This window comes from Natronorubrum thiooxidans, from assembly GCF_900156475.1.
Lineage (GTDB): Archaea > Halobacteriota > Halobacteria > Halobacteriales > Natrialbaceae > Natronorubrum > Natronorubrum thiooxidans.
This window is the reverse complement of record NZ_FTNR01000015.1, coordinates 1-110,765: the sequence shown is the minus strand read 5'-3', so window position 1 is coordinate 110,765 and position 110,765 is coordinate 1. Positions and strand designations below refer to the sequence as shown.

General features: G+C 53.3%; 101 protein-coding genes and 13 pseudogenes. 51 read left to right on the top strand and 63 right to left on the bottom strand.

Translation table 11 applies throughout. From position 1 onward, the window contains the following. Positions 1-147 (top strand): annotated as a pseudogene (locus BW940_RS21175) (ISH3 family transposase); the annotation flags it as partial. Between the two features lie 164 nt (positions 148-311). Here the strand turns inward: BW940_RS21175 and BW940_RS17530 are convergent. Beyond that, positions 312-1,427 (bottom strand): hypothetical protein, encoded by a 1,116-nt coding sequence (locus BW940_RS17530; RefSeq protein WP_076610488.1) that lies wholly within the window; start codon positions 1,425-1,427, stop codon positions 312-314. 101 nt (positions 1,428-1,528) lie between these two features. Between BW940_RS17530 and BW940_RS17525 the strand changes: the two genes are divergently transcribed. Next, positions 1,529-1,891 carry a nucleotide pyrophosphohydrolase gene (locus tag BW940_RS17525; RefSeq protein ID WP_076610487.1) on the top strand — a complete coding sequence of 121 codons (363 nt, stop codon included), beginning with the start codon at positions 1,529-1,531 and terminating at the stop codon, positions 1,889-1,891. 72 nt (positions 1,892-1,963) lie between these two features. Further along, positions 1,964-2,543 (top strand): annotated as a pseudogene (locus BW940_RS22155) (RNA-guided endonuclease TnpB family protein); the annotation flags it as partial. Between the two features lie 54 nt (positions 2,544-2,597). On the opposite strand, the pseudogene BW940_RS17515 reads toward BW940_RS22155, so the two are convergent. Further along, positions 2,598-2,803: pseudogene (locus BW940_RS17515) on the bottom strand (IS5/IS1182 family transposase); the annotation flags it as partial. A gap of 217 nt (positions 2,804-3,020) precedes the next feature. On the opposite strand from BW940_RS17515, the gene BW940_RS17510 reads away from it, so the two are divergent. From BW940_RS17510 to BW940_RS17480, 8 genes are all read left to right on the top strand, one after another. Continuing rightward, positions 3,021-4,910: an ATP-binding protein gene (locus tag BW940_RS17510; RefSeq protein WP_076610486.1), complete on the top strand. Its 1,890-nt coding sequence runs from the start codon at positions 3,021-3,023 to the stop codon at positions 4,908-4,910. Between the two features lie 60 nt (positions 4,911-4,970). Beyond that, on the top strand, positions 4,971-5,882 hold the full coding sequence (locus tag BW940_RS17505) for a DNA adenine methylase (protein ID WP_076610485.1): 912 nt from the start codon (positions 4,971-4,973) through the stop codon (positions 5,880-5,882). Positions 5,883-6,171: 289 nt separating this feature from the next. Next, positions 6,172-8,013: an McrB family protein gene (locus BW940_RS17500; RefSeq protein ID WP_143823928.1), complete on the top strand. Its 1,842-nt coding sequence runs from the start codon at positions 6,172-6,174 to the stop codon at positions 8,011-8,013. After that, complete coding sequence (locus BW940_RS17495; RefSeq protein ID WP_084776802.1) at positions 8,006-9,289, top strand: McrC family protein; 1,284 nt, start codon at positions 8,006-8,008, stop codon at positions 9,287-9,289. Before BW940_RS17500 ends, BW940_RS17495 begins: the two co-directional genes overlap by 8 nt. A gap of 37 nt (positions 9,290-9,326) precedes the next feature. Further along, positions 9,327-10,757: a DEAD/DEAH box helicase family protein gene (locus tag BW940_RS17490; RefSeq protein WP_076610482.1), complete on the top strand. Its 1,431-nt coding sequence runs from the start codon at positions 9,327-9,329 to the stop codon at positions 10,755-10,757. Between the two features lie 41 nt (positions 10,758-10,798). Continuing rightward, entirely contained in the window at positions 10,799-10,975 is a 177-nt protein-coding gene (locus BW940_RS21565) for a hypothetical protein (protein WP_159440184.1), read from the top strand. Between the two features lie 3 nt (positions 10,976-10,978). Next, positions 10,979-13,021 (top strand): AAA family ATPase, encoded by a 2,043-nt coding sequence (locus tag BW940_RS17485; protein WP_076610481.1) that lies wholly within the window; start codon positions 10,979-10,981, stop codon positions 13,019-13,021. A gap of 58 nt (positions 13,022-13,079) precedes the next feature. Further along, the gene (locus BW940_RS17480; protein ID WP_076610480.1) at positions 13,080-13,487 is read left to right on the top strand and encodes a hypothetical protein; all 408 of its coding nucleotides are present in this window, start codon (positions 13,080-13,082) and stop codon (positions 13,485-13,487) included. 53 nt (positions 13,488-13,540) lie between these two features. On the opposite strand, the gene BW940_RS17475 is transcribed toward BW940_RS17480, so the two are convergent. After that, positions 13,541-16,780, bottom strand: coding sequence for a homing endonuclease associated repeat-containing protein (locus BW940_RS17475; protein WP_076610479.1), 3,240 nt, complete (start codon positions 16,778-16,780; stop codon positions 13,541-13,543). Between the two features lie 14 nt (positions 16,781-16,794). Continuing rightward, a complete protein-coding gene (locus tag BW940_RS17470; protein WP_076610478.1) occupies positions 16,795-19,557 on the bottom strand; it encodes a DEAD/DEAH box helicase in 2,763 nt (920 codons plus the stop codon). A gap of 479 nt (positions 19,558-20,036) precedes the next feature. Here BW940_RS17470 and BW940_RS17465 point away from each other — a divergent pair. Continuing rightward, a pseudogene (locus BW940_RS17465) lies at positions 20,037-20,561 on the top strand (zinc ribbon domain-containing protein); the annotation flags it as partial. Between the two features lie 283 nt (positions 20,562-20,844). On the opposite strand, the gene BW940_RS17460 reads toward BW940_RS17465, so the two are convergent. Then, positions 20,845-21,789, bottom strand: a complete 945-nt coding sequence (locus BW940_RS17460; RefSeq protein ID WP_076610477.1) for a homing endonuclease associated repeat-containing protein — start codon at positions 21,787-21,789, stop codon at positions 20,845-20,847. A 235-nt stretch (positions 21,790-22,024) separates the two neighbouring features. Here BW940_RS17460 and BW940_RS17455 point away from each other — a divergent pair. The 4 genes and pseudogenes from BW940_RS17455 (at position 22,025) to BW940_RS17440 (ending at position 25,741) form a co-directional block, all read left to right on the top strand. Then, positions 22,025-23,015 (top strand): annotated as a pseudogene (locus BW940_RS17455) (transposase). 74 nt (positions 23,016-23,089) lie between these two features. After that, complete coding sequence (locus tag BW940_RS21970; RefSeq protein WP_076610476.1) at positions 23,090-23,797, top strand: IS701 family transposase; 708 nt, start codon at positions 23,090-23,092, stop codon at positions 23,795-23,797. A 16-nt stretch (positions 23,798-23,813) separates the two neighbouring features. Continuing rightward, complete coding sequence (locus BW940_RS21965) at positions 23,814-24,503, top strand: transposase (protein WP_216819674.1); 690 nt, start codon at positions 23,814-23,816, stop codon at positions 24,501-24,503. A gap of 965 nt (positions 24,504-25,468) precedes the next feature. Further along, a complete protein-coding gene (locus tag BW940_RS17440) occupies positions 25,469-25,741 on the top strand; it encodes a hypothetical protein (protein ID WP_076610474.1) in 273 nt (90 codons plus the stop codon). A gap of 102 nt (positions 25,742-25,843) precedes the next feature. Here the strand turns inward: BW940_RS17440 and BW940_RS17435 are convergent, their stop codons facing one another. Beyond that, positions 25,844-27,580, bottom strand: coding sequence for a sensor histidine kinase (locus BW940_RS17435; RefSeq protein ID WP_076610473.1), 1,737 nt, complete (start codon positions 27,578-27,580; stop codon positions 25,844-25,846). Positions 27,581-27,751: 171 nt separating this feature from the next. Between BW940_RS17435 and BW940_RS17430 the strand changes: the two genes are divergently transcribed. After that, the gene (locus BW940_RS17430) at positions 27,752-28,267 is read left to right on the top strand and encodes a DUF7437 domain-containing protein (RefSeq protein ID WP_076610503.1); all 516 of its coding nucleotides are present in this window, start codon (positions 27,752-27,754) and stop codon (positions 28,265-28,267) included. A 5-nt stretch (positions 28,268-28,272) separates the two neighbouring features. Further along, positions 28,273-28,818, top strand: coding sequence for a hypothetical protein (locus BW940_RS17425; protein WP_076610472.1), 546 nt, complete (start codon positions 28,273-28,275; stop codon positions 28,816-28,818). 8 nt (positions 28,819-28,826) lie between these two features. Here BW940_RS17425 and BW940_RS17420 read toward each other — a convergent pair whose 3' ends face one another. The 3 genes from BW940_RS17420 to BW940_RS17410 all read right to left on the bottom strand — a co-directional run bounded on the left by BW940_RS17420 (position 28,827) and on the right by BW940_RS17410 (position 31,693). Then, positions 28,827-29,039 (bottom strand): HalOD1 output domain-containing protein, encoded by a 213-nt coding sequence (locus BW940_RS17420; protein ID WP_076610471.1) that lies wholly within the window; start codon positions 29,037-29,039, stop codon positions 28,827-28,829. Then, the gene (locus BW940_RS17415) at positions 29,032-29,967 is read right to left on the bottom strand and encodes an ImmA/IrrE family metallo-endopeptidase (protein ID WP_076610470.1); all 936 of its coding nucleotides are present in this window, start codon (positions 29,965-29,967) and stop codon (positions 29,032-29,034) included. The genes BW940_RS17420 and BW940_RS17415 overlap by 8 nt, the downstream gene beginning before the upstream one ends. Before the next feature lie 94 nt (positions 29,968-30,061). Beyond that, a complete protein-coding gene (locus BW940_RS17410; protein ID WP_235847838.1) occupies positions 30,062-31,693 on the bottom strand; it encodes a GIY-YIG nuclease family protein in 1,632 nt (543 codons plus the stop codon). Here BW940_RS17410 and BW940_RS17405 point away from each other — a divergent pair. The 4 genes from BW940_RS17405 (at position 31,673) to BW940_RS17390 (ending at position 34,393) form a co-directional block, all read left to right on the top strand. Continuing rightward, positions 31,673-32,308: a type I restriction enzyme HsdR N-terminal domain-containing protein gene (locus BW940_RS17405; RefSeq protein ID WP_235847837.1), complete on the top strand. Its 636-nt coding sequence runs from the start codon at positions 31,673-31,675 to the stop codon at positions 32,306-32,308. The genes BW940_RS17410 and BW940_RS17405 overlap by 21 nt on opposite strands. Position 32,309: 1 nt before the next feature. Next, positions 32,310-32,840: a hypothetical protein gene (locus BW940_RS17400; protein WP_143823925.1), complete on the top strand. Its 531-nt coding sequence runs from the start codon at positions 32,310-32,312 to the stop codon at positions 32,838-32,840. A 244-nt stretch (positions 32,841-33,084) separates the two neighbouring features. Then, positions 33,085-33,273, top strand: coding sequence for a hypothetical protein (locus BW940_RS17395; RefSeq protein WP_076610467.1), 189 nt, complete (start codon positions 33,085-33,087; stop codon positions 33,271-33,273). Between the two features lie 151 nt (positions 33,274-33,424). Further along, positions 33,425-34,393, top strand: coding sequence for a hypothetical protein (locus tag BW940_RS17390; RefSeq protein WP_076610466.1), 969 nt, complete (start codon positions 33,425-33,427; stop codon positions 34,391-34,393). A gap of 52 nt (positions 34,394-34,445) precedes the next feature. Here BW940_RS17390 and BW940_RS17385 read toward each other — a convergent pair whose 3' ends face one another. Then, entirely contained in the window at positions 34,446-34,670 is a 225-nt protein-coding gene (locus BW940_RS17385; protein WP_076610465.1) for a hypothetical protein, read from the bottom strand. A 137-nt stretch (positions 34,671-34,807) separates the two neighbouring features. On the opposite strand from BW940_RS17385, the gene BW940_RS17380 reads away from it, so the two are divergent. Then, on the top strand, positions 34,808-35,095 hold the full coding sequence (locus BW940_RS17380; protein ID WP_076610464.1) for an amphi-Trp domain-containing protein: 288 nt from the start codon (positions 34,808-34,810) through the stop codon (positions 35,093-35,095). 169 nt (positions 35,096-35,264) lie between these two features. Then, positions 35,265-35,555, top strand: a complete 291-nt coding sequence (locus tag BW940_RS17375; protein WP_076610463.1) for a hypothetical protein — start codon at positions 35,265-35,267, stop codon at positions 35,553-35,555. 273 nt (positions 35,556-35,828) lie between these two features. On the opposite strand, the gene BW940_RS17370 is transcribed toward BW940_RS17375, so the two are convergent. The 5 genes from BW940_RS17370 to BW940_RS22690 all read right to left on the bottom strand — a co-directional run bounded on the left by BW940_RS17370 (position 35,829) and on the right by BW940_RS22690 (position 39,795). After that, on the bottom strand, positions 35,829-36,146 hold the full coding sequence (locus tag BW940_RS17370; protein WP_076610462.1) for a hypothetical protein: 318 nt from the start codon (positions 36,144-36,146) through the stop codon (positions 35,829-35,831). Between the two features lie 303 nt (positions 36,147-36,449). Then, positions 36,450-36,815, bottom strand: coding sequence for a DUF7568 family protein (locus tag BW940_RS17365; protein ID WP_076610461.1), 366 nt, complete (start codon positions 36,813-36,815; stop codon positions 36,450-36,452). Between the two features lie 6 nt (positions 36,816-36,821). Continuing rightward, positions 36,822-37,316, bottom strand: coding sequence for a hypothetical protein (locus BW940_RS17360; protein WP_076610460.1), 495 nt, complete (start codon positions 37,314-37,316; stop codon positions 36,822-36,824). Positions 37,317-38,680: 1,364 nt separating this feature from the next. Then, the gene (locus tag BW940_RS17350; RefSeq protein WP_076610459.1) at positions 38,681-39,571 is read right to left on the bottom strand and encodes a biosurfactant protein 1; all 891 of its coding nucleotides are present in this window, start codon (positions 39,569-39,571) and stop codon (positions 38,681-38,683) included. An 86-nt stretch (positions 39,572-39,657) separates the two neighbouring features. Beyond that, positions 39,658-39,795 carry a DUF7563 family protein gene (locus BW940_RS22690; protein WP_449406682.1) on the bottom strand — a complete coding sequence of 46 codons (138 nt, stop codon included), beginning with the start codon at positions 39,793-39,795 and terminating at the stop codon, positions 39,658-39,660. 439 nt (positions 39,796-40,234) lie between these two features. On the opposite strand from BW940_RS22690, the pseudogene BW940_RS22150 reads away from it, so the two are divergent. Continuing rightward, a pseudogene (locus tag BW940_RS22150) lies at positions 40,235-40,321 on the top strand (MarR family transcriptional regulator); the annotation flags it as partial. Positions 40,322-40,395: 74 nt separating this feature from the next. Here the strand turns inward: BW940_RS22150 and BW940_RS17335 are convergent. The 7 genes from BW940_RS17335 to BW940_RS17305 all read right to left on the bottom strand — a co-directional run bounded on the left by BW940_RS17335 (position 40,396) and on the right by BW940_RS17305 (position 44,112). Continuing rightward, positions 40,396-40,725, bottom strand: coding sequence for a hypothetical protein (locus tag BW940_RS17335; RefSeq protein WP_076610458.1), 330 nt, complete (start codon positions 40,723-40,725; stop codon positions 40,396-40,398). Positions 40,726-40,734: 9 nt separating this feature from the next. Beyond that, a complete protein-coding gene (locus BW940_RS17330) occupies positions 40,735-41,091 on the bottom strand; it encodes a hypothetical protein (protein WP_076610457.1) in 357 nt (118 codons plus the stop codon). 130 nt (positions 41,092-41,221) lie between these two features. After that, the gene (locus BW940_RS17325; protein WP_076610456.1) at positions 41,222-41,668 is read right to left on the bottom strand and encodes a hypothetical protein; all 447 of its coding nucleotides are present in this window, start codon (positions 41,666-41,668) and stop codon (positions 41,222-41,224) included. Further along, the gene (locus BW940_RS22145) at positions 41,661-42,227 is read right to left on the bottom strand and encodes a DUF7342 family protein (protein WP_076610455.1); all 567 of its coding nucleotides are present in this window, start codon (positions 42,225-42,227) and stop codon (positions 41,661-41,663) included. Before BW940_RS22145 ends, BW940_RS17325 begins: the two co-directional genes overlap by 8 nt. 167 nt (positions 42,228-42,394) lie before the next feature. Further along, complete coding sequence (locus tag BW940_RS17315) at positions 42,395-42,724, bottom strand: DUF7558 family protein (protein WP_076610454.1); 330 nt, start codon at positions 42,722-42,724, stop codon at positions 42,395-42,397. Continuing rightward, positions 42,724-43,014 carry a hypothetical protein gene (locus BW940_RS17310; RefSeq protein WP_076610453.1) on the bottom strand — a complete coding sequence of 97 codons (291 nt, stop codon included), beginning with the start codon at positions 43,012-43,014 and terminating at the stop codon, positions 42,724-42,726. The genes BW940_RS17315 and BW940_RS17310 overlap by 1 nt, the downstream gene beginning before the upstream one ends. 249 nt (positions 43,015-43,263) lie before the next feature. Further along, positions 43,264-44,112 (bottom strand): DNA-binding protein, encoded by an 849-nt coding sequence (locus BW940_RS17305; RefSeq protein WP_076610452.1) that lies wholly within the window; start codon positions 44,110-44,112, stop codon positions 43,264-43,266. Between the two features lie 272 nt (positions 44,113-44,384). On the opposite strand from BW940_RS17305, the gene BW940_RS17300 reads away from it, so the two are divergent. Further along, a complete protein-coding gene (locus BW940_RS17300) occupies positions 44,385-44,633 on the top strand; it encodes a hypothetical protein (protein ID WP_076610451.1) in 249 nt (82 codons plus the stop codon). Between the two features lie 8 nt (positions 44,634-44,641). Here the strand turns inward: BW940_RS17300 and BW940_RS21560 are convergent, their stop codons facing one another. Beyond that, on the bottom strand, positions 44,642-44,782 hold the full coding sequence (locus tag BW940_RS21560; RefSeq protein WP_159440183.1) for a hypothetical protein: 141 nt from the start codon (positions 44,780-44,782) through the stop codon (positions 44,642-44,644). Between the two features lie 92 nt (positions 44,783-44,874). Here BW940_RS21560 and msrB point away from each other — a divergent pair, with 92 nt between their 5' ends. The 4 genes from msrB (at position 44,875) to BW940_RS17280 (ending at position 46,912) form a co-directional block, all read left to right on the top strand. Next, positions 44,875-45,309 (top strand): peptide-methionine (R)-S-oxide reductase MsrB, encoded by a 435-nt coding sequence (msrB, locus tag BW940_RS17295; RefSeq protein ID WP_006067212.1) that lies wholly within the window; start codon positions 44,875-44,877, stop codon positions 45,307-45,309. Further along, positions 45,306-45,524 carry a YgaP family membrane protein gene (locus BW940_RS17290; RefSeq protein WP_006067211.1) on the top strand — a complete coding sequence of 73 codons (219 nt, stop codon included), beginning with the start codon at positions 45,306-45,308 and terminating at the stop codon, positions 45,522-45,524. Before msrB ends, BW940_RS17290 begins: the two co-directional genes overlap by 4 nt. 278 nt (positions 45,525-45,802) lie before the next feature. Then, on the top strand, positions 45,803-46,201 hold the full coding sequence (locus BW940_RS17285) for an iron-sulfur cluster assembly scaffold protein (RefSeq protein ID WP_076610450.1): 399 nt from the start codon (positions 45,803-45,805) through the stop codon (positions 46,199-46,201). A gap of 96 nt (positions 46,202-46,297) precedes the next feature. Then, entirely contained in the window at positions 46,298-46,912 is a 615-nt protein-coding gene (locus BW940_RS17280) for a methyltransferase domain-containing protein (RefSeq protein WP_076610449.1), read from the top strand. Between the two features lie 623 nt (positions 46,913-47,535). Here BW940_RS17280 and BW940_RS22535 read toward each other — a convergent pair. The 10 genes and pseudogenes from BW940_RS22535 to BW940_RS17225 form a co-directional block, all read right to left on the bottom strand. Beyond that, positions 47,536-47,718 (bottom strand): annotated as a pseudogene (locus BW940_RS22535) (hypothetical protein); the annotation flags it as partial. 9 nt (positions 47,719-47,727) lie between these two features. Beyond that, a complete protein-coding gene (locus tag BW940_RS17265) occupies positions 47,728-48,450 on the bottom strand; it encodes a DUF7437 domain-containing protein (RefSeq protein ID WP_076610446.1) in 723 nt (240 codons plus the stop codon). Positions 48,451-49,394: 944 nt separating this feature from the next. Continuing rightward, complete coding sequence (locus tag BW940_RS17260; RefSeq protein WP_076610445.1) at positions 49,395-50,633, bottom strand: phage NrS-1 polymerase family protein; 1,239 nt, start codon at positions 50,631-50,633, stop codon at positions 49,395-49,397. A 419-nt stretch (positions 50,634-51,052) separates the two neighbouring features. Beyond that, entirely contained in the window at positions 51,053-55,150 is a 4,098-nt protein-coding gene (locus BW940_RS17255; protein WP_076610444.1) for an ATP-binding protein, read from the bottom strand. Then, positions 55,143-57,317, bottom strand: coding sequence for a VirB4 family type IV secretion system protein (locus BW940_RS17250; protein ID WP_173834909.1), 2,175 nt, complete (start codon positions 57,315-57,317; stop codon positions 55,143-55,145). The genes BW940_RS17255 and BW940_RS17250 overlap by 8 nt, the downstream gene beginning before the upstream one ends. After that, positions 57,314-58,414, bottom strand: coding sequence for a hypothetical protein (locus BW940_RS17245; protein ID WP_076610443.1), 1,101 nt, complete (start codon positions 58,412-58,414; stop codon positions 57,314-57,316). Before BW940_RS17245 ends, BW940_RS17250 begins: the two co-directional genes overlap by 4 nt. Continuing rightward, complete coding sequence (locus BW940_RS17240) at positions 58,415-59,557, bottom strand: hypothetical protein (RefSeq protein WP_076610498.1); 1,143 nt, start codon at positions 59,555-59,557, stop codon at positions 58,415-58,417. Between the two features lie 2 nt (positions 59,558-59,559). Next, the gene (locus tag BW940_RS17235) at positions 59,560-59,979 is read right to left on the bottom strand and encodes a hypothetical protein (protein ID WP_235847836.1); all 420 of its coding nucleotides are present in this window, start codon (positions 59,977-59,979) and stop codon (positions 59,560-59,562) included. A gap of 416 nt (positions 59,980-60,395) precedes the next feature. After that, positions 60,396-62,069, bottom strand: coding sequence for a hypothetical protein (locus BW940_RS17230; RefSeq protein WP_076610442.1), 1,674 nt, complete (start codon positions 62,067-62,069; stop codon positions 60,396-60,398). A gap of 53 nt (positions 62,070-62,122) precedes the next feature. Next, positions 62,123-62,443 (bottom strand): hypothetical protein, encoded by a 321-nt coding sequence (locus BW940_RS17225; RefSeq protein WP_008164848.1) that lies wholly within the window; start codon positions 62,441-62,443, stop codon positions 62,123-62,125. A 430-nt stretch (positions 62,444-62,873) separates the two neighbouring features. Here BW940_RS17225 and BW940_RS17220 point away from each other — a divergent pair, with 430 nt between their 5' ends. Further along, positions 62,874-63,251 (top strand): hypothetical protein, encoded by a 378-nt coding sequence (locus BW940_RS17220; RefSeq protein ID WP_076610496.1) that lies wholly within the window; start codon positions 62,874-62,876, stop codon positions 63,249-63,251. Between the two features lie 29 nt (positions 63,252-63,280). Here BW940_RS17220 and BW940_RS17215 read toward each other — a convergent pair whose 3' ends face one another. Both BW940_RS17215 and BW940_RS17210 read right to left on the bottom strand, forming a co-directional pair. Then, positions 63,281-64,642 carry a DUF790 family protein gene (locus BW940_RS17215; RefSeq protein WP_076610441.1) on the bottom strand — a complete coding sequence of 454 codons (1,362 nt, stop codon included), beginning with the start codon at positions 64,640-64,642 and terminating at the stop codon, positions 63,281-63,283. Beyond that, complete coding sequence (locus BW940_RS17210; RefSeq protein ID WP_076610440.1) at positions 64,629-66,041, bottom strand: DEAD/DEAH box helicase family protein; 1,413 nt, start codon at positions 66,039-66,041, stop codon at positions 64,629-64,631. The genes BW940_RS17215 and BW940_RS17210 overlap by 14 nt, the downstream gene beginning before the upstream one ends. A 163-nt stretch (positions 66,042-66,204) precedes the next feature. On the opposite strand from BW940_RS17210, the gene BW940_RS17205 reads away from it, so the two are divergent. The 3 genes from BW940_RS17205 to BW940_RS17195 are packed head-to-tail and all read left to right on the top strand — an operon-like array spanning position 66,205 to position 68,152. Further along, the gene (locus tag BW940_RS17205) at positions 66,205-67,008 is read left to right on the top strand and encodes an SWIM zinc finger family protein (protein WP_076610439.1); all 804 of its coding nucleotides are present in this window, start codon (positions 66,205-66,207) and stop codon (positions 67,006-67,008) included. Beyond that, positions 67,005-67,790, top strand: a complete 786-nt coding sequence (locus BW940_RS17200) for a hypothetical protein (RefSeq protein ID WP_076610438.1) — start codon at positions 67,005-67,007, stop codon at positions 67,788-67,790. The genes BW940_RS17205 and BW940_RS17200 overlap by 4 nt, the downstream gene beginning before the upstream one ends. After that, entirely contained in the window at positions 67,787-68,152 is a 366-nt protein-coding gene (locus BW940_RS17195) for a calcium-binding protein (protein WP_076610437.1), read from the top strand. The genes BW940_RS17200 and BW940_RS17195 overlap by 4 nt, the downstream gene beginning before the upstream one ends. 63 nt (positions 68,153-68,215) lie before the next feature. On the opposite strand, the gene BW940_RS17190 is transcribed toward BW940_RS17195, so the two are convergent. From BW940_RS17190 to BW940_RS21165, 4 genes and pseudogenes are all read right to left on the bottom strand, one after another. Then, positions 68,216-69,598 carry an ATP-binding protein gene (locus BW940_RS17190; RefSeq protein WP_076610436.1) on the bottom strand — a complete coding sequence of 461 codons (1,383 nt, stop codon included), beginning with the start codon at positions 69,596-69,598 and terminating at the stop codon, positions 68,216-68,218. 288 nt (positions 69,599-69,886) lie between these two features. Further along, positions 69,887-70,981, bottom strand: coding sequence for a Cdc6/Cdc18 family protein (locus BW940_RS17185; RefSeq protein WP_076610435.1), 1,095 nt, complete (start codon positions 70,979-70,981; stop codon positions 69,887-69,889). 10 nt (positions 70,982-70,991) lie between these two features. Beyond that, a pseudogene (locus tag BW940_RS17180) lies at positions 70,992-71,315 on the bottom strand (IS4 family transposase); the annotation flags it as partial. A gap of 528 nt (positions 71,316-71,843) precedes the next feature. Beyond that, positions 71,844-71,942 (bottom strand): annotated as a pseudogene (locus BW940_RS21165) (IS5/IS1182 family transposase); the annotation flags it as partial. On the opposite strand from BW940_RS21165, the gene BW940_RS22530 reads away from it, so the two are divergent. Beyond that, positions 71,895-72,017: a hypothetical protein gene (locus BW940_RS22530; RefSeq protein ID WP_394329406.1), complete on the top strand. Its 123-nt coding sequence runs from the start codon at positions 71,895-71,897 to the stop codon at positions 72,015-72,017. The pseudogene BW940_RS21165 and the gene BW940_RS22530 overlap by 48 nt on opposite strands. A gap of 385 nt (positions 72,018-72,402) precedes the next feature. Here the strand turns inward: BW940_RS22530 and BW940_RS17165 are convergent, their stop codons facing one another. From BW940_RS17165 to BW940_RS17150, 4 genes are all read right to left on the bottom strand, one after another. Continuing rightward, on the bottom strand, positions 72,403-72,585 hold the full coding sequence (locus BW940_RS17165) for a hypothetical protein (RefSeq protein WP_235847834.1): 183 nt from the start codon (positions 72,583-72,585) through the stop codon (positions 72,403-72,405). A 651-nt stretch (positions 72,586-73,236) separates the two neighbouring features. Beyond that, positions 73,237-73,599: a hypothetical protein gene (locus BW940_RS21155; RefSeq protein WP_143823924.1), complete on the bottom strand. Its 363-nt coding sequence runs from the start codon at positions 73,597-73,599 to the stop codon at positions 73,237-73,239. A gap of 302 nt (positions 73,600-73,901) precedes the next feature. Beyond that, on the bottom strand, positions 73,902-74,174 hold the full coding sequence (locus tag BW940_RS17155; RefSeq protein WP_076610432.1) for a hypothetical protein: 273 nt from the start codon (positions 74,172-74,174) through the stop codon (positions 73,902-73,904). 171 nt (positions 74,175-74,345) lie between these two features. Further along, positions 74,346-75,494, bottom strand: coding sequence for a tyrosine-type recombinase/integrase (locus BW940_RS17150; RefSeq protein WP_076610495.1), 1,149 nt, complete (start codon positions 75,492-75,494; stop codon positions 74,346-74,348). A 212-nt stretch (positions 75,495-75,706) separates the two neighbouring features. On the opposite strand from BW940_RS17150, the gene BW940_RS17145 reads away from it, so the two are divergent. Then, positions 75,707-76,033 carry a hypothetical protein gene (locus BW940_RS17145; RefSeq protein WP_076610431.1) on the top strand — a complete coding sequence of 109 codons (327 nt, stop codon included), beginning with the start codon at positions 75,707-75,709 and terminating at the stop codon, positions 76,031-76,033. Then, positions 76,023-76,637, top strand: a complete 615-nt coding sequence (locus BW940_RS17140; protein WP_076610430.1) for a hypothetical protein — start codon at positions 76,023-76,025, stop codon at positions 76,635-76,637. The genes BW940_RS17145 and BW940_RS17140 overlap by 11 nt, the downstream gene beginning before the upstream one ends. Before the next feature lie 487 nt (positions 76,638-77,124). Here BW940_RS17140 and BW940_RS17135 read toward each other — a convergent pair whose 3' ends face one another. Continuing rightward, positions 77,125-78,024 carry a coiled-coil domain-containing protein gene (locus tag BW940_RS17135; RefSeq protein ID WP_076610429.1) on the bottom strand — a complete coding sequence of 300 codons (900 nt, stop codon included), beginning with the start codon at positions 78,022-78,024 and terminating at the stop codon, positions 77,125-77,127. A gap of 403 nt (positions 78,025-78,427) precedes the next feature. Between BW940_RS17135 and BW940_RS17130 the strand changes: the two are divergent. Beyond that, positions 78,428-78,981: pseudogene (locus BW940_RS17130) on the top strand (hypothetical protein). A 136-nt stretch (positions 78,982-79,117) separates the two neighbouring features. Here the strand turns inward: BW940_RS17130 and BW940_RS17125 are convergent. Next, the gene (locus BW940_RS17125; protein WP_076610494.1) at positions 79,118-79,876 is read right to left on the bottom strand and encodes an Lrp/AsnC family transcriptional regulator; all 759 of its coding nucleotides are present in this window, start codon (positions 79,874-79,876) and stop codon (positions 79,118-79,120) included. Between the two features lie 138 nt (positions 79,877-80,014). Between BW940_RS17125 and BW940_RS17120 the strand changes: the two genes are divergently transcribed. After that, entirely contained in the window at positions 80,015-82,288 is a 2,274-nt protein-coding gene (locus BW940_RS17120) for an amino acid permease (RefSeq protein WP_076610428.1), read from the top strand. 76 nt (positions 82,289-82,364) lie between these two features. Here BW940_RS17120 and BW940_RS17115 read toward each other — a convergent pair whose 3' ends face one another. The 3 genes from BW940_RS17115 to BW940_RS17105 form a co-directional block, all read right to left on the bottom strand. Beyond that, on the bottom strand, positions 82,365-82,805 hold the full coding sequence (locus BW940_RS17115; RefSeq protein WP_076610427.1) for a universal stress protein: 441 nt from the start codon (positions 82,803-82,805) through the stop codon (positions 82,365-82,367). Between the two features lie 308 nt (positions 82,806-83,113). After that, positions 83,114-84,661 (bottom strand): TrkH family potassium uptake protein, encoded by a 1,548-nt coding sequence (locus BW940_RS17110; RefSeq protein ID WP_173834908.1) that lies wholly within the window; start codon positions 84,659-84,661, stop codon positions 83,114-83,116. Then, positions 84,658-85,329: a potassium channel family protein gene (locus BW940_RS17105; RefSeq protein ID WP_076610426.1), complete on the bottom strand. Its 672-nt coding sequence runs from the start codon at positions 85,327-85,329 to the stop codon at positions 84,658-84,660. Before BW940_RS17105 ends, BW940_RS17110 begins: the two co-directional genes overlap by 4 nt. A 231-nt stretch (positions 85,330-85,560) precedes the next feature. On the opposite strand from BW940_RS17105, the gene BW940_RS17100 reads away from it, so the two are divergent. Beyond that, positions 85,561-85,917, top strand: a complete 357-nt coding sequence (locus tag BW940_RS17100; RefSeq protein ID WP_076610425.1) for a hypothetical protein — start codon at positions 85,561-85,563, stop codon at positions 85,915-85,917. Positions 85,918-86,053: 136 nt separating this feature from the next. On the opposite strand, the gene BW940_RS17095 is transcribed toward BW940_RS17100, so the two are convergent. The 6 genes and pseudogenes from BW940_RS17095 to BW940_RS17065 form a co-directional block, all read right to left on the bottom strand. After that, positions 86,054-87,592 (bottom strand): TrkH family potassium uptake protein, encoded by a 1,539-nt coding sequence (locus BW940_RS17095; RefSeq protein ID WP_076610424.1) that lies wholly within the window; start codon positions 87,590-87,592, stop codon positions 86,054-86,056. A gap of 704 nt (positions 87,593-88,296) precedes the next feature. Beyond that, positions 88,297-89,598: pseudogene (locus BW940_RS17085) on the bottom strand (ISH6 family transposase). Between the two features lie 110 nt (positions 89,599-89,708). Then, on the bottom strand, positions 89,709-91,256 hold the full coding sequence (locus tag BW940_RS17080) for a TrkH family potassium uptake protein (RefSeq protein WP_084776800.1): 1,548 nt from the start codon (positions 91,254-91,256) through the stop codon (positions 89,709-89,711). Further along, positions 91,253-91,924, bottom strand: coding sequence for a potassium channel family protein (locus BW940_RS17075; RefSeq protein WP_076610422.1), 672 nt, complete (start codon positions 91,922-91,924; stop codon positions 91,253-91,255). Before BW940_RS17075 ends, BW940_RS17080 begins: the two co-directional genes overlap by 4 nt. A gap of 140 nt (positions 91,925-92,064) precedes the next feature. Then, positions 92,065-92,478: a universal stress protein gene (locus BW940_RS17070; protein ID WP_076610421.1), complete on the bottom strand. Its 414-nt coding sequence runs from the start codon at positions 92,476-92,478 to the stop codon at positions 92,065-92,067. A 4-nt stretch (positions 92,479-92,482) separates the two neighbouring features. Beyond that, complete coding sequence (locus tag BW940_RS17065; RefSeq protein WP_076610420.1) at positions 92,483-92,833, bottom strand: hypothetical protein; 351 nt, start codon at positions 92,831-92,833, stop codon at positions 92,483-92,485. Between the two features lie 230 nt (positions 92,834-93,063). On the opposite strand from BW940_RS17065, the gene BW940_RS17060 reads away from it, so the two are divergent. From BW940_RS17060 to BW940_RS17045, 3 genes are all read left to right on the top strand, one after another. Beyond that, entirely contained in the window at positions 93,064-93,807 is a 744-nt protein-coding gene (locus BW940_RS17060) for an Lrp/AsnC family transcriptional regulator (RefSeq protein WP_076610419.1), read from the top strand. A 1,115-nt stretch (positions 93,808-94,922) separates the two neighbouring features. Then, on the top strand, positions 94,923-95,252 hold the full coding sequence (locus BW940_RS17050) for a hypothetical protein (protein ID WP_076610491.1): 330 nt from the start codon (positions 94,923-94,925) through the stop codon (positions 95,250-95,252). Between the two features lie 2 nt (positions 95,253-95,254). Then, complete coding sequence (locus BW940_RS17045; RefSeq protein WP_076610417.1) at positions 95,255-95,794, top strand: winged helix-turn-helix transcriptional regulator; 540 nt, start codon at positions 95,255-95,257, stop codon at positions 95,792-95,794. A gap of 1 nt (position 95,795) precedes the next feature. On the opposite strand, the gene BW940_RS17040 is transcribed toward BW940_RS17045, so the two are convergent. Genes BW940_RS17040 through BW940_RS17025 form a run of 4 tightly spaced genes read right to left on the bottom strand, consistent with a single transcriptional unit; the run spans position 95,796 to position 97,759 of the window. Further along, positions 95,796-96,341 carry a hypothetical protein gene (locus BW940_RS17040; protein WP_076610416.1) on the bottom strand — a complete coding sequence of 182 codons (546 nt, stop codon included), beginning with the start codon at positions 96,339-96,341 and terminating at the stop codon, positions 95,796-95,798. Next, on the bottom strand, positions 96,341-96,628 hold the full coding sequence (locus BW940_RS17035; protein ID WP_076610415.1) for a thrombospondin type 3 repeat-containing protein: 288 nt from the start codon (positions 96,626-96,628) through the stop codon (positions 96,341-96,343). Before BW940_RS17035 ends, BW940_RS17040 begins: the two co-directional genes overlap by 1 nt. Further along, positions 96,612-97,481, bottom strand: coding sequence for an FAD:protein FMN transferase (locus BW940_RS17030; protein ID WP_076610414.1), 870 nt, complete (start codon positions 97,479-97,481; stop codon positions 96,612-96,614). The genes BW940_RS17035 and BW940_RS17030 overlap by 17 nt, the downstream gene beginning before the upstream one ends. A gap of 2 nt (positions 97,482-97,483) precedes the next feature. Beyond that, positions 97,484-97,759 (bottom strand): hypothetical protein, encoded by a 276-nt coding sequence (locus BW940_RS17025; RefSeq protein ID WP_076610413.1) that lies wholly within the window; start codon positions 97,757-97,759, stop codon positions 97,484-97,486. A gap of 235 nt (positions 97,760-97,994) precedes the next feature. On the opposite strand from BW940_RS17025, the pseudogene BW940_RS17020 reads away from it, so the two are divergent. After that, positions 97,995-98,676, top strand: a pseudogene (locus BW940_RS17020) (IS6 family transposase). Between the two features lie 116 nt (positions 98,677-98,792). Here the strand turns inward: BW940_RS17020 and BW940_RS17015 are convergent. Beyond that, entirely contained in the window at positions 98,793-99,656 is an 864-nt protein-coding gene (locus BW940_RS17015) for a bactofilin family protein (protein WP_076610412.1), read from the bottom strand. Beyond that, positions 99,653-100,930 (bottom strand): MFS transporter, encoded by a 1,278-nt coding sequence (locus BW940_RS17010; protein WP_076610411.1) that lies wholly within the window; start codon positions 100,928-100,930, stop codon positions 99,653-99,655. Before BW940_RS17010 ends, BW940_RS17015 begins: the two co-directional genes overlap by 4 nt. A 396-nt stretch (positions 100,931-101,326) precedes the next feature. Here BW940_RS17010 and BW940_RS22415 point away from each other — a divergent pair, with 396 nt between their 5' ends. From BW940_RS22415 to BW940_RS16995, 4 genes are all read left to right on the top strand, one after another. Continuing rightward, positions 101,327-101,449: a hypothetical protein gene (locus BW940_RS22415; protein ID WP_008163607.1), complete on the top strand. Its 123-nt coding sequence runs from the start codon at positions 101,327-101,329 to the stop codon at positions 101,447-101,449. Next, complete coding sequence (locus tag BW940_RS17005) at positions 101,449-102,693, top strand: RNA-guided endonuclease InsQ/TnpB family protein (RefSeq protein WP_076610410.1); 1,245 nt, start codon at positions 101,449-101,451, stop codon at positions 102,691-102,693. The genes BW940_RS22415 and BW940_RS17005 overlap by 1 nt, the downstream gene beginning before the upstream one ends. A gap of 192 nt (positions 102,694-102,885) precedes the next feature. Next, positions 102,886-103,437 carry a DUF998 domain-containing protein gene (locus BW940_RS17000; protein ID WP_235847830.1) on the top strand — a complete coding sequence of 184 codons (552 nt, stop codon included), beginning with the start codon at positions 102,886-102,888 and terminating at the stop codon, positions 103,435-103,437. 11 nt (positions 103,438-103,448) lie between these two features. Next, a complete protein-coding gene (locus tag BW940_RS16995; RefSeq protein WP_076610409.1) occupies positions 103,449-105,386 on the top strand; it encodes a serine hydrolase in 1,938 nt (645 codons plus the stop codon). Between the two features lie 303 nt (positions 105,387-105,689). Here the strand turns inward: BW940_RS16995 and BW940_RS16990 are convergent, their stop codons facing one another. Beyond that, a complete protein-coding gene (locus BW940_RS16990) occupies positions 105,690-106,334 on the bottom strand; it encodes a DUF6920 family protein (RefSeq protein ID WP_235847829.1) in 645 nt (214 codons plus the stop codon). Between BW940_RS16990 and BW940_RS22525 the strand changes: the two are divergent. After that, positions 106,308-106,535: pseudogene (locus BW940_RS22525) on the top strand (HVO_A0114 family putative DNA-binding protein); the annotation flags it as partial. The gene BW940_RS16990 and the pseudogene BW940_RS22525 overlap by 27 nt on opposite strands. A gap of 8 nt (positions 106,536-106,543) precedes the next feature. Here BW940_RS22525 and BW940_RS16985 read toward each other — a convergent pair. After that, on the bottom strand, positions 106,544-107,596 hold the full coding sequence (locus tag BW940_RS16985) for an SWIM zinc finger family protein (RefSeq protein WP_235847828.1): 1,053 nt from the start codon (positions 107,594-107,596) through the stop codon (positions 106,544-106,546). A 772-nt stretch (positions 107,597-108,368) separates the two neighbouring features. Between BW940_RS16985 and BW940_RS16980 the strand changes: the two genes are divergently transcribed. Together BW940_RS16980 and BW940_RS16975 are read left to right on the top strand one after the other, a co-directional pair. Then, positions 108,369-108,740, top strand: coding sequence for a MarR family transcriptional regulator (locus BW940_RS16980; protein ID WP_076610407.1), 372 nt, complete (start codon positions 108,369-108,371; stop codon positions 108,738-108,740). Further along, positions 108,737-109,090, top strand: a complete 354-nt coding sequence (locus tag BW940_RS16975) for a type II toxin-antitoxin system PemK/MazF family toxin (protein WP_076610406.1) — start codon at positions 108,737-108,739, stop codon at positions 109,088-109,090. Before BW940_RS16980 ends, BW940_RS16975 begins: the two co-directional genes overlap by 4 nt. A gap of 143 nt (positions 109,091-109,233) precedes the next feature. Here the strand turns inward: BW940_RS16975 and BW940_RS16970 are convergent, their stop codons facing one another. Beyond that, positions 109,234-110,376, bottom strand: coding sequence for a tyrosine-type recombinase/integrase (locus tag BW940_RS16970; protein ID WP_076610405.1), 1,143 nt, complete (start codon positions 110,374-110,376; stop codon positions 109,234-109,236). Positions 110,377-110,765 lie beyond the last annotated feature (389 nt).

Below are 110,765 nucleotides of genomic sequence, written 5' to 3'. Positions count from 1 at the left end.
GGCGGGCGCGACCTGCCCGAGGAATTCACGTTCAAGACCTTCTCTGACTGGATCAGACATGCATTAGAGGAAGAGCTAGAGCGGAGTTGGGAGATCGAGATGAACGGAACAGGTGTGCCAGAAGCATACGCGCCGGCCGCGGGCTGACGCCAGCCCGCGGCCTTGGGCAAGCTCCTGGTGAGCAACAGCATTCGCCTAGAACAGCGTATCTCAGCCTTCTTACTTCACTTCTCCTCATCCGTGGATTCTATTTCCTGTTCACTCAGTTACCACACCGGAATTCGCTCTGTTCGTCCATGACTCAGCACAGTTCACGAAGCGACGTTCGGGAAGTACCGATCTTTCACTTCCCTGAATTCCCACCCTTGGCCACCGCCTCGAATGTTTCCGTTTGGTCCTTCAAGACTGATATGCAGCCAATTTACAGTAACATTCGATTCAGCAAGAACAGTGAGCTGAAGTTCCGTACCCTCACTAACATTAGCGGTTTCTAGTGAAACGTCCTTGAGTATCGGCACTTCAGGGTCGGCATCTGTTTCAATAGTTACGCCGACATCTTCGGACCATGGATCTGATTCCAAATTTCCTTCATTTTCGACGTGAATCCGAGAGAAGTAATACTCACCACTCGCCGCCTCATCCGAGACGGTATAGGTCCATTCGGTTTTCCAAACACCCTCCTTCACCTTGGTGAACTCCCACCCTTGACCGCCACCTCGAATGTTTCCGTTTGGTCCTTCAAAACTGATATGCAGCCAGTTTACAGGCACATTTGACTCAGCGATGACCGTCAACTGAAGTTTAGTGTCATCACTAACCTCAACGGCATCTAACGAAACGTCGGTCAGAACTGGTTTCTCGGGAACGGCATCAGTTTGAATAGTCGCACTCGGTTCGTCGGGCCACAGTTCTGATACCAAATCGGCCTCATTCTCAACGCGAATCCGAGAGAAGTAATACTCACCACTTGCGGCCTCGTCTGAAACTATGTACGTCCATTCGGTTTCCCAGACGCCATCTTTCACTTCCCTGAATTCCCAACCTTGACCGCCACCTCGAATGTTTCCGTTTGGTCCTTCAAGACTGATATGCAGCCAGTTTACAGTAATATCCGATTCAGCAAGAACAGTGAGTTGAAGTTCCGTACCATTGTTCATGTCAATGGTTTCTAACGAAATATCTCTGAGAACCGGTTTCCCGTCAGTCGACTCCTCGTTAGTTGGCTCTCGGTCGGTCGGTTCCTTATCAACTGGCTCCTCATCAGTTGGTTTCTTGTCAGTTAATTCTGACGATATATTGCCCTCATTATATTCTTCATTCTGTCTCTCGTTCTCAGTTAGACCCCTATTCTGTTCGACGCACCCAGATAGACCTATCGCTCCAGAGACAGTTGCGAGTCGGAAGAAATCCCGTCGGTGTACCACCATACCTAACGAAATCAAAGACATACAACATAGCTCTACTGGACAGGTAGTGAGCTATCTAACCTCTCGCTGTTTTCTTTAGACTGCGTTTTGATGGCTGACACATGTCCGAGGACATCAACGAATTACAGAATCGATACCTCGAGTTCATTGGCGAACGAGAGTGGGAAGAGTTTCACACCCCAAAGAACCTCGCGATGGCAATCTCGGTCGAAGCGAGCGAACTAGTCGAACTCTATCAATGGCATGATAACGTTTCTGTAGATCGCATTCTCGATGACGACGACCTCCGGGAGCGGTCTCGGGAAGAACTAGCCGATGTGATGATTTACTGTTTGAGTATGGCCAATGAACTGAATATCGACGTTGAGGATGCGATTGCAGACAAGCTCACACAGAACGAAACTCGCTTTGATCCTGATACAGCAACTGCGATCGCTCGTGACTTGCGTCACTGGCAGCGCTAACTCATTTTCATTATCTCTCCGGCGTCATCTTGCTCAAAGCCGTGGAGTTGACGATGCTTCTGCAGGTCTCGCTCGAACAATGCCTTGAGACTCCGCAAGAAGCGTTCTGAGCGTCGGTCGCACTACCTACACGCCGTCCGAAACACATCGTTGCAGAGTGTGTTGAACGAGGTATCGGGACAATTGCTGTCGGCAACCTCGAAGGCATCCGCGAAGACGACGAGACTGGTGAGGCTCGGAACTGGGGCGACCGTGGCAACGAGGGCTTGCACGGATGGGCATTCGACCGCTTCACGAACTTACTCACATACAAGGCGAAAGCCGAAGGTATCACTGTGGTCATAGTGAGCGAGCGAGACACGTCAAAGACGTGTTCGCGTTGTGGCAGAAACGAGACGCCAACCGTGTTGAGTGCGGCTTATACGTCTGTCGTGGGTGTGAGGCCGCGATGAACGCCGATTCGAATGGTGCGGAGAACATTCGGCGTCGGTTAGACCAAGCAGAAAAGGTAACTCTGAATCCTCGATCTACAGAGGATAGGAGTAGCGGGCGTGTGGCACGTCCAGTAGTCAACCTGTTCCGTCGTGGAGAACACGACCAGAGTCGTGGACAGGGGACGTTCGCTGAACAAGCGAGCAGCTGCAAATCATAAATATCCCAACTGCGGTAGGGAAGCCTCGCCGTGAACGGCGAGGAGGATGTCACCAAGGCCGATCTCCGCCAATATTTGTGGCATCTCGCTCAAAAGATCAAGCACTTCGCGGTAGGACTTCTCCAAGTAAATCCGCAGACAATGGAGCGAAACAACGGCGGAGTCAGCAAATCCGCCGCCATCCTGCGGGGCGGCGGATTCACCTCGGCCACCAACAGCACTTTTAGTACTTTCCGAGTAAAGCGGGAAATTTTGGACATAGAGCAGCCGTTTCCCGCTTCAACCCCTAGTTCTGACGGTCAAAGTCTACGCAGTCATGCGATTCACCAGAGTCGTAAGGATGTTGTCGAGTACTCGGCAGGTCAGCTATACTAACAGTTAGCATGAACAACTTGTTGTTTCGTGAATATTTCAACAGAGTCAGCAGAAAAAAAGGCGAACATTTATCTAGACTACGATCACGTGATACGACAAGAGATGACTCAGCGCCATAGTAGTACTATATCTCAGCAGGCGCAGCTGCTCCCCACGAAAGACACGCTCACTGCACTCAAATCTGACGTGAATCTGGAAACCGCTTGCCTGGAGCTCTGCGATAACGCGCTTGACGCTTGGAAACGTACAAGCAATCGAGAAGACCGTATGACAATTGATATATCGGTAAATCAAAATGGCAAATCAACAACCTTGAGTATACGAGACAATGCTGGCGGTATTCCCAGAGAAGATGCAGCGATGTTGTTTGGCCTCGGCCATACAGCTAAGGAGTCTATTTCTGGGTCAATAGGAACATATGGCGTTGGCGCTAAAAAGAGTCTTGTAAACTTAGGCGTTCCATTTCGAATATCATCTCGTGCTACAAACGCTGATACCGGTTGGACGTACCGGATAACCGAAGACTGGTTCGAAGATGATCACGATTGGACCGTTCCAATAAACCAAACAACCGATATCGAACCTGGAGTTACCGAACTTCTAATTGAAGATTTAAATTACGAATGGGATGACAGTACCAGTGTTCTTCTCCGTGAGACGCTCGGCGAAGCATACAATCTTTTTCTCTGTGACGAACTACAGCAGGTTCACGAGACAACATATGATCTCACCATCCGTGTAAACGGGGTCCCTGTTGAACCAGAGGGGGTCCCGGACTGGTCTTTTTCACCATTTGACGGGGTCCATCCACGCCGTTTCGAAAATATAACCGTAACGACTCCAGACATGGAAGAACCAGTGGTTTTGCATATTACCGTTGGTCTCTTAAGAAAGAAAGACTCCCAGAATGCCGGAACGGATATTTATTGCCAAAAACGGAAGGTAGCATCGTGTCTCCGCAACGAAAAAGGTGGCTATGGTGCCGGAAAAGACCGATTAGAGAACTTCAGCGCACGACATGAGCGTCTCAAGGTAATTCTGGAACTCGAGACAGTTGGAGATGGTCAAATGTTACCTTGGGATACACAAAAGTCTTCGATTGATCCGCATAATCCTATTATGCGAGGTACAGCGGATTCACGAGGCGTCTACAATTGGGTTCGTCGGACAGTTCAAGACTACTATCAGTTGGACGCAGATAAGATCCCTACGGCGTTCGTCGAACCCTTCGATACTGATCATGAATTTGCAATCAACAACGGACAGCCCGTCAGATTAGATTATGCTGACCGTGAGCGTGTCGTGTCACATCATCGTCCAAATACTGATCTGCCACAAGTTTCTGAAATCAGGCGAAAAGCAGCTTCTCACGCGAAGCTCCGGATCTCCGGAGTAGAGTCTCTCGAACCGTGGGAGGAACCTGCATACGAGAGTCAGCTTATTCAGGAGAGCAACCGAAATATCGATAACTTGGCCTCCGTTACGGACTCGCCGACAGACGATGTGTTGGATAACCCTCACCAGGCAGCTGGCCGGATAAGTGAACTCGCTCGAGTCCATCTCGAACACGGAGTTTATTATCCTGACAATCTGGAGGAGTGGCAACGTCCGAGATATCGCGAGTATATGGAGAAACATGAGGGAGACATCCCTTCTCAACAAGATAGTATCACGAAAGATATCCCTCTCAGACCGGCTGAAATGGATAACGATTCAGAACTCATTGAAGTAGGGCAATCCGACGGGAATGGAATTGGTCATGTACATACAGGTCAAACAGTTAAGGAAGAGAATATTACACATGAATCGGCCGAACTCTTTCTTGTCTTCGGTGGGGACTCTGATGACGAACGTGGCGCAAAAGTGTTAGATGTTTCACGTCCCGAACTGTGCCAACTGCTTGAACTCGAAACCGATGCAGTTGACGAAATCATTTGGGAGGAACTCGAACTGCAATTTGACTCGATTGCCAGTGGAAAATTGTCTGAGTGATAGTGTATGCCCGGCAGATGGTGGATTTTAAGTTTTCTGGGTGTCACTCCTTCTAAATAGATGGCGGAACCAATACTCTCGTGGGCCGGCGGCAAGCGACATTTATTAGATGACATTCTGCGCCGTCTCCCTCCAAAAAACAGGTTCGATACCTACTATGAGCCTTTCTTCGGCGGCGGAGCAGTATTTTTTTCACTCGAACCCGCAAACGGGTATATCAATGACATCAATTCGCGCCTGATGAATTTTTATCGGCAAGTCAGAGATTATCCAGAGCGTATCATCGAAGAAAACCGTGAGTTCGATCACGAACTTGAAAATCTGGTACAAGAAGAACAAAAAGAGATCTATTATGAGTACCGCAATGAATTCAATTCGCTGCGAACAGACTCAGGAGAATGCCGTGACCAGTTCCGCGAAGCAGTACTAATGTTATTTCTCAACAGAACTTGTTGGAACAGTCTATACCGGACTAATAGAGATGGTGAATTTAATGTACCGATGGGCTCGAAGTGGACCAGAATTTCCAATATTGAGGGCCAGATTCGAAAAGGCTATCAAGTTCTTAAGAATACGACCATCACTTCTAAAGATTTTAACTATGTTGGGAAACACGCCGACGAGAATGATCTTGTGTTCTTTGACCCTCCTTATCCAGAAGAGTCTAAAACTGCACAATTCAATCAGTATGATCCTAGTGGCTTTGGCGAAGAGGAACAGATCGAATTGAGAGAATTAGCCCTAGAATTGAATCGTCGTGGGACTGATGTGCTTATTACAAATGGACCATCAGCAGAGAAGTTTTATGTCGAACATGAAGATTTTTATGAAGAGTTTCGGATCACCACGATCAATGGTGAGCGTCGAATCAATAGCGATGAAACGCAGCGTACAAACATTGGTGCTACTGATATCATAGTTTCGAATTTTGACCCGTTCATTGAACAACGGACTTTCGACGACTATCGGTGATAAAAAGTATCGAACTGCTTTGGTTTGAGGTGATATTTGTTAAATATGCCCCTGTCTGATTTAGGGACACTGAGTTCAAAAAAACAGAGGTTATCGATAGTGTGAACAGTACTCTCAATTCAACCCATAGTTGGTGTCAATAGTCTTCTCGAAGTCCTTCTAGCAAGGCTAATTCGGATAATGCCCGAGAGTAGGACAACCAAAAGAATCAGGATGCTACCATTACAATTCAGAGGTGATCAAATTGAATAACTCTGGAATAGAAGCAGAGAGGTGGTTCATTCTTCGGGTGGAAAATAGTGAATATAACGACGATCCAAGTGAAGTATACAGTTTTCGAGAAGGGACACCTGAGTCTCTACAACTCATCGAAGCCGAAGACTGCGCTCGATTCGTCTATCTTAAAAATAACCAATTTTACGCAAAAGGCGAGATTGGTGCCATCACATCTGAAGAACACGACGGCGCTACGCATTACAGAGTGACAATCGAAGAGTATGACGAGATCGAACCTATTGCACTCGGCGCTATTGAAAACACTCTCAAGACGGACTTCTCCGACCGAAATAAAATAACCAAAATCAATCAAGAAGATTATAATACGATTGTTGATGATGCTAAAATCCAAAAAGAGGGTCCAGCTTATGAAACAGTTGGTGACGCATATGTGGATGTTAGAAATCGTCTTCAAGAGACGAATCAAGAAGAATGGCTTATCCAGCAGCCTGCGGATGCCGTTATTGGAGGATGGACTGACGCACTTGAAGAATTAGAAGTTGAAGCAACTCTTTCCTGGGAAGCTGCGGCGAAGTTGAAACAACTCGTCGATCTTTATAAGGACTTTCAGCCTCGATTAGCAACACTAGCAGTAGAGCTCAGAGCAGGCCACCTCGAAGATTTGTCTGGGTCCGAGACACTCTTTGTCGTTCTCATTCGCGATCTGCAACAACGGTGTGACTTCCAGATGAATTTCACAGCAGAGAAGTTCAAAATTCTAAACCAGGGAGCATATACGATTAGATTTCCCGACGAAGGGGATACAGACCCATCTGAAACTCCATCGTATATTGACCCTCCAGAGCCTCCAAAAGAGGCCTCACGCATTGAGCGACAGTTACAGAAGACAAAGCAATTGGTTTTCTATGGACCACCTGGGACGAGTAAGACGTATACTGCGCAACGGTTTGCACAATGGTGGGTTGCACAGCAAGATACCATTCGTGCAACAACTGATCAAATTCGGACAGTAACCTTCCATCCATCATTTTCTTATGAAGATTTCGTTGAAGGCTTGACTGCAAAATCGGGTGCCGATGGTTCAGTCGAATACTCCATTCAAAAAGGGATTTTTCGAGATATCTGCGAAGATGCGATCAGCGCATACGAGGATAGCAAGTCATCAAAAGAAGTGCCGAGATACGTTCTTATTATTGATGAACTTAATCGAGGGAATCTTTCACAAATATTTGGAGAATTAATTACTATACTCGAAGCTGATAAGCGCATTGATGAAACAAACCATACCGTAACAGACCTTGCTCACTCTGGAAAGCCGTTTAGTATCCCGCCGAACCTCTACCTAATTGGAACAATGAACACTGCCGATCGATCAATTGCGTTGGTGGATACTGCTATTCGCCGCCGATTTCGATTTTTGTCATTTACACCAGATTACTCGTTACTTTTAGATAAAAATGGGTTCGACGAAGACATAGACACTGCGATCAACGCTCTTTCGCCGGAAACTGAGCTCGAGACGGCATTACGGGCACTCTCTATTCTCGGGATCAAGCAACTCAATAGTCGTATTCTCGAGTCGCCAGATATGGATAAGGGCAAACAGATTGGTCATACTTATTTGTTAAACCTTGAAGATGAAACTGCTATTGCAGATACGTGGCAGTACGAAATTCTGCCATTGCTAGAAGAATATTACTATAGTCAGTTTGATCGAATCCGTGAGGATCTGTTTGCAGGTGAAGGGGAACATTTAATCAATTGGAAGACGGAGGAAATACGTGACTTTTCACCACACGAACTTGCAATCTTTCTAATAAAACTGACCGATCAAAACATACCAGAACTTCTGAGGAAACAATCTAGCCAGATAAATACTAACAAGCATGAGTAACTTCGTACAGAAAGATTCAGGGGGGATATATGACATTTCTCTTAGAGAGCATAGCGAAACAAAACCATTGAAGCTCTCGTCACGAGATCTTCAAACACTTCGGACAGAATTTAATGTGTCATCACCACGTATTGATGTTGTCCACACTTCCTCACAAAAAGTAAAACTAAAATCTAGACAATATGTAGGTGTGATCTCATTTCCAGACGGTCCTACTATCGAAATCCTTCCAAAAGTGGAAGGGGCAAATCTTCTCTACTTATTGCGATATGCGTATGGTGTAGAAAGTAATACATATGAACAACGAACCCTAATCGCAGAGGGTCCTAATTTTATTGAGGCAATTGCAACGCTTTTTGAAACTGAACTAGAACGAGTGTTCAGACAGGGTCTTGCAAAAGGGTATCACACCGTCTCTACTAGCGAGCGTTATCTCCGTGGGCGTTTGAATATTCATCAACAACTTCAACAGCATCCAAGTACAACAACGAAGTTCGAATGTACGTACGACGAATTAACACACGATATACCCCTCAATCGCGCGCTCCTGTACGCCGCATCATTATTAACACCCTATCTCACGGATAGCACACTGGCGAGGCGCCTTGGTCGATATGAACAGCGATTACAAAAGCGGGTCACTCTCACTCCAATAACCGTACAACAGGTAAAAACACTCGACGTATCGCGGCTTACGGCTCATTACAAAGATATTCTTCGATTAGTAGAAATGGTGATAATGAATTCATTTGTCGAAGATTTCCGTAGTGGTCATAACATGGCGTTCTCCCTCCTTGTAAACATGAATACAATATTTGAAAAGGTAGTTGAGAATGCATTCACCGACATCGTATCTGACCTTACAGAATATCGCGCCCTCATTCAGGAACAAACTGGCAGTCTACTTGCGAGTGGCAGTTATGATGTTGATATTAAGCCTGATATTGCACTCCGAGATGCGGATCAGAATATCCAGTTTGTCGGCGATGCAAAGTGGAAAACTGGCAAACCACAAAATCAGGATTTTTACCAGATCGCTGCCTATCAAAATACACATATGTGTCCAGGAGCGCTCATATATCCAGATCGATTGGTATCTAAAGAAGGTGGATGCGAATTAAAGAATGGGCTCGAGACAAAAATAATTGAATTGCCTACCGGACGAAACAGTGAAACATACAGCGAGTTTAAGAGGCTAGTCAAGCAACAGCTTTGGGAAGCGATCGAAAAATCACTGAGTGAGAATATACCGGCTTCGGGTAAAGATCAAATATAGGAAAAGGAATGCAACTACTAATACAAAGTGATGATTTGTGACAGACCAACTCCAAGCTCCAGACTGGGTGGAAGCTCGCCCCTATCAGAGTAAGGCTGTAACAGCGTGGTTAAAATCTAACGGCAAAGGGATTTATAATATGGCCACTGGAACTGGAAAGACAGTAACTTCACTGCTTACTGCTAGCCAAGTTGCAGAACATCTGGACGATCAGCTTGCACTTATTATTGCTGTACCCTACCAGCACCTTGTCGATCAATGGGCAGAGGATGTTCGTGACTTCGGTGTAGAACCTATCCTCGCGTATAAATCCCGTTCTCAATGGCAAGAACAACTCGAACGCGAATTCATGGAATTTAATATGGGCGTTCGAGAGTCTCTTGTGGTTATAACGACGCATGCTACCTTTGCGATGACACCATTCCAAAAGGCCTTGTCTCGGCTCAACCGGATCGAGAAGATGCTCATTGCAGATGAAGTACATCATCTGGGGGCGCCCCAGCATCTCGGATCACTTCCTGAAGCAATTGATCTTCGTCTCGGACTGTCAGCAACACCAAACCGCTGGTATGACGATGAAGGAACTGAAGAATTATTTTCGTACTTTGGGGATGGCATCGTATTCGAATATTCACTCTCGGAAGCGATCGAAAATGGTGCTCTTTGCGAGTATTATTATATACCACACATTATAGAGTTAACACCGGAAGAAGCTGAAAAGTATGAGGCCCTTTCAACAACGATTGCCCGATTAGCCTCTCGAATGAACAAGGATCTTGGCGATGCAGATCTTCAAGGGAATACAACGCTGAAACACGCACTTTTCAAAAGAGCACGACTCATAGGGACCGCACGAGAGAAGCTCTATAAACTACAGGATCTGATTCAATATCAAAATTCGCTCAATCACACACTTGTATATTGTGGAGATGGATCTGTTGAAGACGAATTGACGGGAGACACAAAGCGACATGTCGATGCTACTGTTGAGTTACTTCGTGATGATATTGGCCTTCGAGTTAATCGATTCACGGCTCGTGAGTCACAAAATGAACGAGAAGATTTGCTCAACCAGTTCGAGAATGGTGATCTGCAGGCACTTGTTGCGATTCGGTGTTTAGACGAGGGGGTTGATGTTCCGGCGACGCAAACTGCATATATTCTAGCAAGCTCATCAAATCCTCGTCAATTTATTCAGCGACGAGGTCGAATTCTTCGACAGTATCCTGGAAAGCAGTATGCAGTCATCCATGATTTTATTGTAGCCCCACCGAATCGAGTTCGCCCGGAACTACTCGATGATACGCAGTTCAAGACAGAGCGAAATATGATTCAAAAAGAACTAGAGCGAGTGCAATTATTCGCAGATTCAGCACGAAACCATCCAGATGCTGATGTTCAAGGTATCCCGACCAGTTCTAAGTCTCTAAAAGACTTAAAGAAAAAGTACAATCTGAGACAAATGTAGTGACCAAAGTATTATACACTGGTCTCAACATACTTCGCACAATGGCTGATTCCGAGATGCAGATTGACGATAAAGCTATCAAGAAAATTCAAGACCGTGTACTACGTGAAGAAATGAACCAGCTACATTACCAACGGCCACCCAGTATTATTCAAGACCTCCAAAAAATCATTGAGGAGGAGATCACTGAAGCGGATATATCAGAGAAAGCGGATTGATCCATGCGATTTAAACGTCTTTATCTCCAGAATTTTCGTCCGTTTGTTGATGAAGAACTAACCTTCTCACAAGAATCCAGTCACAACGTTACTGTCGTCCATGGTCAGAATGGATCTGGGAAAACGACCCTATTGGATGCACTTCGGTGGGGATTGTTCGGAAATGCTGCTTTCGAAAATGAACCTTACCGGCTGCCCAACCAGGGCAAGATGGCCGGAACCGACCCAGGTGGTGAGGTAGAAGTCCGTATTGAAATCGATTTCGAACACGATAGCGTCGATTTCGAACTCGAGCGGTTTGCGGTCTTCGAAAAACAGACTGAAAGAGATTTTGACGGAAATACTGTCGATGAAGGTATTACGCTCAAAGAACAGTCCAGTAGCGGCCATATGGAGTCGGTTAGCAACCCAAATAACCGGGTCGAGCAGATCCTCCCACAACGACTTAGTGACCTTTTCCTTTTTGACGGCGAATACATCGATCGTCTCAGCGGTACAAACGAACAGGGTGAGATCAAGAGTGCCATTCAAAACATAATGGGGCTCACTGTTCTGGAACGATCGATCGACCACCTCAAGAAAGTAGAGGGTAGATTCGAGGAGACAGTTAAAAAATACGGAAGTGATCAACTCCAAGAACTGATCCAACAAAAACAGGATCTCCGAGATGATATTGAGGATATCGAGGTCAAAATAGAGGACAAAAGAGAGTTCCGGAACAATCTCAAGCAAGAGATCGATGAGATCGATAACCGTCTTGAGAAAATTGGGGATACTGCTGAACTTCAGCAACACCGCGAACAGCTCGAGGAACAAAGATTAAATTTACTATCGACAAAAGAAGAGATAAACAACGATATTCAGTCTCAAATTTCCACAAAAGGTTATCTTCCCTTTGCTATGGGAGCTATTGAGGAGACAGCGAAGGATATCGACCGGCTCCGAGAGGAAGGGAAAATCCCATCTGAACTTGATAATCAGTTAGTTAACGATCTCTTAGACGATCAGACCTGTATTTGTGGCAGGGATCTCAAGCCGAATACAGAATATTACCAACGAGTTGCAGGATACAAAAACGATGACACCCCTGATGGAGTTGATAACGCTGCGATCCAACTCATCACCCGTATTGGGTTAATTCAAGAGGACCGCGAAGAGTTTTTTGAATCCGTTCAGAAAAAAGTCGAACAACGAAAGAACATCCGAGACAAGATTGAAAACGTAAACGAAGAAATCGATGAACTCAGCACCCAGATTTCGGGAACAGAAGGATATAATCCCGAAACAGACGAGTCACCTCAAGAACTCGAATCAAGTCGCCGACAGAAAATTGAAAAGCGAGCTACTCTTAAAGAACAAATCGATCAACACGAAAATGAAAAGGAATTGTTTGAAGAAGATCTTGAAGAATTGAAGGAAGAAATTGATGAGGCAAAAGAAGAGGTTGCCGAAGCTACTCTTGCCCGGAAGCGAATGAAAGCAACCGAGCACGCCCGACGTAATATCGAATCTTCGTTCCAGGAACTCCAACATACTGTGCGAACCTGGTCGAATGACCGCGTGAAAGAAACCTTCGAAACAGTCGCTACGAAGAGTAGTTATGTCGCGGAAATTACGGATAATTTTGAACTTAAGATTCGTGAGAAGTACGGGGGAGATGAAGTTGAGGTGAATAAATCACGAGGCGAACGGCAAATTGCGAGTTTAGCCTTTATTGGGAGTCTTGTCTCTATTGCCAAAGAGCGGAATAACAAAGATTCAGAAAAGCTGTACTTTTCTGGTGGTATTTATCCGATCGTAATGGATTCTCCGTTCGGTGCATTAGATAAGCAGCACCGTCGCGAAATCAGCCGAATTATTCCTCAGCTAGCAGATCAGGTTGTCGTGTTTGCGACAGATTCACAATGGGAGGGACCCGTGGAAGAAGAAATGACAGATATCATTGGAGAGGAATACAGGATCGAATACGATGACGGGTCAGGGGAAGGTTCTTATCCACGATCTCGTATCGAAAAAGTTCGCGAAATCCCAGCAGGTGAAAAATAATATGAGCTCAAGCGCAACAGTCCGACGTCCATACAAGCAAACTGAAATCTACGATCAAATGGTTGACGAGCACAACGTATTCAATAGCTACGTTGATTTCTTTGTGTTCTCTGCCTGTGTCGGATATGCAAAGGATCGATGTGAGACACAAAATTACAAGGGTGATAGTGAGATGCTATGGATGCACTTTTCAAATAAAGATCTCTATCGCGCTGTTGCCGCAGCGATCGCCTATCAACATCATAATGATTCTGAAGCGCTAATCAACCCTGAGCTTCAATTAAAAACGCTTACAATGTATGCAGCTGGCGGTGCAGATATCCTTGAGGCAGAATTCGGCGATATAAAAGGAAATCCGACAAATGCTGTTCTAAATTATATTCAAGACTGGGATGATCAAGAGGACAACGAAAGCCGACAAACTCTTCTCGCAGAGATTATGGCGGATTTCGAAGAAGGCGCCTAAACAGCACTAACTCGTTGTGTCGATATCAGCACATTCATAACAACTATTTAATATTAATCTAGCTCAGAGAACTCGCTCACTATGTCTTCAAGAATGTTATCGTCTTTTTTATCTTCCTTCTTCTCGTCTTCTTTCACACCAGATTTGTCTGGGTCAATATCACCGTCAGTATTTTTGGAACCGATGTCTGCTAACTGAGATCTTTTAGTGTCAGAAAAGGCTTTTTCGACAGCTTCGGTATATGACCCAAAGTAGTTCGAGTATAGCGTTGCACTTACGTGGCTATGTCGGTTCATTTCAATTGTTGATGGCTGGTGACCTAATTCGTCGGCAACTCGGTTGAGCTCGCGGAGAAGTCGGGTCTCGTTATCGACATCTGCTGCATCGAGAGCTGCCTGCCATGATCCAAATGCATTGGAGATCTCCTGTACTGAATATACGCTTCGATCCCTGACATCGGTTGCTTTCACCACCCGATCGTTCGTGTCTGCAACACGTTTTATTGCTTGTATGTAGTCCTCTTTAGTTGGGTTCGGCGTTCCAACAAGTTCCTGGCTTGTGTTAGAGAAATGTTCGCCGGAGTCAGTTTGCTGTCTATTGTTCGCACTTTCGCCATTGACTGGCGAGACGTGAAGGTCTTTTGTGCTACTGAATTCGTGGCGTGGGCCCGAGTCAGTATCCCAAACTTTGTGTCGGGACTGCTCGAGTGTGTACGTCTCACCGACTTCCCAATCGGTTTTGATATCATGCGTCGACCATATATCGAGAGGGACCTCGGCACCATCCTCCGTTTGAATTCGTAGGCGAGCATCTCGACGCCGCCCGGGATCTGCATCGAGTTCGAGAACAGTGATTTTAAGCGTGTCCACTCGCCCCTCTGGGATTGATATTTCGTCACTGTTTAATGTCCCTGATGATTCTTGTGAATCACTTTCGGTCGTTGTTTCGTTAGAGCTTTCTGCCTCTCGGTCTGCAGTCTCACTAATGCCAGATGCGGACAATGCAGCATCGAGACTCCCAAATTCTTCCTCGTACTCGTCTGGATGGTTGTCACCTACCGAGTACAGCAGCTTTCGATCGATATCGGACCACCGCTCATCGAGTTCTTGCAATTCTTCAATTAGTTCTGTCTGACGCCGGTTGACTGAAGTTTCATTTTCATCAGCTTCCTCATGGGAATCGTCAGTCAGGCCCGTTCCTCGATGTGCCTGCTCCAGTTCATTTTCTTCTTCCGTGGACTGTATAGATGTGGCTTGGTTCTTGTCTTCTGACGAGTCATCATCTGCTACCGCACCAGGTCTTCTCGTCTCGGAGTTGGAGTCCGCAGTCTCACCGATGCCAGCCGCAGACAGTGCAGCATCGAGACTCCCAAATTCCTCCTCATACTCATCTGGATGGCTGTCTCCTATCGAGTACAACAGTTTTCGATTGATATTGGACCACCGTTCGTCGAGTTCTTGCAACTCTTCGATCAGTTCCGTCCGACGTTGGTTATCTGGATTTCCACTCTTCTGGGAACTCTCATTAGCACATTCAGCAAGTCCCACCTCGCGGAGCGCCTGTTCCAGTGGATCTTCCTTTTTCGTAGACTGCGAGGATTTATTTTGATCCTGTTCAGCTGCTGGGTCATCGTCCGTCGTTGCTGGGTCAGGGTCTTCCGAGCCGGAGTTAGACTCTACTGTTTCACCGATGTTAGCTGCGGATAGTGCATCGTCCCAACTGCCAAATTCGGCTACATAATCATCAGGATGATATTCACCAACGGTGAACATCAGTCGCCGGTCAACATCACGAGACCTGGTGTTGTTTAATCGGTTCAGTTCTGAAAGCAAGTTGGGACGAGAAGGGGTATCATCGGCTGTGGCGGTCACCGATTCTGCGTCCGTACGCTCCGAGGGAGGTGTATCCTCTGTTTCACTGGTTTCGGTTTCCAGCCGGATGTCGTAAACTCGACCAGGTCTGATGGATACTAGTCCTGATGTTGACTCGAAGTCGGGGTGATCTACTGAGAGTTTGGTCGTCCCTTCGTCAGGCGTGCTGGGCATCGTCAATACGCATCGTCCTTGCGAGTCGGTTTTGCCCGTTATCTGGAACGGGGTATTGTCAAGAGTCACCTGTGCCCCACCAATTGGAGATTCATCCGGGTCTTGGACGTAGATCTCGATCGACTGCGAGGTGCTCCCAGGGTCTCTCATAGTTCCGCTCTCTTCTTTTTTTGGTTCGTCAGCTGGCGTCTTGTCCTCGCCGAATTCTTTTTCAAGTTGATTACACTCATATGGATTTTTGACTGTCTCAGTTGTCTGGACAGTTTCTGTAAGGTCATTTTCAAGCTCCGTAGTGATGCAGTTGATCTTCTCGATAGCCTCGCCGTCTGTAGAGTGGAGATGATCAAGCGCGGTACAAAGATCAGTGTGGGCCCGAATGAGGGCTGTTTGACCGTCAGTTTCTTTTTTATCACGCAGATGTCTGCGTGCGGAATCGATATATTGGCCTGCATCCTCGTCGAGGGAGGCGACTGCGTGAGTTGGTGGCAATGGCGGCACTTCATCAGGAAAGAGCGAGGATGTACTGGTATTATCAGCGCTTGCCGACTCAGATTCGGTTCTATGTGCTGAATCGCTGGTGTCATCAGTTTCTTCCGTTTTATTCTCGGCTTTGATTGGTGAGTCGGCAACCTTAGAAGATGCTGATGCATTTTCATCTAAGGGCGTGGAGTCAGTCGACACTCCTGATAAGGGCCGCGAAGGGTTGTTGTCTACTTTGGTCACAGTTTCAGCTTTTGTTTTCTTTTTAGTTTCAGATTTGTCAGTTGCATTGGTTGCATCCCCTGCGGCCGTCTGGATAAACTCTGCTACTGCTTCGGTGTTGTCACCCTTTCGGGTGTACATATAATAGGTGACGTCACGACATACGACGATGAGTTTGCTCTTGATAATGCCTGTAATCGCGTGAGCGAACTCAACGCGAGTGAGAGGGACCTCGTAGAGTTCATCGCCATTGTTTTGACCAACAATGAAGAGGACGCGCTTGTCAGTGACGAGCCCAGCGGTCCGATATTTACTTGCTGGCGAAATAAGTTCGGTCCCGCTATCCCATTCTATCTTAACCCCTTTTGTGTGGTTTGTAACAATGTGCTGGAGGTGCTCGTCGTGGTTGAGATAATTAATGAGCGGGCCATTGTTGAAGTAGCCGACGCTCAGTATTCCGCCAGTACCTGTACTAGTCAAGAGGGTGGTGTCGATATGACCTTGAGCTTGATAGGCAATTGTGTCAGGGTCTGTATTATCGGACATTATCGTACCTCATATCAACCCTTGTTAGATATGTGATCTCTATGATCTCGTGATTTGTATCGTTCGTCTGGGAGAGTGATCTGCAGGTCAGAGTGTGTCGGCAGTGCCAGATTGGCAACTCTGATGCCTACATCAACGTGCCTGACTGCAATACGGACGGGATCGTCGAATTGGGCTCGTGAAATCGTTACTCGTCCATCCGACTGCGTCCTAAAGAACCCGGCGGTTTCGGTGCTTGTGACACTGATAGCTGCTCCCCCAACTGGTGATGCATCGCCATCAACGACGTTGAGAACACACCGATCGCGATCATCATGGTTAGCCGCGACGATTGTGACTCCATCGGGGGTGGCGCGTGGTGTCAGTATCAGCTCGGGTGATGTTTCCGTTTTCCCGACAGTAAAACGCTGGTTCTCGGACGCAAAGTCCGGATGCGTAGCCGTAATCGCAAGCACTGTTCCGTGTGGGGCTGTCACGCACCACGGCTGCTCATCGGTGTCAGCAACGGTCACGTCCGCATCACTTTCTGTTGATACCGAGAGGGCAGCGTCCACAAGTACACGGTCGTCAGGTGCGGTGACGGTTACTTCAGTTGTTTTTGTCGGTTTGTCGCTGACGGGACCCTGCTTAGACTGGGCGCTCTCGTACCAGGTGTACTCACTCCACTCGCCCAATACTGTTTGGATCTCATTGGAATTGACCTCCCAAACAGTATCGAGCAGGCCTTGCAGATGCTCGGCTTCAGCGCGATCATCAGGTAGGTCATAAACGCCGTTTTTTTGGAGCTCATTGATTGAATCAGCTCCTGCAGCGAGTAACTCTGAGAGGACGCCGTTATCCAGATCTGATGCGGTTGCAAAGCCAGGAAGATTGTTGAACCGCGCGCCAAGCGCACAGAACTCGCCAGCGTGTTCGATCAGTCGACGACCGTCCTGGCTGGGAATGGCAGCGTTCGCATCAGGGACGCCAAGAACATTATAGAAGTGAGCGTGCTTGTCACCCATAGGGTTCCGAAGGACGCGGCCGATACGTTGGACGAGTTGGGCGTTCACACCACCAGTCGCCATATTAACTGCGACATTTGCCTGCGGGATATCGACTCCTTCACCGAGCAGGTCACCGGTGCCAACTACGACACCACCGGATTCGGCATCGTTGAATTCGTCGAGCCGGTCACGGAGCGTCGCCCGCGGCTGGTCGCTTGTTGCAGCCTGTACGGTTGTGATCGATAGCTCGTCACGGAGACGATCGGTGAGCGCTTCTACCTGTGCGTTGCTGTCAACGAGGACGACAACGTGGTCGTTGGTGTGGTCGGCGACGACCTCTACCATCACATCAAACTGTGGTGATAAATTCCACCGCTTCATTCGTCGTGAGAATAGTGCTGTAGAAAACGCTCGGAAATCCTCGTCTGATCGCTTCAATTCCTTACCCGCAGTTGTGTGAGAGAACGTACGAACGTCATCGAATGTCTGCAAGCGGCGTTCGGTATCGATTTCGTTGGCAGCAACTTGTTTTTTGAATGCATCGAAGTGTTCGTCAACCGACTGTGAGAGTGTAACGAAATCCTCATCATGCTCAAACTGTGCGTACCGCACCTCCCAGTCGAAGGCTGGAATGATACCGTCTTCCTGAGCGGACTCAATGTCGTACCGCTTGATTCGACGACCTACTTTGTTCTCCAACCGGTCTTGGAGCACATCACTATCCGAGCCTCTGTCATCGACCGATCCCGACAGCGCAATAATATTCTCGTCAAAGTGGTCAAGGAGATCTCCCCACCCACGGCCGGTCGCGTAATGATGAGCCTCATCCAGCACAACAAGATCGTACGGGTAGTGAGATTGGTTGATCAGGCTCTGTGGGGTCCGAAAATGAATTTCTCCCCACGAGAGGTCGATGGTGTCTGATCCTTGGGTCCGCTCTTCGGGAATGTTGAGGTGACTATCGAACTCACGGCGCCACTGCTCAAGAATGAGATCACTGTGTGCAACGATGAGGATGCGGTCATGGGATCGTGACCCAGTCCGTCCAGACAGGTCATCATATGGATGGAGACTGCCATAACGAAGTGCGATTGCTGCTAACCCTAGGACGGTCTTACCAGTCGCAGTCGCCATATCTGCGTAGCCCCGATAATCGGCGTCGCGCCACGCTTGCAGTGCGTCGAGCTGGTGATCCCACAACGGCATCATCATCTGAGGTTCATCAAGGCGTGCGAGCAACCCTTGGCCGAGGCTATCTTCGAACTCATCAACAAGCGTCTCTGCATGCCGTGCAACCTCATTATGAGAAAACAAGTCCATCACAATGTCAGCAATGGTACCAGTATCACGGTGGTGTTGTGAAGAGAGATCAACCCCTGTCTCTTTTGTAAGGAGTTTTTCGATGACTGCCTCTATGGCATGCTGGACGTTTTCCAAGCCCGTGTCGGATTGCTCAATCTGGTAGCTCAACTGATTGAGCTGGTAGACAATCGTCCCAAGGTCCGCCGCATCGACCGTCTTGTCAAGTACGCTCTCAATGTCGCCGTTGCTTCCAGCCGCCGCAATCATCCCCTGTCGGTAGAATGGACCGGCCTCCCGCGGAAAGTTGTACTGGCTGAGCTCAGTGTCGCCAATCCGGATATCTGCACTCAAATCGATCGCGATCTCATCAATGAATGACGGCCACTGACTCGTCGGGTATTTCGAGAGAAATATCTCCTGGAAACTCTCTCCGGGACTGACATGCTGTCCTGTCTGTTTATCTACCAGTCGATCAATACCTTTTCCCACAGTATCTCACCGGGTGATGATTTGTATGTGCGTTAGTTCATGACTTGTATCTTCTGGGGGTGTCTAGTTCTGGTAGGGATCAGCAGCGCACCTCGTGACCTCCTCCGCGCCGTAAACGGAGAGGGAGCGGAGTTCCCTCAAGCAGTCGGGCTACGCCCGACGACAGCGCGGCTTCCCACGGCACCGCACCGCTGGGTTGGGATATTTGCTGGTTTGTAACCCGGTCTACATGACAGGGCTACTGGCAGGGCCACACCGCCGTTACTCCTATCCCTGGCAGGGGACTCGGAGTTATTTTGTAACCGAGACACCACAGCGGTTCGAGATGGGTGTCTCGAACGTTCTGGGTCTCGGAGTCCCGATATTGTCCGATTGAGCGTGTCATACAATGGTTCTCAACAGGCATTATTCACGGCATCAATCTTGAACAAAACCAGTGACTGGCGAAACTACAGGCTCATACGCGAATTGAGAGCTGAACACAGTTCTACCACGTTCTCACGGACGCCATCATCATTGAATGTGTCGAACGCGGTGTTGGCAGGCTCGCGGTGAGTTGGCCTGAAGATGTGCGTGAGTCTGATTGGGGCAAGACCGGGAACAAGAAGTTACATTCGTGGGCATTCGACCGCATCTACCAGTACCTCGAATACAAAGGCGAGATACGTGGCGTCGAGGTACTGAAGGAGAACGAGTGGGACACTTCGAAGACCTGCTCGCACTGTGGCGACGACACGAAGTCAAACCGGGTCGAACGTGGCCTGTACGTTTGTTCGTCGTGTGAGTTGGTAGCAAACGCTGATTGTAACGGGGCGGAGAATATGCGCCAAAAGATAACTCCGAGTCCTCACGGTGAGGATAGGAGTAACGGCTGTGTGGTGGTTCGAGAGACGTAGTCTCTCGTCATCACGAAAATCAAAGATTTTCGAACGACACAGCCATCGGTACACCTGTTCGACCGCGAGAGCGGGACGTTTCACACGAGAGAACAGGTCGTGTCGTAGACCAGCAAATATCCCACCTGCGGTACGGGAAGCCGCGCCGTCGTCGGGCAACGCCCGACTGCCTGAGGGATCTTCGATCCCTCTCCGTTTACCGCGCGGAGGATGTCACAGGTAATCAGTCAGGAGCGCCGTGCAAGACTTAGAGGCCGAGGGCACCGAAAGAAGGGAGCAAAATGAATCTTTCCAAAACCCGGAAATGAAGAGATTGGCACCCACATTCCTGTGTGAAGTAACCTTTTTATTGCGGCTACAGAGGACTTATTCGACGCCGTTTTGTAACTGGTCACCCGTCCAAGTATGAGAGGTTCTCGGGGTAGGGATACTCGGAATTCAGATACTGAAGGATTTTCCGTGGATACGGTTTCCAACACGGTTCCGTCTCTAATATGTCTGGCCACAGCGATTCGAATATAGCCTTGATATCAAATGGATTGGATACGCGAACGAAGGTGTCTCCACTGGAAACCTGTGATACTGTTGGTCGCTTTGCCCCGTACTGTTCGAACCATTCCTGTAGCGTCTCACCACGTTGTAAATCATCAACAGGTATCTGCCAGCCATTGGTCGTGAAGTAACCACTTGATTCGAGAAAACCCTGAAGGAATGATGATCGATATTCGTCATCAATTACAGAGAATCCACCTTGCTCGTCGTTAGGACCTGGATAGCCCGCATCCAATAGAAACTCGATGAAGGTGGGATTCGAGAGTTGTAACTGCACGATTTGCTTGTCGGATTTGTTTTGCTGTTGCCTGCTAATTGAATAACCTGATTCAACAGCGTCAGCAAACTCAGTAACAAAATATTCTTTATATTCACTACGGCCAATTTGGAGAGCATAATTCCCCCCGGTTGGCTGAGATTGTAAGGATGAGTTAGCAACGAGTGTTCCCAACCAATATGCTTTCTCTGGGGAGTCGATTGATTGGAAGTACGTCTCGTTGATATCTCGGATCGTTCGGCGCTGATCTGTTTCCAGACCCGCTGCCTCCTTTGCCTCGTTCCACGTGCCAAACGTGTTCACGATAATATCAGCAGTCACATCTAGGTTCAGGTTTTTGAACTCCCTAATTGTAGGAGATTTTCCAAGTTCTTCGGCAGAGTATTGCAGGATCTGAATCATATCTTCCTGCTTCTTTTTGCTGATTGTAACATCGGAATCTTGCTCAAGATCGGGGAGACTCTCGGCAAGGATAGAATCGATCTCCGAAATATGGTCTTTACTCATCCCTTGCTAATTGCATTGACTCAACCATTCTATAGATTATGGTAGTCAAACTGTCCTGGAGGAGAGAGGATGGCTGTCAATTTCTGTGGACTAATCGTGATAGTACCTGACCTGCTTAGTGTAGCTTCAACAGTGAACGTCTAACGTATTTTCTCTGAGCGCGTCTTTTACTGAATGAGAGAGGCTGTCATAGAACAGTTCTCATACCAGAGAGCAGGGTGAACGCTGAGGTGGTATGAGCCCAGCGACCCTGCAAGATAATCCTACGGTAGAGACGTTCTTCAATGTCGTGGAGACGGAGACGCTAGCGCTGTTTGAGCATCTCTCCTTCGAGTTTCTCGGAGAGTTCGACGTGTTCGCCCCGGCGCAGACGGGGCGAACACGAGATCACGAACCACCCGAGATGATGCGTGGCTTTCTGCACTGCTACTACAAGGACATCTACGGCATTCGTCCGGTTGCGCGAGAACTGAACAACACAGTCATCTGGCTCAGCTGTGGCTTCGATCGACCGCCGTCGAGAGACGCGGTCGATCGCTTTCTCACCGATCTCGAACACGTTGTTGACGAGATTTTCGACCACCTCGTCGAGCAGGCCGCCTTGCGGGGCCTGCTCGACTTGACCTACTCGATTGATTCGACAGACGTGAGAACGATGCCAGCCGATCAAGACGCATCGAAATGCTACGATCCAACGGCTGAAGAGTACTACTACGGCTACGGCTGCACGATCGTTTCAACCGGTTCGAAAATCCCGATTGCAGCTGAATTCACCGAGAGCAAACAAGCCCCAGAAGAGACGGCGATGCGCGTCAAACGTGACACGCTCGCCGTCAAAACACCGGTCTGGATGCTTGGAGACAGCGCCTACGACACACTTGATTGGCACGACTATCTGCTGGCTGCAGGAGTCGTGCCAATCGCCCCGTACAACGCACGAAACACCGACGATCCACTGGACATAGAGTACAGGGTCGAAGACCGTATCAAAGAACACAGCAAGGACGTGGAGCTGAAGCAATCGACGTTAGATAAGACGTACAACCGCCGGACAGGCGTCGAACGTACTAACGACGCAGTCAAGGACTGCGGCCTCGGGCACGTCCGCGCGAGGCCGCGTCCATGCACGGGCACAAGTATTCCTTGCACTGTGCCTTCGGCTCGTCGTTGCGATCACCAACTACGAACGCGGAGATAATCCGGGGAGCACGATCATCACGGTGTGACAAGAGTTCTATCTGTACTTCCGAGGTTTAGCTTCGACAGTTGGTTTTCGGTCACAGAACGCCTCAGATGAGGTATGACGAACAACGTGACACGCAGTCAGGCCGAAGGACTACAGTTTCTCAGTGGCTACCGTTCAGCATTCACGACTCGGGTAGATGGATCGACATGGCCGAAAAATGAACGGACATGGCTGAACGCAGGCCGGTACTTCCGGGGCCTGCTGCGCCCCGGAAATCCCAACACCATCACCGACATCGCCAAGAAAATGCACACCGATCAGGAACGGCTCGAACGGTTTGTCCGTGAGAGTCCATGGGAACACGAACGCGTCGAGGCTGAGCTTCGGGAACGCGTTCCCGAAGCGATCCAAGGGCACGAAGCTGCACTGATCGTCGATGGTATGGGCATCCCGAAGACGGGACAGGACAGTGTTGGCGTCGCTCGTCAATGGTGTGGTGTGACTGGAAAACTTGACAACTGCCAGGTGACGGTCAACTGCACGCTCGCCAGACCTGGCGAGCGGCAGAATGCTGACCAACTTACCTGGCCACTGGGGATGCGATTGTTCCTGTCCCAAAAGTGGACTGGCGACGACGATGCAGACTACGAGAGCCAGCAAGAACGAGAACGCTACGCTCAGCGGCGGAAAAACACAGCTGTCCCCGCCGACATTAAACACCAGTCGAAGCCTGAGCTAGCCCTGGAACTCGTCGAACAGGCAGTCTCAACCGAGATCGATCACGGCTGTGTCGTTGCTGACAGATTCTTCGGCGATTTCTGAGCCATATGTCTTGGAAGTGTCGCCGACGGAGTTCCGGACCGTTCCTGAGGACACCGACCTTATCCATCCAGACGCGCATTCCAATCGGAAGCACGCTGCTCATCCTGAAGACGTGACGTCGGAGACGCCAGCGGAAGTCGCCGAGGCACTCGGCGACGACGCTTGGACCGAGATTACGTGGAATGAAGGGACCAAAGAACCCCTCTCCAGTGAATTCTATCGAACACGAGTTCGAGAGGTAAAACGTCGGGATACAGGGTGGGTGAGCGATGAAACAGGCTGGTTGCTCCTGAAGAACGAGAAGAACGATGACGAGGACGAAGAAAACAGTGTACTCAGAGCATGGATATGCTGGGGCGTCGACGAGGCGTCTCTGGAGGAATTAGTGTCCTGGGCACAACTCCGCTGGTGCGTAGAGCAGTTCCACAGAGATATCAAGCAAAACCTCGGTGCTGACGAGTTCCAGGGGCGAACCTGGAAGGGCGTTCATCACCACCTCGCGGTGGTGATGTTAGCCCATGCGTTCGTGGTACGGCGGCGGCTTGAGACCAGTGCAAATCACTCGGGTTTCTCATCATTCGAGGAAGTAATCGGCCAGATCGTCCGAGAATCAGCGATTCAAGGGCTGATGGAAGACAAGGGGTGTGATCGAGACCGAGCAGAGGAGTTAGCGGAGTATATGCTTCAGAGCTACTCCCCGTGGTAGCTACCTCCTCGACGAGAGCGCCTGCCGCTGTAGCGGCAGCGCTCTCTTGGTTCTTCTCTACCACCAGAATTCCAGGCAAGTACACGCGTGTGCGCGACCACATCTCTGAGTTGTTCTTAGAGTGCCACTCCCAGTCACTACTGATCCCGCCGTTCTTTTTCTCAATCAGCTCAACCTGTAGAACCTGGTCGCTAACCGTTAACTGTGGCGTTAAACCTCGGAAGTACAGCTATGACACCCTCTACGAGCTGTAGCTATCTCTAGTCGACTGTCTAGCATCCTGCCGACAAATCTCTGTCAGTGAACTGAACACAGATAATATCTCGGCATAGATCTGATTTTGATACTACGTTCAGACTATTCACTGCTGTCCGCGTATTCAGCGTCGTACGCAAGGCTATCGTATTATCATTCTTTGACCCTGACATGAGGCCTATAATCCTCCGGCGTATCTATCACTAGATCATCACTCAAAAAAGAGGTCGAAGGCAGGGTGTTTGTACAACACTTCATCGCAACCACGACACCGGGTGAATAACTGACGCTTAGCGTCCCAGTAATCGGTCCGCTCAATAATTGCGGTACCTTGCCAGCCAAAATGCCCACTAGTCGCAGTGAAATGGTCAAATTCACAACTCCCACAGACTGGACAGGGATCATCGAGCCCATTCCAGTCATCACGATCAACGCCTACAATCTCTTCCGTGGTTCTATCTTCTCTTATCACTCGAATCGGATGTTTCATTCAAAATCGCCTCCACCCAGTAAGGGAGATAAAAAATCACATTGCGTTGGTGATTGGCTGAAATGCTCGAGGGTTCTCAGACGCAGAGTCACTTCGCAAATTGGGGAGAACGGCGTCTCGAGCGGTCAGTCCAATAGAGGATTATCTGTCTCTGCGAGAGAAATAGATTTGACGGGTACTATTAAGCGGATTACTGCCGAAATGAGCATATAGAACTGCAATGGCTGGCATCACAGATCCACGACCACCACTCCCGGAGTGGATTCGCGAGTGCTACGACTTACTGTGCTCCCATGCTGATCCACCAGATAATGGAAAAGCCGCTGTTCAAGTGATCGAGTACGACGATGCCACCAACGTGCTGCTCTCTGATTCAGAGTTAGCACTCGAGCAACGGGATGTCGAGTACGCACTGACGCGGCTCCTCGAGCGAGGCTACTTCTACGAAGTTGAAGACGAACTTCGGGTCACCTCCCCGGAAGAGCAGTGTTAACGGTTCTCCGAAGAGCAGACCTGTATCTCGATAGATCAGCGCACTATGCCGATCTCGAGCCACTGCACTCTACTCGAGTGGGTCTTCCACCTCGCCGCTCCATTATCGAAATTGGCCAGAAGAGACGGCTTCGCTCTGCTGGAGATCTACCTCATACTTGTCGAACACGGACTCGAATCCCTCGTCGACGACCTGCTGGACAAGCTCCGCGAACGAACGCCGATTTCCTGGATCCTCAACAAGCGACCGAAACGTGCTCTCGAAGTGATGCCCATGCGAGGGCCGATCCCGACTCGAGGTCTCGTGGGCTGCCTCATGCAACATCACGAGATACAGGTCATGCATCCAGACGGCACGCTGACGACTCGTCACAGCCGAGTCGGTGATCACGATGTACGTCCTGCCATCGGTCCAAGCATCGGCACTCGCCTCGCCGTAGTACACATCTCGCTCAATCCCAAGCTCTCGTGCGAGTACTCGAGCAAAGCGAAGATACCGCTGCTGGTCAGCGTTCAACTGTGATTCATCCTCGATGCGATGATAGCCTGTCCACACTCCCTCTGACTCTGCTTGCTCGCCAACGTCGAACGTTTCCGGCACTGCTATCGATATGTTCTCATCGGTGGCGAGATCGCGGAGCCGCTGCGTCGCTGAATCACTTGTATCGAGGACGACGTAGCCACGCTCGACGAGCTTGTCCGCACCTTTCTGGGCACCGTCGACCCACCCGATTTTCGGTGCTGCCTGAATCTCCTCGAGACTGATGCGGGACTCGGTTGCCAGCCGGAACAGTTTGCGATCGGCCCACTGCTCATCCGATTCTGATTCGGATGCCATCGCTTCAACCATCACTTCCCGACTCTCAGCAGTCAGCCGGTCGTCCGAGACGTCCGTATATAGATCGTCACGTGCTTGCTCGAGTGCGTCGTCGATCCGTTGCCATCGATCACAGCCGGACTGGATGTCGTTACGCGCAAAGTTCAGCGTCAAGTTCCCTTTCGAGACGACGATCCCGCCGAGTCCGTACTCGCGCTTTGTCGTCACGTACAGTCCGTTGCTGTATATGTCGAGCCCGTCGTGGGGTGTGTACTCGAGTGCGAGGATCGCATCCTCAGTTTCGCGTGTGAGCGACGGGTGTGGCGAGTCGGCCACTGCCTCGAGTGGATCTCCCTTATCGACTGGCTCGCCGTTGATCACGACCGAGACGCCCGTCCGGGACTGCACGTACGCGAAGCGCTTGCGAAGATCACGAACGTAGCGCCGCCAGCGGTAACTGTCCGGATCCGGTACTTCGTCCTCGTAGTGATCGATCTCGACGAGCACTCCCTCGAGATGATGCTCAGCATCCACGAGCTGGCCATCGCGCCCGCTGATGTCCGCCCACGGTCCTGAATCGCGTCGATCTCGGTAGTCAAAGCACAGTGCGGTGTCGTGACTCCAGGTACGAACGGCACCTTTCGCGATAATCGCACCCTTGCCGATGCCCCACTCGCCGATCGTCTCGTCGTCTGACCGTTGCTTGCTTCCCGCACCCAGCACTGAGAGGTTTCGCCGCCCTTCGGTCGACTCGAGGTCAACACCAGCGCCGTCATCGAGGATGAGCGATCGTTCAGGTGAGATGCTGACCAGCACACGGGATGAACCCGGACTGTCGATGCCATTTTGGACAGCTTCGCGAATTGCGTCTGTGAGATCCGCCATCTGATCCTCAATTAGGTACGTTGCAACCCGCTCGTCAGCGGTCATCGTCACGGTCTCGTCAGTCGATGGTTGATTGGCTGGCCTCGCTTCAGTCGTTTCGTTCGTGGCGAACTCTGCTAACGTCGGATGTTCTGTCATGGTGTCCACCCCTGTGGCACCACAAAAACCGAACAGAGCAACTCAGGCGCTTTCTTCTAGTCACGGTTGCTGCTGGAATTGGTGACCCGATTCAGACAATGCAATCTTGCTTTGTCCTGTCAGTCTTTCGTAAAAAGGCTTATTGCGGTCTGCGTGCAATTCGCTACTAAGATGTCCACAAAAGAAGCAGATTGGAATACGCCTCTTGATACTGGAGGTGAGGCGTTTGAACTCCTTAGGAACGCCCGAAAAGCGTGGATCTATACCTATATCCGTCACAACGCGGAAACTACGACCGACGACGTTGTCGATTCCCTTGAGATCCCACAACGGACTGCCTACGACTATATCAACGACCTCGAGTCTGCAGGATTCATTGAACAGTCGAACGAGGGACGGCCCGCACGATATACTGCCCGTGAAGTCGATCTTCAACTCGTTCAGGATGATGTCCAACGGCAGATCACGCCGGCATTGATTGAGGCGATTGCACGCCGAAAAAAGGATGAGAATATCGATACGTACATCGAACGCCACGGTTTAGACGGGCTTGCGGTCGCTCTCGAGTATGCTCGGGAATATGTTGATGGATCTGTAACCCATCGAATTATGGCCCGAGAGCAGGAGATCGCCGCGTTAGAAGCGGGTATCATTCTGGACGCACTTCGCCCCGTCGTTGAGGAGTGATTTGAATGGATGCCGACAGAGAACTCGTTTTTCTTGACTCATCAGTACTCATCAGTTGTGGACGGCGAGGAAGCGGACGGTTCCAAGCACTAGCTCGCGAAGCCAAGCAGCGAGACGTTGTATTTCGAATTTCTCCGCAAGTATATGCTGAAGTCTCTGGTGAGACAGCGATCGATGGATACGAATCAAGTGATCTTGCTGTCGACGTAGCATTGCGCAACGGTTGGATGAAAGTCACTGAAAGCCCATCCTATTCGACACCTGAAGTCTCGAAGGTCATGGACCAATCGCGGAGATTCATTGCGACTGCTAGCGACCGGCCAGAGGATATCGTGGAAAAGGCTGATACGGAGATTATCGGTCTGGCGCTCCAGATGCTTAGTGATGGAACGGCTGACCAGGTCATTATTGTAACAAACGATATTCCACTCGGCGAAGCGGCAGAGTCGCTGATTCCCAAGTATGGATTCACTGCTGACCAGGTGACCTGGCTTACCGGCGGTGAGCTTGCACCTGAGCTCAAAGAAGACTTTGTGTCTGAATTTGATTGACTCTTCTACTATATAGTGACAGTCACTTCTGAGTCCATAACCAGCACACGGAATTCACCAACCGAGAACCGAATCTCGAGTTCAGTGTGTGGGCTTGTCGAGTCTACGAGTTGCTCGAGGGCTTCGACGTCGATTACTCGCTGCAGTTGGTATTCGTCACGAGCGAGTCCCTGTTCTTCGAGCGCATGAACGATCTCGAGCAGAAGCGACTCGTCACTCACTGCCCATCACCTCGTCGACAACGTCGATGATCTCCTGAGCGGTCGAACTAATGCGCTCGAGTCGATCGAGGATTGTCTCTGGCTCATCTCCTTCCCATGCAGCGAGGTAGAACGCTGACCCACTCGTGTCCAGCCCGAAATACCGACCGACGATGTAGGCAACGGCTTCGGCCTCGAGTTCACGTTTCGACCGTTCGTCCTCGGTATCGATACCACCGTGCAGCAGTGCGTGCGCGTACTCGTGAACGAGTGTGACGGCGAGATCTGCCTCGTTTTCACGATCACGAACTTCCACAAGGGGCTGCTTCTCCAGGCGATACTGACAGACGCCCTTGGCGCTGCCGTGAGACCATTTTCGAGGAGACACGACCTCGACAGCTACCTCGAGTGCGGACGACGCCTCGAGGAGTGCTGGGACCAATTCGCCGGCATTGCCGTTCGCCTCAGTCTCGAGTTCTGGAAGTGGTTCGCCTTCTGTCTGCGATATATCGAAGACTGGTGCTGGTCGAAAGCCGACGAGTCCCTTGTTCCACTCGGCAGGCTCAGTGTCGTCATACTCACAGTCGCTGCGTTCGTGGTACGATGGCGAGTTCCCGCATTCAGGGCACTGTTTCGCAATGATGGGTGCCCAGATCCAGATTGCTGTTTCACCCTCATTCACGTGTCGATCGAACTCGTTCTGCCACGTTCGGTAGCCGGCAACGCGCGTTGCGTGCGGACACTGAAGTTTGATCAACAGCGTGTTTCGGTGCGAATAGTCATGGAAGCGACTCTGAACGTCCAACCACTGTTTGAATTGCTCGCTCGAGACGGCTGAATCGACCTCCTCAACAAGGTCCTGAATCCATGTTTCGATCGTACTGTGCATCTCGTCGTGCCGGGTGTCCGAATCGTCGAACGTCTCCCGGGTGCTGCTGCTCGTAGCCATACTCAATTTATGTCTTCCCGAACTCAACTTGAGAAGACCTCCACCCCTCGGAGGGTCTCAAAAAACACGTCGGCAACGAGCAGCTGCAAAATCGCTAGTTAGTGGACGTTGGCGTCATCATTTTGATTGGCGCATCGTCTGGTGTCCCGCTCTTGTTCAAGAGATCCTCTGGATATGCGTCGTACGCTGTCCCGATCAGCAGTGGTTCGACTTCTGCGAGCGTTGCAGGTGTTCCATACGGACTGCTGTCTTCCGCACTACTCCAAGCATAAACCCAGAGGTACGCTTGTTCGGACAACTTTCGTGAGTCTGGTTCGAATAGCGCTTCGACCCAGTGTTGTTTACGTTTGTCCTCACCGGCAAGTGCCAGCGAGAGTTCGCCGATATGCCAGTAGTTTCCGCCACCCCACCGTGCAAAGCTTCGGGTCGCATTCCGTTCGTAGGCTATCTCAGTAAAGTTCGAGCTCAGTTCTCGCTTCTTTCCATAGGCCTCTGCCTTGCCGATATACCGAGGTACGATATCTGTGGGTGTTGCAGTTGCTGCAGATCCCTCGAGTTGGTACATGACATACAGCAAGCCATCGTAGCCATCCTCACGAATACCATCACTGCCAACACACTTTTGACCTTCACGACGAATCCGGGCATCAATCTTAGCAGAGCGCTCGAGTGTCTCATCATCACTCGTCCGAACCTGCAAGTCGTCGGTCACATCAAAGAGCGGGATCGGATCCGACTGTCTCTCATTCTGAATATCGTCGAGTATGTACTCTGCTGCCCACTCTCTCCAGCACTCGGCCTTTGTCACGGAATTATTTCCCACATTTATTTCGTGACTTGGCGGTCGTGTGGCCTGTGATGCGACTTCGTCTTCGACCCATTCTAGACCAGCCTTGCCGATTTCGTGTAGGACCCGATTCGGAACGAACTCCCGATTGGCGAAGATCCGCTCGTACTCGGGCTGTGCGTGAACCAATCCAACGAGCTTCGCCTCGAGTTCCTGGCGATACGTCTCGAAATCGTAAGGACAGAATCCGAACTCGTCGACGTCGGCGATCCAGACGTACAACGGGCAGTCCGCACGTTCAGCAACTGCTGCGATCTGATCGTACTTCGAGAAGCTTCCCCACTTGTCGTCGTCTTCCCACTCCGTAACTGGAAGCGAATCGCGGATCTTCCGGGAGTGTTGTCCGATCCGTGAGCTGATGTCGTTCGATTCGCCTACATACACTGGGATCACACTCTGCGCGTCTACGACCGGTCCGTCCAAGAGGTAGATCAGATAGAGATAGTCACCGTCGTTCATCCCCCATTTGTAGCTCCCCAGTGCATCACTTGTTTCGAGTCCGTTGTCAGTAGATTCGAAAAACGGGACTGGGTCCGGTGTCTCGTCAGAGCGGAGGTCCGGCAAAAGCGTCTCCTCGAGCCATGATTCCCACACTACCGCTTTGGTCGTTGAGTTATCTAAATACTGCTCTTTCCCGTTCATGTATGATGGTTGTACTATCTGAGTCGCTCTCCAGTGATTAATCCCTCTGTTGGAATCTGCACCACAGCGTCGTGGTGCTTGAGCAATGGGGGTAGCCCTTGTAGTATGCCTTCCCCTGTGAAACACGAGCGTGACATCGGACTTGAGTATTAGAGAATGAGATGTCTCTGACGACTCTTTCCCTAACCCTTTGTGAGTCAGATTATTATCAAGAGTATGGAAGAGTTTATCGAGCACGAGAAATTGGCCTCTCTTCTAAATAGTATCGGAGATCGAGTTGAAGACGACCATTCTGAGCGAGAGATAGAGTTGATGTTCCTAAACCAGGGATTCTTTCGCCTTCTCGGCTACGAGGATGTGGGAACGACCCTCCGGAGCGAATACACCCTCCCGAGTGGAAAGAAGGCAGATTTCATCACATCCGGCAAGAAAGACGAGATACGGGACTCACAGACAGTCGTGTACGAGTTCAAATCACCAGGGAGGAAACTCACTCGCCACGAAGAGCAACTATTCGGGTATATGACGGAGATTTCCGCGAAATACGGAGTTCTCACGAACGGCCACCGATTACGACTGTATCGAAACACACCGACTGGGCCCGAACATCTCCCTCAAGCCGACCTGACACTAGGAGCGGTAACTGAAGGGGATGCGAGTATATTGATTATGCCGTTGGGGTACTTGAGTATCGAAGAGCGAAATATTCGTACAGTTGCTGAACATGCCGCCGAAGAGGTTGTGAAGACGATCCCGCCGAACCTCCGATTGGACTATTCTGAGCCGCAGTTGGATGTCTTCGCCGAACACTTTGCAGACTATCTTCGGGACAAATACCGGGAGTCACGGTAATATGTCTTCAGAAGAATCAACGAACAATGATTTTCCGCATCCTCCGTATCTGATTCGTCTCCTTCCCAGTGAGGCCATTTCACATCAGATCGTTCCTGTAGGATCACGCCCTGTGTATTACTACGAGTGGGTTCCAGTGGCAGCCGACGACGAAGAGCAACCGAGTGATGTTCTGTCTACTATCGACGTGCTTCTGGAGGCCGATCCTCCCAAACTATTCATCGAAGGGACTCAACAGCCGATAGTCGGTGATGTAGATCGAACCGAAACCGACCAGTTACGAGTGAACTACGTTCGACTGGGCGAGTCAAAACCGCCTGGAACGTATGAATTCATGTTCCGATTCGTATTGGACGAACCACTCCGACTGCGTCGAGGAGATGGTACCGAAGACGTATGGGCTGGCCAATACGAGTATTCGGGATCGTTTTCGGTTCGGCAGGTCGAGGACCGGGACCCGCTTCCAACGACAGAAAAGAAAATTACGACAACGAAACAGTTCGTTGACCCGGACTGGTATTGCTCGAAGTAGTCGCGAGTCTCACACAGATTTCTTTTCGATGTAATAATTCATTCGTCTGTTATGAGAACGTCCATCATATAGTAGCGGTCGTAAACCCTTTGCCAGATTGACATTGTTGTGTTTAGCATGGATGTTGAAATGAGCCGCCGACCGCTCATGTATGCTGTTCTCGCCGGGACCATCACCAGCGGTATTGGCGGATACGGATGGCGCGAATACAGTAGACGGAATCACCTTGATCTCAGTTTGATCGGTGAAAACCGTTCTGAGGAGCCAGTGGATCTTTCTCTCCGCCGTCAGCGAGTCAATAGAACTCACCAATGAGGAGATTGTTGACCGGCTCGGGGAGGATGGTTGGGGGGTCAAGAGTGTGAACGTGAAGATCGTGATCACCGAAGACCGAACACTCGAAACAAACGTGTTGTCCCCAGATTCCGGATGAGATTTCGGCGAATAAGAACTATAATTGACAAACAAATAGCGTTCAGTTTGTATATATGTCCACTATCCAATCCACTACTTCAATTAGTGAAAAAGTTATCCGACACCTGTTGAGTGCAAAGTTTAGTCAGGATGGCGCGTAACTTCTCTATATGCCATTCAGCGTCAGTTGGCACACGCTTCTCGAGCATCTTGATGAGTTGCCGGCGGACGCGACACTGATCACACCGTTGTCGCACTCTCGCATCCACATCACAGATGTCCAGGAACACCGCGTTATTGTCCAGTTTGACGAGTCCAACGAGAAGCGTCCGCTCCAACGTGAGCAGTTCGAGACACTCTACCATCAGATACAGACTGCACATGACGGGTTTGATCTCGACCGACTCCCGCCAGATGCTGATCCGTATCCAGCGGTGTTGAGTGTTCATCCTCGGTTCGAGATCGACGAGGACGCGGGTGTAATCGCTGAGACAGACGGACCGACGACGACCCAACTGGCCGACACGGCACACGAACCTGATGACGACGACCGCACCGAACCAGAGGGACTCAATGTCTACTCGGATGGCCTGCTGCTGATCGATGCACTCGAGCGCCACGACGTAACTGACCTGCCTGAGTTGGAGACGGCCACCCTCGTAAATCTCTATACGCTGCTGTCGGATGTCCAGCGTGACGCTAACGACTTTCGACAGGAGGTCGCCGATGTGCTTCTCTCCCGGCTCCATCACGACCGGCCTGTTGCCGGTCAGTATGGCTCGGTCCAGCGCACGAGTCGCCGCAACCGCTCGCTCAAAGATGATGAGGACGTCCTCTCGATGCTCGAGGCGGAAGGGATCGACCGCGAGCGGGTCATGAGCGTTGACCGGCAGAAAGTCGACGAAGCACTCGAGGTGACGACGCTCACCGAGTCCGATGTCTACGAGATCGATGAGAGCGAGTACGTTCGCAAGGCGGAGGTCGACGACGACGTCAAAGAGTCACGCCTCCAAGGATTGAAGGATCGACTTGCTGCCAGTGAGGAAACAGAAGCCGAGGAACTGCAACAGGAAATCGAAGCACTCGAAGACCGTATTGACGACCTCACAAGCTTCCGTGCAGGGACGGAGATACAATAACAACCGTTGAATCCCTCTCGGAGTCCTGCAATTTGTCAGCGAACGTGCCAGATTAGTCATCATCCTGTGTGCGGAGTTCACTGGCTTTCTCTTCGAGTTGACGGAGAATCGGGACACGTTGTTGGTGCTGGTTTTCGTAGGCGACGCAGGCCCGCAACGTATCCATATCGTAGATCGTCTCGATACTGGCGTCGATGAGTCGCGGATTCGGTGGCTCGAGGCGCTGTGCTGGTGAGAGATCGTTCGAGTCGTGGGAGTGCTCTGGAGTGTTACTCATTGAATGGTGCCTCTACTCCTGTTGAGGCACAACAAACTGTACCGATGCTATCGAGACCTGCCGTGAGTGTGAAGACGGTACTCTCTACAGTAAGTACAGGGGATTCACTTATTGGTGCAGGCAGCATATTGTTCATTATGCCTGAAGAAGTCCTATTCAAATCCGAGAGTGACCAGACCCGAGAAGAAATCGCATCGTATCTCCGCAGTGTCGCTGATAAGCTCGAACAAGGGGATGCTGTCACACTCAAATCTGATTCTGAGTCCGTAACAATGGAACCACCAGCGCGCCCGACGTTTGAGGTCAAAGCAGAACGCGAGGGGCCAACGGACGGGCCCGGTGAATTGAGCATTGAGTTCGAACTCGAATGGAACGAGAACGGCAATAAGGAGGACGGCGGGAGCGGCCAGTTAGAAATCGAGTGATCAATTAGCATTTGTAGTGACCGTCTGTTTCACATAGGGCTGGGTTCAACAACCCCCTCGTGGGTTTTTATCAATCGAAAAACCAATGAATTTAAAACTACCGGTAAATCACTGTTACTAATATGATATCATATTAGTATCTAATATCAATTGATAGATAATAGTGATAATGAAACTCCGACAACCAACAGACTTCTTGATTCTCGAGGCACTCGAGGAAACGGGCCGAAACGTTGCGACGAATCTTAAGGCACACACGGGAAAGAGCCGGAAGAACATCAACACTCGGCTGCCGATGCTTGCAGACTACGGTCTCGTACGCAAAATCGGACCCAAGGAACAGTCCGGGCTCTACGAAATTACATCAAAGGGGGAAGCGGCACTCGCTCACAGAGACGCGTACGATGAGGTGGTCGATTTCGAACAGCTGATCGAAGACGAGACGATATCTACTGGTTGAGGTGTGTTTTCACCTCGAGACTGGTAGTAGAGGATTATTTTCTTTTGAGTGTTCACTAATCGAATTAGATGTTCCAGATGTAAACTCCGTTCTATGTGAACACCTCTCTTTTTCATGGAAATTAGCGTCGATTCTCATACGTCCCTGTGTGAAAGATCACGAATGTGTTGAAATTGACATGCAAGACTTAGAGGATAAGTTCAGCACAAGGGGTTCCTTCTACTGACACCGTGTGGGCTGGCTTAGCCGCAAGGTCCTAACTGGGCGAATCAGTCACCAGTCGCAGTCGACGGCCGTGTGTACCTGAAACGACGGGGGTTCGTCTACGTAGCCGTACTCGAACAGAACGTACGGACAAATCTCGTCGGACTCAGCTCCGCCGTCTTCGAACAGCATTTCACTCGTCAGCTGATCATCGACGACGCCGTGAATCGCGACGGGGTCGTCGTTCCCGGCGAGATCCATCGTTACGGACTCGGTGCTGGACGGCTCCACCCCGTGCGACTCCCAGCCTTCGAGGCCGGCGGTCGTTTCGACGGCGAAGCGGAACAGCTGTTGATCGGGGGTGTGGTTGACGAGTCTGATCTTCATTGGGCCGATCGTGGCTGAATCGGATCTGAGGCTGGTGCAGCCGGCTACCAACGGGAGTACCGAACTCGCCCCGAGGGCGAACCGACGACGAGTGGAGGGCATATATTTATTTATCTAGATGGTTTTCCTTTGTTTTTCCGATAAACACGTTCGAGCTACGTCCCGTATTGACCGATTCAAACTCCCGGCTGAGCAGAATCGCATGCCACATCTGCGCTTTGTATTCATCAGTTCCAATATCTCAACTCCTCGAGAGAAATGATATGAAACTATGAGTGGCGTTGCTACTCCCCATCTGTTCTGCTAGCGTTCTGCGCCGTAGACGATCTTCGAAGGCGCTTCGTAACCACAGTCAGGACAGTCGAACCATCGCTTAACCTTCGCACCAGCAGCAGCTTTCTGGCCAACGATGACATCGTCGTTTGGACACTCTGGACACGAGAGTTCGGGGGCTGGTCGGTCCCGAAGTGCATCCCGAAAGCTGGTTGCGTCTTTGGTCTCGAAGCCTCGAGACCAGATGGGATAGCCGTCGACGAGGATCGCTGCCCGCCACTTGTAGGCGCAAGAGTCAGGTGCACGATGCAGAACGGCTCGAGCTCCAATCTCGATGTTTCGATATGCTAGCGTGGGTGTTCGACTCTCTCGTGTCCAGTTGGGTATTCGTGGCATGATTACTCAGAAATGGACGTCTGCCGGCACGATCCAGCACGTCTTGTTCTCACCCTTTTCCTCGAGGAGTCGATCGAGGTGTCCGCGATGGCGGATTCCAGTCGCATGTTGATCGTACAAGCAGATCGACGGGCCACGAGAAGCACCAACCCGCTTGAAGGCGTGACGGGCAAGGCCCGCATCACGGATTTCGTCATCGCTGTGCTCCTCGAGTGCTTGCTTCACTCGGTTCAGATTGCGCTGGAACTCTTTCTTGGTGGTCTCCCAGGCCCGCTCGAGGAGGTCTTCGCCTTCCTCTGTGATGGGCGCAGCCGTTGGCAGGTCACCCCACCGTGCTTTTCCAGCCACTGTCGTATCCTCTTGGTCGAAGGTGACGTAGTAGTCGAACACTGCACAAGAATCCGACTCCGCGCCAACCAGTCGGTCGAACACTGTCTTCCCGGTTGACAGTGCCTCTTCTGCTGTCGATGCCTCTACCAGTGCGTAGATGATCATATGCATTTTCTCACTTTAGTTCGCCGACGCTCTGGCCAGTGTTCGTCTGTTTCTGCTCAGTGCGCCGGCACCCATCACCGGCGCAAAAAATCACTGTTGGAGCGCGCATCTCTCAAGCGGGTAGAGCGATCTGGATCGGTACTGGCATCGACAGCGATCGTCAGACCGTCTGACTCGGCGGTAGCATCGAATCAACGTGAATGCCTTCGGAACTCATATCTCCGGCTCGAGTGGAGTTGCTGGTTAGAGAGCACGTCATAGAAAGCCTTGCAAGTGATTTGTTTCAACTTTTTTTGATTGAATCAGCCGGTAAGTAGACGTGCGTATTGACTGCTGCGATTCCTACCAATCAGCGTAGCCTTTGCAAAGTGGTGATCAACGCAGGGCGCAAGTCTTGCATGAGGCATGGGTTCGATGATAGTTGTGTAGTCAGTCGATATGGTCACTCCATTTATTATTCGGGATTCTCAATATGATCCGTATGAGTGTCGCTAAGGTAGAATGCAATCACTGTAAGCGTACTTTTGAGGTTGATACAGAGTATTTTCAGAAGTACGGATCAGACCCGTTCTGCGCTGATTGTTTAGTTCATAGTGAGTGTGAGGCATGTGGGCGTGGTATTCGCCTCCAGCCGTCCAAATATCGAGAGTTAGGAGGTGAACCATTAGTTTGCGCAGATTGTAGTCAGCAAACTAGATCATCACAGACACAACAATTAAGTGAGAATGATTCTTCTTCAAACAAACTTACAACAGGAGAAAAGATAGTTAGCTGGATTGCTGCTTTGGTAGCCGGAGGTCTTTTGTTTGTAGCACTTATAAATCCGGAAATTCAAATAAATCAAGTAGGGCCGGTAATAGCGACATGCGTCATTGTGATCATAATGGTTGACGTAGTATGAAAGTTGAAGTCGTTGTGATGAAGTTATCCTCTCCATCTCTCAAGCGGTTTCTAACAGGAAGTCGATAGATCGCAATCGATCCCGCTACATCCTTCACCTGTACTTACCGTTCACTACGGAGTCCAATGGCCCTGTGATCGATTCTGTGGCACGCTCGGTTAGAAGTTGATGTGGGTATCAGTAGGTTCACCACGTTCTGGTCGAGTGAGAAGACTCACTTCTTCCAAGAGCGCCGTTGCTGTCTCGATCGTCTCTGTCTGCGTCAGTCAACCGATCACCCTCGAGATTGTTGAGTTTGCTGAGTGCATGATACAGTCTGTATCTGGTGTGTTGCGTGGATCCATTGATTGGGACTCAGCCGATCGCGGCGCAGACAAACAGAACACGGTCGCATGGACTACCGCTTCGATTAACCAACATCCACGCGGCACCATCGCCGTCTGTTGGTTAAGACCTGACACGGAGTAAATCATTCTGGGCTCGGCCCATAGCGCGGCGTCCCGCAGACCTGGCACTTCCAGATTGCGTGACCGGTCCAAGTTTCGTCGGGAACCGATTCATGATCGCCGAATCGATGATCGGTTGTACGTCCGCACTGGAGACACTCGAGGCGTTCTTTGGTCGGAATGCCACTGTCCTGATTCTCAGTTTCACGCTCTTGAGGTGCCTGCTGGAGGGCAATTGCAGGGACTAACCACGCATCATCACCGGCGTTGTCGAGCAGCGTCGTGAGTCGCTGCTCGTCGCGAATACCAGTCCCACCTTCGTCGTAGAGATATGTTGTAGGTTCGTGGTCACTATCCGCGGCTGGGTGGGGTTGGTCACTCCATCTTGTTCGATCACGGGCGGCCGCGAGAAGTTGCTCACCGTCAGCAGATTTGATCTGTACTGCAGCAGGAAGCACAGGCCACTGGTTAGTCAATTGGGCTACGGGCCCGTCCTCGAGATCATAGATGATCATGCAGTCGTCGACGGTTGATCCCGTCACACTCGAGGCAAGGAGCGTCGCAGCGGCCCCGCCTTTCGCGACGGCGCCGTAGAACGTCGACGACTCGACCAGCATGTGGACGACGCCGAGGAGCGTCCACTCTGGTGCTGATGCGTCTATTTCAGAAGAAGAGTTCTCGAGATGGTTAGTGAGACAGAACAGGCATTTCGTCTGGTCAGCTGGGATCGGTGCGCCACAGGACCGACACTCGGTATCCGTTTCCGCTGGAGTGTCTGGATATCCAGTCGTCGCCGTCGCAACGCGCTGTCGATCAGGCTCACTGTCGTTACACTCTCTGAGTGTCTCATCTGGAACATCCGACGCTTCGCCGGTCGGACGAAGTTCCTCAAAATCAGAATATCGATCAGTCATTGATTGAATAGTGGATCGTGTTATCTTGCGTCTCGATGCAGGTTCCAGTTCGATAGAAAAGAGCTACTAATGGAGTTGCTTAGAAGCTACTGGTCACGAAGTCCTGCTTCTCGAGCGTCACGGTTGGTGGAACAATGGATACACGCTGGGAGATTCCCATCAACAGCGAAAACCCGGTAGTAGCTCTCAGTGACATGAGAGCCACAGCCATCACATTCTGGCATTGTCCGAATTCTTGTTATCCCTTCGGTAAATATCTTGCTTCAATACTTGTGTGAATTTGGATGATAGCATGTTATCTACGCGTAACTAACTCGTCTCTGCATCTGGCTGTGTTGCGTTTCTAGGAGGTGTCCACAGTCTTCGCACATGGTTTCGACTACATTGGTGGTAACTTGTCCGTTGCACTTCGGACACGAACTGGCACTTGAGTCGGGCTGGACGTCTTCGTCGAATACTGTCTGGTAAACTTCTCTGAAAGTCATGGTGTTCTCGAGGGGCAATGAGTAACTCTGACTGCCCCTCACCCATTGTGGGTCACAGAAACCTACCTTGCAGTGAACCGCCTCGGGGTCAAGCCCCAAGGCACTCGCCTTGCTCATCTGTAGACTCGGTACTTGACTCAGCGCGTATAGGATACTGTCGGCGAAAGCAGAGTGGAGTATACGCTTTGACGCTGACTGGATGTCTCGCGCTGACGAGCGGATTCTGGAACATCTAGCTGATGCTGGGCCTGATACACCCAAAGAAGGGGATACTAGCTTGACGATCATTGATTTGATACCGAAACGCAGCGGCGGTCGCGGGCTTTCACGAGACGCGTCTCAGTCGCCTTGCTGCGCGTTCAGCTCGCCAAGGAACCAGCCAGCTGTCGTTCCGATTTGAACGCCATCGATGTTGCGTATCTCGAGGTCAGACGTGGCGGTACGAAACGGATAGTGGTCGACGAGAACGCGACGGATAACCGTACGGACGGGTTCTGTCCCATATCTGTCCACGGCGGTTGCCATCGTCACGTCAAAATGAGCGTCTTGGTGATCCTCTCGAGGATTCTGGGCGCGCTCGAACACGAGCTCAACTACCTCGTCAATCGATGCGTGTTCGGGATTTCCGGTACGTTCACGAACGTCGTAGAGGGCGTCGCTATCAGTCATAAGTAGCACCTATTCACCATCGGCATTGTCAGCTGATCCAGATACAGAAGTCTCGAGACGACGCAGATGGCGTACTTCGGCGAGGGCATCTTCGAGCATTGCGAGATTATCTATCGCCGTGGCCTCACTCATGATGTCGTCGAGAAGTGTAGCTCGCTCGATAGTGTGGGCCTCTCCCTCGGTGATCTCGATCGAGTCAATGGATACCGACCGGTCTTCATTCCATCCACACGCCCAGCAATTTCGGGTGACGACGATTTCCTCGTTTTCATCGGCAGCAAGCAGCGCATCGGCCACTGATGCTGTAAGCGGCTGATTCGGCCCTACTTCCATCGTGACGGGTCCGCCACACGCAGGACATTCCATACCGATATCGAGTACCGCTATCACTTTCAAGATACGGGCTCTGAGACTAAATCCTATTTAAACCCCTTGTCGGTGAGCGAATGCGTTGGGGTTGAAGGGACCTGTCTTTCGACATGTGTCCCGCTTATTTTCACTCCCAAAACGCTTCGATTCGATCGTCTAGATCACCGAGTACGTCCGTGAGCACATCTCGCCAATCCTCTTCGTACTCAACATCTTCCCCCGGAGTTGTTGCATCCGGTGGTGGGTGAAAATGTGAACGGGTATTGTGATTGTTCGGATGGCGGTCCCACCGACACTCCCAGTGATCTCCAGCGTCGTATTGTTCAGAGTAGTGGATGTTAAAATCGTCTGTCTTGTACCATCGGATCTGGAGATACGCACGCTCGATAGCAGTTGGAAAGTACCCCATGTCGTATTCTGCGACGACTGAACTTGGTGCGTACTCCGGCTGAAAGGTGGTCTCTGCAAAGCGGTTGCTTCGTTCAAGATGCTGCCCAATTTGTTCGAGAATGTCGGTATCGATGCCACCGACCTCTGGGACAGTATCGTCGTCAGCTGGCCGGCGTTCAGGCATCGACTTTGGCACCGCCACTCGAGGGATGGCCGTTCTGACGCGCTGTATCTAACAGCTCTGCACGGTGTTTGAGCGTTTTCCATTCACTCAGTGCTTCCCACACTTCTTCGACCGACGCTTCCTCGGTGCTATCCATGAGAGACACGTCTTCCGGACTGTCGGCATCGAACTGGGCACGATACTCCTCGAGTTGTTTCATTGTTTCTTTGAGTTCTTTGACGATCTCTGCCTCTGAGTATTGGTCTCGGATTTGCTCAACTCTGCGCCACTGGAGATACGATTCGTTTCGTTCGTATCTCACAGGCCGTCCCGAGATCTCACGTGTCATTCCCATCGAACTGAACCATTCAAGATAGTCCCTTGCAGTCTCCGTATCGCAGTCTGCTTGCTCTGCGATTCTGGACACTTTCGTTGGGGTCCGTAGCTGTAAAATAACACTGAGCAATCGTTCTCGCGTTGGGCCTCCTTTCAGGACCTCTTCAGGAGAGTCCCATTCGGTAAAATCAGGTGGATTCTCAGTCGAATCACGAATTTCATCGGGAGTATCAGTTAAGTCCATCAGTACTCACCTACATCCAACTAACGATATAATCGGCTATATATCTACCGCACACTGAATTATTTCTGCTTCGTTCAGCGAGTCACGTCGTTCTCTGTTCAGAACTATCGACGTATTTTCTTGCTCAACGGGAATCTCCAGCATGTTCTCACATTCGCATCTAGTACTTACGCAGTCTTCACGACGTGCTCCTCGAGATCACGCGTCCAGTAGGTAGCTGGCCCACCGGGACTACATCGCGCACACAGCTGTAGCGAGCCCTCGAGATGGCCGAGTCCAACGCGGAATCGTGTGAGTGCCGCGATCGTGTCGACAACGAGCCCACAGCCGTCACAGGTGCAGTGATCGAACTCGTTAGGGTCCGGCTCCGCCTGGATAGCGCAGCCGACACAGATTGGGTGGGTGACTCGCTCGTATTGGCCCCACGTATGCGCCTCGCCAGACTCGGCGCCGGGCAAGGCGTCGCAGAACGCACAGCCAGTAAGTGGTTGCTGCATCACTCACCGTCCTTGTCGGCGTTGCGAGCAGCCGTCCAGCCTCGATGGAAAACAGCAAGCTGAGTGCTCGAGTCAAAGGCAACCTCACTTGGCTCATGGATGAACACCCGCTTGCCTGGAACCGGCGTCACCACACCGTTATCAATGAGTTCAGTAACAAGCTTTCTGGCGGCTGTGTCGCCGATATCCGCTGTCACGGCATGAGTTGTATCCCGATCATGGGCAACGAGTCTGGCTTCGAATCGTCTGTAATCGTCTGCAGTGTCGTCAATCGGATTTGGATCAGTCATTGTCAATCACATGGCACACTATTGAGTGCGCCTCATGCCTCATGGCGCGAAAAAACTCGCTGCTGGAAGCACAATCGGGTCGAAGATACTAGGCGGTGCGTGCTGGAGCCGATAAACGTCCAGAACTGGCAGATTCGGCGAAAGCCCGGCAGTGAAACGGCCCTTGGCCGTGAGCAGCCCGGAACGTGGAGGTGGGTGGGGAGGAGGGTAGTGGGTGATCGGGCACCAGCAAAAAAGAGCCGTTGTCGCCTACTCCCACCACTGACCGCGTTCTGGGAACACGATTTCCGACCAGTGAGTCAACGCGATCGAGCATCGTCCATTGTACCAGTTCTTCGCCGCCGCCCTGAACCGCACCAGCTCACCTTCCCGCACCTTCGTCTGTCTGCTCTTCGTCCAGATCGTGAATTTCGTTCGCCCAGTCTCGTCCTCGAGCAACCCAACCTGTTGGATACTCGGACTCGAGGGCTCCCACAGTTCGATCACGCGCCCTTCGACACTGACCTCGCCTCGCCTAATCGACTCGAGTCTTCCAATCGGCACAATCGTCCCTGCTTCGTGTTGCATCTCTTCTTTCGTATCCATCACCGCCTCGAACATCGCTTCACCCTCGAGAACCCGACTGGCGATCCGCTTCGCGATGACTGCTCGCGTGTACCCACCGTTGACGTTCTCTGACAACCGCTGTGCCTGCCGATTGACCTGACCTAACTCTGCTCTCTCAAGCTTCTCTCGAGGATCGACTTCCTTGGCTGGCCGCTGACTACGACGTTCCTGTTCAACCACCGCTCTCGTTCGCTCCGCTCGTCCTTCCTGTCGTCCGAATGCCCCCAGTGCACTGATTCGCTCGAGTTCTTCCTCTCTCGCCTGAATGCGCTCTTCCTGAGCCAAGGTCACGCCGTAGATCCGATCCTCACTCGTGTCGACGATCCCGTCTGGGTGGTTTGCATCGACCTTCGCCTGAATCTCCATCTCCACCGTGGCCCGGAACTCTGGAGTCTCGTCAACGACGTCCTCGTGTTCCGCTTGACCCGCTTCCTGCTCGTATGCTTGTTCATCGACCGAAACGACCTTACTAACCGACTTCTTACTAGACATTGGATCTAATCCAAAGGCGCTCACTCGGCGTCTTTTCCGACACCACGACTCTCCAGCCCTGGCTCTCTCGCTGTCCAACTCATCCATCACACGCGTCTCGCTCGCGCCTTCGTAAGCGCCCGTCAGGGCGCGAGCGAGACGCGCCGATGACAGATCCAACCAGTAACGCGCGGCGCTTCAATCGGAGCGAGCGGCCAGTTTTAAGCCGTTTACGTGTCTGAGCGGCAGCGAAGACCGAAAGCGCGCTTAATACTGGCAACCGAAGAGCGAGAGTGAGCGAAGATCAGAAGCGGCGAGCGGGACGTGCCATCTCTGAGGAGGGAACAACCGTCTTCGACGGCCAGTTGATTAGTCCACGTGGGTGGGATCGAAAGGGGCTGACGTACTCGAGGAACCCCGACGACGCAAGCACCGCAGCCTGTGAGGAGCGCAGCGAGATCTTCGCGAGTGGAACGAGCGAAGGCCAGCGAGACGCGTACGTCTCGCTAGGCGCGGGACTCGAGCGCGTCAGGGGCTTTTGATGGCAGGTTTAGCTGTCTTGATCTGCGTTGAGCTCTTCGAGGAACCAGCCAGCTGTCGTTCCGATTCGAACGCCATCGATGTTGCGCATCTCGAGGCCAACCGTGGCAGTACGGAACGGGTAGTGTTCGATGAGAGCGCAGTGGACCACTCTGTCGTGCCGGCTGCCGTGCTGTCTGCGGAGAGAGAAAACACCTTTTGTGGACGCACAACGTTCATGGAGCCGACGACCTGCAGTCACATATGGGCAAGCGACTCACAGACGACGGGCAACCAAAGACCGACTCCGAATGGCGAAAAGTGCTTTCCGACGAGGAGTACCACGTGCTTCGTGAGGCTGGAACGGAGCCTGCTGGTACGTCTGATCTCCTCCACATCGACGAGAACGGTGTGTTTGAGTGCGCTGGCTGTAGAAGCGATCTGTTTCACACTGACCAGAAATACAAGTCAGGGACGGGCTGGCCGAGCTTCTGGGATCCGATCGACGACGATGCGGTTGTCACCCAGCGCGAGACAGGCCTCCTGGACAGGCGAATCGAGGTCTGCTGTGCTGAGTGTGGAGGACATCTCGGACACGTCTTCAGCGATGGGCCAGAACCGACCGGGAAGCGCTACTGTCTCAACGGCGTTGCGCTTGAGTTCACCGCGACGAATGGCGAAGGGGCCACGCAGGAATGAAACGTAATGTCGGACACATCGATGCGATTGTTCGGGTCGTGGGTGGGGTGGCACTGGCAGCCTTCGCTGTACTTGCCGCATTCGGGGTGGTGACCGTGCCAGTCGTCTCGGCACTCGGGCTTGGAATCATCGCGATCGTGTTGATCGTTGAAGGGGTGATGCGGCGATGTTTGTTGTATCGCGTGCTCGGGATCGATCGCTGCCCGGTCGATTGAGATCAGTGCTGTCGGAGTCTTCCCGTACTCACTGATCGCTGACCGGATCGGCACGATGGACATCGCCGAAATCAATAGTCTGGGACTGCCCGTGATCGGGCTTGCACCGGCGACATCTTTGAGTCCGAGTCCAGTTGGGATGAGCTCCGTACAGCAGAACCTACTCTGGTTTCTTGCTGGGGCCTGCCACCATTCGCCCACATTCGGGTGCGTGGGAATTCTAACACCAATCTGGCGGTGTCCCGTCCGTTTTTCATTACTCGAGACGAGTGGTATGTATGGACAAGACGCTCATCAGGGAGTTGCTCGCAGACCACTCCCAAAATCCCCGGAACTACGGTACGCTCACGGACCCGGATATCGAGCACGAAACTAGCAACCCCCAGTGTGTCGGCCCGACACATCCCGAGGGTGACGAAATAGCGGTGACGGTGAAACTGTCCGACGAGACACCACCGGTCGTCGAAACGGTCCAGTTCACTGGGCGAGGCTGTACACTCTCACAGGCAACGGCATCACTGCTCACCGAGCAAATGATCGGGACACCGGCCACCGACATCGTCGAATGGGACAGTGAGACGCTCGAGGACCTAGTCGGCATGGACCTGACGCCGTCACGGCTCAGGTGTGCCGAACTGGCACTCGTCGCTTTCCGGAACGCTGTCGAGGACCGCTAGCCGACTGGTACTGGCCGTTCGTCAACTCGAGAACGCTCGGTGTCCGGGTCGGCAGGCGCTGAATACTTTGCTCTCTAGACCCTACCAGAGAGCACTGTGTCGAGGGTTCTATCGGACGTCGATCGGCAAAAAATCGATACCAATGACGACACGCAGTTCTACGAGTCGGCCCGGTTTGTCACTCACGCGGACGATGCATTCATGGCTCGGCTAACAACGCTGTACGAATCGGAGATCATGCCGGGAGATCGTGTATTCGATGCAATGAGTAGCTGGGTCTCGTTTCTCCCGGACGTCCCACTAGAGTGCGTTGTTGGCCACGGACTCAACGAGGCCGAACTCGAAGCAAATGACTGTCTAGACGAGTATTTCCTGCAGGATTTCAACAGCGACCGGACGCTCCCACTCGAGGAGAACTCGTTCGACGTCGTCTGTTGTGCCCTGTCAGTGCAGTATCTGCAGTATCCTGGTGACGTGTTCAGCGAGTTTGGGCGCATCCTCACGTCTGACGGCTCTGCCATAGTGAGTTTCACCAACCGGATGTTCCCGACAAAAGCGATTCGGGCCTGGCAAACCCGATCGATGGACGAACGAGCAGCGCTCGTCGAAGAGTACTTTACTGCTGGTGGATTTGGAGAGACGGACCGAATCGTCGCCCAGCCTGGGACGGACCCATTTTATTCGGTCATCGGTCGACAGCCGCCGGAATGAGCGAACAGCCCGATTGCTCGATTGCGGTCCCTGACCAGTCTTCGAACACTGCGAGCGACTGCCACCAGCATGGAAACAGGAGCCCACTCGTTGTATCCGGAGAAAAACGAGCTGTGGATGACGAGAGGTATCGGCGAACGGAGTACAGAGTGTGAGACGCTGATCGAGATCGGAAACGTGGTAATCGCTGGTCAGTCCTTTCTCAAAACGGTGCACCCTGAAGAGGTGCCGAGAAAGAAACTACTAGCGACTCGACATACGACCACTGTGCTGGAGCTGTCGTTCGCATGCGCTCAGCGTGCGACATCGATTTGAACAAACGCTACCAATCCACTACTGTGCTAGGAATCCGGTTTTTCGTCTGTAACGGATGCGAGACGGTGTATGCAGACGTCGAGAGACCACCACGGTGCAGCAACTGTGACGACGACCCAATCGAGGAAATAGGGCCCGAGACCCAGGCGGCTAACTACTTCACCGGACGTAACTGAGGGATCGGCTCGAGGCCGTCTAGTAGGATTCTTGAACAGTCAGATCTGAACTACCACGTGGCCGCGTCGTCCCGGCACAGGCTGAACCTCCGGCCTTTTTGTCCGTCACGGACTTACAAGCGAGTGATCGTTCTCACATTTTGGCCCACCAAGCTCTCCAATAACACGCTGAGGGAGTTTGCACACGACACCAGCGTTCCGGACAGCACTCCGGAAGCGTGCGTATTTCGGATTCGATGGGTGACCGATCGCAAAGAAGACGTTTGCGTCGACGAGGACGTCTTGTTCGGAAGAGAGTAGATTGTCTCGGCTCATCCAACGTCCTCACTCGTGGGAATTTGACTCTGCTGGGGCTCCATCTACCTCGTCAAGAGACGGAAGATCCATCTGATCGTGGACATCCGGAAACAGATGCTCGAAGAACGGATCATGGGTTCGGCCAACAGTCAGTGCTGGCTCGAGTGCGTAGATGATCATCATCGCTTCGGTCTCACGAACGTCGATATCAGTCGCGACCATCCGCTGAGTCGTCTTCCCCGCGAAGTGTAATCCTGCACCCCGCAGCGCAGCGATGAGTTTGCCAGCACCGTAGCGGTCCATGAAGTATTCGACGTCCTCGTCAACTTCCTGCAGCGCAAGTGCGTGCAAGACCGTCGGCGTGATGACGATGGGAACGTACTGCTCGACGATGATGATCGGATCTGCGGTCAACTGTTGCGGACGCGTTGAGTCATCTCGATCGACGAGACCGAGGTCGACGAGCTGATCGACGTACTCGTAGGTCGTCGATTTCGATAGCTCGAGGTTGTCCATGATTTCCGGCGGCGAAACCGGGCCCCAGTAGCAGACGTAAACATACACACGTGCCAACGCCGGCTGATTGAGGAGTTGAACGACTGTTTCGAGCCTGGGAGCGTTCTGTGCAAGCCTTGCTGGCTCGAGCGTCTCTTCGTCCATGATGTCCGTCGGTGGTGGGTCTAAGACGTCGATCCCACCGTCAGGACGAATGCGATTCGTATCATCCATACTCGCTTGTTCGAAGTCCATGTACTTCAGACTACTGCCGACTCTTCTTGAGTTTTTTCTACTCTTGGATATCAATTCGAACTCTGCTGTTAGCGAAGTTATCTGATCGGTTTGAGCACGAAACGGTCACATCGACACGTTGCATCGAGATCCGGATCTGATGTCTCTGGACGAGACCGTGACAATTTGTTCACGAGCTCTGTTCGAAGTTCCTCCCGACCGAGTGTCTCGGTATGCCACCCAACTCGAGCATCGTAGTGATGCTTTGAGAAGACCTCTCCTCGAGGGTTCTCTGCGGTATACTGTGTGCGTTTGGTTCCCCAGAGATGTGACGACCGGTACTCAGCAGCGAGGTCTTCATGGGTGAGTTCGATGAGAACCCACTCCACGTACGAGATGGTCGAGACTCTACTACGATCGTTTGGAACAGGAAGGTGTCGACGAGTCTCCCGTGACGTGGCCGTTATCTCTCGAGGCGTCTTGTAGCCGACTCCCAGTTTCGGTGTTGGTGGTTCAGAACTCATAGTCAGTGAGGGGAGTCTATGTTCCCCTCACCCCTTCGGGGATGAGAAACCGTTCTGGTGAGCAGCGAAATTACTCGAGCAATTGTTCTCTGACGGTGTCATAGAACGCTTCCCAGGATATTAATTACAACCCATACTTCGGTGAACTGACCGATGAGTAGGTATGCGGAACGAAGTTTTTGCGCGAGGGTGAGCGAAGCGAACCCGAAGCGGAAAAATTCGATAAAAAAAGGCCGACGACTCGGCCTTCGGCCTCGCGTCGGTGAACCGAACTCGCTTCGCTCGTTCGGATGCTGCAGCGGTAAGTCCTTCGCCTGTACTTACCGTTCACCGGGAGTTGCAAAGAGAATCTGTGAGCTATTCTATGACAGCCACGTTCTCCTTTGGAGTTACCCCACGAATGGGCTAGCGATTTTACTTGTGGGGTAACTACCTGGCAGATCAGCTTCGCCGCCACAACCGCTTCATCCGAGTTCGGAGTGATGACGAATCCCCATCTTTCTCGGAGGGTGGCTCAGTGGTATCCTCGAGGTCGCTCTCCTGCTGGTCAACGATCGATCGCAACTGCTGGCGCTCTGCTGTGAGCTGTTCGATCTGGTCACGTTGGTCAGCAATAGTCTGCTCCAACTCGTCGATACGGGTCTCGAGAAGGTCGTTCTTTTCCTCGAGGTACACTCGATCACCCCCTTCAGAGCTCGGTTCCGCGATGCCAGCCTCAAGAGGAGATGCAGTATCGGAGTCAGTATTAGCAGCAGTATCCACTGACGTCTCCACAGTAGACGTTGTCGGCTCGTAGAAGTCATCTGTCGCAGCAATCGCGCGCTCGAGGGTCTTCTCTCCGTATGTTGATCCATCGGCGTGGTGAACGTCGTCCCATTTCCCTCGGATAAGCCCTGACTGTCGAAACAGACGATCCATCTGCAGCCGGTTTCCACCGGTCCAGAACGCCAGCAGACAGCACAGTGCCATATCGGCTTCTGACTGACTGTCGTATCCACTGGTGTTCCCCCGCCACAGCCGGTCGAATTTTTCCCCGTTACCCGCCGAGCGAGCTTTGTCAAGTAGTACCTCGTCCTCGAGATCAAGCGTCTGGCTCTGACCCGAGTCACCACGTCGGCCGCCAGTGGCGTCGATCTTGTCGTTGGTATCGTCCTCAGCGACGAACTCCTCGTGAACTGCCTCGAGGGCGTCCTGGCGTTCATTGATCGATGTCGGCGTCCCGTCGACGTGGTCTGCGGTCACAGTGAAGAAGCGAGACTGATCGTACATCTCGACACCGCCACGCCGGTTTCGCCCGTCGGGGAGGTCGCCATGAATGAGGACGTGATAGCCCGTTCCAGATGGCGAGACTTCTGTGTAGGACTCGAGTTGTTGGACGATCTCCTTTGCTTCCGGATCCGGCCTTCCTGTCTCTGGATCTCGGCACTTATCGAGGTCGATCCCAACGATCGGATCTGTACTCGTAAAGACGAACCCGATTCCATCTGCTCGAGCCGAAGACACATACTCGAGAGCAATCTCGAGGGTGGCCCAGGTACGATCGTCTGTCGACGATGCGAAGTCGCCTGTCTTCGGGTTGACTGGAATCTTCGTCAGATCACCGTTTCGGTTCTCTTCTCGCCAACAGATCCACTGCTCGCGAACGCACATCTCCGTCGGTAAAATTGACTTGTCAATCATAGATTCAACAGCCACACTCTATTCCAGTGCTCTGGCTGCCACTGTTCTCCAGTCCAACAAACCGCACACCAAGTGGCTGCCTCACAGAAGACGCACTCGAGGTCGCACCACCATTCGGCGCAGTTTCTTCCCCTTCCAGTCGATCAACAGCAGTTCCAATGGGTACCCCCCGTTCTTTCTCACTTGGTTTTTGCCGTAACAGGACCCCGGAATCGGGAGAATTCCTGCGCTGTAACGCCTCTACAGAACGTACGGCATCGCCTCGTCGAAAGAGCAGTGTTACAGCAAACTCAAATATGCCGTAACACCGTTCCGTCTGGCGTTTTTCCGATATTCCGTTCGGGTTCCACGGTCTATGCCGTAATTCTCCCGGGGAATGCTGTACAACGGCTTTTCGACGGGTTTCAGCAGATCTCATGCTATTCCTCGAGTGTCCCTTGGTGATCCAGTCTCAGACCCTCGTAACACCGGACAAGCTCACCGTCACGTCGCTCCGTTATTCGGTTGAGTTCGATGTGGTTGCCTAACCGACGAGCGAACCAGCTCTTGCCATCTGGATCAATGTCATGCTGTTTGGCCCACTGTTCATAACAATCATAAACTGTGCTGGCAGCGACCGTACTGGTCGACTCCTCAGTGAGGTACAGGCTCGCGAATCGTCCAACAACTGCATCTGCATCATCAGCAATCTCTGCTAGGAGCAACTCGCTAGGCTCGAACGAGGACTCCTCTTCATCACTGCTCTTGATCGCTGAACACACGTCTTCATGTTCGAGCAGCGTCTCAAGTGCGGCAGTCTCTCCATCTGTGTAGACGACCGGTTGACCATCGGTCCGAAGAACGACGATCGAATAGTCACCAGGACCATAGTCGGGATAGGAAAGGTCGGCTTCGGGAACAAACGGTTCCATGAGTCGAGTCCACTTCTCGGAAAACGCCTCTTTCGAATCGTAGACATACTGCAGCCCCTGTTCGGAAACGATGTACTCTCCAGAAGCTTGATCGTAGCTGTACACGGCCGGAACATGGTCTCTCGAGAGTTCTGCTACCGACGTCGTCTCTACGAGACTGTCGCCCTGGCCATTCTCGAGGACGATTCGTCCGTCTTGGCGTTTCCAGACGGTCTGCTTGCTGTTTTCGGTGGCTGGTCGGACTGCCGTTACGCCACCGTCTGTCGTTGCGCCACCGTTGAACGAGAGTGCCCGATCTTTGGTGTACAGTCGTGTCTCTCCGGTCGAAAGCTCTCGGACAGGGGATGAGAGAATCCCATCGACCCGCTCTGCCCAGTAGGTCTCCGGCTTTGCCTCCTCGACAACGAAAATCGGGAGTTCATCGGCATCCTGAGCTTTTCGAAGGTTTGCCAGTACCTGAGCAGGGTTATCAGGGGTTGTCGTTTCCACTTCAATCGCGAAGGGGCGGTCACAGTCAGGATGAACCGCTCTCGCATCAGGTTGTTCGCTCCCGTCCTGTTTTGGAACCGAGACGGTACAGCCGATCTTCGTCAGTGCAGCGTCGATCCGTGTGATCGCCTCGTCATGGCGGATACTACCTGCTGCCCTGCTCTCACCGGTGTCGAGTGCTACGACCGATTCACCAGCGTCTGTAAGCCGAACGGCGACGTCACGAGATGCCTGACTCAACCCCACCTCGATGAGACGAGACCGCTGACGGACATCAGCGAGGTCCTCGAAAGAGGGGAGATCAGCATTTGCGTGTTCCTCCTCAAATGCCGTTCGTAGCTCTACATCGACGGTTTTTGCGTCTATCCAGCCATTGTCCTCGCGGGAGTCCTCTCGGAGTTGGAGGTTCCGAATAATGTGGGCAAGAGCGTGATCGAGGTCCGAACTGTCCGCCCCAAGAACGTCCTGGAGTGGTTCCGGAGCCTCCGCGGTCGGTGCAGCCGACTCGTGAACACCAAACTCCCGTCGGGTCCGGTCGTGAACTTGAGCAAACGCTCGCTGGAACTGCTGCTCTTCGTACTCAGAGAGCGGATCGTCACTCTCTGGATGACCTGGCGGGATCGGGAGTGGTTTGATACTGAACGGATACGGACCCGTCTCTCCAAACACAGGGCTCGGGAGTTGGGCAATCCACTCACCTCGAGGGAGTGACCGAACCCGGTTCGCGAAGGCCGTTGGATCGAGATCCTCGTGAGCCATCGCCCGTGCCAGCTCACGGTCGACGTTCACTTTGCCAAGGATCGGACTTCCGATGTTGTTGAGCGCGTTCAGATACACACGTCGGCCACCCTCTGCTTGCATCTGCTCTGGAAACTGCATCGAGAGGCCCACCGACAGACGGAAGCTGCGTCCTTTCTCGAGTAAATCGTTGAGGACATCAGAAACGACGACTGACGCTGCCTCGTCGATAAGCAGGTTCACAACGTAGTCGTCGGATCGTTGGCCGAGATCGTCCTCGTGCGTCCGGAGTGCATCCTCGAGTGATGTGAGAATAACGCCGGTCAGCATTCGTGCAGCATCATCACGGAGATCACCAAGATCGAACAGTACAATCTGATTCTCGTCAAGGAGTTCCCTGAAGTCGAACTGCGGATCGGTGTTGTTGAAGATTCGTCGGAGGTGAGAATCCTGTGAGATGTAGGCGAATCGATTACTAACTCCGCCCATCACGTTCGCAAACGTCCGCCCGTCAGATTGGAGCTGGCGGCGTACCGTTCGGGTAACTTCCGGGTCGCTCGAGTTCGGGATTGCCTCCTCGTTTGGATTCGGTGGTCCAGCCTGCCAGAGCTGATCGAGTGCGTGCTCGAGTTGCTGATGAGCGAAGTAGTCCGAAGATGCACGATGGCGCCCGTTCTCTCGACCGTGTTCCTCGTCGAATAGTGTCTTGATGAGTGCCTCGATCAACAGTGGGGAAGCCGTTGCCCGTTCGTATCGGTCTCGCCCCATCACGAGCTTCAGGATCTCCTCGTAGTGATCGGCTTTCCGTTGAACAGCATCGACACGCCGTTGTCCGTGTGAGAGTCCAGGCGTGAGGTTGAAAAACGAAAATCCAGGGAGGATATCCGGAACCGAAAAGTGGAGGACGTTCTCCTCGAGATCGTCGACACCAAAGCGTCGAGCATGTGCTCGAAGGTAGTTTTCGGTCATTCCGTCGCCTTTCGGGTCGACGAGGATAATCGGCCCATCAGTACTCTCATAGAGTGAGAGCATGTCGTTGATGAGCGCTTTCGACTTTCCAGCGCCGGTAGTTGCTGCTCGAAGGTAGTGGGTCGGCAGCAACTGTGGTGGGATCCGCGTCGGTTCGTCCTCTGGAGTCCCGTTTTCGTCGAGTGCGTACCCGATCGCCATCCCCTCACGGAACTGCTCCATCAGGTCGGGGTTTGGCCGTGGCAGCGGGTTTCGCGACCGCTGCTCTGAACGCACACCACGTGATCCGTCGACGGTCAAGTCCTCCCCGCCGGGAACGACTACCAGGTTCGCGAGTTCGTCGGCGTTAAACACGAGATCCGGCCGGGTTTTCCTGCCACCAGTGACGATTTCCGCATTGAACACTCGCTCGAGGTGCCGTTGTGCTCGCTTCGCTTTCCGCCTCGACAGGATACCCTTCTCACGAATTCGACGGCCGACAAGTTCGTAGAACGGTCCCTCGAGTGGATCTAACGACGACTTTAGTTGCTCGAGTTCTGCGTGAAGATCGGTATCGTCTGGATCTCCCATCGCGACTGCCCGCACATTCACAGTGAACGTCCTCCGGGGATGTTTGCTCTCGATTCGGCGAATCCGGTTTTGGGACTCCTGAGACAGTTCACGCTCTTCGGGATCGGCGTCGACGGGTTCGATCCACGAACCGATGAGTTCTTCTGACCACGTGTCTCGCCCGTTGCGAAGATTCGATTTACGGATTTCGGCGTCGTCTCGCCAGTCCGGCTTGCGTTGCCAGACGACTTGATACGCGATCGGCACCGTCATCTCGTGCAATGCATCAACGATCGCCGATAACGGCGGGCGCTCTGCATCGTATTCTTCGTCCAGTTCCTCGATCACGAACGGCGTGATCGTCGTCATCCAGTCTTCTTTGCGGCCGGTTTTGCCCACCCACTCGACCCCGAGCGGAGAAGGCTCGACATACTCATCGTCTCCCTTTGAGTCGTCGATGGGTTCATCCTCGCTCGAAGGGTGGTGTTCGTCTAACTCGAGGTCGGAGTGCTCCTCTTGTGGGGTGTCTCTCTCGGGTACAAGCGCTTCCTCGAGATCGAGTTCTGTCTTCGTGATGGTGAAACTGTGCGGAAAGATCGACGTGAGGCGTTTCTCGAGTGTCTTGACGTGTGCCTCTTGGTCAACCCCATAGTAGAATTCGACTGGCTCGTCGGGTCCCGTAGAGACGACGAGGAACTCGAACGTCGGTGGTGCAGTGTCTACCCGTGGATCCGCCCGGTTCCAAAAGCTCGTTGACGCTGGGTTCGAGAGTTTATGAAGGCTCTCCAACGTAGCTGGAACGTCCGTTCGGTGAATGGGTTCGGACGACGGCGTGATCTTCAGATACTCGGTATTACTCATGGTCCGATTCACCTCCGTGCTTACCGCCATCGGTCTGTGGTGAAGTTGATACTTGGTGTGAGGTTGCTGGATCAATATTCATAGATTGCTCTGTAGGTGTGTCTGCTGAACGACCTGGCAGCTCAGTCTGAGACTGGACCTTCGGATCAAAGTCGATCACTGCCGTTTCGTCTTCCATCGCGCGGACTTCGATTCCCCGCCACTCGCCGTCGACGCCGACGAGCGCCTCCGAATAGCCCGTCCGGTCGTTGCCAGGCACGGCTTCTTGGACGAAGCGCATCTGTGCCGAATTGAGACCGAACTCGTTTGCCCACTCGCGGTCCATTCCATCGAGATGGTGGAACTGCTTGATCGCACACTGGTCGATGATCGCCTCGGACTCTGGATGCTGGAAGAACTCGTCGACAGTCTGGGTCACAAGTCGGATCGAGAGGTTGTGATGTCGGTGGTGACGGAAGACGATCTCGAGGTACTCGAGACTCGCCGCGTCCTGCATGATGTAACGAGCCTCGTCGATGACGAAGACGACCTCTTTGTCCGTCTCTTTCGCACGCTCATAGACCAGCGAGATCAGCAACTGCATGACGAGACTCGTGCTCCCACCGAGACTTCCTTCCTGCTGGGCGAGGTCGAGATAGATTACCTTCTCGTCGCGGATGTCGAACTCTGTCTCTCGACCCAGGTTTTCGTACCGGCCGTCTTCTGCGAACGGGCGAAGCTGATCGATGAGCCACGTCGCGTCTTCGCCAATCTTCGTCGCTTCCTCGTCCGTCCGCACGACGTACTCCGTCGGTGTTTCGACCATCTCCTCGAGGATATCGAGGACGTCCCGCATCGTCGGGCTCTCGTTATGATGAGTCGCGATATCGTCGGTGATTCCGTTGCGTGAATATGCACGCTCGATCGCAGTCTCCAACGTCGTTCGGCGGTCACCGAGTGTGATTCCCCGGAGTGCGAAGTAGTTCGAGAGGAAGCTCATCACGCTGTCGAGCTTTTCGCGATACGGGCTGGCGTCCTTGCCCATCGCCCGTTGCACCCGTTCGGGGGTGGGCTTGATCTCGAGCGGGTTCAGACCCATCTCCCCACCGATCGTGATTCGCTCACCACCGAGAGCTTCGGCCACGCCTGCCCAGTTGTTCAATGGCTCGAGGATGATCCCAATTCGATCCTCGCTTTGCTCGATCGAACGGATGAAGTTCTGCTTCGAGCCGAACGATTTCCCAGAACCTGGGTCGCCGATCGTGAACATCGCATAGCCATTCTCTCGAGCGAATGGGTCGATGACGACCGGACTCTGGTTCTTCCAGTGAACGCCGAACTCGACGCCGCCGTCCTCGAGGATTGTGGCGTTGTGTGGTGAGGCGAGCAACGCACCGACCGCACCGCCGAGTGCTGTGGCCTCTCGGTCGAACGGATTGGGTCCGACTGGTGCAGCGGCCTGAATTGCGAGGTCCTGCTTACAGATCGCTGTTTTTGGCGAGAGGCCAGCAGGCTGTTCACGCAGTCGACTGCGGATCGTCCGGACATCGTCACGCAACTGGTCGCGAGTATCCGCTCGCACCGTAATCAACATGCCCTGATCGAAGACACGGCTTCCGTTCTCGACGCTCTTGTACGTCGACAGTGCTTCGTTCGCTCGTTCCTGAAGATAGCTCCCACGAACAGTGCTCTCGAGGTCGGCGTCAGCCTGAAGATCGTCGGCAACCCGCTGAAGCTCGTCTCGAGCTTGCTGCTGGCTCTTCGGCGTGACGTGAACAGTGAGGTCGAACTCGACATCGGTGAGTTCGAAGAGTTCGGTCAGAAAGCCGTCTTTTGGATAATCCGGATAATCCGCAATGTAGAGCGTCGACGTCCACTGCTCACCAACGCGAGCGGTACGCGTATCCCACTCGATCGCTGCCGGCGCGATCGCCTGTTGATGCTGTTCAGCGATGTCGTCGAGGACCTGACCTTCCTCGAGACCGTCTTCGACGGTTGTCTCCTCGAGAAGATCGATCAACTCGACTTCTTCGACGTCTTCGGCTCGCCAGTAGTCCCATGCGATCTTCACAAGTAGCGTGACCAATGCTGTCACCCCAATGTAGACGGCGAGTCCGGCCTGAGTTTCTGGGTCAGGAAGCGACCCCTGGACCTGCTCAACAATCGAAAGCGGGAGCATATCGATCATTGATCGACCCTCCGTTGGTGGTCAACCGCTGGATGATCACGAATTGCATCCGCGCCGTCATCGTACTCGTGTTCCTCGCCGTTCCAGAAGTCCATCGAGAGGACAAAGAGTTCGACCGTCGTCAACCGGTGGGCAGACCACCCTGATGCCTTCTGAATGAACTCCGTCTGGAGGCTACGGCAGCGGTTCTCGAGTTTCTCGAACATGGCCGCCCGGATCTCCGCGTCGGTCATGTCGTTGCGACGGGTCACGAACGGGTTGAACAGGAAGCCAATCACCGGAAACGAGGTGAGCTTCTCTGCAGGCGATTGTTCGTCCTGATACCGATCATAGACCTCGAACGGGTCGACTTCGACACCGATGAAATAGCGTACCTGCTGGGTCCCCTCGAGGTCTCGCGGACGTTGCTCGCGATACTCCTCGAGTAGTTCTTTGAAGATTGGATTCTGCTTGACGTCACTATCGGTGAGTCGACCGTCGATCCTGTCGATCAGTTTCTCGACCGGGAACGAGCGAGTTGTTGCGTGGAATTTGAGTGTGAAGTCGAGTTCCTTGTTCGCGAACTCTTCGCCGAGTTGCTGGATCTGAGCCCAGTCGCCGGACATCGCGAAATCCATGTTCCCAGGATCGATCTCGAGGTAGGCCTCCATCGCGCCATCGGAGCGCTCGATTGCACCGGCACCAGGCCACGCTCGCCTGATGTTCGTGAGATCCTGTGTTCGCTCGTCCGGTTTGAATGGCGTATAGCTCACGAGTCCGCCGTCCGTGCTCGGTTCGTCTGATTCCGCCGTGGCTTCTGTGCTGTACGTGAACCGTGGTCGTTTGCAGTAGTAGCGATAGACATCAGCCAGCCACGTTGACGCCGGAAGGTGATTTGGTGATGCGTAGACGATTGACCCACCGAGGACAACACCGAGTAAGACAAACGGCAGAATCGCACCATCGAGGCCCGTGAGGCCACCAAAAAGGAGGCCACCGATCGGGAATCCAAGAAGGACATACACGTCACCTTCTTCGATATTCAGAATCGGAATTCGACTCTCTTCGCCCAATTCATCCATGATTCGACGGCCAGCTGCATCGTGATCTTGCGTCATTCAGTAGTACCCCGGATCGTTCTCGGTGCGACGGTACGCCGGGACACCCTCCTGGCCGTACGCGTCTGTCGCAACGTTGTCGTGGTCGGTTCGTCCTCCGCTGCCGCCGCTCGAGTTTCCAGACTGTTGGGATGAGCCACTGCCTTGGCGCATCTTCGACGCAGCCGTATACCCAACAGCTGCTTTCGGTCCCCATGCCGCAGTTGTGGCTGCTGCAGCAGGGCCTGCAACAGCACCGGCCCCGACGGCTGCGCCAGCGGTTACTGCACCCTTGGTTGTTGCCCCGATGATCTTCGTCGTCATCGGGCTGGCATACTTGAACAGCTTCCAGACGATGAGGATCGAGAGAAGTGGCAGTGTGACCGCGATAAGGTAGCTCAGGAACGAACTATCTGGAATGAGCGCTGAATCAGTTCCCTCACTGAAGAGCAGCTCGTAGCCTTTGAACAGCAGTGCTACTGGGAGCGGCATGATCGCAAGTGGTGCAAACTTCATGCAGACCGTTCTGGCAATATGGGAGACAACAGGAAGGTTTCCGTAGGCCAGAGCGATGCCGATCGGCATCGCGTAAATGAGGATGTACAACATGATTTCCCGGAGGAAGAAGAGGGCCTGAAGGATCCACATCGCGACAGCACCAACCCCCGTAAGAAAGAGCGCAAGAGCTGGGTTAGAAACCGTCAACGAAAGCAGATCAATCATCGTGTCCGTGACTACCGAAACGTCTGGAATAAGTGCAATTGTGAAGCCATCAATCAAATACAGAGCTAGAACAGCGATCCAATACCAAGTTACGATCAGAAACGCGCCCGTCCAAGCACTTCGCTTCGTCTTTCGAGTCTCGTACGCACTACCGATATTGAAGATTCGAATGGTGTGTCGCCCTTGGACACACATTACGAGTAATAATAATGCGACAAGCATCATCTCACCAGCAACGAGGCTACTATGGATCTCTGCCCAGGGAGTGTTCGATGGAACACCGAAGACGAATCCGCCGTCAGTTTCCGGTGTTGGCGTCCCAAAAACTTGGGCTGTGACCGCATTGTAGCCATCTGTCAGTCCCTCTTGGAACCATTCGATAAGTTTGTCAATCGCGTCTTCGAACCATTTAATCCCGATATCTGAGAGAGACCATGCCAGTTTCATGCAGTCTCCTCAATTTCGATTACGCAGTCCTCCGAATCTGAACTGAGGTAGTGTATCAGGTACTCGAGAGTGATGTCCGCTGCATCGTGGATTGCAAAAAGGTGGACAGTGAACTGCCCATTACGACCGACTGAATTACACTTCGAGCGTGTACCAGCTGGTGAGAAGGGCCGTGAATTACTGTAGACCAGAACTGTTTCACCAGCAGGGATTGTTATCGAGTCAGCGTCCGCTCCGAAATCGTTCTCTGGGTCATAGATACCACTCTCATCGTTCTCATCGTAGCTTTCGTGGGTCGGAAACGGGACATCGCCTTCGAATCGAAGAGCGGTAACTGCAGTCGGGCCGGTTCCTTGGTTCGTCACAGAAAGGATCGCTTCGGCATCGATCTGAGAGTCACTCGCTCCATCGTACATCTCCTCGGGATGGTCTCGACCCAGTCGAAGCTCTGTTAGCTCGAGGTCCGGTTCGAGCGAAACTCGTACTGCCTCGACTGACTCCTCATCCGCGAGGCCAATAATTTCGTACTCTCCGGGAGAGTAGTCTGTCCCAACGTCGATCGATACCTGGGACACCCCCGATTCAATCGTTTGCTGTGAGAACAGATCACCAGAGGGGGCGATTACGTTCAGCTGATCAATCTCATCTCGCTTGAGTTCGATCACCAGTTCGAGTCCATCAACATCGACGCTCTGGATGACATCTCCAGCAGCGTCAGTTGACCTGTCGTCACTACCATTGCCCGAACTGGTGCAGCCAGCAAGCCCGGTGGTGATCCCGGCAAGGATACTTCCAAGAGCTGTGCGTCTGTGTATTGTTTTCTGTTTATTTGTCATAACGTATCTCTCATTTGTAGAAAGGTGCCAATTCGCTTGGCAGCGTACAGCGCGACTGCAAACGGGAGTGCATAACGAACGACATCGACTAAGAGCGTGAACCAGCCTGTCGGCGTCGCCAACGGATGCCACGTCTCTGTAGCAGTATCACCGAGGTATGCTGGGCTGTGTGACCGCCACGAGCCGGGGTGATACTCTGCAGTGTAGATTCCGGGTTGGGTGACGGTCACCTCAGCAGTGCCGGTGATGTCCGTTCGGACCTGCTGATTAGCAATCGTGATGTAGCCTTGGCGTGACTCGTGGCCGATAAGTGAGAATCGTGGGAGATCAAACGGATTCTCGAGCATGATCGGCGTTCCCGTCTCTGCGTCACGAAGTTCGACCTGGAGCGTCACAGCGGTGGCATTCGATTCGATGATCTCAACGGAGAGATCGCTCTCACGGATCTCTCGTTCTGAGCCACCGTCGGGCTCGACGATATCTGCGGAGACACCGCGAACGATCCCATCAACAGCGACCGCATCCCGATCGATGTCCTCGTAGCGAAGGGCAAGTCCGTCCGATCGCGTATAGGCCTCAGAAACCACCTCGATATCGACGTTCTCATGAATCGCCGGCTCAGGCGAGGAACTCTCTGTTCCCCATACCTCGAGGATATTCGGCCCATCTCGGATTGGTTCTGTCCGCGGACCTAATTCGGACGGGTATGCATGCACATACACTGGGAGGGCATCAGAGGTGACCGTCTCTCTGCTCGCTCGAGTCGAGTGAGTGAGTTCGTCCCACCCAGTGTCGCGAGCGGTGTAGTATCGCCACACACCACGGACCCTGGCTTCACCATCGTCTGAAAGTGTGTAGCCGTGCCACGGTTGGTCCTGGTAGATCGCGACTCCGCTGTCGCCGTTCGGATACGATGCATGATAGACCGTGGCCTGCAGATCGTAGACTTCGACGTCGAGATCCTGAGAAACGGTTACTTCATCAGTGACCAACTCTGTCTCGTTTCCAAGGTCTTGCTCGACTCGAGCACTGATATCTGCCTCGAGTGTGAGCATTGCCGACCCACCGTGGTCGAACGCGTACTCGAAGGTAGGTGTCTGCGTGCCTCCAACAGTCTCGATGATGTCATCATCGCGCAGGAGGCGGACTTCGTCGATACCGTGGCTTTGGACTGACGAGTTACTATCGAGACGGACTCGATAATCGACGAATCCTCGCAGCGTGCCTTCTGGGGCGATGTAGTGAACCGTCTCGTCGGCGTCGAGATGTGTTTGTGTCGATGGCTGAATCGCGAACTTCGTCGCGTGTGCATCGGCGATGAGTACCGAATCTGTGAGTTCTGCATGTGTCGGATAGACCGATGTCTCTGTATCACCGCCCTCGAGTGATTCGTAATCGTATGCTGTCCAACGCTCAGCCGTGTCTGGCGGCTCTTTGAACGTCAGATCCGTGCAGTCTCCGAGTTCCTGCATGGCTGTTCGAGATTCGTCATAGCGCTCTGCGTACTCGACTTCGCTGAGACATTCGTTCGGAGCCTTTGACCACAGTGTCGCCGTCTCGTTGACGTCCAAATCACTCTCGTCGGTTCCCGGTCGTGGTGGATTCTCAGCACTCACAGCCACACCAGCGAACGCGAGCGTAGCGACAGCAAGAGCGACGACGGCAACCACGACGGACGTCTTCTGATGCACGGACTGTGATTATCGCTGCAAGTGTTCTGAGATTACCACGGCACGAGATTGACACACTCCGCAAGTGGAAGCCCCATCGCAGCGCCAGCGACCGTATACAGCGGCCCAAGGATGACGAGAATAACCGCAGACTTCAGCGCTGTTCGCTTGTGCTGTTTGAGGCTCTTTTTTTGCTCGATATTCATCGTGAACATCTCAACGAGTGAATCAGCCTGCCACACGACGACCAAACCCATGATACCGAGAGCGGTCGTGATTTGGAAGAACCCAGAGATCATATCTGGTAGCCCTTCTGCATCACAGACGACACTGTCCTGTGCAAGAACAGGGTCAACGGCAACGATCGAGAGCATAACGAAGGCTGCAACCCCACTACGCAGAACTCGCTGTCTGAGGGCGCTCGAGTCACTCTGCTCGTCTGGGCTTTGATTCTCCGTTGTCATGGACAGATACGCCTGAAGTAATGTCGATCAGAATCGTGACATGGGCCAGCGAAGGCGGTGCTATCTCTGGAAATACTTTCGCTGGGCTGTGTTGGAGAAAAGAATTTCTCTCTATTCAGTGTATTTCGCATTTGATTACCGAGAGTTGATCTATTGAGACCGAGTAAATATCTTCTGTATTTCTTAAATGTATTGTGAAACTAGTGAATCGACTGCTTACTTTTACTAGCAATCAGAAAATTAAAAGTGGTAATGAAATTCATATTTTTAGATGTTTTGGGACAGAGTATCTACTCAAGTTACCCCACAGATTGAACTGTTTGGATTGTGTGGGGTAACTATGGATACCGGTCCAGGAAAGCCATCCACACCGGATCTGCCGGACTATATCGTGAACCCGCTTGAGAGTCAATCACCGGAGAGACTCGAGCAAGTCGTGGAGTACGCTGCTAACCTAGCAGCTTGGAAGCGAGCAAAGCGAAAGCACGACCTCGAGCAAAAACGAGCCGAAGAAGAGATTGATGGACAAGAACTCGAGGATCTCGAAGATAGAGGAATCTCAATCGACCCAACAGACTACGAAGATGTCCCTGCGAGCGGAGCCTACATCACGATCAAGGAAACAAAACCTGACTATCACTATTACTACTGGCAGTGGCGTGATGGGAAGTCTTGGAAAAATGAATACATCGGGCCAGTAAATCCGAGAGAAGACTAGTCATTCTCTTGAATCACATTGTCCAAGGCTTAGTCGTGAGACCGCTCTACACTCGTCTGGATAGCATGCTTGTCTGCGAGGTCGACAACATCGTAGACGTGAATCCCTGACTTGAACCACAGCACCTGATCGCTCACCTTCTCGACATCAGTCGCCGAACACTCGAGTCGATCGGAAACCGCGATCAGGAGATGGTCGAGGTCGGCGGCCTCGATCTTCGCGAGTTTCTCCTCGAGGTACTCAGGCGTCCAGAAGCCCACGATCTCGAGGATCGCCCGTCGCCCGTCCGGATGTTCAACCGCGAAATCCGGGATCATTACCTCGACACCCAGATCTAGCACGTCGTCCTCGCGGCGGAGCTCCCAGTCGGTGGTTGCTCGTTCCCACTTCTGGGACAGCGTTCGCTCGAGATCGCTGTCGAATTTACCCTGATCGCCGTAGTGGGAGGACAATCCATCGGTATGGTCAAGTTCGAACGTCAGTGATCCACTGTTTGTCGATCTTCTTTCTCCATCGAGGATCTCGGCCTCCATCTCCCAACGGTCGCACAGGGGGAGCGCTGGGAGAAAATTCGCCATGCGGATACCGTACTTCCGGGATTTCGAGAACAACGACGCAGGCCCATCCAGAATTGCCTCGTAACCTGCAGCGACGTCCGTCGACTCGACCCGCTCGCCACTTTCGTCGATTGGATAAATCCGGTGCATCAACCCGAACAACTTGACATAGCTGAACACCGTGTTGAAATGGTCCCACACTTGGATTCGCATCTGTGTTGCATCGTACAGGACCGCCTGAGCCAGCGCGAGGTTGTACCGCGTGAGTAGCCAGTCAACGCTGATCGTGTCCTCGGCGTAGGTCTCCTCGCTATCCCCCGTTAAGCGGGTCGTCGACGAACTACTGTCACCGGCGTACTCGTCGACGCGCAGGTCACCGAATCGCACCAGCAGCATGTTGTCCTCGAGGTCGGCGTACATCCCTCGGTAGCACTCTTTGAGACTAATTCCGAGCTGGTCGGCGACGGCACTGTAGACCTCGAGGCGCTGAGTGTCGTCTCCGAGGGTGGGCTGGCGGACGATCGGGTACGACTCGTTGGCCTTCGCGAACAGTGCCTGACGGATCTCCTGGGGATCAGTCGCAGCCACTGTCTCGAACTCACACTCGTCTGTGAGGAGCTTGGCCAGTCCCTGGACGATCTTGTAATCGGTATCGGCGATCGTCAGCTGGTCGATCGTCTCCTCGAGATTACCCTTGGGTTCGCCCAGATGGTCTTCGAAGATGTCGATGAGTTCCTGAGCCGTCTCCCGATACTGGGGCTTGGCAGGATCAATAAACAGTGGCTTAATAGATCCGTTTCGCGTGCGCGAGCGTGCGAGATCAGCTGTCAGCATCAGTTCGCACCCCTCGGCGACGGTGTTGAGAGACGTACGTTTCCTTGGTATTCGTGGCGATGATCTCGTAAAGACGTGCCGGCTTGCGGTCCTCCGTTGGACGGAGAATCCGCCCGAGCCGCTGGGCGTACTGGCGTTTCGAGGCACTTCCCGAGAGGATGATTCCGACGTTCGCCGCAGGCACATCGATACCCTCATCAAGGACCTGTGAGGTCACGAGCATCGAGTACTCTCCGGTCCGGAATCGGTCGAGAAGGTCTGTGCGTTCCTCGGTAGCCGTTTGGTGAGTGATACACGGGATGACGAACTCCTGGGAGATCCCATAGGCGAAGTCATTGTTGGCGGTGAAGATGATCGTCCGGTCGTCGTAGTGGCGTTTCAGGAGGTTGTCCAGGGTATCGAGTTTCTTCTCGGCGGTTCGAGCGATTTCTTCGGCCCGCTGTTTCGCGATTAGGGCTCGTCGCCCCTGTGAATCATAGGAACTGCGCTTGAGGAACTCCTGGTAGCCCCGTTCCTTCCAGATGTCGAAGTCGTGGGCGTCGACATAGTCGCGATACAACTGGTATTCCTCGTCGTAGCGTTCGCGCTCGTCGGCGGTGAGTTCGACCTCGAGGTGAATCGTCTCGTAATCGCTGAGGTACTCACCGGTGAGTTCGTCGACGTCCTCCTCGTAGACGACGGGGCCAAGCAACTCGTCGAGGGCCTCGTGTTGGTTGTCTGCACGTTCATAGGTGGCAGTCAATCCGAGCCGATAAGGCGCGATCGTCATTTCGGGGATCTGCCGGTAGGTCGGGGCGGGCAAATGATGGACTTCGTCGACGACCAGCAGACCGAACTGGTCTCCGTACTCGTTGATGTACCGATAGGCGGAATCGTAGGTCGTCACCGTCACGTCCGTGATCGTGTGGCTGCCGCCACCAAGAACGCCGACGTCGTCAGGAGGCTGGTCTCCGAACGCGTTGGTGAGCGTCGCATGCCACTGGTTGAGCAGATCGATCGTGGGGACGACCACAAGCGTACTGACGCCAGCGTCAGCGATTGCCTGGATCGCGAGGAAGGTTTTCCCGCTGCCGGTCGGGAGGACGACACTCCCCCGACGATCGTGTTCGATCCAGGCCTTGAGGGCGGCCTGCTGGTAGCCTCGAGGTTCGATCGCGACGGCAGGTGAAAGAGTAAGGTCGCTGTAGGCTCTGGCATCGTCTTCGACGGAGTCACCAGCCATCGTCGCCTGTGCGAGGGTCTGCTGGTCGCGACTGGAGGGAGTCGCCCACTGACGGAGGTCGTGATAGCGATAGGCCTGCGCTCGATACTCGTCGACGCGGTCATCCCACTCGGCGTAGGGAACACTGTCGGGGGCGTCCTCGAGTAACAGTGTTCCATCATCGAACGTCAGGCGCATGTAACTACTACGGACGTCTACGGTCGACGTCGTACTTGGGTTTGCTGGCTATCGTTCGGTTTGCGCTCAAGCAAAATCGGATGCGTGAGATACTCAAGGACAGAAGCCGCCTTGAGACCATGAGCCGGAATCCCTTCCACGCCGGCCCACGTAGCTGAAACAAATGAACGTCGATGAAGACACAATCAGAGACCAATGTACGGACGCAGTGTTCGAACGCGGCCAGACCTACCACCAGAAGGGGCGAATCCAGCGACTTGAGCGATTCGACAACCTCGTCACTTCGTCTGTCCAGGGCTCGAATCTGTACGATGTGACCGTCGAACTGGACGGGAACAGTATCGATGCGCGGTGTACGTGCCCCTACGACGGCGCGGGAGATTGCAAGCACGTCGTGGCGGTGTTGCTCTCCCTTGCTATAGATCCACCAGCCGATGAGAGCGACCAAATCGAAGTGGTACTTGACGACGTCTCCGCTGGGGACCTTCGAGCATTCGTCCGCGATGTCCTTGCTTCTCATCCGGACCTGCGAGATCAGTTTCTTGCACGGTTCAGCGACGAGCACAAGCCGGTTGAGGAGTACCGCGAGGAGATTGGGCAACTGTTCGAGCAACACGCCGAACCAACCGTAATGGCTGCGATTGACTTCTCGCGGTTTTTCGAGGTTGCTGAGCAGTACCGTGACCGGGACCGATATCTGGCCGCCGCAACCGTCTATCGGGCAGTGTTTGAGGAAGTCGATGAGAAATCGAACTGGATCGACGGCGCCTATAACCACTACGCACAGACTATCCAGCGGGCCCTCGATGGCTACGCTGACTGCGTGCTCGCGACTGATCCGAGTCCTGAAGAGTTCGACACATACGCTGGCGTGCTAGAAGCACGGACGTCGACAGAACCGCCGATCAACAACGAGCAGTTCTGGCGGGCGCTCGACGACCTTGAGGACCGATATAACTCACGATGAACGAGATAACAGACCGATTTCTCATCGAGATCGGCAGCGGAGGCGGAACAGTCGGACACATTATCGATATAGACGCCACCGGTTCGGAGACGAACTCTCATCTGTCACTTGGCCCAAGTGCTCCTGGAGAAAAAATGTGCGAACGGGGATACCGTCACCACCGATTCCAGCGTGTCCCGTTTCGAACGTTCGTGGAGTATCATGAGATAGAGAAAGCAGGCATCGAAGGTAATGCCCCGGAAGAGATCTGCTCGTACTGCTGGTCGAACACACTCAACGCACTCGAGAAAGAACAAGAGCGAGCTGACGAAGACGTATCCGAGCGGATCGGAACCGTCGGGTATCGTCTTCGGTGGAAGCAGAAAGGTCGTGCTCGAGACGAATGGTACGATATTATGGTTCGACCGGAGACGACGATGGCAGAGTTGGACAAACTTGTATGTCGGTTCACCACACTAAACGACTTGCACCTCCGGATGTACGGTCTCGAAGAGGAGTACTTGGATTCCAGCCTCAACATACTTCCCGACCATCAGTACGAGCAAGCAGGCGACCGGTCGTATGCGAGAGCGAGCGAAATGACGATTGCAGACGTTTCCGACCGTGCTTCGCTCTGGGAGGGCGACAGGCTTAGTATGGCCTACGACTTCGGTACGCCATCTCACTACTACTGTATCGTCAAGGATGTCTACGAATCCGAAGCGGTCAATGAGCGTCTCAACGAAAGCAACATCATCGCATCTACCGACACAGCCGCGATCACCAAGGAGAAACGGCCATGACACGGGAACAACGTGACGATGAGCGGGACGAACGCATTCAAAACGAGGTGATCGTCGATGCCTACACCCCAGACGAACAGGCGATCGGCTGGTGTTATTATCTCGAAGAGCAGCTCTCCTTCCCGTTCCAGGCACAGTGTATCGAGGAGCGAGTGATTTCACCACTCGAAGAGGGTGAAGTTGTGTGCGTGGTTGGGATGATCGATGAGGTTGTGAGCGAGATGTTTGTCCGAATCGAATGGATGGACCGGAAATTCGGTGTTCCACTGTCACAGTTGGAGCCAGTTAATCCGGACACCAATACAAGAGAAGCGGTCAACGACTGGCACTACTGGGAAGGTGACGGAACTCGGCTGTGTTGAACTCCTGACCGGCGTGGTTTTTTTGTCGCGTTGCAAAGTCGCCTCACAGACATATTTCCGCTTTCACGATAAGTCAGAAATATCGTCTAGGTCGAACAATTGGAGATCGTCACGCTCGGACACGGCTTCCTGTACTGATTGTGTTGCTCCACTCCGTGTGAACAACGCGTATTCCATGTCAACTTCGCCAGTATCCGGTGTCCAGCGAATTTCCGATGCATGATCTTCGAGTGAGGCGAGTGCACTGTAGTCAAGCGGCGCACTAGTGAACTTGCATTCTCCCACGACCATTGTCCCGTCTGTGGTAAACCCGACAACGTCGACCTCGTGTTCCTTGTACCACCAGCGGCCGATATCGAGGAACAGCTTCTCTGGATACAGGTTCGTGAGGGCGTCCCGGCAAAGCGTTTCGAACTCTTGACTGACGAAATCAGGGAGTTCTGGTTCGATAACTGCTTCGTAGGCGTCCTCGCCTAGACGTTCGTATCGATCTTCTTTGCCGTAGACGAAGCGGAACCAGAAGCGAAAGAGGGGATCCAGGATTCGATAGCGTCCGCGACGTGACTTCGCTTTCTCCTCGGTGATGGGAACTTCCCGTTCAATAAGCCGCAACCGCTCTAACTTCTGAGTGTACGTCGAGATTTGTTTCCCGTCGATTCCCACCGTTTGGGCAATCTCGTTCGAGGTCGTCTTCCCTGCGGCTATTGCAGTGAGGATCGCAAAATACCGATTCGGGTCTGTGAGCTCGGTCCGGAGGACGTATTCTGGTTCGTTGTGGAGGTACCCTTTCTGAGAGAGCACTTCCTTCGTGAGGACTGTCCCGAGGTCCTGATTGAGATCGATACCGTCGAGATAGTATGGGACGCCACCGAAAATCCCCCACGCGAAAATACGCTCTTCTGAGGAGTACTCGTCTGGAAGGAACTCTTGTGCGGCGGTGAACTCGAGTGGCCGGAGATCAAGTTTCTCGGTGAAGCGCCCGTACAGAGGACTATTGCCAAGAAGCGTCGCTTCTTCCATCATGCTGATCGATGATCCAACCAGAATGAGTGTTCCCGATGTATTTTGGAATCGCTGGTCCCATAACCGCTGGATGACGGAGGGAAGGCTCTCATCGGCGTCGATTAGATAGGGAAATTCGTCGAGGACGACGATCCCGTCTTGGTCGCCGAGATACCCCAAGAGTGCTTCCCAGTTCTGCTTGATATCCGCAATCCCTGGAAACGTGTCAGCAGCGACGTCGACGAACTCGTCAAGTTGTATCTGTGAAGTGGTTTCTGTAGCCTGATAGACGATAGCGTCGTCGCGCTCGGCAAGCGAGTGCTGGACGAGTTGTGTTTTCCCAAGGCGCCGTCGGCCAAAGATGACGACCATCTCAGCGTCGTCGGAGTCGTAACACCTTCGGAGTCGTGAGAGCTCTTTTTCCCGGTTGACGAAGCGCTCCATATCGATACGTTATCTCGCCAGAGAATAACACTTCCGAATAGGCTATTCCAAAATAGGCTATTCCAAAATAGGCTATTTTGAAACAGGCGGTAGGACTCTCTTCGTACTCTTGGAATTACAGTACTGAAGCGGGTGGTATTACGTTAGGAGGAGACCTATGGGCGGAGCAGGGTGAGAATCCTGGCCCTGTGGTCGTGGCTGTTCACAGAGAAGGCAAGACGAGTACCTCGGCTTCGACCTCGTGATGACACGCGACACCTCACAGGCCCATTCCGGTACAGCTGGTGATCACTCCCGGAGATCGATCTCAAGGACGATATCGGCTCGCATCGAACACTCGTAGACATGGTACTTCCCGCCGTCCCGCCCTTTGTTTCGAAGAATCTGATCGGCGAACCCTTGCATCGAGAGCTTGTCAAGGTGTTCCCGTACGCTTCGCGTCGTCGAGAGCGGAGCAAGCCCAGATTGCTCGCAGACCGAAGTATATAGAGAGTAGATTTCCTTTGTTCTGGCCGGTGTCTGGCCGTCAGCTTCCAGCAGCGCGAGGGTATAGAGAATGTGTTGTTGCTGAACGGTGAGGCTATTTATTCGTCGCTCAATATTCCCGCGTTCGACATTGCGCTTACCCGTTCGGATGTGCACTTCAGTCACCTGCTCGTCGTTCTTTTTATCAGCCTCTTTCCCCGCAGCATGGAGGATGTCAAGGCCTTGACGAGCGTTACCGCTGTCTTGGGCTGCGATCGCTGCACACAGATTGATCGCCGCCTCCGTGATCGCACCGTCGTTGAACGCAATCTCAGCCCGATCGCGAAGGATCGCTTCCAGTTCGTTGGCAGTGTACGGCGTGAAGTCAAGTTCTTCCTCGGCGAACGTCCCTCTCGTCTTCGACGAAAGAATATCGCGAAACGTATAGTCGTTTGAGATTCCGATGATCCCGACCGTTGCGTGCTCGAGATTCCCTGTCGAGTGGCTCCGACTCAGGTCGTAGAGCAGTGAGTCAATGTTTTCGATATGGTCAATCTCGTCGAGGACCAAGATACACGTCCCCTCCCGATTGTCGATCTCCTCGTACAGCGCGTCGAGAGCGTCCCGCGTCGAGAGCCCGCGTGCGGGGAACTCATCTTTATTCTTGTCGCGAAACTCGTTGACAAGCGTCCGGACGACCTTGAACGCGGTCATCTCGTTGCAGTTTAAGAAGACCGTCGAGAGTACATTTCCGCTGTTTTCACACGCCTCATGCATCATATCGATCATATACCGCGTCACCGCGGTATTGCCGTAGACCATAATGTTGTCCGGCATCGATCCTTCGACAACCGGACGGAGCGCGGCCGCATACTGATCGATCTCCTCGTCCCGCTCGAGGATGCGATCGGGGTCCATTGGTCTTTAGTTAAGCCTCAGCAGCCGGTTCGATGGTGGTAGCGAGTTGTTCTTGGAGAACCGGTCGTTGTTTGTGAATTTTCTGCGTATCGTTGATCAGACGATCGAGCAGTGGCGGTGGAGAGTTCCCAAGATAGTCACTCAACCGGTAGAGAATGAGCTGGGCGTGCGACCGGAAGGTCGCCGCCCAGCGTTCCGGTGGAAACACGAGATCATCATCTGCGTGCTCAATAATCAGACTAAGCAACTCACGGCTCACGACCAAGGACAACAGTGCCGCGTACAGCAGAGTCCTTACGACGTGCTTCTTCGTCGTATCGAACTCATCCAGTCGCTGTCTGGCTTCATTGACAGCGCAATTACGCTTGTACAGATACACCACTGGCCCAGCGAGCGGTACAATCGCCAAGAGAACGCCCCAGTGGCCAGGCTCTGTTTCCCAGTTCGTCTTCGTCACGACTGTACGCGCATCCCGATATGCAACGATACTGGTCAAGAGAATGGCACCAACGCTAAATGCAACCACGAGTGCGAGTTCAGCCACCTGAAAGCTACGTGTGTGTGTGTGTGTGTGTGTGTGTGTGCAAAACTGAGGAACATCCCACTGACTAGGATAAGGACCGTAAGACCTACTAACAGACCAACAACTCGGTTGAGATCACTTTGCCGTCGAATATTGTGCGGAGGGAACCCAGATTCAGATGTCATATCCAGCAGTTCTTTCACCTGATTTGTATTCTCGCCATATTACATTACTGACTTGTCGATACACCGTAGCGTCTCTTTTCAATCTCACAACACACAGTCGATGCTTTGAACCACTCATTTGGCCGTGGTGATCGCCATACAGCGTTGGATTTGTCTAGCTCACAGCACGCTTGATGTTGTAGTCGACACACATCAGAACGATTTCATGGAACTCACGGTACCAGATTCGCGCACGCACGGCGTCGCCGAGCGTGATTCGCTGTATGACTCGCGTCGGTCCTACGTCGAAAATAAAGCCCGAACCGATCGGGACGAACGCGGGACGTGACGGTGCTCGAGCACGCCGAGACACTGTTCTACGTCGCTCTGGTCACTGCTGCTGGCGTCGTATACGTCCGCGACCGACTCTCGAGCGACCCATCTCCTGTTGAAGCCGCTCAAACCGCCTGCGCCACGGGCGAGATCGATAGCACGGAGTTCGATAACCGTCTCGAGTTCCATCTCGATGATCGGAACGGACGAATCCGAAGCGTCGTCGAAGACATCCCCGGCGTTGGCACCGAATCTCGAAGACGATCGCCCGCGAGTACGACTCGCTCGAGGATCTACGGCAGATCGATCGAGACCGGTTACAGTCTGTCCCAGGGGACGGTGAGCAACGAACCGAAGACGTACTCGAGCGAGTTCAGTGAGAGTGTAGGTCGTAGTACTCGCTATTCGCCAGGCTCGGCAAGCCACTGCAACGTCTCGACGAGGACCTGATTCGCAGTCCCGACAGTCGTCCGCTGTGAGAGCGTGTTCGGGCCGCCGATCGGCCCCTCGAGAACGCGCCAAACACCGCCGTCTTGTGCGGCGACGAGCCGTTGCTTGCGATCGTAGTCGTCAACAGCGATCATATCATCATCAAAATCAAAGTTGATATTAACCATAGATTATTATTCTATCACTTTGGTTTTGAATGCATCGATAACAGTCCCTACTCGCTATCCGGCGTGAGACTTGAGCAAATTCAAGAGAACAGTTAGAACAATAGCTCGAGCCACTCCACGGAGATCTGAACGAGGAGTTCCCCGAAGACCGCGCCGAGGAACGGATTCGAGAGTTACAGAACCTTGAGTTGCTGTATCCTTGCAGTGATGAGTACGTCGAGTACCTCCCAGAGAACGATCCGTGGCGTCAGCGGAGGCGATCAGCGTGATGTTTGATATGCACCGCCGGTGTTCACGATTGTTGATTGTGGCACCGATGACCGTTCACGCTATTTCTGTTCAGCTACGGCTTGTACCGAGTACACAAGTAGCTCTCAGGATTCAAGTCTCTATCTTTGGCTCAAGAACACTTATAAATAGGATTACAGGATCTTATTTGTTACTTCAAATTGTAAGTTATATCCTCATCGCAATGTTTGCATGCTGATTGAAGCCTATATCTAAAACCAGAAGTTATTTTCGATATATTATCCTTCTTTGAGTTAACTGTAACATTCGCAATCTCTCCACAACTCGGACAAGCAACTTTTTTCACGGGCATCTCACATACACCTCAAATCATTCTTGATAATCAGAAATATAGCTCTCTTGATACCCCTCAACATATTCCGGTTCTTGATCTGCTTTCGAAGAACTGCCACCCTCATCACTGCTACTTGAATAATTCTTATTTTTGCCAGAGCCTGCAACCGGATCTGGATCAACAGAGTGTCGCCGCTTCTTTTCATCGCGGATCATGTCCTTCAACGTACTTCGAGTAGTCCGATTGATACTCGGATCCATCTTCAATCGCTCTTTCACCAATAGCAAATCCTCATCAGACGCCATGCGGAATTCATTTTGGAGTCTCTGATCATGTGAGTCCTTCAGTGGGTTGAACTCTTGAAAGTCAAAATCGATTGGGTCAAATGGATCAAACATGCTATAATATACGAAGTTCTTATTAAAAAGTGTTACTTGGTAGGTGTGAAAGGAGACCAATAAAACCTCGTTTGAGATCGCTTCAGTCTAAGTTCTGTAGAATTTATTTCCAACTTTGAGCCTCCTTTTACTCAGGCAGCATTTGTTCTCCGCAGTTCCCGCAACTAATTCCGGTGAATTCATCACCGGCTTTTGTTATGCAGTTTGCTTCTGACCCGCAGTTGCTGCATACACAGCCCACCGTATCCACTGCATCGTTGCAGCAGTTTGCCCCAACAATATCCTGCATGAGTTTGTAGTTTCTACCAGCGCCCGACTTCATCCATGCGTTCGATCGCTTCATCAACGGTCTCTTCAAGACTCGCTAATGCTTCTTCTGTCTCGTCTTTATCTAATCTGAGCTGAGGCAATTCATCAGAAGAGTCCTCTATAGATTCCTGCAAGATCTTTCCCAACTCTGCATCCTTCTCAGACGATTTCTCGATATGTCTCGTAGCTTGCTGAATCGCTTTTCCGAGTAGTTGGTTTTCGCGCTCCAGTTCTCTTACATAGTCCTCTAACTCAGTTCGATCCATTTTATTAGGTTCCGGCATGGTCAGAATACCTTGTCTACACCTATATTAGTCAGTCATATTGAATTTATCCCCATTCTGCCACCACCTACCCTAAACTAACACTCACAACACCACTGAAACGAGTTACACACCCATTGAACGACAGCTGTGCGATGAGGTGTTCGGTGACGTTCAGTGGCTACTATGATTACGGACATTATCAATGCTATCCGAGACGTCCCTCATTTTCACGTCGGCGTAGGCCTCGTGGGTGGTCTCAATCGAGTTGTGTCGTAACGCCTCCTGAGCCTTTTCCGACATCCCGCTAGTATACAGATCCCGACCGAGGGCTCGACGAGCACCGTGCAGCGTCAGATAGTCGTACTCCCCATCCGGATCGATCCCAGCCTCGTCGGTGAACCGTTTCATCAACTGACGAACGCCCTCTTTCGAGATCGACGGCGGTGGCACCTCATGATCGCGATGCAGACGGTCGAGAACCTCGGTCTTACCGACGTCGCCCCTATCCTTGAGCGCCGACGATACCCAGTCCTCACCAAGTTCGGCCTCGAGTGTACACTTTTTCGACCCGTAGTGACCGGTCGGGAAGACAGGCCACGCCTCAGTCAGCGGCTCTTGGACTCGATACCATCGCTCGAGGACGTCGTGGACACTGGCAGGAAACGGAGCCTGTTCGTACTCACGCGATTTGCCGTAGACTTCGATCAACCGCTCGTCGAAGTCAACGTCGCTCCAGCGAAGGCCGTTGCGTTTGTCGTCTTTCGAGTCGGCGAACAACTCGGCACCTCGCGCCCCCGTCCCGTCGAGCATCACGACAATCGCCCGGTCACGGAAGGCCGTCTCGGCGTCGGTTCGAATCGTTCCCTCCAGGGCCATGTCGACGCGCTTGGTCACGTACTCGAGTAGCGCCGTTCGGTCCTCGGCACTCCAGTACTGGCGCTTGCGTTTCCCGTCGTCTTCCGGTAGCGGGTCCATCGCGGTGTTCGTATTCGCCGGGTTCGACTCGAGGTGTTGGTCTCGGACACACCACGACAGGAACGCCCGGACGTAGGCGAAGTAATTGTGGGCGCTCGAGGCCGCCAGATCCTCGTCGATCACCACGCGGTCGTAGAGGTGTTCGCTGTAACTTCGGACATCGTGGGGTGTGAGGTCATCGACGAACTCGATGTCACGTTCGTCTCGACAGTGATCGGCGAACTCACACAGTGGTGAGCGCATGGTCGTCTTTGAGCCGTCGGCGTTGATCTTGTACCGAAGGTAGCTCTCGGTGGCTTCGTGGACGGTCGTAACGGGTGTCAGCTGTATGGTGGTTTGTAGAATTTGAGATCCTGAAGTTGTGGTCGTCAGGGGATTCGACGAGTTCACTAGCTTTCGCTCATTTGATTAGATCATAATGGTTCTTCACAGTTCCTAACTCATACCGCACCCCTTGTGAGAGAGGCCTGAACGGTGGTACTACATCCCTGACGATATGTATTGACAAGTAGGTACACGTCATAACATATATGTCCCTCCCCGTCGAACGTCAATGTATGAGCGGATCAAGCTACGACAAGACGATTCAGTTCCGTGCCGGAGCCGAGAAAGAGGCCGCGGAACTCCTCGATGAGATCCACATCGGTGGCGTCAACGTGAGCGAACTCGCCCGCGTCGGCCTGGTCGAAATGCTTCGACAGTCATTAGATGAACAGGACAAAATCGCGGTGTACGAACGATACAGCCGCGGTGATATCGGTGAGGACGTGGCCCGAGTCCTCCTCGGTGAGAAACTCGATAAGATGGAAGAGGAGAAAGAGTCGTTCGAGGCGGCTATGGAGCGAGACACGTCTGAATTCCTGACGGGCAGAGATGGCAAGTGAGACTCGCCACGCGATACTGGCCGATACGAGTTCCTTGATCGCAGTTGCGAACACCACTCAGTGGGAACGACTGAAAGATGCGATCCATCTTACAACGACAAACGTCTGCAAGCACGAACTTCAAAACCACGTCAGCTCGAACAAATATCCGCCTGAGGGCAGCCGTGAGCACTACTTGAAGCAAGGAAGCCAACGTGTTCTTGAACATCTAGACGAGGATTCGTCGCCGTGGTCGTGCGTAACTGTCGTTCCCCGCCCGCATGGACCAGACGCAGGCGAGCAATCGCTCAAGCAAGAACTTTCTGAGCATGCTTCTTCGTATCAGATCGTAACGATTCTTGACTCAGCTGCGAGACGGTCAATTCGGCGTCTCATTGACGATAACGCGTACGACATTGACGTTGTCGGACCACCGTATCTCCTCTACATCCTGCTTGACAACGACCTCATCTCAAAGCCTGAATTCTGCGAGGCAACCGTGGAGATGATTCGGACAGAAGGGTGGACCGGGTACGAGGTTGTGAAGAACGCGTGGACTAGTATCCCCGTCGATTGTTCCGAGATCCTTGACGGCGAATATGATGATGCTCTTCCACCAAGCTGATCCGACAAATCGTGTCCATCTGATCAGTACAGGGCAAGAACTGAGCACTCACCGCGAGCGAACGGAGTGAGCGAGCGGGCCGACGACCGACCCGTAGGGAAGGGAGGAGTGCTTTTCATCAACGTTTTGCCGAGCGACTGAGCGAAAGCGAGGGAGCGCAGCGCAAAAGGTTGGCAGACGCAGTTACCGAACTGCCCGATTCAGTTTCAGGCATGATTCTGAATAAAGAAATCGTGCTACTATCTACTGTTAGGTAATGGCTTGGACTCTTCAGACCACCTTATCAATCACACCCGTTGTGAGTGAGTCCACCGCTGAAACTCCAGAACCAGCGTTAGATGTTCAAACATTCTTTCTGAAAGGAAGGTCTTCTCCACACACCTGCAGCTAGCGGTAGCAGCGACGTCGTCGGACCAAGACGACGACCAAATCCGTTGTCTCGTTTATCAGAGTAATTCTCCCTCTCGGGATGAGATCAACCGTGCTCTCACACCTCCACCGTGTCGGTTCGGGTCACAACTGGTGTGACACCGTCGGTGACTTGCCCATCTATGTCGAGCAACTCGAGATGGTGATAGCGAGCCTCGAGCAGTCTCTCAGTGGTCTCGATGTCCATCGTGATGATCTCTTTTGATGTTTGTTTCGCAGAGACACGGCGCTCGGTGACCTCAATGTCTGAGCTCCCGATCGCGATCATCTCTCCCCACACGCGTTTGAGTGTTTGTGCATGGGGACGCGTTCCGAGAATTGCAGTGAGCGCATTTCGGACATCGTCTCGCGTCCAAAAGATGCCGCTCCCGTTCGTGCGCTTCGTTGCGAACTCGTCCCAGCGCTTCATGACAAGGAGTGCACGGAATCGGTTCTTTCGTGGTGTCCCTTGGTCGACGAGGTGCTTTTTGACGCGGTGCTGGCGGCAGTTCGCAAGGAAGTCCAACGGACTGCTCGAGGGTTCGATGCCGTTGGGTAGTTCCTCCGGGTCCTCCCGATCGAAGGCAGTCTCGCCGGTCTCGGCGATCGACTTCGCTTGCTCGGCATTCGCGTTCGCAGTTTTTGCGATCTCTTTCGCTTGATCGACCGTCTCGTCGGTCTCGGCAATTGACTCGTTGATCTCGTGGAGTTGGCTGGCGATCTCCTTGCGGTTGCGCTCGGCACGGCTCTGTTCCTGCTGGAGATCGTCGATACGCTTCTCAAGGCGGTCGATCGTCTGTGACTGCTCTTGGATGATAGCCCACATCTCTGCGCGACTAGGGAGTTCATCATTACCGTCGTCGGCCGTCAGATCAGTGCTGGTGTGCGTATCGACGCTGTCAAAGCCGAGAGCGACGGCAACGTCGTGATTAGTGGGCGTTTCTGCGTCAACTGCGTCCGGATCTTTTCCAATTGTCATGGAGGGTCGTGGGCTGCTGGTTGTCGGTCGAGTCGCGATGCTGCTGGGGAGAGAGACGACTCTCGAAGGAGACGAGATATCGTGCTGGACAGAGCCAGGGCTCCTCGAGAGGCAAACTTTTATATCGATCCGGGTCGCAGGATTGAGTAGCCAACTCAGGGGGCGAACTGACGCCCCCGTTTCCTGCAACCCACATCGATGAGCGGTGGGTATATTCTCCTATCTTCTTGCCTCGCTGATAGTCGTGGATATCACTTAAAACTAGGAGTCACAACTGACGGATCTATTATAGCAACCAGGGACAATGAGCGAACACCAGCCCAGAACTGTACTGGGTGTCTGGGTCCCTTCACGGGACGATATTGCTATGTATCTCGAGTAGTCAGTCTGTTCTAGAAAGAGTATGTCGCCAGCTGAGCGAGGAGTCGGTCGTGAGGCCAGATTCACGTTGCTCATGGTGTTCCTCGTCGGACTTCGACGACGGGATCCAGGCGCAGTTGTCAATGCCGTCGTCGCAGCGATCGGCACATACTTCATAAGTTCGTCACGCGTGCGTATGGCGTCGAACTCCGACCGTGGCAGCGAGTATATGTGAACACCGCGATGGTCACCCACGCCGTCGGGATGCTCGGACCATACGATGACGTCTGGTGGTGGGATCACCTTACACACACGCATTCTTCGTCGATCCTGGCCGGGATTGTCTATGTGGCCAGTCGGCGGAAGGGACGTAACCCTGGCCCACGGGTCATTGCCGCCGTCGTCAGTCTCGGGCTTGCTTGGGAACTCGTCGAGTACGCTATTCACGCAACAGCAAAACGTCTTGAACTCGAGCCGATACTTGTCACGTACGGCCCGAAGGACACATTCCTCGACATTGTCTTCGATCTGATCGGTGCGTTACTCGTACTCGCGTTTGGTGACCGTGTTCTTGGTGTGCATGCGGCCAACGAGTAGCTGGTCTGGCAGCAGTCAGTTGTTCCGTAGCAGCGGTACCTTGAGACAATGATGACCGCGTTACGACAAAAAATTCGCAATAGTGAATAGTTATATTATGAATATGTTTTCTGGTATATTATTATGATATCTGAGACTATTCTGATACTGCATCGTCAGCGACGAATGCCTCAAGTACGTGATCAGTATTACCATTCCGGGATAGCACCGTTACGATATCATCTGGTTGAATAACAGTTGTTCCATGGGGTGTCAATACACGATCGCCGCGTTCGATAGCGATGACCAATGAATCGTCATTAAGGATTCCGTTTTGAACGGCTTCCTCGAGCGTGTTACTGACGATAGGAGCAGCGGCCTGTACAGTTACGTCGACGACGTTCGCATCACCAGCGAGGCTAATGACATCCGTCGTTGTACTTGTTGAAATCGCCTCATCAGGCCCGAATTTGGTATAAGGGCTATGCGTTTCAGACTCCACAAGTGTCTCATCCTCAATCTCGATACCCAGTCGTGAGAGGGCTCGAGTGATCCGTCTGAGATGTTTGGTGTCTTCTCCAACGGCCATGACATGGAGATTTCGGCGGCCAGTCATTAACTGACGGACGTTGATAACACCAGGGACAGCACTTGCCTCTTGTGCGAGTGCCTTACGTTCGGAGACTGGGGCGTTGCAGACATAGAGATTTGTTAAATGGCCTTCAGCTTGTTCGAAGTCAATTTCAGCGGTATAATTACGGATGATATCGTGTTCTTCAAGCTGATTAATTCGATTTCGTATTGTTCCTGGAGAAACGTTCACCTGTTCGGCAATCGTCGGTGCAGATGTATTCCGTGCATCGTGCATCAATTCATAAATGATGCGCCGGTCAATCTCATCAAGCCGATAATCCATGATACTCATCTATTTGCGTGGTACGTTATATCGATGTTTTGGATGTAAATTACTTAATGAGTAATTGTACATCCTCTTTATTACTTATTAAGGAATTCTACCGGAGTTCTTATATGAGTGGTGTTCGATGGCCCGAGTATGAGCCATGGCGAGGGGGACGAGGAACTTGCAAAAGACCTCGGCCTTATCTCTGCGATGACGATTGGTATTGGGACAATGATTGGTGCTGGAATTTTTGTCTTGCCCGGTGTTGCCGCCAACGCAGCAGGACCAATTGTTGTCGTTTCGTTCATCGTTGGCGGGCTGATTGCAATGGTGAACGCATTGTCTGTCTCTGAACTCGGTACGGCGATGCCAAAAGCTGGTGGCGGCTACTACTATATCAACAAGTCACTCGGGCCGATGTTTGGATCGATCGCTGGCATGGGTGACTGGATGGGACTTGCCTTCGCCTCTGCGTTTTACTGCATCGGATTTGGACAATATCTCGCTGTTTTCGTTCCGTTACCAGAAGTCGCGTTCCTCAGCCCAATCCAACTCGGGGCGCTCCTCGCTGGTGCTATTTTCGTTGGCGTCAACTACATTGGTGCGAAGGAAACCGGTGGTATCCAGACGATTATCGTATTTACTTTGCTTGCGATTCTCACCGCGTTCGCCGTTGCAGGCTTTTCTTCGTTTGATTATGCGACGTTGGCTGATGAGGGCGGCCTTGCGCCGTTCGGGGCAGGGGCGATTCTGCCGGCGACGGCCCTCGTGTTCGTCTCATTTCTCGGTTACGCGAAAATCGCAACCGTCGCTGAGGAATTGAAAAATCCAGGACGGAATCTCCCTATCGCCATTATCGGGAGTGTTGGGCTCGTGACCGTTATCTATGCGATCCTCGTGACGACCATGCTCGGGGTCATCTCGTGGCCCGACCTCAGCCAGGATGCGCCGGTTGCACAGGCTGCCGAGGTCGCGTTTCCCTCTTCTCTCGGTCCGCTCGGGGGTATCGCTGCTGCCGCAGCGGCGTTGATGACCGTCGGCGCACTCTTGGCGACGGCATCGTCGGCGAACGCGTCGATTCTCGCCTCGGCGCGCATCAACTTCGCAATGGGCCGTGATAAGATCGTCACCAACTGGCTTAACGAAATTCACCCGAACTTCTCGACGCCCTATCGATCGATTCTCGTCACTGGCGTGCTCATCATCGCGTTCATCGCGTTTCTGGGAAGAGATATCGAGGTCCTCGCAAAAGCAGCGAGCGTCCTCCACCTCATCGTCTACGCGCTGATGAACGTCGGACTCATCGTGTTCCGGGAAGCGGACGTCCCGGAGTACGATCCCGATTTCCGAGTCCCGTTCTATCCCATCACGCCGATCCTCGGCGCGGTATTATCGCTTGGACTCGTCGCGTTTATGGACGGGCTGGAGATCGCACTGTCCGGGGCGTTCGTTCTCGGGGCTATTCTCTGGTACTTCCTCTATGCTCGTGACAAAACCACTCAACGGGGTATTCTCTCTGACTATATCCGAAATCGTGAGGAAGAGATGCCGGATCGAGTCGTCGACGCTGCTGATGCAGTTGCGCCGAGTGGGACGGACGGACCGACGATCATGGTCGCACTGGCCAACCCTCGAACCGAGAGTGCTCTTATAACACTTGCCAGTGCGCTCGCTGAACACGAAGGCGGTCGAGTTCTTGCAACACACATTGTTACCGTGCCTGACCAGACAACGCTTGCCGCTGCTGCCGAGAACGGCGAGATTAACGCCGCCTCGGAGACGCTTCTCAAAGACGCCAAGCAAGACGCAGAGGCGTTCGATGTACCGATTGAGACGAAGACGATCCTTTCCCATCGTGGTCTTGAAGAAGTGTATGATGCAGCGCAATCGAATGATGCCGACACAGTCGTAATGGGCTACGGCGGCACGCGGTTTGCGGGCGGGCGTGCCGAAAGCACCCTTGACGAACTGACGCACGACTTGCCGTGTGATTTCCTCGTTTTGGACGCAACGGAGTTCGATCCGAACGATATCGTCGTCCCCACAGCCGGAGGAGCGTCGTCAGATCTCTCCGCAGAGGTCGCCCTCGCACTGCACGAAACGATTGGTGCTGAGGTTTCGTTGTTACACATCGTCGATGAGGGAGAAGAAGCAGAGGGTCGTGAATTCCTGCGTGAATGGGCCGACAGCCATCAGTTATCAGATGCTGCGTTACATATCGAGACGGGAGATATCGAGACCGTGATCGAACGCTCCAGTGCAGACCACGGTCTTGTCATAATCGGCGCAACAGAGCGTGGACTCCTGTCGCGTATCGTTCGCGGCTCGCTCGTGTTCGATGTTATCGAAGATATCGATACACCGGTTCTGTTGACTGAACGCCCATCGTCGCGTTCGCTCCGGGATCGGCTCTTTGGTCGCCGCTGATACAATCAGCGCGTTCAACAGCGGTCGAGGCAGGATTCCACGGGTCACCTGACCCGTGGTCGTTGATTCACGCTGTTTATGAATCTGTATCAGTTTGCGGTAATGCGATGACAGGTCGGTCGGCTTGAGTAATGAGTTTGAGCGATCGATCTCCAGAAAGGAACTGCATAATCCGATTTCCACCGCGGGAGCGATACGCGATGGCGCTCGCATCTACTTCGTCAGCAGCCTTGAAAATAGCGCCGACAACATCGCGAGCGTAGGCAGTATGATCGTCAGCATTAGGAAATACCCTACGAACAGCAGCGTATGATTCTGCAGCGAGTTCTTCAGATTGTTCGACGGGTATTTTATCCGGAACGCCTTCGCCCTTTTCGACGACGTGAAGGGCTGTTACCTTATCTGGATTGTACGGTTCAAGTGCCATTGCTGTCTTGATCGCATCGGTTTCATTTGCGACAGGAACTACAATATGTTCGAGAAGGTCGCCTTTGGGAGAATCATGTGTTCCAACCATACAAAAAGAAGGGAAACACAGATGATAATAGTTTGGTAGCCTGGTGCAAATTTTTCGAAACATTAACATCTACCCTATCATGATGGATTGAGTCCATCGGTTCCGACTATGGAGATCTGCGACCGACGCCCTGTACGAAAACGTTCCATGCGTGGGTCTACAAGACGGAAGTCGAAGGGGTTGACACAACGCAAATTGATTCAGTGTATACGATCAGTAGTGCTCGCAGTGCGGGACGACGCTGTCATCGGATACTGCGTTCTGAGGATGCCGTGAGCGGCGGGATTCTCTCGCTGTTGAAAGGTAGATCAGTCATAGAGTCGAAGCCGTTGGAAGACAGTCCCCAACAGCACAGCCACAGGAATGATTTCTAATCTCCCAATCCACATGTTAAATATTAACATAACCTTTGCTGCATCGGGCATGTTAGGTCCAGTAATACCTGCATCAAGGCCAACAGTACTCTGTGCACTCATCACCTCGAAAATCACATACTCTAACGGATATGCCGGAGAGACGGTCCACAGGAATACGGCGACACCAAGCATGAGAAAGAGTATCCAGAGGATAAACACAACCGCTGCCTCAGTATACTCTCGCTCAAGCTGGTTTTGGTTGAGCGTTCGTTTACCAAGCTGAAGATGTCGAACGGCACTACTCGGTACAAAGACGTTTTTGATCTGCCACACAGTGCCCTTGAGCAGTATAAGTACGCGAATGAGTTTGAGGCCGCCAACCGTTGATCCTGCCGCAGCTCCGGTCAGCATTCCAACACAGAGTAGAAGCGTCGTTCCGGTTGTCCAGACCTGTTCGGTACCACCCCCGATTGTCGTCGTCCCGAACCCGGCGTTCGAGGTCGCGGAGACGAACTGGAACAATGCAATACGGAACGTCTCCTCAAGTGTGCCGTATTGCCCGTTGGCCGAAAGAAGTGCCGTCAACACAATCGTTCCAACCGTGAACCAAATAAAGACCCACCGGGTCTGGATGTCAGCGTAGAAATTACGCACTTCGCCTTTGAGAATCAGATAGTGGATTGGGAATGCGATACTTCCGGCGACCATTACTGGCACAACTGCGTATTCGATCAATGGACTTCCGTAATAGCCGATCGAATCCGCATGAATCGAGAAACCACCAGTAGAAATCGCAGTCATCGCGTGATTGATCGCACCCCATAGTGGCATTCCAGCTCCGACAAATAATAGAATCGCTGAGAGTGTAATTCCAAGATAAATCTTCCAGATCTCTGTGACTGTTGAGACGATACTCGGATGAATCTTTTCGGAGCGAGCCTCGCTCTCGTAGAGTGTCAGTGAACCACTGCCGGGACGAGCAAGGATCGCAACAGTCAGCACAATGACGCCGACACCGCCGATCCATTCGATGAACGATCGCCACCAGTGCACTGATCGTGGAAGTTCCTCCTCGACAATGGCCATCGTTAGCCCAGTGCTCGTAAAGCCGCTAATGCTCTCGAAGGTCCCATTCAGTGGGTGACGAAAGACGGCGACCGTCTCGTTCATTGGGGGTGTATTCGTCCACGCCGGATATGGATCCAGTGCGATTGTCCATGCAATGAATAAAAAAGGAAGTCCGCCTAGCAGGCCGACTGCACCCCATGCGGTGGCCGCCGTGACCATCGCCTCAAGTTTCCCAGCATCTGGAGCCGTTTGGAACTGTCGTGCGAGCGCGACACCAAGACCTCCTACCACTACAGCAGAGAGAGCAAACGCAGGGACTGCATAGAACTCTCTATTGACTACGCTGACTAGTATCGAGACAAGCAGCATCAGCGAAATGACCTGCAAAATTCGGCCGAGATCACGTCCGATCGTCGGATACTGTATCCTCATATCTCACTGCCGGTAAACGCTTTCACCGCATCAGCCAGCGAGGCATCATCAGTAAATACCGTTACCTGATCACCGGCCTGTATTCTCGTATCTCCTGTCGGCGCTTGTATCGTTCCATCCCGCTCGAGTGCAACAATGAGAGCGCCTTCGGGAAGGCTGCCAACCTCTAGTGCTGAGTTGAGGAGTTGTCCGCTCATTGGCGCGTCTTTGCTAACAGTTAATTCTACCAGTTCAGTGGTCTCATCAAGTTCGATGAAATCGCTAACGTTCGGATATCGAACAGAGTGATACAGGTGGTCTGCGATCAGGTGTTGTGGGTTTTCAATTAGCGTTGCACCAATTTTTTCGAAAACAGGGAGATTTTCAGGGTCATGAACGACGCTTACGAGGTTCGGAACATCGTGTTCCTGTGCAAGCAACATCACCATAATATTAGTCGAATCGATATCTGTTGTAGAGATAACAGCATCTGCACGATCAATTTCTGCATCCTTGAGTGTGTCATGGTTTCTCGCATCGTCATGCAAGACGAGACAATCGTACTCCGCAGAGGCAGTGTTTGCTCGCTCTTCATTTTTTTCGATGACCACGACATCGTTACCGTCGTTTACTGCACGCTCAATCAGGTGCGAACCGGTGTCTCCCGCACCAATAACAATCAGATACACCTATATCAACCTCTTTTAGAAATCTCTCTGTTGGTCCTTTTTGCTCTTTCGAGAAGACGATACAGGGTTATACTGTTGGCAAGCAACAAATCAGATTTATTCGTATTTGTTTGTAACTGATCTAATCAGAAAGATAGATAGACACAGTGACTTCCAAAATTCTGAGATGGTAGTGTACCCTTTTGCTTACTTTGGTGCATCTATTATGTTTATTCGGTTCGAACTCCACCTATGACTTCCGATCCAAAGAAACCCACACCTCCAGAAGGGTTACCCGATCAACTTGTTTTAGAGTTGCACCAATTAAACGCTCAGGAACTCCGGAAAACGATTATTCATGCACAGGAACTACTTAGCTTTCAAAATGAATCACCGTCTCCAGTTGAGCCAAATCCCGGAGACGATATCCTTCAAGTCACTGAGCACGATGGATATACCGAAGTTGTGAAGCGGGTTTTCTGTAGCGAAGGCTGTGATGATTGCCCACATGGACCATACCACTACTACGTTACACAGGAACACCATCCAAATGGTACAGAAAAGCCATACTGGAGATTTATTGGAAAAATCGAACTTGACGACGAATGAAGTAGCCTGCTTGAACGGAACTATTTGGAATTGATCCGAAGTGAAGACGGCATTCAGAAAACCGCAAGACAACAAGAAGGATTCAGCAAAGCTCCAGCGCGAAGATTCTTAACCATATTCCAAACTAAGGAGAATATCAGCGCGTCCAGAAGTCACCAGTGAACAGGACAAGTACAGGGATAATCTCGAGACGACCGATCCACATGAGAAAGATCATCACTAGTTTCGAGGTATCTGGGAAGGCAAGATAGCTTCCGAATGGGCCGAGCGACCCGAACCCAGGACCGATGTTGCCGATCGTTGCAAGGCTCGCACTGAACGCTTCGAGTGGTGTCAGCGTGTAACCAATGCGACTGGAATCGAGGGCAATGAGTAGCGTCGCAATGGCAAAAATGAAAAGATACATGAGAGTGAAGCCAAGAACGCCGCGGATGGCGTCCTCGTCGACGACGTTACCGCCGAGACGGATCGGCTGGACAAGCTCGGGATGGGACGCCGTGAACAGTTCACGGCGGAGAAACTTGAAGATGATCAGCCACCGAATGACTTTAACTCCACCGCCAGTTGAGCCAGCCGAACCGCCGACAAGCATAGCGAAGAGGAGGACAATTTTCCCTGTCGAGGTCCACTCGACGAAGTCGCTGGTTGCGTAGCCAGTCGAAGTCAACAACGACACGATCTGGAAGGTGCTCTGCCGCAGCGAGTTCTCAGGGACACCTTCGGTCACGCCGCCTAGTCCCGGAAGAGCCGGTGCGACTCCCGTATAGAGCATCCCAGCGAGAAGAACGGTCAGACCGGCGATTGCAGCGATGTAGGCACGGAATTCAGAGTTTCGAACAAAACGGTGGCTTTCACCGCTGAAGATGTGCCAGAATAGGGCGAAATTCGTCCCGGCGATAATCATAAAGGGAACTGCAGTCCACTGGACAATTGCAGAGAACGCTGCGACACTGTCGGCCTCCGGTGAGAAGCCACCAGTTGGGAGCGTCGTGAACCCATGGGCGATGGCGTTGTATAGCCCCATGTTAGGAGCTAGTCCCATGAGGTGAAAGCCATAGAGCAGTGCGATGTAGACGGCAGTAAAGACGAAATAAACAAGCCAAAGAATCCGTGCCGTCTCGGCGATCCGTGGCGTTAATTTCTGTAACTCTGGGCCCGGTGCTTCCGACTCAATCAAGTGTGCGCCGCTGACGGCGATCTCTGGCAGGATCGCGATCATCAAGACGATGATCCCCATCCCGCCGAGCCACTGAGTGAGCTGTCGCCACATCATCACAGCGTGAGAGTGACGCTCTAGCGAGATTTCTCCGAGGACAGTTGCACCAGTTGTTGTGAAGCCGGACATCGACTCAAACAGCGCGTTAACGGGATTAGCGAGTGTCGACTCGGTTCCCCAACCAGCGAGCACATATGGGACTGAGCCCACAATGGCGACGGCAAGCCATGAAATCGAAACAAACAACATCGCTTCCCGAATCCGCAGATCCGGTTCAGGGCGGAGTCGCTCGAGACTGTGGCCGACTGCAATCGTGAGCGCAATCGTCGCGACGAACGGGAATGTGGGGTCGTCGTAGATGAGTGCCACAACAATCGGAATTACCAGCGGGATAGAGAGGTACTTGAGGACAGTCCCGACCAGCGCGAAACTGGCACGCCAATCAGTTCGGAGTTGCATAGGACACCCCACTCTTGTAGCCACATCTGAACACAGTATGTAACGGCATTTCGGCAGGATAATATTAATCCATCGTGACCGCCACGCTGCCTCTAGTACCCTTGCCACAGCCGCCGTCAATCCATGCCGTCGAACCGAGCGACCGACAGTTGGCCCTGATCTGCGTTCTCGAACATAAGGTAGAACTGAAGCGGGTATAGGATCTTTATACAAACCTCGTGTAGTTCAACTCATGGACGTTCGGTTACCAAGCGTTCGTCATCCACACTCATTTTACGATGTCTTCGGCATCGTTGCTGCTGGGGTGGTGATCATGGCTCTTATCCTCACCATCTGGTACGGAACAATCATTCGGATTGAGATGACCGTGTTCATAGTGATTATCTTTTTATGGGCAGGGTGGGCAATCGAACGAATTCTGGCCGAATCTGAAGAACAATCGAAGCGACGACGGTAACAACCACCCTGAGACCATTGACATCCTCCCCACCCTGAACAGTAGACGCCGGACCTAATTCACGACGCTGCTGGTGAGGTTGTCTACTGTAAAGGGACGGGGCTTTCTCCTTGATTCTCCGTACCCTTCACGTGCGAACAAAGCCTGCCGTGGAGAACGATGATGCCGAGACGAGAGATGCTAAGCACGTCTCCGTCCTTGGTGTTGACCTTGGTATCACAAACATTTGGTCCCGTCCCAAACTCGTCTAGAGTTCGCCTCTAGTAGCGTCAACTGACTCCTCCATTGTGATGGCTGTTTTGGCTGATCGCTCAAGAAGTTCGTAGGCGAACGCCGCGAACTGCTCGGGATCAGCATACTGCACCAAACTCAACCAGAGAAGCGACTCTATCCCTGTTTCTGACCACCGCATCCATTGATTCTTATACCGCTTCGAAACATCACCCATGGCTCGTTCGACCACGTTTGACGTCCACGGAACTTGCTGTTGGTCAAGCGCGAGTTCCGCGAACGTCACGGTTGCTTCTGCCCATTCCCGGAGGTACGCCGTAGCTTCGGGGAATCTTGACGCTCTAACCTCCAGGCTTCCTTCCGGAGATTCTCGAGCGTTTGGTCGATCCGCTCGCGGATCGCCAAACGCTCATTCCTCGGTGCATGGAGCGCGACAGAGTTCTTCAGATGGAACAGGTCATCCGTAACGCCAGAGACGACCGCTTTCCGCTCTCCGAGCAGAAACGCATCGTCTTTCCAGAGCTTGTACCCGAGCGTTCGACCGACGTGAACGAGATCGAGTTGGTGAGATCGGTCTCCACTTTCGAACGCATCGACGAGCGCTTTTTCGGCGTCACTGACGACCGTGGCGTCGTCAGTGACCGCTTCAGTCTCTTCGAGGGCTTCTGCTGTTTCATCCCAGGATTCGTTGACGTTGACGTCTAAGAGTGTGGTTTCTGTGTCGTTACCCTCGGGCAAACAGCCGTGGGTGACGTTGACACCATGGTAGGATCAGTGATCCTGCTGGCTATGACACTTCGTTCCGTCAGGAACGACAGTGTCTGCCTTCGTCCCAGGAAGCCGATCACGAACGAAGTCACCGAGCTTGCTGCCGTATTCTTGGACTCGGCGATTGACCGTCGTGATCGAGGGCAGTGGAGCGAAGTAGCGAGTTCGGCAGCCTGGAGCAAGATATCTTCTTGACAGATGCGCTGGCCATCAAAGTCGATAAGATCCTCGAGCGGACAGAAATAGGTCGGATCGTCGTCGGTAGCAATAGCGTCTTTGACGTGGTGAAGGTTGAATTCGTGTTCTCCTGCGGTGTCACAGCGGTTCGTGTGGAGGTTCCAGCATGCTGGAAACGGCAGTCGCCGTTTCCGCGCGCGTGTTTCTCACACACAGTACGTTTCGACGAGGCGCTCGTCGAGGCTTCTGACGAACTCCTTGAGGATAGTGGCCTCAAGCTGAATCTCGGTAAGAGATTCAGCGAGCATGGCGAGCGGTAGCGTTTTGACTTGGCGATGCTAACTGCGAACCGCACGTTGATCTCGGCGTGCATGGGTCACTTCGGTGTAGGTACCAGGGATGACCCTGCTTTCACAAGAGTCAGTTACTACTCTAGACGAGTTTGAGACACGACCAAATCCACGTAAGATCGGGTGACGGAGATTACGTATAGAGGCCGAGCCGCTGAAACACCGCCCCGAACAATACAGCAATCGGGATAATCTCCAATCGACCAACCCACATGTTAACGATCAACATTGTTTTCCCCGTCGCAGGCAGCTCGGGTCCAGTGATCCCAGAACTCAGCCCAACATTACTCTGAGCGCTCATCACGTCAAAAATGACGTATTCAAGCGGATAGGCCGGGGAAAGCGTTTGGAGGAGAACAGTGACTCCGACGATGAGACAGGCAACCCAGAGAACAAACACGACCGTTGCTTCAGTGTATTCCCGTTGGACTTGGTCTCCGCTCAGATTCCGCTGCCCGATTTGGAGTCGGCGGATCGCACTGTTTGGCTGCAGGACGTTGTTTATCTGCCATGCCGTTCCCTTGACAAGTGTGATGACACGAATAAGTTTGAGACCACTCACTGTAGATCCGGCCGCCGCACCAGTAAGCATCCCTAAACAGGTCATCAGTGTTGCACCAGCTGTCCAGGCCCGTTCCGTCCCGCCTCCGATTGTGGCTGTCCCGAACCCGGTATTTGAGGTCGCAGAGACGAACTGGAAGAGTGCGATGCGGAAGGTCTCCTCGAACGTTTCATAGTGACCGTTGAGCCAGAGAATCGCGGTCAGGACGAGTGAGCCGATACCGAACCAGAGGAACACCCATCGAGTCTGGATATCTTTATAGAAATTCTCGAGTTCGCCCTTGAAGATAAGGTAGTGGACGGGGAAAGCGATACTGCCGGCGATCATGACCGGGACGACCGCATATTCGATGAGCGGACTATTGTAGTGGCCAATCGAATCCGCGTGAACTGAGAATCCGCCAGTCGCAATGCCGGTCATACCGTGGTTGATTGCGTCCCAGAGGGGCATCCCAACCACGAGAAACAGCGCAATGGAGGCGAGCGTCAGCCCAAGATAAATCTTCCATATTTCTTTGACAGTATTCACGATACTCGGGTGAATCTTCTCAGAGCGGGCTTCGCTCTCGTAGAGCGTCAGCGAGCCACTGCCGGGGCGAGCGAGGATGGCGACGGTCAGTACGATCACGCCGACGCCACCGATCCATTCGGTAAACGAGCGCCACCAGTGGAGCGAGCGGGGTAGTTCTTCCTCAACTGCGGCGACCGTCAATCCCGTCCCAGTGAACCCACTCATGCTCTCGAAGATCGCATCGAGTGGGTGAAGGAAGATTACCGTCGTGTCGTCCAGTGGCGGTGTATTCGTCCACGCGGGGAACGGATCGAGCGCCATTGTCCATGCGATCAACAGAAACGGCAATCCTCCGAGAATGCCAACCATCGCCCATGCGCTAGCCGCAGTAACCATCGCCTCGGCCTTCCCAGACGTGGATACGTTCCGATATCGTCGCGCCAAGGCGATACCGATGCTGGCCATTACAACGGCGGAGAAAGCAAATGCTGGAACCGTGAAGAATTCACGGTTCGTGATAGCAATCAGTATCGACGCGACAAGCATAAGCGACACGACTTGCAGGATGCGGCCAACATCGCGTCCAACAGCTCGATACTGAATCTTCATGGTTGTTCGCCGGTAAACGCCGAGACCGCATCAGATAACGCAGCATCATCTGTGAACACCGTTACATGGTCACCTGCGTGGATCGTTGTCTCTCCCCGCGGTGCCCGGATATTGCCATTTCGTTCGAGTGCAACGACCAAACACCCCTCGGGAAGCCGCCCCGACTCAAGGGCCGTGTTGAGGCGTTGGGCGTTCATCGGCGCATCTTCAGTGACAGTTATCTCAACCAGTTCGGTCGTGTCATCGAGTTCGATGAAGTCACTGACGTTGGGATACCGGACAGAGTGATAGAGGTAGTCTGCAATCAGCCGTTGTGGGTTTTCGATCAGGTTAACACCGATCTTTTCGAAGACAGGCAAGTTCTCCGGATCGTGAACAACGCTGACGAGATTCGGAACATTGTGTTCCTGTGCGAGCAACATCACCATGATATTGGTCGCATCGACGTCCGTTGTGGTGATCACGGCGTCCGCGCGATCGATATCCGCATCCTTGAGGGTATCGTGAGTTGTGGCGTCAGCGTTCAGGACGAGACAATCGTATTCGGCCGACGCGGTGTTCGCTCGTTCCTCATCGTGCTCTATGACAACAACATCGTTACCGTCACTCACCGCTCGTTCAATCAGGTTCGATCCAATGTTTCCAGCGCCGACAATGATAATGTACATAGTATCTTATACCTCGAGTTGCTGTGGGATCACTTCCCAAATCTGCATCGGGGACTCTTCTGGTCCACAGGAAATCACGACTGTTCGTGGGGGCTTCCACTCCTGAGAAGACGTTACTACTTCAGTACTGGAGTCACGTCTCATCTTTTCTCCTCCCGAAGCGCAATGACTGGCCGATCGGATTCCGTGATGAGTCTAAGCGCTTTGTCCCCAGAGAGGAATTGGACGAGGCGGTTACCACCCCGAGGACGGAATGCGATGGAACTGGCCTCCAATTCCTCAGCAGTATTAATGATAGCACTGACAACATCTCTGGAGTACGTTATCTCGTCTTCTGCCTCAGGAATTGCTTCCTGAAACATGTCAAATGCATCTGCGGCCCGTGATTCGGCTTGTTCGAGGGCGAGCTTATCGGGCACTCCTTCACCCTTTTCGATGATATGAACGACTGTGACACGGTCAAACTGATACTGGTCAAGGACAGTTGCTGTCGCGCGTGCATCTTCCTCATCGGCAACTGGTACGACAACATGGTTGGTGAGAGACTGCATCATTGGATCACTCCTGAATATCTCCCAGAAACGACCAGTGTAGGGCCTCCTCACCATCAGGATGTCTCTCCCGCACCACATGGTAGAGAGAGACCGGCTGTGAATCCGCGTTGGATTCTCCCTGACTCGGAGAACGCATTTTTACGAGCGTGTATATCCTGTCCGTTTCGATACTGAGGACGTCTCCCGCTGCCTCCTCACGGATCTGCTCCTCGATCGGGGGATGCATTGACTCGAGACGTTGCTCGACGTATTTGTGGACCATGCGAAGTTCCGGCGGTTCGAGCGTATCGAGTCTCTCAACGAGGAAGTCCGGGAGTTGGTTCGTGAGTGGCGATTCATCGTTCGAGGGGGTCATATATAGAAGTTGTTTTGGAAGGCAAAATATCTTCCCATTGTATTGCTGATTCGTTCATATATTGCAAATATTTTTTCTAATCGTTTAATAGTCGGGAGAGAGCTTCTAGGCGGTGAAATCGCCGCCTCTCGACGAAACTATCTCACCAACTCGAGGAATTGAGGCCGTTTTCAAACCAGAAACCAAGGCGTATTTAAAAGTAGATAGAGAATCAATTGTACGGTATAAATATGGGCCAAGGAATCGATGAGGTCGATGAACGGATACTCTACTATCTCACACAAGAAGGACGGCATACGTCTGCTCCGGATATCGCTGAGAAAGTAGACGTATCTCCCCCGACTGTCCGGAATCGAATTCGGCGTCTCGAAGAAGGAGGAATCATCAAGGGGTATCACGCTCACGTAAACTATGAACGATCTAACGGCTGTTTAACAAATCTGTTTATCTGTACCACGTCAGCGACTGATCGACAGGAATTGGCGCAACGCGTCCTCGATGTTCCGGGTGTGATCAACGTGAGAGAGATCATGACGGGGAAAGGCAATCTCCGAATCAAGGCAATCGGGAAGGATACCGACGACCTCACACGCATTGCACAAGATATCACTGCTCTCGGGATCGAGATCGATGACGAGGGCCTCATTCACCGAGAATACTTCCGACCATATGCTCAGTTCGGCCCTCGAGAGGAAGAGCCAATTTCGCCAGTAACTGGTGTCGCAGGGCTTTCTGGGGATGCAGACGTGATCGAAGTCATCGTCAACGAAGGAGCGCCAATTGCTGGCAAGACTCTTCAACAGGCCAATGAGGAAGAGCTGATTCCGTCGGGAGTACTGGTCGTGAGAATTGATCGGGGTGATCAGGCCATTACCCCGACCGGAGAGACAACGATCAAGGAAGACGACTTTGTTACAGTCCATTCGCGGTCGGGTATCACTGATGAGACCTTAGGAGTATTTACTGGTAGATGAGGATATCATACAACGGTTCTCATACCCTATCTTCGCTTCCTCTGTATCGGCCGGTGGGGAGCGTCTACTGACAGGTGCACCGAGCTGGGTAGCTGGCCTTTATATTATTGCCGGGAAATTTATTGGCACTGTTCGCAAACGCAGAATTATGTCTCTTCGGGAAGTCTTGGGACCGGACTCGCTCGATCAAATTGTCTACGTTACTCTGGTTTGGGCTATCATCGTGCTCGCTTCTGCTTACGTCCTTGACGACCAAATTGTTCGGTTAGAAACCGTTATCGGGACGGGGATTCTTTTTGTTTGGATCGTATGGGGCGTCAATTACCGTCTTCAGCAGGTACAACAGGAACGTTACAAGCAGAAGAGGTAAGAATTATTTATGCTGTATTCGCGCGCTGTATCTCCCCCGACTGTCTGAACATCTCTTTGTACTGGTAGAAATCTTGGTGATCAATACGCACATTCAGTTACTGACCCCTTCGATTGAGTTTCAGGTGTGTTTCTGAATAAAAGAACCGTGCTACTATCCACTGTTAAGAACTGTTCCAGTTGGTCGACTGCCAAGGAACCGCCGGAAATCGAGCAGTAACTTGGCCGTGCATTCGTCTTTAGCTAAGACTGGTAGTAATCGATAGGGAAGAGATTATAACTGGTAGTATTGTACGGAACGATTTCAGCTGATGAGACGGTCTACACCGTGAGATCGGGCGATAAACAGCGTTGTGATCGGTATTTCCGGTGATTTAGGAGGTGTATGGACGAAATCCAGCAAAAATTACAGCCGAGCAGTATTATTGTGAGTATTATCTAAAGACAGATGGTCGCCGCTGTCACGTGGTTTCTCGCTTAGCTAAAGACAGATATACGCCGGGGTTATGGCCGGCGAGGGCGCGCTCGAAGCGATCACTTTCTCGAAAGTCAGTCACACGCTCGCCGACGCGAAAGGCAATACCTGTGCGTCCGAACGTAGTGTGTACAAAATCCGTCGCAGAGCGGCCGTCGCAACGACGACCAGCCTGCCAACCCGACGCTGGGACCGTTCCGTCCGTCCGTCCGATTCGATGGTTGGACGACAATCCTTTTTCTTTCCCGACACCTCTGTTGAGTCGTACCTAATGGCAGGGCTCGTTCCGGAATTCGTCACGATGGCCGTTGCACTGACGCTCGCCCAGCAACTCGAGCAGATCGTCAGTCTCGGGATTTTTCTCCTCGGTACGGTGCTGGCACTGCTCAGTGCGCTGGCGTGGCGACGGGAACGCGACTATCGCATGGCCGTCGTCGCCGTCGGCTATCTCATGTTCGCGATCTACGGGTGCGTCGTCTTTCTCGAGTACTACCTCCTGCCGTATTTCTCCGTGCGGACCGTCGAGTTATTAGAACACGGCGCCGCGGCGCTCATTCTGGTTGGGTTGCTCGCGTTCTTCGTCGCGTTGAGTCGGGATTGACCATGGTGGGCTCCGACCCCGACGTGGACCCGGCGCTGGAACTACAATCGCGGCGAATAATCTACCAGCACGTCCGTGACAATCCTGGGATTCACTTTCGGGCCCTCCTCGAGGCTCTCGAGTACGCGCAGGGAACGCTGCAGTACCACCTCCGTTGGCTGGTAGCCCACGGCTTGCTCGAGGAGTCGGACGACGGGAAGTACACTCGGTACTACCCGGCAGAAGAGTTCGACGCGGTCGATCAAGCCGTAATGAACGCGCTGCGACGCGAGTACGCCCGCCGGATCGTCGCCCACCTCGCCGTCGAAGGGGCGTTGTCGACCGCCGACCTGAGCGATCGTCTCGAGCGGTCGCCGTCGACGGTGTCGTGGCATCTCTCGAAACTCGAGGACGCGGATCTCGTGACTAAGGAACGGCAGGGTCGAAGCGTCGAATACGAACTGCGCGACCCAGAGCGCGTGCAGTACCTCTATACCGTTCATCGGCGGACGTTCACGGATCGAGTCGTCGACCGACTGTTCGACCTGTGGGATAGCTACTGATCTACTGGTTCGTCGTTGTGGGTGTCGACAGCCGCCCGCTGGCTACCAGCAGGCGCAATAGCAGGACATAGCCGAGGAACGCGATCGCTGGGCCGAAGACTGGTCGGATCAGCCCCGCGACGTCAGTTCCGATGGCGGCAGCGTGGACCGTTGCGAATACGAAGCCGCCGTAGGCGAACGCGTGGACGACTCGCGGTCCCCAGGGTCGGTCGAACCGCTGTGCGTCGAGAAAGCCAAGCACTGCGACGACGAGCACCTGCAGCGCTCCGACGCCGACCACGACGCCGGCGAGCAGGTAGGTCGTCGAGTACGCGGGTTGAGGCGCTGATCCAGTGACGATGAACCAGGTGTCGAGGACGCCAAGGACGCCGTGAAGGAGCGTCACGAGCATCGCGAACACCGATACTTCGATGTGGATTTTGCGGGCGAGTCGGTAGAGCGGGCCGAACGACCGGGCAGTGTAGAGGATTCCCGTCAGGACTGCGAGATACAGCGCGGGGTAGGCGACGAGTGCTGCGCCACGGTCGAGATACCAAATAATCTCCATCACGAGGCCCCCGTCGTCTCGACGATGTCAGGACAGCCGTCGCCATCCTGAAAGTCGTTCGTCGTTTCCGGTCGTGTTGGACACTGGTCCGCGTTGTCACGAACCCCATCGCCATCATAATCGTTCGGTGCCTGTCTCGTTGGTACTGTCGAGTCGACGAGGTCTGCCTGTTCGCGGTCGACCGCTTGGGCCTCACGAACGTCGGCGACTCCCCACAGCACCGGGACTGTAACAACCAGTAGCACGATCGCGATGACCGTGATCGTTCCGCTATGCGACGTGTTCATCGAATCCCTCCGTCATCCGAAAGACGCCGTCGTGAACGACGAACGCCTCGAGGCCCGGCCACGCCGCTGCGCGCTCGAGCGCGTCCGAGAGTGGTAGTGCGGCGAGCGTCGTCGCGAGCGCGTCGGCTTCCAGACAGTCGTGCTGTGCGACGACGGTGACCGACTCGTGGCGTGCGCCGAGTCGCTCCGTCGTCGGATCGTAGACGTGGTCGACGCCGTCGCGCTCCCGACGATAGCCCCCGGAGGTGGCGACGTTCCAGTCGGTCTCGAGAACTTTGAGCGGACGCGAATCCCCGTAGGGACTCTCGACGGCGACCGGCCCGGTCGGCGGCGACATATCGCCACCGCCGCTGACGAATCCGCGTCGACCCGGCCCCGCTGCGGCGGCGGCCACGCGGTCGACGATGTAGCCTTTCGCGAGGCCATTGAGGTCGAGTTCTGTCTCGGTGAGGACGCGGTTGCCGTCGACGCGCACCGACCCCGTTTTGAACGGCGCAGAAATCGATTCCTGGTCACCGCGGAGGTATGCCTTCAGGTCGTGTTCGACCGCCCCCTGACGAATGTCGAAGACGCCGTCGGTGTGCTTGCCGTACTCGAGACCGCGCCGAACTAGGCGAGCGACGTGTTCGTTCTCGACGCGTCCGGTCCGGTTGAGACGCGCGACTGCGCTTTCCGGATCGAACGCATCGAGTTCGGCCTCGAGCGACAGTGCGGTCTCCCTGGCGAGCTCAGCCGCGACATCGGAATGGTAGCCCGTCATCCGAATCACGAAGTCGGTATTACAGCACCGAAACTCCAGTCTGACGTCACCGAGTCGCGTTCGGGCGGCAGTGAGGGTGTCCGCTAAGCTCATCGCTAGTCGTCATCCTCCTCTTCGTATTCGTCTTCGTACTCCTCGTGTTCTTCGTACTCGTCGTTCTCGTGTTCATCGTCGCCTTGCGTCCCGACCGCCGGTGTGAAGTCTTCGTTTGGCGTCGGCGCGTCGCTCGCAACTGTCGGGTTCTCGTCGGTCAGCGAATCGACGCCGAGTCCGAGCCCGGGGGCTGCCAGCGCGAGTGCGACGACACCGGTCAACACTGCGCCAGCGAGCGTAAGCGAAACGAGTCTGTTCGTCGGGAGTGGAGATTTCATGGGACAGGTGCAGGTAGTTTACGGCCTTATCTATCGTTTCGCGTCCATCAATCGAATGTTCGTCCAACCGTCGAATCGTCCGGGTCGATCGCTGATCACCTACTCACTGTGACCGCAGCGTTTGGGATGCTCGAACTATACGACCGTCCTTATTCCTCAACAGACACCACTACGAGTACAGGGCACTGTCTAGATGAGAGTTTGAGGAACGAGCAGGTGGTGGCAAGAAGTGTCCATGCAACTTGCCAACCTGCTCAGAGAGAGCTTAGACGTGGATTGTGATGAGATTTGGGAGAACGAGCGCACCCTGAACACCCGTTAGGGTGTTTGGGGTGCGCCTGCATTCGATGGGGTTGTCGGTGCGGGAAGTCGTCGCTGTGCTGGACTTACTTGGCGTCGATCGGTCTCATGGAGCTGTCTGGAACTGGACGCACGATCTCGCGGAGAGCCAGGCGGACCCGCCGACGGCAGCGCCGTCGCGGGTCGCCGTCGATGAGAAACAGATCGAGGTCGATGGCGAAAAGAAATGGCTGTACGCGGCGATCGATACGGAGTCGAAGCTCTTGCTCGAAATCGACGTACACAGCCGCCGCGGGACCGATCCCGCGGCGGCATTTTTGCATCGGCTAACCGAGAAACACGACGTGTCAGACACTGAGTTTCTGGTTGATGGCGGTGGCTATCTGACTGCCCTCTTTCGACACGATCTGAGCGGTCAACTCAACTATACAGACCGGAACCACATCGAAAAATGGTTCCAGACTGTGTCGATGCGAATCGACCGCTTTCACTCGTTTTGGCGGGGCAGTCCAGCCAGTGCACGTCGCTGGCTCAGACAGTTTAGACACCACTACAACCACGATAGGCCGAATCAAGCACTCGATGGCCGAACGCCAGCCCAGGAGGTGCTGAACTAGACAGTGCTATATTGATAAACATGTCGCTATAATTATGTTTTATCAACACAATCACGGTTCCGGATTTGGGATGATATTCAGACATGACTGCATACCTCTTGCTGTTAACCTCAGTATCACTCCGGAAGCGATACCGGTTCGAACTCTTGCAGTCCGAAGTACGTCAGTACGACAGCCCCCAGTCCGGTTAGGAGAAGCCCACCTGCGATCAGGTCCCCGAGGATCGGAATCACTCCGGTCACCTGTAAGAGCACCATGACAACAACGACTCCGAGACCGGTCGCCAGCCCAACTCGTGGGGTATTCAACTGTTGACCAGCGAGATATCCCAGTGCGATGATTCCGTAAGCAATAATCAACAAGCCTACCAGAAGACCGAGTATGCTCACAGGGAGGAGGATCAGGGTGAACGCCATGAAGACGAACACCGAGAGAAACGTTACGGAGAGAAGTGCTCCCACAGTTAGGCTGATAAGCGGATGATCTTTCGCGGCTGCCCCGACATTATCGAGCAGTGGTTCATGTTTTCGGGAGAGCAACGCTCCTACAACCGCTAGTATCAACGTCGTCAGCACGATCGGCGTATACGCGGCGATCGGGCTGGGTTCGGAGGATTCAAACGCGACAGTGGTCTGCTCCATAATGGTTGCTTCGGTAGACAGTTCCTCGCTTCCACCAATGTGCTGGAGTTCTCCATCGATCGTTGCACCGTCCTCGACGACGAGTGATCCGGAGAGTTGCGTCACGTCACCTTCAACTGTTCCATGGATCCGGAACTCGCCACCGATAACGTAGACTGGACCAGACACCGCTTCGTCGGCCGGCACCGTGACCGTCGCATCCCCGACGATCAACGCGCCTCGGTGCTCGGTTATCTCGTGGTCTCCTTCAATAACGAACTCGGTGGTTTCGACGTCTGCTCCACCCGCCGAGATCATGAGTAGCACGATTATCAAGAGCGGGATGAGTTCCAGATTCATGGCGTCGTCCCTCCACGAGCCAATTCAACCATCCGATGCACGTATAGCAGCACCGGAAGTGCGACGACGAACAGCAGTGCCAGCGCGTTCACGTACGTCAGATGGTTCAGCAGTGAGAGTCCGACCCCCTCGGAGTACAGCGCTAGCGAGGTACTCAAGAAGGTTGCCAGCCACCCCGCTATCCCGACACCGAGGGCCGTGTGCGTGCCAATGGTCTCGGGCGTGGAGAGATCCGGCCAGAGTGCAAAGTTGAGCGTCGTGTAGAAACTGACGGCGAGCACGTAGAACATCGGCAGTACCAGTGGTGGGGTATCACCCGCTCCAAACTGGATATGGAAGACATACAGGAGGTGCGTGAACGCGAACAGGCCGAACACCCAGAAGAACAGCCAATTTCGGTCGAAATTCGTGTAGATGACGCCAGCGGCGAGCGCCCCAATGACGTGCAAGACAGCGATAAACAACCGGACGCTCAGGTCGGGGGATTGCCAAGACGTGTAGATGTACTGTGGCGTCTCGATGATCCGGAGAAAGCCCAGGCTATCGATGAAGAAGACGCCGAACATCAGCAGGATCGGCCCCCAGAACGCGAAACTAACCGTCCGAACCGGTATCGGTCGGCAGAATCGGCCAGTTCCGAACGTATCGCGTTTGTGTTGACTGGCGAGGCTATCAACGAATCGGAACCGCTTGACTGAGAGAACGGCGAGAACGAAGACAGCTGGAACCATCATCGCGCTCATGACGAGACTGAACTCGTCGATTCGCCACTCAATTGGATACAGGGCCGCGACGAAGAACGACAATCCTGCCACGATAGCAGCGACGTATCCGCGGTCTCTCACGGGAACGAAATCGAGCATGAAGCTGAAGGACACCGGAATTCCGACGCCGAGCGCCATCGAACAGACGATCACCCAGAGTACAAACTGTTCGATCGTACTCACGTGTGGGGCAGCGATCGTCAGAAGCAGTTGGACGAAAATGACCAGAAAGAGCAGCCGGAACTTCACGTACAGGTCAGTGCTCCATCCACGCCGATCCATCAGGACGCCGCTGGCGACGGCTGCGACGAGGGTGAGCAGCGCAAGTATGGCCATCACTATCGACACGTCCCCGGGGGGCATACCGATCTTCTGCGTTCCGAGATCGGTCAGCCCCAGTTGGACGAACGTGAGGTTGTAATAGTATCCTGCCGTGAGCGCAGACACGTAGATCAGATATCCAGTGATGGGAACCCACTGGCGCTCACGGGCGAACTCGAAGAGTTTCATAGAGTGCTGTAATGCGCAAACCAGTATAAATATTGTCTATAAAACTACATATTGGCAGCAATGTAACTCAAATATATTTGAGATCATCTTGCCTGTCCGTTACAGAGTAGTAGAATCCACTGTCTCCACTGTACGCCGATGAATAGTTTTTCGAGGCAGATTCGGCACCTATTCAACGAATTGAAATGACTATGATTTCGAGAAGATTGTCATCCCATTAGACGGTCATTATATTTAGCTGAATTGAGGCGCTAAGCCCCCTTCCTCAGCGAGCGCCGAAGGCGCGAGCAGGGAGGGGATACAGCGCCGCTCGTGTTTCTTGGACTGTTCTACAGCAGGCTCACAGGCCCACGTAATCGGTAATATTTTACGTATAGCGTGTATTGTGTGCATACGGTGAAACGGAAGACTATCACCATTCGGGAGGACCAAGACGAGTGGATCGAGGACCAGCACCTCAACCTCTCGTCGTTTGTCCGCGAAAAACTGGACGAACTAATCGAGGAACGCGAGGACTGATGTATTACGCCTACAAGTATCGCCTTGAGCCGTCCGACGCCCAACGCGAGGAGTTGGACCGCCACCGCGATATCTGTAGGCAACTGTACAATCACACTCGCTACCGCCTCAACGAATACCGAGAGAACCACGGTGAACTGCCGTCCATGACCACGCTTCGGTCGGAGCTACCTGACCTCAAGAAGTGGTGGGATGGTCTCTCGGACGTGTACTCGAAGGTTCTCCAAACCGTCGTCGAACGGCTATTCAACAACCTCAGTAGCCTTTCTGCGCTCAAGCAGAACGGCTACGGTGTCGGTCAACTCAAGTGGAAGCCACCACGGGAGTTCCGCAGTTTCACGTACAACCAGTCTGGCTTCAAGCTCGACAAGAAGGGCGGTCAGACTGTGCTGTCGCTCTCGAAACTCGCGGATATTCCGATCCGGCTCCACCGAGAGATCCCTGACGACGCCACACTCAAGCAGGTCACACTCAAGAAGGAACCGACCGGCGAGTGGTTCGCTACGTTCGGTGTCGAAGTCGACCGAGAGCCACCTCAAAAGCCCGACCGGCCGAAGAACGTCGTCGGTATCGACGTGGGCATCCTGAAGTACGCCCACGACACCGACGGCCACGCGATCGAATCGGCTGACCTCTCGGACGAACGCACCCGACTCGAGCGAGAGCAACGGAAGCTCTCGCGGAAGCAACATGGGTCGAACAACTACGAGAAGCAACGCCGCCGAGTGACCGAGTGTCACGCCGACCTGAAGAACAAGCGCCGCGACTTCCTTCACAAACTCTCGAACTACTACGCTCGTGAGTACAATCTCGTCGCGGTCGAAGACCTTGACGCGAAAGGTCTGGTCGAGCTTGACGGCAACTCTCGGAACCGTGCCGGAGCAGCGTGGGGGACGTTCCTCCGAATGCTCGAGTACAAGTGCGAACGCGAAGGCACGCACTTCGTGGCTGTCGATCCGGCCGGAACGACCAAAGAGTGTGCGGCCTGCGGTGTCTCGACCGACAAACCGCTGTGGGTCCGCGAACACTCCTGTCCTTCCTGTGGGTTCACGGCGGACAGGGACTGGAACGCGGCCTGGAACATTCTTTCTCGTGGTATCAAGCAAGTAGGAGCGGGACGCTCCGAATCAACGCCTGTGGAGACTGCGCTCCCTAGGGGAACCACTTCGGTTCCTGCAAAGCGCGTCGTGGAATCAGGAAGCCCCATCCTCAAGGAGCGAACGGCGTCAGCCGTGAGCGAGTAGGGTGGGGTGGTTCACATTCTCTGCGGTGGTCAGTAGAACTCCTATATGTTCTCTGGACGCGAACTAGCGATTGGTGAATATACTATGACTCAAAGTGCCGCGTATAGCCAGGCAACTGATGAAATTCACGAAATAGAGTCAGATAACCGGAAGCGTGCAGGGATTTTCTTCGTTTTACTTGCCGCCCAATTCATGACGGTTATCATGCTTACAGCAGCGATGGCCCCTGGCTACGACTTCGGTGCGGCCGCCATCAGTGATCTCGGCGTCATTGCCGAGACTGCGTTAGTGTTCAATATTTCGCTTATCGCAGTCGGCTTGTTTAATCTCCTTGGCGGGTTCTACTTCTACCGGACCCATGGAAAACGCTGGCTCTTCGCTATCTTTGCACTCGCCAGTATTGGTGCGATCGGCGCTGGTGTCTTCCCGCTCGATACCGGCGGCCTCCACTCTCTATTCGCGCTCCTCGCGTTCGTATTCTTCAACGTACAGGCCCTCGGGACTGCAACTCGACTCTCGGGGGTAATGCGATACATCTCGGTCCTCGCGGGCGGTGTGGGACTAGTGTTCGTCGTGCTCATGGCGGTAGGTGACGCCGGCAATACGGCGGCGTTCGGCCCCATCGGCCACGGCGGGACGGAACGGATGATCGTCTACCCAGTGATGCTCTGGCTGGTAGCCTTCGGTGGCTACCTGCTTGGGAGTCCTGGCCGACCTGTTGCAACCGCACATCGAGGCGAGTGAGCTACAGTCCAATGGACTCCGTTTCGCGCCGGGACGTTCTGGGTGGACTCGCGGTCAGTGCTGCTGCCTTCTCGACACCCGTAAATGCTAGCACGGATACTGCGAGTAGGGCCGTCGCCCAGCCTGATACAGGGCCGCTCGCCGATCCGAACGCTTTCGAGTCGTTTCTCGATGGTCTCGTACGTGCGCAACTGGAAGCTCACGAAATTCCAGGGGCGACAGTCGCTGTCGTCGATGGCAATTCGGAGTTCGCAAAGGGATACGGTGTTAGTGACATTAGTTCGGAAACACCAGTTCGTGCCGATGAGACGCTCTTTCGTATCGGTTCGGTGTCGAAACTGATCACCTGGACAGCCGTGATGCAGGGTGTCGAACGTGGGCGGCTCGATCTCTACACTGACGTAAACCAGTATCTCAATGAAATCGATGTTCCTGGGACGGACGAGCAACCGATCACACTCGACCATCTCGGGACGCATGCACCCGGGTTCGAGGATCGGGCTCACGGGACGTTCGTCTTGGAAGAAACCGACCTCCAACCACTGGAGCAGTCCCTTGTCGAAGAGCAACCTACTCGCGTCCGTCCGCCGGGACAGTTTACTGCGTATTCGAACTACGGCGCTGGCCTCTCCGGTCACATCGCGGCAACCACCGCTGGGATGTCGTTCGAGAACTACGTTACTGAGGAAATTTTTGATCCGCTCTCGATGGATCGGAGCACGTTCGCCCAGCCGGTTCCAGACCGTCTCCAGGCAGATCTTGCAAAGGGATACACAGCCACAGCGAACGGGTTCCGAGAAGATGACTTCGAGTTCGTTGGTATGCCGCCCACAGGTGCAATGAGTGCGACCGCGACCGACATGGCACGATTCGTCCGGGCACATCTTCAGGGCGGAACTATTGATGATGACCGGATACTCGAATCGGAAACGATCGCGGAGATGCACCGCCGTCGATTCGCCAACGACGAACGAGTGAACGGAATGTGCTTCGGTTTCTACGAGATGAGTCGTCACGGTGTCCGGGTGATTGGTCACGCCGGTGACACACAATTATTTCACAGCCTCCTCTTTCTTGTTCCCGAACACGACGTAGGGGTGTTCGTCTCATACAATGGCCCCGGAGGGATTGATGCCAGAAAGGAGTTCATCGACGAATTCGTTGAGCAATACTTCCCCACGGAAGAGCCGTCAGTAGCGGTTTCAGATAGCACACTAACACGAGGGACCGACCTCGAAGGGACGTACAGAACACTCAGAGTCCCGTCTACGACCTCAGAGAAATTCATCGGCGTTACCGAGACTGTCTCCGTTTCTCTCGACGATCGAGAACAGCTGATAACGACACACGGCGACGAAACGAAGCGATGGATCGAAGTGGAGCCGCTCTTCTTCCACGAAACCGACGGTCCCGACCAACTCGCATTTCGTGAAACCGATGGAGATATCACACACCTGTTTCTCGGGAGTCGTCCAGCGTCGGCGTACGAACGACTTTCGATAGTAGAACAACCACGGGTTCACGGTGCGATCGTTGCTTTCTCTGTAGTAGTCTTCGTGACGGCCATCTTTGGATGGTCTGGGGCAGCCATCAGGTGCTGGTATCGTGGTACGGAACGATCTCGGGAAGACTCCCCACTCCGATTTGCACGGTGGACAGGAGGCATAGCTGCTGTCTGTTTCCTCCTGTTTGTAATCGGTTTCGCGGGAGGGGTGGCGATGCGACCAACTGCGTTTCTGTATGGAGACCGGTTACTATTTCGCTTCCTTACTATACCCTCACTCGTCGGGGCAGTAGCGAGCGTTTTAACGGTGATATTCGCAGGCATTGCCATATGGAACCGAGAATGGGGGCGCTGGACGCGGGTTCACTACACGGTGGTCTCGCTCGCTGCAATGGTGTTCACATCGCTGCTCTGGTACTGGAATCTTCTCTGGTACCAAATGTGACAGCTAGATGCTGTTCGGAGGAACCGCCTTGCATCGATTGTCTTCAGTCCAACAGCGCTGGCATCGCGGAACCGAACCAGATGAGCCAGGGGGACGACGAGCCAGAATATCCGGAAGATTGGCGTCGTCGTCCTGAGCACGACGGGTACCGTCAGGAGCGTTACGAGCGCGAGTACGGTCCACCGATGATGACCGCATCCAGCCCCCTCGATGGTCCGAATCGTCCCATCGACACCACGTGCAGTGTCGGTGGACGAAGACGGAGTCGTTGTCCGGTACCGAATTCAGACGAGGCGAAGAGAGTCATCGCCCACGTCCACGACAGGATAGAAAGTCGTCGTACTGTATGTCTGTGACCCGTCCCTGCCATGCGTGCACGTCACCGTCCGGAAGATGCCAAACGACTTTCCCCTCTGTCGGCACACGTACGCCGTTCCGCGTCTCGTAGTTCCGCCAGTAACCGGACCAGGGCATCGACTCGTATCCATCGTCCAGGCGTCGATATCGATCAGCGTGGACCCTGGTCACCTCGTCGTCCTCGTTGAACGAGAACGTCAGGGAGGCGGACACGTCCCCGTCTTCGACGGTCGTTTTCGCCGTACGGTCGTCGATCGACTCCCACTCGATGCCCGCTGCGGGAAGGAGCGCGGTCGGATACCAGACGGCCTCGGCGAGATAGCGCATCAATTCTGCTTCTTCTAACTCCGGACTCGAGTTGGCTCTGTCGAGCGGGATGACGCTGAACAGGGACACACTCGCAGTGCCTTCACAGTCACAGAACAGGTCACGGACGCGCAAGGAGAGAAGCGGGGCAAGTCTGATCGACGCGTCCCAATAGAACCCCGGCGGATCTACGGTGACGTGCTGTGTCGCGGTAAACGGCTTCCACGGTGACGACGAATCACCCAGGCGCAGTTTGCCGTTCTGCTCGAGGCAATCGCTGATCATGAGCCAGACAGTATTCGTGAACTCGCGTGAATCGTCGGCCGTCATCCGCCAGAAGTCACTGAGAGCGTGACCGAACTTGCCGACTACGGACTCGTCGAACTCGAGCAAAACGGTCGCGCAAAGCGTCCGGTTGTGTGGTACGATGAGATCGATATCGACCTTCCCATCGGCCAGCACTCCCCCGATGTTGCACCAGCGTGATATCCTGCTCAGTCTTCGCTCAATTCCTCATAGAGGCGCTTGCGAAGCCCTATATCTTCGTCCGCGATCTCAGAAAGTACACTCCGGAGCTCTTCGGCGGACGCCGCTGCAAGGAGAGCTTCCAGCGATTGATCACCGCCGACGGCTTCGATGTCACCGCTAGCCAGCACGGCTGCGACAATATGCTTACACGGCACTGCATCATCAGGACAGCTACACTGGCCACTGACATAGCTTCCCTGCGAGAGTGTAACCCGAACATCGTATGGACGGCTCCCTTGGACTGTTGCTTGGAGAGTATCGTCTACGTACTCGAGCTCAGTCACTGATCCACGTTCGTAGTAGCGGCTTCCTCGCTCATAGCGGCCTGGCTCGGTTACTTCTTGAAGTATCTCGAGATCGACTGATTGAGATGGTGTCTGTGTTTGGAGACGTGGAAATGCGTCTCCAACGGGCTCGTCACCAGGAATAGAGGGATCAGCTGACCGACGGTGGATCCACCCTTGCTCTGGCCATCCGATCGGGTACCACTTGGTCGGATCGCTCACGACATCCCAACACGTTCCGATCACCGATGAACTATCCTCGGGAAATATTCCTTTGATCGTTGCCGTACGCGGCGTCATACCGATATCTAGCGTGACATCAGTCTGGTGGGCGGTGTCGTCAGCAACTCGATCGGCGTAGTTCGAATGAATCTCCTCGAGTGCAGCGATCCCGTCAGCTGAGAACGCGTGGCCGGTTCGCTCGAGTTCAAGCACCAGCTCAGCATATTTGTTCTTTTCGCGGTATTTGATCAGTGGGCGATTGCTCCCAACCAGTTCAGTGGGGTCGTAGTCTGGGAGTGTTGCTCCGAACACAATCGGCTCAACCGGCTCTGTTGGCGTTTCCGGCAGGAGATCTTCGTCTGGTGAATTTTCAGCAGTTGGCTCACCGAGTGATGTCTCGAAGAGGCGGCCACAGGCTGGACAGACCGTACAGTTGAGCTCACTACTGTGCCATGTCGTGAGTTCGTGGGCGCAGCACCAGTCACAGGGGCGTTTAGTCTCCTCTTCAACCATCTCCCAATCGATGTCACGAACCGGCGTCACTCGCTTGAGTTGAGTGATGACTTGTGAGCGCCGCTTCTGCTGTTGTTCTAGTTGTAGGCGGCATGACTCACACACGTCAGGGCTCTTCTCACGAATGTCAGTCGGGAAGACAAGACGCTGCTCAGTGGTTCGGCCCTGTAGAACGGGTCTCCCTGTAGAGGAGAGTGATCTCGAACGAGATTGAGTACTGTTTGGTGATTCGGGTGGTTCGTATGCGACAATATCTGTTGCTATGATGGACTTATCTGGTGAGTTCCCTGTCTCATCAGCAAATGCTCGTCCATATCGGCATCCATCAGGCCCGACGATGTGCCATTTCCCAGATTGTGTTCGGCCAAACGTTGGCACGGTTGCTTGCGAGAACGAGACGAACTCCTATAGAGTCTTTCAAGCACTTGTACTCGAGTATCCGGAGGAACGTTCCCCACCCAGATGTTACGTGGGAACGCTGTCATCAGTCAAGTGACGGTCACCATCAACGAAGCGCTGGACATTCGCAATCGAGAGAGCAGCGTTCGCGAATGCTAGGTTGCGGCGGATCGTCTGCCATTTTTGGATCGTCTCGGCGTCGATGTCTCGTTGCACAGAGGCAGATTCAGAGAGTGCTTGGTTTGTCTGCTCAATGGCCAAACTCGTCCACGAACGCGTTCAACCGTGTAAGAATAGTGGATAGCATTTCAGTGTTTTCGTAGCTTTCACTCCTAACACTCTTTACAGTGCATAACGTATCCCCCATTCAACGATGTCCATCGACCGAGATACCTTCGAGAACACGAGCGAGGACGAGCTCGCGGATCTTTCGGTCGCAGATCAGGTCCTCGGGTTTCTCGCCGCCAACGAGGAGCGAGCGTTCAAGGCCCGCGAGATCGCCTCTCAAATTGGCGTCGACGAGGGTGCGGTTAGCACCGCTCTCTCGCGATTGAAGAACCGCGACCTGGTCGAGCACAAGGCAACGTACTGGGCGGTGACCGACGACGCAGAGCGCCTCGACGGATACAGCGGCTACGAGCGGGCGACCGAACTGTTCAACGACCAACTCGGTACCGAGGACAAGGAGGCGTGGCGCGAGCACGCACCTCAGAAACCACACCCGAGCGTCGAGGACGAACAGTGACCGACGAAGAAGCAGCCCCTGTTTTCGAACGGGGCGATGTCGTCTACGGCGATGACCCATTCAAAGGTGACGAGGACGCTCGGCCCTGGCTCATTCTCTCGAACCACGAGGGACGTCCATTCTACGGCGAGCAATATATCGCAGTAACCCTAACGTCAAGGTCCTGGATGGATGGCCTCATTGCCATTCCTGAGGAGAGCTGGCTTCGTGGCGGGACACCGGATGAGAGTCGGATCGTCCCGTGGGGCGTTCAATCCATTGACCACGAGGATATCGACTTCTGGCAGGGACGTCTTGCCGGAGATCTCGTCGATGAGACGGTTGCTGCACTCGTTGAAGAACTTCAGTAGCGGTATTCCCCAATATTTTGGTCGCGTTGCAAATTTATCTAAAGTTTGATCCTGTTCTAAAGTTGGCTATGCTCGCATCTGATAAGCCAACGAACATCAGTAGTGTGACGGCTGTTTTGGCTGACCGTTTGAGTAGTTCGTTCTCAGCTACGAACGTCGTCAATCGAATCGGAGACATCCTTCATCTTGACGTCGGCGTAGGCCTCGTGGGTAGTCTCGATCGAGTTGTGTCGTAACGCTTCCTGAGCCTTTTCGGACATCCCGCTGGTATAGAGATCGCGCCCGAGTGCCCGCCGAGCGCCATGTAGCGTCAGATAGTCGTACTCGCCGTCGGGGTTGATCCCGGCCTCATCGGTGAGTCGTTTCAACAGTTGGCGAACACCCTCTTTCGAGATCGACGGCGGCGGCACCTCGTGCTCGCGGTGTAGACGGTCAAGCACCTCGGTCTTCCCGGCGTCACCCCTACCCTCGAGCGCCCGAGAGACTGCCTTCTCGCCGAGTGCATCCTCGAGTGTACGCTTTTTCGACCCATAGTGGCCGGTCGGAAAGACGGGCCACGCTTCGGTCGTCGGCTCTTGCACCCGATACCATCGCTTGAGGACGTCGTGGACACTCGCAGGAAACGGGGCCTGTTCGTACTCACGGGACTTGCCGTAGACTTCAATCAGCCGCTCGTCGAAATCGACGTTCTTCCACCGGAGGCCGTTACGCTTGTCATCTTTCGGATCAGCGAACAACTCAGCACCACGCGCCCCTGTCCCGTCGAGCATGACGACGATCGCCCGGTCACGGAAGGCCGCCTCTACATCGGTCCGGATGGTTTCTTCCAGAGCCATGTCCACGCGCTTGGTGGCGTACTCGAGCAACGTCTCGCGGTCCTCGGCGCTCCAGTACTGGCGCTTGCGTTTCCCGTCGTCCTCTGGCAGCGGGTCCATCGCGGTGTTCGTATTTGCCGGGTTGGACTCGAGATGTTGCTCTCGGACAGACCAGGAGAGAAAGGCCCTCACGTACGCGAAGTAGTTGTGGGCGGTTGAAGCCGCCAGATCCTCGTCGATCACGACGCGGTCGTAGAGGTGCTCGCTGTAACTACGGACGTCATGGGGGGAGAGGTCTTCCACAAGCTCGAGGTCACGTTCGTCTCGACAGTGATCGGCGAACTCACACAGTGGTGAGCGCATGGTCGTCTTCGAGCCGTCGGCGTTGATTTTGTAGCGAAGGTAGCTCTCGACAGCCTCGTGGACAGTCGTTCCCCCGGAGGAAGCCCGTCGATCCGTTGATCCAGACATTCGTATGTGGGGTACAGTGTCGACCCTCGTAAAGTCCCTTGGTTAAACTGGTATTTAACCAAGTGATTATGAAAACAGCTCTCGCGGTCGATTTCGGTAGTCTCGGGTACTCGAGCGTACAAAACCACATCCTATAAACCAAATACGGCTGTATAGATTTTTCTCGGCGGCGACCACAGTTTCAGATCTCAAATTCTGAATGGCCCGTGTTTCTCGCGCACGCTCGCGTACGGGCTCTAGAGCAGAATCAGATTCCGTACTTAATTCTCACATCGAAATAATCCTTAAAGCATCCGTCTTTAGTTAGGAGACGAATCGCGTGACAGCGGCGGCTTATCGAGGTATGTTTGCGGAAGGAACGAGGAGGCGGCAAGTGTGCACCAAGACGC

Excerpts from the sequence above, each read along its gene's own strand:
- BW940_RS17530 (WP_076610488.1), bottom strand. The coding sequence starts at position 1,427 with ATGGTGGTACACCGACGGGATTTCTTCCGACTCGCAACTGTCTCTGGA.
- BW940_RS17525 (WP_076610487.1), top strand. The coding sequence starts at position 1,529 with ATGTCCGAGGACATCAACGAATTACAGAATCGATACCTCGAGTTCATT.
- BW940_RS17510 (WP_076610486.1), top strand. The coding sequence starts at position 3,021 with ATGACTCAGCGCCATAGTAGTACTATATCTCAGCAGGCGCAGCTGCTC.
- BW940_RS17505 (WP_076610485.1), top strand. The coding sequence starts at position 4,971 with ATGGCGGAACCAATACTCTCGTGGGCCGGCGGCAAGCGACATTTATTA.
- BW940_RS17495 (WP_084776802.1), top strand. The coding sequence starts at position 8,006 with ATGAGTAACTTCGTACAGAAAGATTCAGGGGGGATATATGACATTTCT.
- BW940_RS21565 (WP_159440184.1), top strand. The coding sequence starts at position 10,799 with ATGGCTGATTCCGAGATGCAGATTGACGATAAAGCTATCAAGAAAATT.
- BW940_RS17485 (WP_076610481.1), top strand. The coding sequence starts at position 10,979 with ATGCGATTTAAACGTCTTTATCTCCAGAATTTTCGTCCGTTTGTTGAT.
- BW940_RS17480 (WP_076610480.1), top strand. The coding sequence starts at position 13,080 with ATGGTTGACGAGCACAACGTATTCAATAGCTACGTTGATTTCTTTGTG.
- BW940_RS17475 (WP_076610479.1), bottom strand. The coding sequence starts at position 16,780 with ATGTCCGATAATACAGACCCTGACACAATTGCCTATCAAGCTCAAGGT.
- BW940_RS17460 (WP_076610477.1), bottom strand. The coding sequence starts at position 21,789 with ATGAGTAAAGACCATATTTCGGAGATCGATTCTATCCTTGCCGAGAGT.
- BW940_RS21970 (WP_076610476.1), top strand. The coding sequence starts at position 23,090 with ATGACGAACAACGTGACACGCAGTCAGGCCGAAGGACTACAGTTTCTC.
- BW940_RS17440 (WP_076610474.1), top strand. The coding sequence starts at position 25,469 with ATGGCTGGCATCACAGATCCACGACCACCACTCCCGGAGTGGATTCGC.
- BW940_RS17435 (WP_076610473.1), bottom strand. The coding sequence starts at position 27,580 with ATGACAGAACATCCGACGTTAGCAGAGTTCGCCACGAACGAAACGACT.
- BW940_RS17430 (WP_076610503.1), top strand. The coding sequence starts at position 27,752 with ATGTCCACAAAAGAAGCAGATTGGAATACGCCTCTTGATACTGGAGGT.
- BW940_RS17425 (WP_076610472.1), top strand. The coding sequence starts at position 28,273 with ATGGATGCCGACAGAGAACTCGTTTTTCTTGACTCATCAGTACTCATC.
- BW940_RS17415 (WP_076610470.1), bottom strand. The coding sequence starts at position 29,967 with ATGGCTACGAGCAGCAGCACCCGGGAGACGTTCGACGATTCGGACACC.
- BW940_RS17405 (WP_235847837.1), top strand. The coding sequence starts at position 31,673 with ATGGAAGAGTTTATCGAGCACGAGAAATTGGCCTCTCTTCTAAATAGT.
- BW940_RS17400 (WP_143823925.1), top strand. The coding sequence starts at position 32,310 with ATGTCTTCAGAAGAATCAACGAACAATGATTTTCCGCATCCTCCGTAT.
- BW940_RS17390 (WP_076610466.1), top strand. The coding sequence starts at position 33,425 with ATGCCATTCAGCGTCAGTTGGCACACGCTTCTCGAGCATCTTGATGAG.
- BW940_RS17385 (WP_076610465.1), bottom strand. The coding sequence starts at position 34,670 with ATGAGTAACACTCCAGAGCACTCCCACGACTCGAACGATCTCTCACCA.
- BW940_RS17380 (WP_076610464.1), top strand. The coding sequence starts at position 34,808 with ATGCCTGAAGAAGTCCTATTCAAATCCGAGAGTGACCAGACCCGAGAA.
- BW940_RS17375 (WP_076610463.1), top strand. The coding sequence starts at position 35,265 with ATGAAACTCCGACAACCAACAGACTTCTTGATTCTCGAGGCACTCGAG.
- BW940_RS17370 (WP_076610462.1), bottom strand. The coding sequence starts at position 36,146 with ATGAAGATCAGACTCGTCAACCACACCCCCGATCAACAGCTGTTCCGC.
- BW940_RS17365 (WP_076610461.1), bottom strand. The coding sequence starts at position 36,815 with ATGCCACGAATACCCAACTGGACACGAGAGAGTCGAACACCCACGCTA.
- BW940_RS17360 (WP_076610460.1), bottom strand. The coding sequence starts at position 37,316 with ATGCATATGATCATCTACGCACTGGTAGAGGCATCGACAGCAGAAGAG.
- BW940_RS17350 (WP_076610459.1), bottom strand. The coding sequence starts at position 39,571 with ATGACTGATCGATATTCTGATTTTGAGGAACTTCGTCCGACCGGCGAA.
- BW940_RS22690 (WP_449406682.1), bottom strand. The coding sequence starts at position 39,795 with ATGCCAGAATGTGATGGCTGTGGCTCTCATGTCACTGAGAGCTACTAC.
- BW940_RS17335 (WP_076610458.1), bottom strand. The coding sequence starts at position 40,725 with ATGACTGATAGCGACGCCCTCTACGACGTTCGTGAACGTACCGGAAAT.
- BW940_RS17330 (WP_076610457.1), bottom strand. The coding sequence starts at position 41,091 with ATGGAATGTCCTGCGTGTGGCGGACCCGTCACGATGGAAGTAGGGCCG.
- BW940_RS17325 (WP_076610456.1), bottom strand. The coding sequence starts at position 41,668 with ATGCCTGAACGCCGGCCAGCTGACGACGATACTGTCCCAGAGGTCGGT.
- BW940_RS22145 (WP_076610455.1), bottom strand. The coding sequence starts at position 42,227 with ATGGACTTAACTGATACTCCCGATGAAATTCGTGATTCGACTGAGAAT.
- BW940_RS17315 (WP_076610454.1), bottom strand. The coding sequence starts at position 42,724 with ATGCAGCAACCACTTACTGGCTGTGCGTTCTGCGACGCCTTGCCCGGC.
- BW940_RS17310 (WP_076610453.1), bottom strand. The coding sequence starts at position 43,014 with ATGACTGATCCAAATCCGATTGACGACACTGCAGACGATTACAGACGA.
- BW940_RS17305 (WP_076610452.1), bottom strand. The coding sequence starts at position 44,112 with ATGTCTAGTAAGAAGTCGGTTAGTAAGGTCGTTTCGGTCGATGAACAA.
- msrB (WP_006067212.1), top strand. The coding sequence starts at position 44,875 with ATGGGCAAGCGACTCACAGACGACGGGCAACCAAAGACCGACTCCGAA.
- BW940_RS17290 (WP_006067211.1), top strand. The coding sequence starts at position 45,306 with ATGAAACGTAATGTCGGACACATCGATGCGATTGTTCGGGTCGTGGGT.
- BW940_RS17285 (WP_076610450.1), top strand. The coding sequence starts at position 45,803 with ATGGACAAGACGCTCATCAGGGAGTTGCTCGCAGACCACTCCCAAAAT.
- BW940_RS17265 (WP_076610446.1), bottom strand. The coding sequence starts at position 48,450 with ATGGACTTCGAACAAGCGAGTATGGATGATACGAATCGCATTCGTCCT.
- BW940_RS17260 (WP_076610445.1), bottom strand. The coding sequence starts at position 50,633 with ATGATTGACAAGTCAATTTTACCGACGGAGATGTGCGTTCGCGAGCAG.
- BW940_RS17255 (WP_076610444.1), bottom strand. The coding sequence starts at position 55,150 with ATGAGTAATACCGAGTATCTGAAGATCACGCCGTCGTCCGAACCCATT.
- BW940_RS17250 (WP_173834909.1), bottom strand. The coding sequence starts at position 57,317 with ATGATCGATATGCTCCCGCTTTCGATTGTTGAGCAGGTCCAGGGGTCG.
- BW940_RS17245 (WP_076610443.1), bottom strand. The coding sequence starts at position 58,414 with ATGACGCAAGATCACGATGCAGCTGGCCGTCGAATCATGGATGAATTG.
- BW940_RS17235 (WP_235847836.1), bottom strand. The coding sequence starts at position 59,979 with ATGTACGATGGAGCGAGTGACTCTCAGATCGATGCCGAAGCGATCCTT.
- BW940_RS17225 (WP_008164848.1), bottom strand. The coding sequence starts at position 62,443 with ATGCTCTCGATCGTTGCCGTTGACCCTGTTCTTGCACAGGACAGTGTC.
- BW940_RS17220 (WP_076610496.1), top strand. The coding sequence starts at position 62,874 with ATGGATACCGGTCCAGGAAAGCCATCCACACCGGATCTGCCGGACTAT.
- BW940_RS17215 (WP_076610441.1), bottom strand. The coding sequence starts at position 64,642 with ATGCTGACAGCTGATCTCGCACGCTCGCGCACGCGAAACGGATCTATT.
- BW940_RS17210 (WP_076610440.1), bottom strand. The coding sequence starts at position 66,041 with ATGCGCCTGACGTTCGATGATGGAACACTGTTACTCGAGGACGCCCCC.
- BW940_RS17205 (WP_076610439.1), top strand. The coding sequence starts at position 66,205 with ATGAACGTCGATGAAGACACAATCAGAGACCAATGTACGGACGCAGTG.
- BW940_RS17200 (WP_076610438.1), top strand. The coding sequence starts at position 67,005 with ATGAACGAGATAACAGACCGATTTCTCATCGAGATCGGCAGCGGAGGC.
- BW940_RS17195 (WP_076610437.1), top strand. The coding sequence starts at position 67,787 with ATGACACGGGAACAACGTGACGATGAGCGGGACGAACGCATTCAAAAC.
- BW940_RS17190 (WP_076610436.1), bottom strand. The coding sequence starts at position 69,598 with ATGGAGCGCTTCGTCAACCGGGAAAAAGAGCTCTCACGACTCCGAAGG.
- BW940_RS17185 (WP_076610435.1), bottom strand. The coding sequence starts at position 70,981 with ATGGACCCCGATCGCATCCTCGAGCGGGACGAGGAGATCGATCAGTAT.
- BW940_RS22530 (WP_394329406.1), top strand. The coding sequence starts at position 71,895 with ATGGAACTCACGGTACCAGATTCGCGCACGCACGGCGTCGCCGAGCGT.
- BW940_RS17165 (WP_235847834.1), bottom strand. The coding sequence starts at position 72,585 with ATGATCGCTGTTGACGACTACGATCGCAAGCAACGGCTCGTCGCCGCA.
- BW940_RS21155 (WP_143823924.1), bottom strand. The coding sequence starts at position 73,599 with ATGTTTGATCCATTTGACCCAATCGATTTTGACTTTCAAGAGTTCAAC.
- BW940_RS17155 (WP_076610432.1), bottom strand. The coding sequence starts at position 74,174 with ATGGATCGAACTGAGTTAGAGGACTATGTAAGAGAACTGGAGCGCGAA.
- BW940_RS17145 (WP_076610431.1), top strand. The coding sequence starts at position 75,707 with ATGAGCGGATCAAGCTACGACAAGACGATTCAGTTCCGTGCCGGAGCC.
- BW940_RS17140 (WP_076610430.1), top strand. The coding sequence starts at position 76,023 with ATGGCAAGTGAGACTCGCCACGCGATACTGGCCGATACGAGTTCCTTG.
- BW940_RS17135 (WP_076610429.1), bottom strand. The coding sequence starts at position 78,024 with ATGACAATTGGAAAAGATCCGGACGCAGTTGACGCAGAAACGCCCACT.
- BW940_RS17125 (WP_076610494.1), bottom strand. The coding sequence starts at position 79,876 with ATGGATTATCGGCTTGATGAGATTGACCGGCGCATCATTTATGAATTG.
- BW940_RS17120 (WP_076610428.1), top strand. The coding sequence starts at position 80,015 with ATGAGCCATGGCGAGGGGGACGAGGAACTTGCAAAAGACCTCGGCCTT.
- BW940_RS17115 (WP_076610427.1), bottom strand. The coding sequence starts at position 82,805 with ATGGTTGGAACACATGATTCTCCCAAAGGCGACCTTCTCGAACATATT.
- BW940_RS17110 (WP_173834908.1), bottom strand. The coding sequence starts at position 84,661 with ATGAGGATACAGTATCCGACGATCGGACGTGATCTCGGCCGAATTTTG.
- BW940_RS17100 (WP_076610425.1), top strand. The coding sequence starts at position 85,561 with ATGACTTCCGATCCAAAGAAACCCACACCTCCAGAAGGGTTACCCGAT.
- BW940_RS17095 (WP_076610424.1), bottom strand. The coding sequence starts at position 87,592 with ATGCAACTCCGAACTGATTGGCGTGCCAGTTTCGCGCTGGTCGGGACT.
- BW940_RS17080 (WP_084776800.1), bottom strand. The coding sequence starts at position 91,256 with ATGAAGATTCAGTATCGAGCTGTTGGACGCGATGTTGGCCGCATCCTG.
- BW940_RS17075 (WP_076610422.1), bottom strand. The coding sequence starts at position 91,924 with ATGTACATTATCATTGTCGGCGCTGGAAACATTGGATCGAACCTGATT.
- BW940_RS17070 (WP_076610421.1), bottom strand. The coding sequence starts at position 92,478 with ATGATGCAGTCTCTCACCAACCATGTTGTCGTACCAGTTGCCGATGAG.
- BW940_RS17065 (WP_076610420.1), bottom strand. The coding sequence starts at position 92,833 with ATGACCCCCTCGAACGATGAATCGCCACTCACGAACCAACTCCCGGAC.
- BW940_RS17060 (WP_076610419.1), top strand. The coding sequence starts at position 93,064 with ATGGGCCAAGGAATCGATGAGGTCGATGAACGGATACTCTACTATCTC.
- BW940_RS17050 (WP_076610491.1), top strand. The coding sequence starts at position 94,923 with ATGGCAGGGCTCGTTCCGGAATTCGTCACGATGGCCGTTGCACTGACG.
- BW940_RS17045 (WP_076610417.1), top strand. The coding sequence starts at position 95,255 with ATGGTGGGCTCCGACCCCGACGTGGACCCGGCGCTGGAACTACAATCG.
- BW940_RS17040 (WP_076610416.1), bottom strand. The coding sequence starts at position 96,341 with ATGGAGATTATTTGGTATCTCGACCGTGGCGCAGCACTCGTCGCCTAC.
- BW940_RS17035 (WP_076610415.1), bottom strand. The coding sequence starts at position 96,628 with ATGAACACGTCGCATAGCGGAACGATCACGGTCATCGCGATCGTGCTA.
- BW940_RS17030 (WP_076610414.1), bottom strand. The coding sequence starts at position 97,481 with ATGAGCTTAGCGGACACCCTCACTGCCGCCCGAACGCGACTCGGTGAC.
- BW940_RS17025 (WP_076610413.1), bottom strand. The coding sequence starts at position 97,759 with ATGAAATCTCCACTCCCGACGAACAGACTCGTTTCGCTTACGCTCGCT.
- BW940_RS17015 (WP_076610412.1), bottom strand. The coding sequence starts at position 99,656 with ATGAATCTGGAACTCATCCCGCTCTTGATAATCGTGCTACTCATGATC.
- BW940_RS17010 (WP_076610411.1), bottom strand. The coding sequence starts at position 100,930 with ATGAAACTCTTCGAGTTCGCCCGTGAGCGCCAGTGGGTTCCCATCACT.
- BW940_RS17005 (WP_076610410.1), top strand. The coding sequence starts at position 101,449 with ATGTATTACGCCTACAAGTATCGCCTTGAGCCGTCCGACGCCCAACGC.
- BW940_RS17000 (WP_235847830.1), top strand. The coding sequence starts at position 102,886 with ATGACGGTTATCATGCTTACAGCAGCGATGGCCCCTGGCTACGACTTC.
- BW940_RS16995 (WP_076610409.1), top strand. The coding sequence starts at position 103,449 with ATGGACTCCGTTTCGCGCCGGGACGTTCTGGGTGGACTCGCGGTCAGT.
- BW940_RS16990 (WP_235847829.1), bottom strand. The coding sequence starts at position 106,334 with ATGATCAGCGATTGCCTCGAGCAGAACGGCAAACTGCGCCTGGGTGAT.
- BW940_RS16985 (WP_235847828.1), bottom strand. The coding sequence starts at position 107,596 with ATGGTTGAAGAGGAGACTAAACGCCCCTGTGACTGGTGCTGCGCCCAC.
- BW940_RS16980 (WP_076610407.1), top strand. The coding sequence starts at position 108,369 with ATGTCCATCGACCGAGATACCTTCGAGAACACGAGCGAGGACGAGCTC.
- BW940_RS16970 (WP_076610405.1), bottom strand. The coding sequence starts at position 110,376 with ATGTCTGGATCAACGGATCGACGGGCTTCCTCCGGGGGAACGACTGTC.